The 111,254-nt window shown below is 69.6% G+C and carries 110 protein-coding genes (2 of these 110 running past the window's edge); 52 read left to right on the forward strand and 58 right to left on the reverse strand.

The window, feature by feature from the left end:
- On the forward strand, positions 1-625 hold the 3' portion of the coding sequence (locus ACQPYZ_RS27875; protein ID WP_433161270.1) for a maleylpyruvate isomerase family mycothiol-dependent enzyme. The gene continues 50 nt to the left of window position 1, outside the view; only the last 625 of its 675 coding nucleotides appear in the window; the start codon falls outside the window, past its left edge; the stop codon is at positions 623-625.
- On the opposite strand, the gene ACQPYZ_RS27880 is transcribed toward ACQPYZ_RS27875, so the two are convergent.
- The 4 genes from ACQPYZ_RS27880 to ACQPYZ_RS27895 form a co-directional block, all read right to left on the reverse strand.
- A complete protein-coding gene (locus ACQPYZ_RS27880) occupies positions 622-2,664 on the reverse strand; it encodes a DUF4185 domain-containing protein (RefSeq protein WP_433161272.1) in 2,043 nt (680 codons plus the stop codon). The two genes, ACQPYZ_RS27875 and ACQPYZ_RS27880, sit on opposite strands and share 4 nt — an antisense overlap.
- Positions 2,665-2,674: 10 nt before the next feature.
- Entirely contained in the window at positions 2,675-3,478 is an 804-nt protein-coding gene (locus ACQPYZ_RS27885; protein ID WP_433161274.1) for a carbohydrate ABC transporter permease, read from the reverse strand.
- Entirely contained in the window at positions 3,468-4,355 is an 888-nt protein-coding gene (locus ACQPYZ_RS27890) for a carbohydrate ABC transporter permease (protein WP_433161276.1), read from the reverse strand. Before ACQPYZ_RS27890 ends, ACQPYZ_RS27885 begins: the two co-directional genes overlap by 11 nt.
- A 68-nt stretch (positions 4,356-4,423) precedes the next feature.
- Complete coding sequence (locus tag ACQPYZ_RS27895) at positions 4,424-5,803, reverse strand: ABC transporter substrate-binding protein (RefSeq protein WP_433161277.1); 1,380 nt, start codon at positions 5,801-5,803, stop codon at positions 4,424-4,426.
- A gap of 248 nt (positions 5,804-6,051) precedes the next feature.
- On the opposite strand from ACQPYZ_RS27895, the gene ACQPYZ_RS27900 reads away from it, so the two are divergent.
- The 4 genes from ACQPYZ_RS27900 (at position 6,052) to ACQPYZ_RS27915 (ending at position 9,831) form a co-directional block, all read left to right on the forward strand.
- Positions 6,052-6,690, forward strand: a complete 639-nt coding sequence (locus ACQPYZ_RS27900; protein WP_433161278.1) for a KpsF/GutQ family sugar-phosphate isomerase — start codon at positions 6,052-6,054, stop codon at positions 6,688-6,690.
- Positions 6,687-7,643 (forward strand): ribokinase, encoded by a 957-nt coding sequence (locus ACQPYZ_RS27905; protein ID WP_433161280.1) that lies wholly within the window; start codon positions 6,687-6,689, stop codon positions 7,641-7,643. The genes ACQPYZ_RS27900 and ACQPYZ_RS27905 overlap by 4 nt, the downstream gene beginning before the upstream one ends.
- 69 nt (positions 7,644-7,712) lie before the next feature.
- Complete coding sequence (locus ACQPYZ_RS27910; protein ID WP_433161281.1) at positions 7,713-8,711, forward strand: LacI family DNA-binding transcriptional regulator; 999 nt, start codon at positions 7,713-7,715, stop codon at positions 8,709-8,711.
- A gap of 157 nt (positions 8,712-8,868) precedes the next feature.
- Positions 8,869-9,831 (forward strand): phosphotransferase enzyme family protein, encoded by a 963-nt coding sequence (locus ACQPYZ_RS27915; protein ID WP_433161283.1) that lies wholly within the window; start codon positions 8,869-8,871, stop codon positions 9,829-9,831.
- Between the two features lie 16 nt (positions 9,832-9,847).
- Here ACQPYZ_RS27915 and ACQPYZ_RS27920 read toward each other — a convergent pair whose 3' ends face one another.
- The 3 genes from ACQPYZ_RS27920 to ACQPYZ_RS27930 all read right to left on the reverse strand — a co-directional run bounded on the left by ACQPYZ_RS27920 (position 9,848) and on the right by ACQPYZ_RS27930 (position 15,628).
- Positions 9,848-11,545, reverse strand: a complete 1,698-nt coding sequence (locus ACQPYZ_RS27920) for a DUF222 domain-containing protein (RefSeq protein ID WP_433161285.1) — start codon at positions 11,543-11,545, stop codon at positions 9,848-9,850.
- Positions 11,546-11,657: 112 nt separating this feature from the next.
- Entirely contained in the window at positions 11,658-14,768 is a 3,111-nt protein-coding gene (locus ACQPYZ_RS27925; protein ID WP_433161287.1) for a GH92 family glycosyl hydrolase, read from the reverse strand.
- Complete coding sequence (locus ACQPYZ_RS27930; RefSeq protein ID WP_433161289.1) at positions 14,765-15,628, reverse strand: phosphotransferase; 864 nt, start codon at positions 15,626-15,628, stop codon at positions 14,765-14,767. Before ACQPYZ_RS27930 ends, ACQPYZ_RS27925 begins: the two co-directional genes overlap by 4 nt.
- A 54-nt stretch (positions 15,629-15,682) precedes the next feature.
- Here ACQPYZ_RS27930 and dapD point away from each other — a divergent pair, with 54 nt between their 5' ends.
- Positions 15,683-16,621 carry a 2,3,4,5-tetrahydropyridine-2,6-dicarboxylate N-succinyltransferase gene (gene dapD / locus ACQPYZ_RS27935; protein ID WP_433161291.1) on the forward strand — a complete coding sequence of 313 codons (939 nt, stop codon included), beginning with the start codon at positions 15,683-15,685 and terminating at the stop codon, positions 16,619-16,621.
- Positions 16,622-16,711: 90 nt separating this feature from the next.
- Complete coding sequence (locus ACQPYZ_RS27940; RefSeq protein WP_433161293.1) at positions 16,712-17,689, forward strand: hypothetical protein; 978 nt, start codon at positions 16,712-16,714, stop codon at positions 17,687-17,689.
- Between the two features lie 49 nt (positions 17,690-17,738).
- On the opposite strand, the gene fdxA is transcribed toward ACQPYZ_RS27940, so the two are convergent.
- A complete protein-coding gene (fdxA, locus tag ACQPYZ_RS27945; protein WP_131285641.1) occupies positions 17,739-18,065 on the reverse strand; it encodes a ferredoxin in 327 nt (108 codons plus the stop codon).
- A 115-nt stretch (positions 18,066-18,180) separates the two neighbouring features.
- Between fdxA and ACQPYZ_RS27950 the strand changes: the two genes are divergently transcribed.
- Both ACQPYZ_RS27950 and ACQPYZ_RS27955 read left to right on the forward strand, forming a co-directional pair.
- On the forward strand, positions 18,181-19,107 hold the full coding sequence (locus tag ACQPYZ_RS27950) for a GNAT family N-acetyltransferase (protein ID WP_433161295.1): 927 nt from the start codon (positions 18,181-18,183) through the stop codon (positions 19,105-19,107).
- 11 nt (positions 19,108-19,118) lie between these two features.
- Entirely contained in the window at positions 19,119-19,553 is a 435-nt protein-coding gene (locus ACQPYZ_RS27955; RefSeq protein ID WP_433161297.1) for a type II toxin-antitoxin system PemK/MazF family toxin, read from the forward strand.
- Here ACQPYZ_RS27955 and ACQPYZ_RS27960 read toward each other — a convergent pair.
- The 10 genes from ACQPYZ_RS27960 to ACQPYZ_RS28005 form a co-directional block, all read right to left on the reverse strand.
- Entirely contained in the window at positions 19,550-21,319 is a 1,770-nt protein-coding gene (locus ACQPYZ_RS27960; RefSeq protein ID WP_433161299.1) for a VanW family protein, read from the reverse strand. The two genes, ACQPYZ_RS27955 and ACQPYZ_RS27960, sit on opposite strands and share 4 nt — an antisense overlap.
- A 127-nt stretch (positions 21,320-21,446) precedes the next feature.
- Entirely contained in the window at positions 21,447-21,971 is a 525-nt protein-coding gene (locus tag ACQPYZ_RS27965) for a flavin reductase family protein (protein ID WP_433161301.1), read from the reverse strand.
- A gap of 17 nt (positions 21,972-21,988) precedes the next feature.
- Positions 21,989-22,900, reverse strand: coding sequence for an N-acetyl-1-D-myo-inositol-2-amino-2-deoxy-alpha-D-glucopyranoside deacetylase (gene mshB, locus ACQPYZ_RS27970; protein WP_433161303.1), 912 nt, complete (start codon positions 22,898-22,900; stop codon positions 21,989-21,991).
- Between the two features lie 34 nt (positions 22,901-22,934).
- Positions 22,935-23,213 carry a LuxR C-terminal-related transcriptional regulator gene (locus ACQPYZ_RS27975; RefSeq protein ID WP_433161305.1) on the reverse strand — a complete coding sequence of 93 codons (279 nt, stop codon included), beginning with the start codon at positions 23,211-23,213 and terminating at the stop codon, positions 22,935-22,937.
- A 188-nt stretch (positions 23,214-23,401) separates the two neighbouring features.
- Positions 23,402-25,099 (reverse strand): ABC transporter substrate-binding protein, encoded by a 1,698-nt coding sequence (locus ACQPYZ_RS27980; RefSeq protein ID WP_433161306.1) that lies wholly within the window; start codon positions 25,097-25,099, stop codon positions 23,402-23,404.
- Between the two features lie 187 nt (positions 25,100-25,286).
- The gene (locus ACQPYZ_RS27985; RefSeq protein ID WP_433169775.1) at positions 25,287-26,330 is read right to left on the reverse strand and encodes an ABC transporter ATP-binding protein; all 1,044 of its coding nucleotides are present in this window, start codon (positions 26,328-26,330) and stop codon (positions 25,287-25,289) included.
- A gap of 13 nt (positions 26,331-26,343) precedes the next feature.
- The gene (locus tag ACQPYZ_RS27990) at positions 26,344-27,414 is read right to left on the reverse strand and encodes an ABC transporter ATP-binding protein (protein WP_433161308.1); all 1,071 of its coding nucleotides are present in this window, start codon (positions 27,412-27,414) and stop codon (positions 26,344-26,346) included.
- Positions 27,415-27,431: 17 nt separating this feature from the next.
- Positions 27,432-28,436 (reverse strand): ABC transporter permease, encoded by a 1,005-nt coding sequence (locus tag ACQPYZ_RS27995; RefSeq protein ID WP_433161310.1) that lies wholly within the window; start codon positions 28,434-28,436, stop codon positions 27,432-27,434.
- Positions 28,437-28,439: 3 nt separating this feature from the next.
- Positions 28,440-29,486, reverse strand: coding sequence for an ABC transporter permease (locus tag ACQPYZ_RS28000; protein ID WP_433161312.1), 1,047 nt, complete (start codon positions 29,484-29,486; stop codon positions 28,440-28,442).
- A 122-nt stretch (positions 29,487-29,608) separates the two neighbouring features.
- Entirely contained in the window at positions 29,609-30,004 is a 396-nt protein-coding gene (locus ACQPYZ_RS28005; protein WP_433161314.1) for a (deoxy)nucleoside triphosphate pyrophosphohydrolase, read from the reverse strand.
- Positions 30,005-30,066: 62 nt separating this feature from the next.
- Here ACQPYZ_RS28005 and ACQPYZ_RS28010 point away from each other — a divergent pair, with 62 nt between their 5' ends.
- From ACQPYZ_RS28010 to ACQPYZ_RS28065, 12 genes are all read left to right on the forward strand, one after another.
- Complete coding sequence (locus ACQPYZ_RS28010) at positions 30,067-30,693, forward strand: hypothetical protein (RefSeq protein ID WP_433161315.1); 627 nt, start codon at positions 30,067-30,069, stop codon at positions 30,691-30,693.
- A 107-nt stretch (positions 30,694-30,800) separates the two neighbouring features.
- Complete coding sequence (locus ACQPYZ_RS28015; protein ID WP_433161317.1) at positions 30,801-31,106, forward strand: hypothetical protein; 306 nt, start codon at positions 30,801-30,803, stop codon at positions 31,104-31,106.
- Positions 31,106-31,906: a hypothetical protein gene (locus tag ACQPYZ_RS28020; RefSeq protein WP_433161318.1), complete on the forward strand. Its 801-nt coding sequence runs from the start codon at positions 31,106-31,108 to the stop codon at positions 31,904-31,906. The genes ACQPYZ_RS28015 and ACQPYZ_RS28020 overlap by 1 nt, the downstream gene beginning before the upstream one ends.
- Positions 31,907-31,923: 17 nt before the next feature.
- Positions 31,924-33,798: a fumarate reductase/succinate dehydrogenase flavoprotein subunit gene (locus tag ACQPYZ_RS28025; protein ID WP_433161320.1), complete on the forward strand. Its 1,875-nt coding sequence runs from the start codon at positions 31,924-31,926 to the stop codon at positions 33,796-33,798.
- Positions 33,795-34,547 (forward strand): succinate dehydrogenase/fumarate reductase iron-sulfur subunit, encoded by a 753-nt coding sequence (locus tag ACQPYZ_RS28030; protein ID WP_433161322.1) that lies wholly within the window; start codon positions 33,795-33,797, stop codon positions 34,545-34,547. The genes ACQPYZ_RS28025 and ACQPYZ_RS28030 overlap by 4 nt, the downstream gene beginning before the upstream one ends.
- A gap of 124 nt (positions 34,548-34,671) precedes the next feature.
- The gene (locus ACQPYZ_RS28035; protein ID WP_433161324.1) at positions 34,672-36,648 is read left to right on the forward strand and encodes an ABC1 kinase family protein; all 1,977 of its coding nucleotides are present in this window, start codon (positions 34,672-34,674) and stop codon (positions 36,646-36,648) included.
- Positions 36,649-36,682: 34 nt separating this feature from the next.
- Positions 36,683-38,077 (forward strand): MFS transporter, encoded by a 1,395-nt coding sequence (locus tag ACQPYZ_RS28040; RefSeq protein WP_433161325.1) that lies wholly within the window; start codon positions 36,683-36,685, stop codon positions 38,075-38,077.
- Positions 38,078-38,114: 37 nt separating this feature from the next.
- Positions 38,115-38,693, forward strand: coding sequence for a TetR family transcriptional regulator (locus tag ACQPYZ_RS28045; RefSeq protein ID WP_433161327.1), 579 nt, complete (start codon positions 38,115-38,117; stop codon positions 38,691-38,693).
- A 73-nt stretch (positions 38,694-38,766) separates the two neighbouring features.
- Positions 38,767-40,263 carry a carboxylesterase/lipase family protein gene (locus ACQPYZ_RS28050; RefSeq protein WP_433161328.1) on the forward strand — a complete coding sequence of 499 codons (1,497 nt, stop codon included), beginning with the start codon at positions 38,767-38,769 and terminating at the stop codon, positions 40,261-40,263.
- A gap of 10 nt (positions 40,264-40,273) precedes the next feature.
- Positions 40,274-40,561 carry a 4a-hydroxytetrahydrobiopterin dehydratase gene (locus ACQPYZ_RS28055; protein ID WP_433161330.1) on the forward strand — a complete coding sequence of 96 codons (288 nt, stop codon included), beginning with the start codon at positions 40,274-40,276 and terminating at the stop codon, positions 40,559-40,561.
- 76 nt (positions 40,562-40,637) lie between these two features.
- On the forward strand, positions 40,638-41,714 hold the full coding sequence (locus tag ACQPYZ_RS28060) for a WD40/YVTN/BNR-like repeat-containing protein (RefSeq protein ID WP_433161332.1): 1,077 nt from the start codon (positions 40,638-40,640) through the stop codon (positions 41,712-41,714).
- A 36-nt stretch (positions 41,715-41,750) separates the two neighbouring features.
- Positions 41,751-42,575: an acyltransferase domain-containing protein gene (locus ACQPYZ_RS28065; RefSeq protein ID WP_433161334.1), complete on the forward strand. Its 825-nt coding sequence runs from the start codon at positions 41,751-41,753 to the stop codon at positions 42,573-42,575.
- On the opposite strand, the gene ACQPYZ_RS28070 is transcribed toward ACQPYZ_RS28065, so the two are convergent.
- The 3 genes from ACQPYZ_RS28070 to ACQPYZ_RS28080 all read right to left on the reverse strand — a co-directional run bounded on the left by ACQPYZ_RS28070 (position 42,560) and on the right by ACQPYZ_RS28080 (position 47,255).
- On the reverse strand, positions 42,560-43,537 hold the full coding sequence (locus ACQPYZ_RS28070; RefSeq protein WP_433161336.1) for a hypothetical protein: 978 nt from the start codon (positions 43,535-43,537) through the stop codon (positions 42,560-42,562). The genes ACQPYZ_RS28065 and ACQPYZ_RS28070 overlap by 16 nt on opposite strands.
- 282 nt (positions 43,538-43,819) lie before the next feature.
- On the reverse strand, positions 43,820-44,449 hold the full coding sequence (locus tag ACQPYZ_RS28075; RefSeq protein ID WP_433161338.1) for a DedA family protein: 630 nt from the start codon (positions 44,447-44,449) through the stop codon (positions 43,820-43,822).
- 112 nt (positions 44,450-44,561) lie between these two features.
- Positions 44,562-47,255, reverse strand: coding sequence for a helix-turn-helix transcriptional regulator (locus ACQPYZ_RS28080; RefSeq protein ID WP_433161339.1), 2,694 nt, complete (start codon positions 47,253-47,255; stop codon positions 44,562-44,564).
- Between the two features lie 105 nt (positions 47,256-47,360).
- Here ACQPYZ_RS28080 and ACQPYZ_RS28085 point away from each other — a divergent pair, with 105 nt between their 5' ends.
- From ACQPYZ_RS28085 to ACQPYZ_RS28095, 3 genes are all read left to right on the forward strand, one after another.
- The gene (locus ACQPYZ_RS28085; protein ID WP_433161341.1) at positions 47,361-48,425 is read left to right on the forward strand and encodes a class I SAM-dependent methyltransferase; all 1,065 of its coding nucleotides are present in this window, start codon (positions 47,361-47,363) and stop codon (positions 48,423-48,425) included.
- Between the two features lie 12 nt (positions 48,426-48,437).
- Positions 48,438-50,525 carry an alpha/beta fold hydrolase gene (locus ACQPYZ_RS28090; protein WP_433161343.1) on the forward strand — a complete coding sequence of 696 codons (2,088 nt, stop codon included), beginning with the start codon at positions 48,438-48,440 and terminating at the stop codon, positions 50,523-50,525.
- Positions 50,526-50,613: 88 nt separating this feature from the next.
- Positions 50,614-51,054: an SRPBCC family protein gene (locus ACQPYZ_RS28095; protein WP_433161345.1), complete on the forward strand. Its 441-nt coding sequence runs from the start codon at positions 50,614-50,616 to the stop codon at positions 51,052-51,054.
- Here the strand turns inward: ACQPYZ_RS28095 and ACQPYZ_RS28100 are convergent.
- The 8 genes from ACQPYZ_RS28100 to ACQPYZ_RS28135 form a co-directional block, all read right to left on the reverse strand.
- Positions 51,014-51,811, reverse strand: coding sequence for an ABC transporter permease (locus ACQPYZ_RS28100; RefSeq protein WP_433161346.1), 798 nt, complete (start codon positions 51,809-51,811; stop codon positions 51,014-51,016). The two genes, ACQPYZ_RS28095 and ACQPYZ_RS28100, sit on opposite strands and share 41 nt — an antisense overlap.
- The gene (locus ACQPYZ_RS28105; protein WP_433161348.1) at positions 51,795-52,622 is read right to left on the reverse strand and encodes a 2-aminoethylphosphonate ABC transporter permease subunit; all 828 of its coding nucleotides are present in this window, start codon (positions 52,620-52,622) and stop codon (positions 51,795-51,797) included. Before ACQPYZ_RS28105 ends, ACQPYZ_RS28100 begins: the two co-directional genes overlap by 17 nt.
- Complete coding sequence (locus ACQPYZ_RS28110) at positions 52,622-53,650, reverse strand: ABC transporter ATP-binding protein (protein WP_433161350.1); 1,029 nt, start codon at positions 53,648-53,650, stop codon at positions 52,622-52,624. Before ACQPYZ_RS28110 ends, ACQPYZ_RS28105 begins: the two co-directional genes overlap by 1 nt.
- A complete protein-coding gene (locus tag ACQPYZ_RS28115) occupies positions 53,647-54,666 on the reverse strand; it encodes a 2-aminoethylphosphonate ABC transporter substrate-binding protein (RefSeq protein WP_433161351.1) in 1,020 nt (339 codons plus the stop codon). The genes ACQPYZ_RS28110 and ACQPYZ_RS28115 overlap by 4 nt, the downstream gene beginning before the upstream one ends.
- Positions 54,663-55,343: a phosphonatase-like hydrolase gene (locus ACQPYZ_RS28120; protein ID WP_433161353.1), complete on the reverse strand. Its 681-nt coding sequence runs from the start codon at positions 55,341-55,343 to the stop codon at positions 54,663-54,665. Before ACQPYZ_RS28120 ends, ACQPYZ_RS28115 begins: the two co-directional genes overlap by 4 nt.
- Positions 55,340-56,434, reverse strand: coding sequence for a TIGR03364 family FAD-dependent oxidoreductase (locus tag ACQPYZ_RS28125; protein WP_433161354.1), 1,095 nt, complete (start codon positions 56,432-56,434; stop codon positions 55,340-55,342). The genes ACQPYZ_RS28120 and ACQPYZ_RS28125 overlap by 4 nt, the downstream gene beginning before the upstream one ends.
- A 129-nt stretch (positions 56,435-56,563) precedes the next feature.
- The gene (locus ACQPYZ_RS28130; protein WP_433161356.1) at positions 56,564-57,265 is read right to left on the reverse strand and encodes a GntR family transcriptional regulator; all 702 of its coding nucleotides are present in this window, start codon (positions 57,263-57,265) and stop codon (positions 56,564-56,566) included.
- Between the two features lie 85 nt (positions 57,266-57,350).
- Positions 57,351-57,527: a DUF5302 domain-containing protein gene (locus ACQPYZ_RS28135; RefSeq protein WP_433161357.1), complete on the reverse strand. Its 177-nt coding sequence runs from the start codon at positions 57,525-57,527 to the stop codon at positions 57,351-57,353.
- Positions 57,528-57,692: 165 nt separating this feature from the next.
- On the opposite strand from ACQPYZ_RS28135, the gene ACQPYZ_RS28140 reads away from it, so the two are divergent.
- The gene (locus ACQPYZ_RS28140) at positions 57,693-58,343 is read left to right on the forward strand and encodes a LysE family translocator (RefSeq protein WP_433161358.1); all 651 of its coding nucleotides are present in this window, start codon (positions 57,693-57,695) and stop codon (positions 58,341-58,343) included.
- Positions 58,344-58,354: 11 nt separating this feature from the next.
- Positions 58,355-59,245: an aminoglycoside phosphotransferase family protein gene (locus tag ACQPYZ_RS28145; RefSeq protein WP_433161360.1), complete on the forward strand. Its 891-nt coding sequence runs from the start codon at positions 58,355-58,357 to the stop codon at positions 59,243-59,245.
- Here the strand turns inward: ACQPYZ_RS28145 and ACQPYZ_RS28150 are convergent.
- Entirely contained in the window at positions 59,229-59,954 is a 726-nt protein-coding gene (locus ACQPYZ_RS28150) for a class I SAM-dependent methyltransferase (RefSeq protein WP_433161361.1), read from the reverse strand. The two genes, ACQPYZ_RS28145 and ACQPYZ_RS28150, sit on opposite strands and share 17 nt — an antisense overlap.
- A gap of 42 nt (positions 59,955-59,996) precedes the next feature.
- A complete protein-coding gene (locus tag ACQPYZ_RS28155; RefSeq protein ID WP_433161363.1) occupies positions 59,997-61,163 on the reverse strand; it encodes a hypothetical protein in 1,167 nt (388 codons plus the stop codon).
- 185 nt (positions 61,164-61,348) lie between these two features.
- On the opposite strand from ACQPYZ_RS28155, the gene ACQPYZ_RS28160 reads away from it, so the two are divergent.
- Together ACQPYZ_RS28160 and ACQPYZ_RS28165 are read left to right on the forward strand one after the other, a co-directional pair.
- Positions 61,349-62,023, forward strand: coding sequence for a DNA alkylation repair protein (locus tag ACQPYZ_RS28160; RefSeq protein WP_433161365.1), 675 nt, complete (start codon positions 61,349-61,351; stop codon positions 62,021-62,023).
- A 24-nt stretch (positions 62,024-62,047) separates the two neighbouring features.
- The gene (locus tag ACQPYZ_RS28165; RefSeq protein WP_433161367.1) at positions 62,048-62,806 is read left to right on the forward strand and encodes a VOC family protein; all 759 of its coding nucleotides are present in this window, start codon (positions 62,048-62,050) and stop codon (positions 62,804-62,806) included.
- 46 nt (positions 62,807-62,852) lie between these two features.
- Here the strand turns inward: ACQPYZ_RS28165 and ychF are convergent, their stop codons facing one another.
- On the reverse strand, positions 62,853-63,929 hold the full coding sequence (ychF, locus tag ACQPYZ_RS28170; RefSeq protein ID WP_433161369.1) for a redox-regulated ATPase YchF: 1,077 nt from the start codon (positions 63,927-63,929) through the stop codon (positions 62,853-62,855).
- Positions 63,930-64,030: 101 nt separating this feature from the next.
- A complete protein-coding gene (locus tag ACQPYZ_RS28175) occupies positions 64,031-64,561 on the reverse strand; it encodes a GNAT family N-acetyltransferase (protein WP_433161371.1) in 531 nt (176 codons plus the stop codon).
- A 266-nt stretch (positions 64,562-64,827) separates the two neighbouring features.
- On the opposite strand from ACQPYZ_RS28175, the gene ACQPYZ_RS28180 reads away from it, so the two are divergent.
- The 5 genes from ACQPYZ_RS28180 (at position 64,828) to ACQPYZ_RS28200 (ending at position 69,189) form a co-directional block, all read left to right on the forward strand.
- Positions 64,828-65,595, forward strand: coding sequence for a polysaccharide deacetylase family protein (locus ACQPYZ_RS28180; RefSeq protein ID WP_433161373.1), 768 nt, complete (start codon positions 64,828-64,830; stop codon positions 65,593-65,595).
- Positions 65,596-65,636: 41 nt separating this feature from the next.
- Entirely contained in the window at positions 65,637-66,806 is a 1,170-nt protein-coding gene (locus ACQPYZ_RS28185; RefSeq protein ID WP_433161374.1) for a DNA recombination protein RmuC, read from the forward strand.
- Positions 66,807-67,040: 234 nt separating this feature from the next.
- The gene (locus ACQPYZ_RS28190) at positions 67,041-68,231 is read left to right on the forward strand and encodes a glycoside hydrolase family 64 protein (protein ID WP_433161375.1); all 1,191 of its coding nucleotides are present in this window, start codon (positions 67,041-67,043) and stop codon (positions 68,229-68,231) included.
- Between the two features lie 110 nt (positions 68,232-68,341).
- Positions 68,342-68,743 carry an ArsR/SmtB family transcription factor gene (locus ACQPYZ_RS28195; RefSeq protein WP_433161377.1) on the forward strand — a complete coding sequence of 134 codons (402 nt, stop codon included), beginning with the start codon at positions 68,342-68,344 and terminating at the stop codon, positions 68,741-68,743.
- Positions 68,740-69,189 (forward strand): SRPBCC domain-containing protein, encoded by a 450-nt coding sequence (locus ACQPYZ_RS28200; protein ID WP_433161379.1) that lies wholly within the window; start codon positions 68,740-68,742, stop codon positions 69,187-69,189. The genes ACQPYZ_RS28195 and ACQPYZ_RS28200 overlap by 4 nt, the downstream gene beginning before the upstream one ends.
- 14 nt (positions 69,190-69,203) lie before the next feature.
- Here ACQPYZ_RS28200 and ACQPYZ_RS28205 read toward each other — a convergent pair whose 3' ends face one another.
- Positions 69,204-69,662 carry an NUDIX hydrolase gene (locus ACQPYZ_RS28205; protein ID WP_433161381.1) on the reverse strand — a complete coding sequence of 153 codons (459 nt, stop codon included), beginning with the start codon at positions 69,660-69,662 and terminating at the stop codon, positions 69,204-69,206.
- 61 nt (positions 69,663-69,723) lie between these two features.
- Between ACQPYZ_RS28205 and ACQPYZ_RS28210 the strand changes: the two genes are divergently transcribed.
- The 3 genes from ACQPYZ_RS28210 to ACQPYZ_RS28220 all read left to right on the forward strand — a co-directional run bounded on the left by ACQPYZ_RS28210 (position 69,724) and on the right by ACQPYZ_RS28220 (position 72,190).
- The gene (locus ACQPYZ_RS28210; RefSeq protein WP_433161383.1) at positions 69,724-70,839 is read left to right on the forward strand and encodes an aromatic ring-hydroxylating oxygenase subunit alpha; all 1,116 of its coding nucleotides are present in this window, start codon (positions 69,724-69,726) and stop codon (positions 70,837-70,839) included.
- A 74-nt stretch (positions 70,840-70,913) separates the two neighbouring features.
- Positions 70,914-71,432 carry a SigE family RNA polymerase sigma factor gene (locus tag ACQPYZ_RS28215; RefSeq protein ID WP_433161385.1) on the forward strand — a complete coding sequence of 173 codons (519 nt, stop codon included), beginning with the start codon at positions 70,914-70,916 and terminating at the stop codon, positions 71,430-71,432.
- Between the two features lie 2 nt (positions 71,433-71,434).
- Positions 71,435-72,190 (forward strand): hypothetical protein, encoded by a 756-nt coding sequence (locus ACQPYZ_RS28220; RefSeq protein ID WP_433161387.1) that lies wholly within the window; start codon positions 71,435-71,437, stop codon positions 72,188-72,190.
- Here ACQPYZ_RS28220 and ACQPYZ_RS28225 read toward each other — a convergent pair.
- The 3 genes from ACQPYZ_RS28225 to ACQPYZ_RS28235 all read right to left on the reverse strand — a co-directional run bounded on the left by ACQPYZ_RS28225 (position 72,183) and on the right by ACQPYZ_RS28235 (position 74,471).
- A complete protein-coding gene (locus ACQPYZ_RS28225; RefSeq protein ID WP_433161389.1) occupies positions 72,183-73,223 on the reverse strand; it encodes a 4-hydroxy-3-methylbut-2-enyl diphosphate reductase in 1,041 nt (346 codons plus the stop codon). The genes ACQPYZ_RS28220 and ACQPYZ_RS28225 overlap by 8 nt on opposite strands.
- 157 nt (positions 73,224-73,380) lie before the next feature.
- On the reverse strand, positions 73,381-73,878 hold the full coding sequence (locus ACQPYZ_RS28230) for an HAD domain-containing protein (RefSeq protein WP_433161390.1): 498 nt from the start codon (positions 73,876-73,878) through the stop codon (positions 73,381-73,383).
- The gene (locus tag ACQPYZ_RS28235) at positions 73,878-74,471 is read right to left on the reverse strand and encodes a dihydrofolate reductase family protein (protein ID WP_433161392.1); all 594 of its coding nucleotides are present in this window, start codon (positions 74,469-74,471) and stop codon (positions 73,878-73,880) included. Before ACQPYZ_RS28235 ends, ACQPYZ_RS28230 begins: the two co-directional genes overlap by 1 nt.
- Before the next feature lie 74 nt (positions 74,472-74,545).
- Between ACQPYZ_RS28235 and ACQPYZ_RS28240 the strand changes: the two genes are divergently transcribed.
- The 3 genes from ACQPYZ_RS28240 to ACQPYZ_RS28250 are packed head-to-tail and all read left to right on the forward strand — an operon-like array spanning position 74,546 to position 76,545.
- Positions 74,546-75,103 (forward strand): TetR/AcrR family transcriptional regulator, encoded by a 558-nt coding sequence (locus ACQPYZ_RS28240; protein ID WP_433161394.1) that lies wholly within the window; start codon positions 74,546-74,548, stop codon positions 75,101-75,103.
- A gap of 9 nt (positions 75,104-75,112) precedes the next feature.
- Entirely contained in the window at positions 75,113-76,333 is a 1,221-nt protein-coding gene (xseA, locus tag ACQPYZ_RS28245) for an exodeoxyribonuclease VII large subunit (protein WP_433161396.1), read from the forward strand.
- Positions 76,330-76,545, forward strand: a complete 216-nt coding sequence (locus ACQPYZ_RS28250; protein ID WP_433161398.1) for an exodeoxyribonuclease VII small subunit — start codon at positions 76,330-76,332, stop codon at positions 76,543-76,545. The genes xseA and ACQPYZ_RS28250 overlap by 4 nt, the downstream gene beginning before the upstream one ends.
- Position 76,546: 1 nt before the next feature.
- On the opposite strand, the gene ACQPYZ_RS28255 is transcribed toward ACQPYZ_RS28250, so the two are convergent.
- Positions 76,547-77,173 carry a TetR/AcrR family transcriptional regulator gene (locus tag ACQPYZ_RS28255; RefSeq protein ID WP_433161400.1) on the reverse strand — a complete coding sequence of 209 codons (627 nt, stop codon included), beginning with the start codon at positions 77,171-77,173 and terminating at the stop codon, positions 76,547-76,549.
- 38 nt (positions 77,174-77,211) lie between these two features.
- Between ACQPYZ_RS28255 and ACQPYZ_RS28260 the strand changes: the two genes are divergently transcribed.
- Together ACQPYZ_RS28260 and ACQPYZ_RS28265 are read left to right on the forward strand one after the other, a co-directional pair.
- Entirely contained in the window at positions 77,212-77,811 is a 600-nt protein-coding gene (locus ACQPYZ_RS28260; RefSeq protein WP_433161402.1) for a flavodoxin family protein, read from the forward strand.
- Positions 77,811-78,131, forward strand: a complete 321-nt coding sequence (locus tag ACQPYZ_RS28265) for a DMT family transporter (protein ID WP_433161404.1) — start codon at positions 77,811-77,813, stop codon at positions 78,129-78,131. The genes ACQPYZ_RS28260 and ACQPYZ_RS28265 overlap by 1 nt, the downstream gene beginning before the upstream one ends.
- A gap of 95 nt (positions 78,132-78,226) precedes the next feature.
- Here ACQPYZ_RS28265 and ACQPYZ_RS28270 read toward each other — a convergent pair whose 3' ends face one another.
- Positions 78,227-78,907, reverse strand: coding sequence for a nucleotidyltransferase family protein (locus ACQPYZ_RS28270; protein ID WP_433161406.1), 681 nt, complete (start codon positions 78,905-78,907; stop codon positions 78,227-78,229).
- Positions 78,908-79,009: 102 nt separating this feature from the next.
- A complete protein-coding gene (locus ACQPYZ_RS28275) occupies positions 79,010-79,621 on the reverse strand; it encodes a DUF4245 domain-containing protein (RefSeq protein ID WP_433161408.1) in 612 nt (203 codons plus the stop codon).
- A gap of 60 nt (positions 79,622-79,681) precedes the next feature.
- Between ACQPYZ_RS28275 and glpX the strand changes: the two genes are divergently transcribed.
- The 4 genes from glpX to ACQPYZ_RS28295 are packed head-to-tail and all read left to right on the forward strand — an operon-like array spanning position 79,682 to position 82,678.
- Complete coding sequence (gene glpX / locus ACQPYZ_RS28280) at positions 79,682-80,716, forward strand: class II fructose-bisphosphatase (RefSeq protein ID WP_433161410.1); 1,035 nt, start codon at positions 79,682-79,684, stop codon at positions 80,714-80,716.
- Positions 80,713-81,660, forward strand: a complete 948-nt coding sequence (locus ACQPYZ_RS28285) for a carbohydrate kinase family protein (protein WP_433161411.1) — start codon at positions 80,713-80,715, stop codon at positions 81,658-81,660. The genes glpX and ACQPYZ_RS28285 overlap by 4 nt, the downstream gene beginning before the upstream one ends.
- Positions 81,660-82,130 (forward strand): hypothetical protein, encoded by a 471-nt coding sequence (locus tag ACQPYZ_RS28290; protein WP_433161413.1) that lies wholly within the window; start codon positions 81,660-81,662, stop codon positions 82,128-82,130. The genes ACQPYZ_RS28285 and ACQPYZ_RS28290 overlap by 1 nt, the downstream gene beginning before the upstream one ends.
- A gap of 50 nt (positions 82,131-82,180) precedes the next feature.
- Positions 82,181-82,678 carry a hypothetical protein gene (locus ACQPYZ_RS28295; RefSeq protein WP_433161414.1) on the forward strand — a complete coding sequence of 166 codons (498 nt, stop codon included), beginning with the start codon at positions 82,181-82,183 and terminating at the stop codon, positions 82,676-82,678.
- Here ACQPYZ_RS28295 and ACQPYZ_RS28300 read toward each other — a convergent pair.
- Positions 82,675-83,367, reverse strand: coding sequence for a DUF1707 SHOCT-like domain-containing protein (locus ACQPYZ_RS28300; protein ID WP_433161416.1), 693 nt, complete (start codon positions 83,365-83,367; stop codon positions 82,675-82,677). The two genes, ACQPYZ_RS28295 and ACQPYZ_RS28300, sit on opposite strands and share 4 nt — an antisense overlap.
- Before the next feature lie 99 nt (positions 83,368-83,466).
- On the opposite strand from ACQPYZ_RS28300, the gene ACQPYZ_RS28305 reads away from it, so the two are divergent.
- Both ACQPYZ_RS28305 and ACQPYZ_RS28310 read left to right on the forward strand, forming a co-directional pair.
- Positions 83,467-83,766: a hypothetical protein gene (locus ACQPYZ_RS28305; protein WP_433161418.1), complete on the forward strand. Its 300-nt coding sequence runs from the start codon at positions 83,467-83,469 to the stop codon at positions 83,764-83,766.
- 78 nt (positions 83,767-83,844) lie between these two features.
- Entirely contained in the window at positions 83,845-85,506 is a 1,662-nt protein-coding gene (locus tag ACQPYZ_RS28310; protein WP_433161420.1) for a fumarate hydratase, read from the forward strand.
- A 68-nt stretch (positions 85,507-85,574) separates the two neighbouring features.
- Here ACQPYZ_RS28310 and ACQPYZ_RS28315 read toward each other — a convergent pair whose 3' ends face one another.
- The 7 genes from ACQPYZ_RS28315 to ACQPYZ_RS28345 form a co-directional block, all read right to left on the reverse strand.
- The gene (locus ACQPYZ_RS28315; protein WP_433161422.1) at positions 85,575-85,733 is read right to left on the reverse strand and encodes a hypothetical protein; all 159 of its coding nucleotides are present in this window, start codon (positions 85,731-85,733) and stop codon (positions 85,575-85,577) included.
- Between the two features lie 57 nt (positions 85,734-85,790).
- Positions 85,791-86,324 (reverse strand): hypothetical protein, encoded by a 534-nt coding sequence (locus tag ACQPYZ_RS28320; protein WP_433161423.1) that lies wholly within the window; start codon positions 86,322-86,324, stop codon positions 85,791-85,793.
- Position 86,325: 1 nt separating this feature from the next.
- Positions 86,326-87,015, reverse strand: a complete 690-nt coding sequence (locus tag ACQPYZ_RS28325; protein ID WP_433161425.1) for a DUF402 domain-containing protein — start codon at positions 87,013-87,015, stop codon at positions 86,326-86,328.
- Positions 87,012-88,415 carry a class II fumarate hydratase gene (locus ACQPYZ_RS28330; RefSeq protein WP_433161427.1) on the reverse strand — a complete coding sequence of 468 codons (1,404 nt, stop codon included), beginning with the start codon at positions 88,413-88,415 and terminating at the stop codon, positions 87,012-87,014. Before ACQPYZ_RS28330 ends, ACQPYZ_RS28325 begins: the two co-directional genes overlap by 4 nt.
- Before the next feature lie 18 nt (positions 88,416-88,433).
- Positions 88,434-89,093 (reverse strand): hypothetical protein, encoded by a 660-nt coding sequence (locus ACQPYZ_RS28335; protein ID WP_433161428.1) that lies wholly within the window; start codon positions 89,091-89,093, stop codon positions 88,434-88,436.
- Between the two features lie 21 nt (positions 89,094-89,114).
- The gene (locus ACQPYZ_RS28340) at positions 89,115-89,771 is read right to left on the reverse strand and encodes a hypothetical protein (protein ID WP_433161430.1); all 657 of its coding nucleotides are present in this window, start codon (positions 89,769-89,771) and stop codon (positions 89,115-89,117) included.
- A gap of 238 nt (positions 89,772-90,009) precedes the next feature.
- Positions 90,010-91,344 (reverse strand): PhoH family protein, encoded by a 1,335-nt coding sequence (locus ACQPYZ_RS28345; RefSeq protein ID WP_433161433.1) that lies wholly within the window; start codon positions 91,342-91,344, stop codon positions 90,010-90,012.
- 400 nt (positions 91,345-91,744) lie between these two features.
- Between ACQPYZ_RS28345 and ACQPYZ_RS28350 the strand changes: the two genes are divergently transcribed.
- Positions 91,745-92,842: an NYN domain-containing protein gene (locus ACQPYZ_RS28350; RefSeq protein ID WP_433161434.1), complete on the forward strand. Its 1,098-nt coding sequence runs from the start codon at positions 91,745-91,747 to the stop codon at positions 92,840-92,842.
- On the opposite strand, the gene ACQPYZ_RS28355 is transcribed toward ACQPYZ_RS28350, so the two are convergent.
- Positions 92,775-93,554 (reverse strand): isoprenyl transferase, encoded by a 780-nt coding sequence (locus ACQPYZ_RS28355; RefSeq protein ID WP_433161436.1) that lies wholly within the window; start codon positions 93,552-93,554, stop codon positions 92,775-92,777. The two genes, ACQPYZ_RS28350 and ACQPYZ_RS28355, sit on opposite strands and share 68 nt — an antisense overlap.
- Positions 93,555-93,805: 251 nt before the next feature.
- Between ACQPYZ_RS28355 and trhA the strand changes: the two genes are divergently transcribed.
- The 3 genes from trhA (at position 93,806) to ACQPYZ_RS28370 (ending at position 96,361) form a co-directional block, all read left to right on the forward strand.
- The gene (gene trhA / locus ACQPYZ_RS28360; RefSeq protein WP_433161437.1) at positions 93,806-94,501 is read left to right on the forward strand and encodes a PAQR family membrane homeostasis protein TrhA; all 696 of its coding nucleotides are present in this window, start codon (positions 93,806-93,808) and stop codon (positions 94,499-94,501) included.
- A 91-nt stretch (positions 94,502-94,592) separates the two neighbouring features.
- The gene (locus ACQPYZ_RS28365; RefSeq protein WP_433161438.1) at positions 94,593-95,765 is read left to right on the forward strand and encodes a phosphotransferase; all 1,173 of its coding nucleotides are present in this window, start codon (positions 94,593-94,595) and stop codon (positions 95,763-95,765) included.
- A gap of 62 nt (positions 95,766-95,827) precedes the next feature.
- Positions 95,828-96,361, forward strand: coding sequence for a hypothetical protein (locus ACQPYZ_RS28370; protein WP_433161440.1), 534 nt, complete (start codon positions 95,828-95,830; stop codon positions 96,359-96,361).
- Here the strand turns inward: ACQPYZ_RS28370 and ACQPYZ_RS28375 are convergent.
- The 9 genes from ACQPYZ_RS28375 to mca all read right to left on the reverse strand — a co-directional run bounded on the left by ACQPYZ_RS28375 (position 96,358) and on the right by mca (position 111,085).
- Complete coding sequence (locus ACQPYZ_RS28375) at positions 96,358-98,658, reverse strand: family 43 glycosylhydrolase (protein WP_433161442.1); 2,301 nt, start codon at positions 98,656-98,658, stop codon at positions 96,358-96,360. The two genes, ACQPYZ_RS28370 and ACQPYZ_RS28375, sit on opposite strands and share 4 nt — an antisense overlap.
- Positions 98,659-98,781: 123 nt before the next feature.
- Complete coding sequence (locus tag ACQPYZ_RS28380; protein ID WP_433161444.1) at positions 98,782-100,197, reverse strand: M28 family metallopeptidase; 1,416 nt, start codon at positions 100,195-100,197, stop codon at positions 98,782-98,784.
- 86 nt (positions 100,198-100,283) lie between these two features.
- The gene (locus ACQPYZ_RS28385; RefSeq protein WP_433161446.1) at positions 100,284-102,359 is read right to left on the reverse strand and encodes a M4 family metallopeptidase; all 2,076 of its coding nucleotides are present in this window, start codon (positions 102,357-102,359) and stop codon (positions 100,284-100,286) included.
- 229 nt (positions 102,360-102,588) lie between these two features.
- A complete protein-coding gene (locus tag ACQPYZ_RS28390; protein WP_433161448.1) occupies positions 102,589-104,502 on the reverse strand; it encodes a thioredoxin domain-containing protein in 1,914 nt (637 codons plus the stop codon).
- A 167-nt stretch (positions 104,503-104,669) separates the two neighbouring features.
- The gene (locus ACQPYZ_RS28395; RefSeq protein WP_433161451.1) at positions 104,670-108,182 is read right to left on the reverse strand and encodes a caspase, EACC1-associated type; all 3,513 of its coding nucleotides are present in this window, start codon (positions 108,180-108,182) and stop codon (positions 104,670-104,672) included.
- Positions 108,182-108,559 carry a hypothetical protein gene (locus ACQPYZ_RS28400; protein ID WP_433161453.1) on the reverse strand — a complete coding sequence of 126 codons (378 nt, stop codon included), beginning with the start codon at positions 108,557-108,559 and terminating at the stop codon, positions 108,182-108,184. The genes ACQPYZ_RS28395 and ACQPYZ_RS28400 overlap by 1 nt, the downstream gene beginning before the upstream one ends.
- 90 nt (positions 108,560-108,649) lie before the next feature.
- Complete coding sequence (locus tag ACQPYZ_RS28405; protein ID WP_433169776.1) at positions 108,650-109,672, reverse strand: CopD family protein; 1,023 nt, start codon at positions 109,670-109,672, stop codon at positions 108,650-108,652.
- A gap of 116 nt (positions 109,673-109,788) precedes the next feature.
- Entirely contained in the window at positions 109,789-110,157 is a 369-nt protein-coding gene (locus ACQPYZ_RS28410) for a hypothetical protein (protein WP_433161454.1), read from the reverse strand.
- Positions 110,158-110,221: 64 nt separating this feature from the next.
- Entirely contained in the window at positions 110,222-111,085 is an 864-nt protein-coding gene (gene mca, locus ACQPYZ_RS28415; protein WP_433161455.1) for a mycothiol conjugate amidase Mca, read from the reverse strand.
- Positions 111,086-111,143: 58 nt separating this feature from the next.
- Here mca and ACQPYZ_RS28420 point away from each other — a divergent pair, with 58 nt between their 5' ends.
- Positions 111,144-111,254 carry the 5' portion of a DUF4307 domain-containing protein gene (locus ACQPYZ_RS28420; protein ID WP_433161456.1) on the forward strand. Its footprint extends 363 nt past the window's final position, so the window shows 111 of its 474 coding nt (coding positions 1-111); the start codon lies at positions 111,144-111,146; its stop codon lies off the right edge, out of view.

The following is a 111,254-nucleotide window of genomic DNA, read 5'->3' on the forward strand; positions in this document are numbered from 1 at the left end:
CACGGTCGCGACGGTCGACGACACCGCCGTACGGGCGCCGTCCGCCCTGCCCGGGTGGTCGCGCGGGCACGTCATCACCCACCTCGCGAACTTCTCCGAGGCGATGACGCGGCAGGTCGAGGAGGCGCTCGCCGGCCGCCTGGTCGAGGTGTACGACGGCGGTCGCCCGGCTCGCGACGCCGCCATCGAGGCCGGGGCGGGCCGTCCCGCGCCCGAGCTCGTCAGCCACCTGCGTCAGTCGACCGGCGCGCTGATCGCCGCCTGGGAGAAGGTCGGTGCGGACGACTGGGACCGCCCGATCACGCACCGGGACAGCACTCTTGCCGTCGGCATCTACGCCTGCTGGCGGGAGCTCGCCGTCCACGCCGTCGACCTGGTCCTGGAGCCGACGGCGACGGTCTGGCCCAAGGAGTTCTGCCTCCACCTCCTCGACTTCCTCCGCGACCGCACTCCCGAAGGCATCCACCTGGTCCTCCAGGCCGACGACGGCACCAGCTGGGAGAACGGCACCGGCGAGCGCACCGTCCTGACCGGCACCCTGACCGACCTCACCGCCTGGTACGCCGGCCGACGCGCTCCGGGACCGGTGAACGGACCGGCCCCGGAGCTGCTCCCCTGGCCCTAGCTGACCGTGAAGTCGTCGACCTGGATCCAGGTGTCGACGTTCGGCGCGTTGAAGCCCGCGTAGACCGTCAGCTCGTGCACACCGGCAGGAACGGTGACCGTCACCTCGTGATGGACGTAGCCGTCGGCCGCGCCGAAGGTCTTGGACGCCAGGTCCTTCGTGCCTTGGCGGACCCCGAAGCGACCCTCACCGGCGGGCAGGCCGGCGGACGCGTTCACCCAGGCGCCGAACGTGTACGTCGTTCCCGGGTTGACCGGCACGGTTTGGTAGAGCGCGCTCCAGCCCGTGCAGGTGCAGCGGATCCAGCCGTTGTTCGCACCGGAGTGCGCGAACCCGAGTCCACGGTCCACCCCGTTGGCCGCCGTACCCTCGAAGAGCCAGGCCGGTTTGCCGCCACCCGTGCCTTCGAAGCCGCCGTCGGCGAGCTGGGCGACGTACCGGACTGCCAGCTCGGAGACCGAGGTGTAGCTGCGGGTGCCGCCCGGCAGGCCGATCACCCGGACGCCGTCGGTCTCCTGGACCGGGAACGTGATCGTGTACGTCTTGTTCGCGCCCGCTGACGCGTCACCCGGGTACGCCGGTGAAACCGTCTGCGCCGCGACCTCGACCCACGCCCCGTCGACCCTCACCTGGACCCGCGGCCGGCCGGTGAAGTACCCGCCCTCGGCCGACACCGCCCCGGACGTGAACTCGACCCGGTTGACCTTGTGCTTGCCCGGCCAGGTGTAGCCCCACCACGACGCACCCTTGACCTCGTCGTCGAAGTCGGTTTCGCTGCCCGTCACGGCACCGTCGTTCATCAGCGCGAGGCTGCCCGACTGGGTCGACTTGGAGATCGCCACCGCGCCGGTCGAGGGCGCGGCCAGGTTGGCGTCACCCGGCAGGTTGTCGGCCGCACCCGGGTCGGACGGTGTCAGCACGAGCTTGCGCAGGTTGAAGTTGTAGACCGAGGTACCGATCCCGCCACCACCGCACGGACAGACGTTCGCCTGCAGATACATGGTCTTGCCGTCCGGCTGGACGAACTTGGACGGGATGGTCACGCCGTACCCGCCGTACTTCGAGGTCGTCCACGGATACCCGCCGAAGTCCTTGCTGAGGAAGTGCTTCCACGGACCCCACGGCGTCGGCGACTCGTAGAACTCGAAGGTGTACTCCGTCCAGGACGTGTAGACATATCGCTTCTGCTGCGCCAGGTAGGTGACGCCGCCCTGGCTGATCACGCTCAGGTTCGACGCGTTCGTGCCGTACGTCTGGGCGTACAGCCGCCGCTGGTCGGTCAGCACCGGCTTGCGATCCGCGATCTTCGCCGACCACCCGGACCCGGTGTAGAACTTCCACGCGCCGCGGTCCTGCACCTTCTTCTTCGGCACCCGGGCCAGGAACACGCTCTGCGGATCGGCCACGGTGTCGTCGAACGAGTCCCGCCAGTTCCCGTCCAGCCCGTACGCATACACGTACCCGTCGGGTGCGAGCGCGCCGCCCTTACCGAAGTCGGCGAACCAGATCGTGGTGAACACGTGGTCGGAGAACATCGGCTTGCGCTTGTCCCACGTCCAGGTCCGGCCGTGGTCGGTCGACTTCAGGATCGTCGCCGCCGGTACGTCGTTGAAGTCGAGCGCCAGGTCCTGGACCGCCAGGTACATCGTGTCCCCGACGCACACCATGCCGGTGGGTTTGCGGTTGTACCCACCGCCGCTCCAGATCGACCCGACCTGGTCGCCCTTCGCGATCGTCGACCCGGACAGGTTCCCCGGCGTACCGGTGATCTCGTTCACCGCGATGTCGGCGAACTCCTCGTCCAGGCTGAACCCCTTGCCGTCGCCGTTGGCGGCGTACAGCTTGTCGTTGCCGGCCCAGCACGACGGCCACAGGTCGCCGTCGCTCTGGCTCGGCATGCCCTTGGACTCGACCGCGGCGGTGCCGACGTAGGTGCTGGGCGCAACCGCCGGCGAGACCGCCGGCTGGTCGGAGGTGGTGAGCAGCGCCGCGGATCCGAAGACCAGCGGCAGGACAGCAAGCAACGCCCCACGTTTCATGACTTGTCCCTTACTTGAGACCGGTGGTCTTCATCGCGTCGACGAGCCGGCGCTGGCCGGCGACGAACACCACGACGGTCGGGATGGCCGCGATCACGGCGGCCGCGAGGATGAGGTTCCACGCCGAGGCGTACTGCCCCTGCATGCCGGAGACGCCGAGCTGGATGACGCGCAGGTCCGGGTTGCGGGTGATGGTCAGCGGCCAGAGGAACGCGTTCCAGTTGGCCAGGAAGAACAGCACCGACAGCGAGGCGAGCACCGGCCGGCTGAGCGGCAGGATGACGCTCCAGTACCGGCGCCAGTAGCCGCAGCCGTCCAGATCGGCGGCCTCCTCCAGCTCACGCGGGATGTTCAGGTAGTACTGGCGGAGCAGGAAGACGCCGAACGCGTGGAAGATGCTCGGCACGATCAGGCCGGCGTAGCTGTCCAGCAGGCCGAGTTGCTTGGCGACCAGGAACAACGGCACCAGGATCACCGGCAGTGAGACCAGCAGCGTCGACATGATGCCGGAGAAGATGATCCCGCGGCCCGGGAACCGCAGCCGGGCCAGCGCGTACGCCGCCATCGAGTGGAAGAACAGCGCCACCACGGTGACCACGACCGACACGATCGCGCTGTTCATCAGGAACGTCGGCATCGGGATCTTGAACAGCACGTACTGCAGGTTGTCCAGCGTCCAGCGCGTCGGCCAGCCGAAGTTGAACACGTCCTCGACCGGTTTCAGCGCGCTGATCACGATCCACAGCAGCGGCGCGACCGCGAGGATCGCCAGGACGTGGGCCAGGGCCGGGAGGAAGAACCCTCTAGTCCTCATCGAACCGGCCTCCCTTCGTGAACGCGAACATCAGGCCGGTACAGGCCACCAGGATGGCGACCACCACGGTCGTCAGCGCGGCGGCGTACCCCATGTTGTTGAAGGTGAAGGCCTGTTCGTAGATGTAGAGGACGACGGTGCTGGTCGCGCGGGCCGGACCGCCCTTGGTGAGCACGAAGACCAGGTCGAAGGCCTGCAGGCCGGTGACCGCGCCGATCGTCGAGTTCACCACCACGAAGAAGCTGGTCGGACGCATCAGCGGCCAGATCACGAACCGGAACCGCTGCCAGGTGCTCGCGCCATCGATCTCGGCGGCGTCCTCGAGCTCCTTCGGGACGTCCTTCAGGCCCGCCAGCAGCACCAGCATCTGGTACCCCATCACGAACCAGACGCTGATCACCACATAGGTGCCGAGGGCAAGCGACGGCGTACCGAGGAAGGACACGTCGCTCAGCCCGAACGGCGCCAGCAGCTTGGAGAGCGCGCCGCGCTTGTCGACCAGCAGGAACTGCCAGATCAGGCCGACCACGACCAGGCTGACCACGTGCGGCAGGAAGAACGCCGACCGGACCCAGCCGATCCCGCGGAAGTGGTGGCGGACCAGCATCGCCAGCGCGAAGCTCACCACGAACGCGATCGGCACGAACGTGACGACGTACGTCGCGGTGACCTTGAGCGACGCCCAGAGCTGGTCGTCGCCGGCCATCAGTTTGTAGTTGTCCAGACCGACGTACTGGTAGTTGCCGAAGCCGTCGACCTTGAAGAACGCGACCCCGAAGGCGAGCACCATCGGCAGCGCGACGAAGATCAGCAGACCGATGCTGTCCGGCGCGAGGAAGGCGTACGCCGCCAGGGCCTCGCGCCGTTTCCGGGTCATGCCGGCCTTCGGCCGTCGCGACGAAGCCTTCACCAGGGGCTTGGACGGAGGGGCTGTCGTGGTCACCATCAGCTGATCGGCGCACCCTGGTAGGTCTTCAGGAACGTGTCGATCCGGGCGGCCGCGTCAGCCGCCGCCTTGCCGGGATCGGCCGCGTTCAGCTGGCAGGCCTGGATGGCGTCGGCGATCGGCTGGTACACCTCGGGTGGGAACCGCGGCTCCGGCTTCCCGGTCGGCGCGATCTCGCTGACGAACTGCTTCAGCACACCTTCGCCGAACGCGCCCTTCGCATCCGCGGCCGCCTGCACCGACTTGCGTGGCGGCACGTTGGTCTTCACCACGGTGTTCCACTGCCGCTGGCGTTCGACACCGGCGGCATCGGTCGAGCCGAGCGCCCACGCGATGAACTTCGCCGCGGCCTCGGGGTTCTTGCCCTTGGCGTTGGCGACGAAGGCCCAGCCGCCGAGGTCGGTGGCCGGCTTGCCGCCGTCCGGCGTCGGGTGCGGAATGATGCCGTACTTGAAGTTCTTCTTCTGGGTCCGCATGTCCGCGACCGCCCAGATCCCGCTCTGCTGCATCGCGGTCGCACCGGAGCCGAGGTTGGACGGCACGTCGCCGCCGCCGTCGCCGAGCGCCTTGCGCGGAGCCACCTTGTTCTGGATGGTGTCCTGCCAGAACTTCAGCGCCTGGACGGCGGCCGGCGAGTCGAACGCGACCTTGCCGTCCTTGATCGGCGTACCGTCGCCCTGCCAGAGGAACGGGTACCAGGTGAAGTTCTGGTAGTAGCCGGGCAGCGTCTCGAACATCACGCCGTACCGATCCTTGCCGGTCAGTTTCTCGGCGACCGCGAGGGTCTGGTCCCAGGTCTTGGGCAGGTCGGCCTCGGACAGGCCGGCCTTCTCGAACGCGGCCTCGCTGTAGTACATCGCCAGCGGCTCGATCTCCATCGGCAGGCCGTACACCTTGCCGTCCACGCTGCGCGCCTCGAGCAGGCCGGGCAGGTAGTCCTTCTTGGACTCCTCCGACAGCGCCGGGCCGAGGTCCTGCAGGACGCCGCCGTTGTAGTAGCGGAGGAAGTCACCGGGGCTGATCAGGAAGATGTCCGGGCCCTGCCCCGACTGGAACGCGGTCTGCAGGGTGGTGCCGTTCAGGTAGTCCTTGCCCGGGATGTAGCGCAGCTTGACCTTGACGTCGTTGTTCTTGTTCCACTCGTCGACGAGCGAGATGAACCACTTGCTCTGCGGTCCCTGGTCGTCGGACGGGCCGTAGAAGTTCCAGAACGACATCTCCTTGGCGTTGCCGCCGGACTCGTCACCACCACAGGCGGTCAGCAGCGGACCGCCGACCGCCGAGGCGGCGAGGGCGCCGAGCCCGCCGCGCAGGATCGACCGCCGGCTGACCGGCGTGGCGAGGCTTCGGTGGCTGGGAAGCAGGGGTGTTGCGGCCATCAGGTGCTCCAGGGGGTGTCGAACGGCCGACCGTGTTTGAACCGTTTTCGGGGCAATCGATTTCTCGCAATCTACGAGCGCCGACCTGACCGGTCAAGGGGCGAGCCGGTCTCGATGTGATCAAACCCGGCGGATTCCCTCGCCTAGGCACGGGTTTCGACCTGGGTGCAGACGTTGACACTGTGCGACCCGGCTGCCTAGTCTGCGGAAATCGATTTCTGAGATGAGAGGGCTCTGGGATGCCAGTTGTGCCGAATCGTGGCGGTGTCGAGGCGCCCCGGGAGCTGGTCGCGTTGGGGCTGCAGGCGGCGCGGAACGCGATCGAGACCGAGGCCGCGGCCGTGTCGGCGCTGGCGGACCGGCTGGACGGGGTCTTCCTGGACGTGCTGATCGCGGTCGCCGGCTGCGAGGGTCACCTGGTGGTGACCGGCCTCGGCAAGTCCGGCCTCGTCGGCCGCAAGATCGCCGCCACCCTCGCCAGCACCGGGACGCCGGCCACCTTCATCCATTCCGGCGACGCGCTGCACGGCGACTCCGGCGCGGTAACGTCCCGCGATCTCGTCCTGGCCTTGTCGGCCTCCGGCGAGACGGCCGAGGTGTGCGCGTTCGCGAGGATGTTGCGTGAGCGCGAGATCCCGGTGATCGCGATGACGGGCAACGAGGACTCGACGCTGGCCCGGCTGGCGACGTACACGCTGGACACGATGGTGCTGCGGGAGGCGGATCCGCTGAACCTCGCGCCGACCGCGTCGACCACGGCCTCGCTGGCGATGGGTGACGCGCTCGCCTGCGCCCTCGTCGTACTGCGGGACTTCAGTCATCACGACTTCGCCCGGTTCCACCCGTCCGGTGCCCTCGGCCGGCGGCTGCTGGGGGATGAGGCATGAGCGCGTACGACGTGTGCGTGCTCGGCTCGTTCATGAAGGACCTGGTGGCGACCGCGGAACGGCGGCCGCTGCCGGGTGAGACGTTGCACGGCACCGGGTTCGCGGAGTTCCTCGGCGGCAAGGGCGTCAACCAGGCGATCGCGGCCGCGCGGATGGGTGCGCGGACGGCGATCGTCGGCACGATCGGCGAGGACCGGTATGGCGAGGAGTTCCTCGAGCTCCTGGAGACCGACGGGGTCGACACGTCGTGGGTGGTCCGGCACCCGTCGCTCGGCACCGGCGTCGGGCTGCCCCTCGTGCTCCCGGACGGCGGCAACTCGATCATCATCGTGTCCCGCGCGAACGGGGCGATCACGCCCGCCGACGTCGAGGCCGCGGCCGACGTACTCACGCGCAGCCGGGTGCTCAGCGTGCAACTGGAACTCCCGGTCGAGGCGAGCCGAGCTGCCCTCCAGCTCGCCTCGGCCGCGGGGGTCACCACGATCCTCACACCGGCTCCGGTCGGGCCGGTCGACCCTGCCCTGGCGCGCTTCGTCGACATCCTGGTCCCGAACGAGGTCGAGGCGGCGGCGCTGACCGGCCTGGACTGCGACGACGAGACGCAGGTGCCGGTGATCGCGCGGAAGCTCGCCGACGAGTGGGAGCTGCGCGGGTGCGTGGTGACGCTCGGGTCGCGGGGCGCGTTCGTCGTCGACCGCTCCGGCGCGGAAGTCTGGGTCGAGCCGCATCAAGTGGCGACCGTGGACACAGTGGGTGCCGGTGACGCCTTCTGCGGGTCGCTCGCCGCGTCACTGGCAGCGGGCGCGCCGCTCGTGGACGCCGTCCGCCTGGCCAACGCGGCCGGTGCGTTGTCGACGACGGTGAACGGCGCGGCCGACTCAGCGCCCGACCGGGCCACCGCCCTCGCCCTGCTCGACGGGGCAGTCTCCAGCGTGGGCTCACCGTCGCCGTGAGATCCTTTTCCCCGGATCGGAGTTAGAGTGCGATCCAGACGGACTACTGGACTCCAGCGGGGAGCGGGCATGACGACGATCTACGACGTCGCGCGGAGATCCGGTGTGTCTCCGGCCACCGTCTCGCGAGTGCTCAGCGGCCGGCGGAACGTGGATCCGGAGCTGTCGGAGAAGGTCCGTGCCGCGGTCGCCGAGCTCGGCTACCGGCCGAACGGCGTGGCCAGAAACCTTCGCAAATCCAGCACGAACCTGTGGGCCGTTGTCATCTCCGACATCGAGAACCCGTTCTTCACCTCGCTCGTCCGCGGGCTGGAGGACGTCGCCCAGACCGAGGGCTACCACGTGGTCCTCTGCAACTCCGACGAGGACCCGGCCAAGGAGGCGGCGTACGCGTCCGCCGTACTGACCGAGCAGATGGCCGGCGTGGTCATCTCCCCCACGAGTACGGCGGACGGCGTCCAGCAACTCGCGGACGCGAAGTTGCCGATGGTGCTGATCGACCGGCGCGTCGACGGGGTCGAGGCGGACACCGTGCTGGTCGACAACGAGCACGGGGCACACGAGGGGGTGAAGCACCTGATCGACGGTGGGTATCAGCGGATCGGGTGTATCACCGGGCCCCGGAAGGTCAGCACGGCGATGGATCGGCTGGCGGGTTACCGGTCGGCGCTGCGGGCCGGTGGGATCCGCTACGACAAGGAGCTCGTCCGGCACGCCGACTTCCGCGAAGCCGGCGGGTACGCGGCGATGGAGAGCCTGCTCGAGTTGCCGGAGCCGCCCGAGGCGCTGTTCGTCACCAACAACCTGATGACGGTCGGCGCGCTGGAATGCCTGGCGAAGAAGGGCGTCCGGGCGCCGGCGGACATCGCGGTCGTCGGCTTCGACGACATCCCGTGGGCGGACCTCGTCGTACCCAGCCTGACGACCGTGGCCCAGCCGACGTACGAGCTCGGCCGCACCGCCGGCCTCCTCCTCAAAGACCGCATCGCCTCCCCCGGCCGCCCACCCTCCACCGTCACCCTCCGCACCGAACTCCACATCCGAGCCACCTCAGCCCCTAAACGCTAGACGCGTACACAAGAGGCGCCGGCGCGGCGGCCTACTCGATGGCGCCGACTGCAGTTCGGTCCTCCGCGGCGGCAGGGGCGCGACGCCGACGGCCTGAAACCTGCGTCGTTTCCCGACAGTTGTCCGAGGGCGTTCTTATGGTCGTAGACTCCGCAAGATGTTTCCGTCGGGACTGTCGATGCTGTGGGAACCGACCGAGCCTCAGAGTGCCCTGCGGGGTCGGTTCGGCCTTGACAGCTTCGATGAAGCGGTCACCTGGCTCACCAAGTGTCTAACTCAGGCTTGGGCCGTCGAGGTGGAGGCCTGCGACCGGATCCTCATCAGCAGCGACAACGCCATCGCCTGGGTCCGCACCAGCCGGGGACCCTTGGTGGCGAAGTGGTCTCGATCCCGGGGCCAGTTCCTCAGGCTCGCCGCGATCGCGGACTTGATCCGGGCGCTGCACGAGCACGGGTTGCCGGTGGCGCCGCCCCTGTCGTCGGTCGACAGCCGGTACCGGGTGATTGTTGATTCCGGTTCCTTGCCGCTGTCGATGACGGTGCAGCCGCTGATAGCTGGCGATCTGCTGGACACGACTGATGAGACTGCGGTCCGTCAGGCCGGTGCTTGCCTGGCTTCGTTGCACGGCGTCTTGAGCATGCAAGGAGACAGTCGGCTGATCGAGCCCGAACCCGGCCAGTCCTTGGACTTGCGCCAGCGGATTGAGACGTGGTTGGACCTGAAGGATGTAGGCAGGGCGCCGGCCGCGTCAGCGAGACTGCGCGACCACGTGGGGTCGCTGCCGCCGGTCGACACCGAGCCGCAGCTGATCCACAACGACTACCGCGCCTCCAACATCCTCACGGCCGGGTCGGAGATCCTTGCCGTCATCGACTTCGACGAGGTCGCGTGGGACTACTGCATCAGCGACCTCGCGAACACATTCGTCTTGCTCGGCACACATTTCACTGACTGGCAACCGACACCGGCAAGCGTCCGCGACACCTTTCTCGAGGGATACGAGTCAGTGCGCTCTCTCACCTGCCTCGAGCGCCGATGGCTCCAAGCGCTCGTGCTGTGGCGCGGCATCAGAGTTATCCCAGCCGGTGATGACCCAGCCGGCTGGGCAGACGCCGTGTGAGTTCGCTCCGCTTTCGTCAGCGGCGGTGGGTTCCGGTGGGGTCTATGTGGAAGGTGAAGCCGTGGGGGGTTTGCCATTCCAGGGTGGTGTGGTTGAGGCGGCGTACTTGCCAGTGGCCGTGGGTTTTCAGGCGGTGGGGGAAGCGGCGTAGGGGTGCGAGGTTGGTAGTGCTGGTTTGGTCCGGCGGGCCGAGGGGGTCGTAGGGCTCGATGTGGTCGAGGTCCATGGCTGCATGGGTTTCGCGGGTGCCGTAGGGGAAGAGTTCGACGGGGTGGGTGAGCTTGACGCGTTCGCGGATGCGGTCGGGGATCTCGTAGGCGTCGACGCTGACGGCGTCGTGGAGGTCGATGACGGGCTTCACGGTGTAGGGGGCGTGGCCGACGAGCTCGGTGAGCTGGTTGGCGAGGAGGGGGCCGAGATCCTCGGCGCGGAGGACGCCGGTGCCGGTGGCGAGGGTGTGGTCGGTGAGGTGTACGTAGATTTCGGTCTGCCCAGGGCGCAGAGGGCGGGTGGTGCGAGAGGCAGCGTGCGGGCAGGTGTGCACGCCGTGGTGGGGATCGGTGTGGGCGTCGTGCCGGATCTGGGCGAGGCGGGCGTCCAGGGCGCGGCGTGCGGAGCCTTCCAGGGGTTCGCCGTCGTCGGGCGCGGGTTGCAGGGCAGGGTCGAATGGCTCGGCCGCCTCCGGGGTCGGCGAGTCGAAGGGGTCGCGCCAGTCGGCGTCGCTGGGATGGGGTGGGTCGCGGTCGGCTTCGTCGTACGGGCTTGGTTCTTCCCAGTCACGCAGGAGATGGTCGTCGTCCTGGTAGGCGCCTTGTTCCGCGGGCCGGCGTGTGGCAGCGACGTGTGGCGGACGGGTCGCGCTCGATCGCGGCACGTCTATGTCATCGTGCGTGTTCGCGTCTGCAGCCCGGTCGGCGGGCGGTGGGGTGCTGGTCTGCAACTGGTTGGCTTGGTGGAGGAGTTCCTCGGTGTAGCGGGGGTCGGCGATGATGCCGATGGCGTCTGCTCGTCGGCTCTGCAGGGAGGCGGTGTCGCCGAGGATCTTCAGTGCTTCCGCGATGCTGGTGATCCGGGCGTTGAATCGGATCGCGTGGCCGGACGCCGTACGGATGAAGATCTTCTTGGTGCCGTGTTCGTCGGAGCGGCCGACGTACACACCACGTTCGCGTCGCTTCTCCTCGGCCTTCGCGCGGGCGCCGGCGGGATCGGCGTGCGCCTTGGCGGCTTCCACGATCTTGTCGAGCCGGCCGGGCGTGAGCGAGTCGACCACCTTCGCGACGCGTTGGTCCACGGCCTTGGCGGCGTCCTGCGACAGCTCGAGGCAGGCGGTCGCGATCTTGCGGGCCTTCCACGGCGTGGCTTCGCCGGCCTGGACGCGGGCCCAGGTGAACGGGAGGCGGTGCCGCAGCGCCAGGGCCTGACCGATGTAGTCCGCGGCCGCGCCCGCCGAGATGCCGATCATGACGCCGAACTCGGCCGGCGCGAATTCGGCGATCTCAGGGCAGCCGTCACCGCCGAGTACGACGGCTCGTTCGCGGCCGTCGCCGGACCGACGGCCGGGACGGTTCCGGCAGGCGTCGGGGTGGTAGCGGTCGGCGTAGATCTGGGCGTGTTCGAGGAGCCGGGCCTCGAGGCGGTTGACCTCGGCGCGATGCGCGGCGGCCGACTCCAGGAGGTCGGCCGTCGACAGTGACGCGAGATCGTTCTCGAACATGCATTCGATTCTAGCTGAGACGCAGCCGGTTCACCAAACGCTCAAAATCACGAAATCCCTTGTCCACAAGGGCAAACGTCACACCGATCCACGCCTAGTTTGGGTGTAGGCGTTACCGCAGGAGTTCCACCTGCGTCAGGGTGGGGACGGAGGTGAAGGTCAGGCGGTAGTGCCGGTGTTGGGACGGGGTGGGGATGGTGAAGGGGCGGGTTTGGCGGCGCCAGGGGAAGGTTTCGTTGGTGCGTTCGTCGAGGGTGGTCCAGGTGGTGCCGTCGAGTGAACCTTCCAGGCGCCAAGCGGTGGGGTCGTCGTCCGGCGACGCGCCGTTCGTCAAGGTGTAGATGGTGGCGGTCGCAGGCTCGGGCAGGGACCAGGTGAGGACAGCGTCGTCGAGGCGCGCCTCCGTGCTGGAGTCGTCGTCGAAGAGCGGGTGGTCCTGGCGCGGGATCAGGTCGACCAACGGCGTCGCCACGGCGTCGTCCACAGTCAGCGACGGCGGAGTCTCGAGGGTCGCCCAATCGGACGGCTCCGGCCCGAGGACGAACTCGATGTGCGCGGCCGCGCGTAGCTCGTCGGAGCCGATCGATGCCACCAGCAACTGCTTGCCATCGACCAGAACGTCCTGGACATAAGGGTGCTCAGCATCGGCGGCCGAGATCACCACAGACGAACCGCCCAGCGGAGTCACCACGACTCGGGGGAACAGCGGCGCCCCGAGAGCGTACTCCGGCGCGCCCACCCGGAGCGGGTAGATGCCCAGGGCACTGAACAGGTACCACGCGGACATCTCCCCGTTGTCCTCGTCGCCCGGATACCCCTGCCCGATCTGCTCGCCGACGTACAGCCGCTGCAGGGCCTCGCGGACGATCGCCTGCGTCTTGTACGGCGTTCCGGCGTAGTTGTACATGTACGCGATGTGGTGCGCCGGCTGGTTGCTGAAGCCGAACTGCCCCATCCGGACGGCCTGCGCCTCGAGCATCTCGTGGATGACGATCGAGTAGGTGCCCTTCTTCACCGCGAGCTCCGGCGTCGCGAAGAACTCGTCGAGCTTCGCCTCCAGCCCGCGCGGACCGCCGTACAGGTTGGCCAGCCCGCGGCCGTCGTGGGCGACGTGGAAGGCGAAGTTCCAGCCGCAGGTCTCGGTGAAGTCGCCGCCCCACTCACACGGGTCGAACTCCGCCGGCGTCTTGGCGAACCGTCCGTCCGGGCGACGACCCTGGAAGAAGTTGACGGCCGGGTCGAAGAGGAGCACGTAGTTGAGGCACCTCCGGCGCAGGTACGTCGCTTCCTCGCGCAACCGCGTACGCCGCTCCTCGGCCACGGACGGGTCGTCCGCCAGCCGCTCGGCCATCATCGCGAGACCGAAGTCGTTCAGATACGCCTCGAGCGCCCACGACACGCTCTCCTCGGTGTCCGTGCTGACGTACCCGGTGAAGAACCCGGTCGTCACCCCCTTGCGGCCCACCTCGGTGTTCGCCGGCGCGACAGTCGCGTTCCTCAGGCCGGCGTCGTACGTCGCCAGCGGATCCGGCAGGGGTACGCCGCGAAGGTAGGCGTCGGCGAAGGCGACGTCGGAGCTCGTCCCGGTCATGCAGTCGGCGTACCCAGGCGACGACCACCGGGCGATCCAGCCACCGTCGCGGTACTGCTGGACGAAACCGTCGACCAGCTCGCCGGCCAGCTCCGGATAGAGGAACGCGTATGCCGGCCACGCGGTCCGGTAGGTGTCCCAGAACCCGCTGTTGACGTACATCTTGCCCGCGCGCACGACCGCATTGGTCTCGGAATTGGTTGCCGCACCCGCGACCGGCGTAACCGGGCTCGCGTACCGGTAGTCGGGCCGCTCGTGGCTGCCGGCGTTCTCGAAATGGGAGTTCGGATAGAGGTTGAGGCGGTAGAGGTTGCCGTAGACCGTGCGCAGCTGCGGCTCGGTCGCGCCCTCGGGACGGATCACCTGCAAGCGCTCGTTCCAGGCGGCGTTGGCGGCCTGCCGGATGTCGCCGAAGGACCGGCCGGCGAGCTCGAGGTCGAGGTTGTGCCGGGCCTGGTCGACACCGATGAACGACGTCGCGATCCGCAACGTCACCTCGTCGACCGCCGGAAACGTCGCCGCGCGGGCGTTGTCCCGACCGCCGACCGTCGGGCCGAAACCATCGGGCGCAACGGAGAAGACGCCGTAGCAGTACATCCGGGTCCGGCCGAACTCGGACCCGTTCTCGACCCAGCCGGTCAGCGCGGTCCCGTCGTACGCGAACGCGCCGTGCTCGTCGATGGTGTCGAAGACCAGGTGCCGTCCGGCCGAGTCCGCCGGGAAGGTGAAGCGGAAGATCGCGCCGTGGTCGGTCGGTGCGAGCTCGGCGCGTACGCCGTTCGCCAGGGTGACCGAGTAGACGTCCGGACGCGCGATCTCGTCGTCGTGGCTGAAGGCGGCGGCCCGCGCGTCCGGGTCGCCGAGCGGCTCGGCGGCGATCACCGGCATGATCGACAACTGGTCGCGGTCGCCCATCCACGGGCTCGGCTGGTGCGAGAAGCTCAGGCCCTGGAGCTCCGGGCGGTTGTCGGCGTTGTTGGCCCGGTGGTACTCGTACGGCCAGCGGTGGGTCGACGCGTCCGTCACCGGAGTGAGGAAGTTGAAGCCGTTCGGCCATGCGGTGATCGGCAGCGTGTTGCCGCGGGAGAAGTCGTGGCTGGCGTTCGTGCCGCGCCGGATGTCCACATACGCCGCGAGGTCGGAGCCGTCGGGTCGCGCGGGCGCCGGCCCGATCTCGAGGTCGTCGAGCCAGCCCTGGTACTCTGCTCCGTCGCCGGGCGCGTCCACGACCAGAAGTACCTGCGCGACCGTCCGTCCGGCGGCCGGCGTCAGGTCGACCTGGACGTCGTTCCACTGGTCGGCGTAGAGGATCTTCGCCGTACCCTGCCCGGCGGCGTCGAACGGCATCCCGTACTGGTCCACCACGCCGAGCCCGGACAGCCGGCTGCCGTCGGTGAAGACGAGGTCGACGGCGGCGTACGTCGCCTCGTAGCCGAGCTGCACGTCGAGCTCCGGGTAGATCTTGTACCGCAGCCGGTCGCCCGGGCGGACCAGGAGATCCGGCGTCCGCAACTCGGCCTCCTGGCGTCCGCCGGTCGTGCCGGCGTACCGGGTCGCGTTGACGCTGCTGAAGCCGACGCCGCTCGGGCTCGTCCGCCCACCGGCCGGACCGCCACCTGTCTCGATGATCACGGGCGCAATGCTACGAAACGGTGCCGTCCGAGCTGCTCGACGAGGTCCTCGAGCTCGGACAGCAAGGGGTCGATCCAGTCCTTGGACTCCGGGATGATGCGGAAGCCTTCGGCGATCACGAAGGCGAGGGCCCGCAGGCAGAAGCAGGCGCCGCCGACCAGGAGCTGACGGTCGACGAGGAACGGGTCCGCGGCGGCCACGTCGACGTACCGGGCGACGATCGGGCCGCGATCGTGGCCGAGGGCAACGGCATCGCGGACCAGGGTGTAGAGGTCGGCGAGGTGCGGCGCCAGGTAGGTCAGCGGCCAGTCGACGGCGGTCCAGCGGGTGCCGTCGGTGACGAGGTTCTTCGGGACGAAGTCTCCGTGGACGACGGCGAGCGGGGCGTCCCGGTCGAGCGCCGCCAGCGCCTCGGTCAGCGGGGTCAGGTCGAACGAGATCCGGCCGATCCTGTCCGCGATCTCCTCGACGTGCTCGGGCGGGAATCCGCTCGGTCCGTCGACCCGCCGGCTGCGGATGCCGGCCAGCAGCTCGGCCGCCGCCAGGAACCCCTCCGCGGCCGGCTCCTGCTCCAGCGTCGCCCGCCCGACGTCTTCCAGCACCAGCACCCCGTCGCTGCTGTGGATGAGCTCAGGCGCCGGCAGCCCCAGTGGGATCACGTACTTCTGGTAGCTCTCGGCCTCCCCGGACTGCGAGTCCGTACCGCGCTTGCCGATCACGCTGTTCAGACCGTACGACAGCCGCCAGACCTCCGAGGAGCCCCACCGCCGCAGCAGCTCCCCCTGCAGCGCGTCCACCGATGGTGCCCGCGTCGCCCGCAGCACCGGTTCCGACACCTTCGTGAGCCACGCAGGAAGCATCCAGAAAGTAGACCACGCCGAGCCGCCACCCGCCGCCCGAATTAGGGTGGGGGCATGAGCGAGAACGCGACGCATGCCTGGGGCTTCGGCCTCGCCACCGTGACCACCGACGGGACCATGCTCGACGTCTGGTACCCCGCGCCCGAGCTCGGCACCCAGCCGGCGGACGCGAAGGCGCCGGCCGAGCTGATCGCCGCCGAGGGGAACGACGAGGTGCGGCAGGTACGGCGTGAGGTCGTCGCGGCCGAGATCGCCCTGGACCAGGCCCCGGCGGGCACCGCCGACGCGTACCTCCGGCTCCACCTGCTCTCGCACCGGCTCGTCCGCCCGCACGGCGTGAACCTGGACGGCATCTTCGCCGCCCTGCCGAACAACGCGTGGACGTCGCTCGGCCCGGTCCCGGTCGAGGAGGTCGAGCAGGTCCGGCTGCGGGCGCGGGCCGAAGGCAAGTACCTGACCGTGACGAGCGTCGACAAGTTCCCGCGGATGACGGACTACGTCGTACCGAGCGGCGTCCGGATCGCCGACGCCGACCGGGTCCGGCTCGGTGCGCACCTGGCCGCCGGGACGACGGTGATGCACGAGGGCTTCGTGAACTTCAACGCCGGCACCCTCGGTACGTCGATGGTCGAGGGCCGGATCGTGGCCGGTGTCGTGGTCGACGACGGCAGCGACATCGGCGCCGGCGCGTCGATCATGGGCACGCTGTCCGGCGGCGGCAAGCAGGTCATCTCGATCGGCAAGCGCTGCCTGCTGGGCGCGAACGGCGGCACCGGGATCTCGCTCGGCGACGACTGCGTGGTCGAGGCGGGTCTGTACGTCACCGCCGGCACCAAGGTCACCCTCCCGGACGGCAGCGTGGTCAAGGCGCGCGACCTGTCCGGTCAGCCCGGCCTGCTGTACCTCCGCAACTCGGTCACCGGCGCGGTCGAGGCCCGCCCACGGACGGGCGAGGGCATCGCCCTGAACGAGGCCCTGCACGCGAACGCCTGACGCTGCCAACCAACCGGGGGTTCAGCACGTCTATCGCTTCGTGATCGTAGGCCAGGAACCCCGACCCCGCCCCCGAACGTTGGGAGCGGTATGCCGATAAAGCGAGGCGCCGTCGTCGCCGTGGGTGCGCTGGGTGCGCTCGCGCTCGCCGTGGGTGTGGCGATCTCGTGGGTCGGCGACCAGGACTTCCCGACGATCCTGCCGCCGAAGGAGCAGTGCGAGGCCACGGCCAACGGCGCGACCGTCGTCCTGGACCTGGAGCAGGCCGAGTCGGCCGCGATCATCGCCGGCGTGGCCGTGCGGCGGGGCCTGCCGGCGCGGGCGGCGACGATCGCGCTCGCGACGGCGTACCAGGAGTCCGGCCTGCGGAACCTCGCGCACGGCGACCGGGACTCGCTCGGGCTGTTCCAGCAGCGGCCGTCGATGGGCTGGGGTACGGCGGCGCAGGTGCGCGACCCGCACTACGCGGCCGGGAAGTTCTACGACGCGCTCGTGAAGGTCAGGAACTACCAGAAGCTCGCGGTGACGGTCGCGGCCGACCGGGTCCAGCGCAGCGCGTTCCCGAACGCTTATGCCGATCACGAGGCCGACGCGCGGATCCTGGCGTCCGCGCTGACCGGGCAGTCGAAGGCGGTGTTCAGCTGCACGGTCGACCCGGAGGCGGTGGAGGCGCAGACGATGGGCCGGAACGGGCTGACGCCGCGGGCGGACGCCGTCCGGCGGGATCTGCTGGAGACCTTCGGGAAGCTGTCGACCGGTGGCTACCAGGCGGGCGGGATCCGGTCGGGGCACATGGAGGGCTCGGCGCACTACGAGGGCCGGGCGGTGGACGTGTTCGTCCGGCCGGTCTCGGCCGCCAACACCACCAGGGGCTGGGCGATGGCGCAGTACCTGGTCGCCCGGGCGAAACTGCTGAACATCCGCACGGTGATCTTCAGCGACAAGATCTGGACCGCCGGCCGACGCTCCGACAGCGGCTGGCGCGACTACACCCCGCCCGCCCGCTCCGGCGATCCCACCATCCTCCGCCACCTGGACCACGTCCACGTCGACGTCCAGGAACAGTAGATGGCGCGCCCGACCGCTGCGCGCCATCTGTCAGGGAGTCACCAGACGACTACTCGTCGTGTTCCTGCGGCGGGAGTGCGGCGATGAACGGGTGGTCCTTGTCGATCTTGCCCATCTTCGAGGCGCCGCCGGGCGACCCCAGGTCGTTGAAGAAGTCGACGTTCGCGGTGTAGTAGTCCTTCCACTGCTCCGGCGTGTCGTCCTCGTAGTAGATCGCCTCGACCGGGCACACCGGCTCGCACGCTCCGCAGTCGACGCACTCGTCCGGGTGGATGTACAGCATCCGGTTGCCCTCGTAGATGCAGTCGACGGGGCATTCCTCGACACAGGCGAGGTCCTTCAGGTCAACACACGGCTGCGCGATGACGTAGGTCACTGCTACTCCTCCTATGGCAGGCAAGCGCAGCGCTGGTCTAGGGGTGCTGCGATGCTGTGATGCTGGTATCTAGTATCACGGTAGTACTTCGCCCACTCTGCCAGGAGTCCGCATCGTGTCAGGCCTGAGTGTCCGTGATATCGGCCACCGTGTCGTCGTCCGGCACCGGATACCCGGCGGGCTGACCGACGTCATCGGCGTTCTGCAGTCCTGGAGCCCCGACAGCCTGGTCGTCCGGCACGCGGACAGCGGTCTGCACGAGGTCCGGGCCGGTGACGTGACGGCGGCGAAGACGATCCCGGAGATGCCGCTGCGGCCGGTCGACGTGGAACAGCTGTTCCTCACCACCGCGCTCGGCCGGCCGGCCGTCGAGACGTCGTACGTCGGCCAGTGGTTGCTCCGGGCATCGTCCGGCTGGACCGGCCGCGGGAACTCGCTGCTGCCCGCCGGCGACCCCGGGATGCCGGTGGCCGAGGCGCTGAAGCACGCCGAGGCCTTCTACGACGAACGCGGTCTGCCGCCGCTCGCCCTGGTCCGGCTCGGCAGCCCCGAGGAGGCCGGATTCCGTGCCTGCGGGTGGATCGACGCCCGGCCCGGCCAGTCCGACGTCCTCGTCATGCACACCACGCTCGACCACGTGAACGCTTCCCCGGCGTACGACGTACTGATCGAGGAGCACCCCGGTCCGGACTGGTACGCGGCCGCTTTCGACGGGCCGGTGCCCGAGCCCGCCCCGACCGTGATGGAGGGTGCGCCGAAGGCCGTGTTCGCCTCGATCACGCTGGACGGGCGGGCGGTGGCCGTCGGACGGGGGTCGATGACCGGGCACTGGCTCGGGGCGGACGCGATCCGGGTCGACCCGTCGTACCGTCGCCGCGGGCTCGGGACGGCGCTCCTGCAGGGCCTGGCGCGCTGGGCGGGGCCGCTGGGCGGCCGGCGGACGTATCTCGAGGTCCTGGAGGAGAACACAGCCGCCGTGACCACGTACCGCAACCTGGGCTACCGGTCCGCATACCGGTACCGCTACCTGACCAGGGCCTAAGCTCTGGTTCCATGGCAGACCACGTGGCGGAGCGGCCGGAGTACGCGGGGGACTTCGAGGGGACGGTGCACGTCGAGTACACGCCGCACCCGGACGACGGGGTGGCGGACCCGGGCGAGATCGTCTGGACCTGGGTGCCGTTCGAGGAGGATCACCACCGGGGCAAGGATCGGCCGGTGCTGGTGGTCGGATCGGACGGCCCGTGGCTGCTGGCGCTCATCCTGACCAGCAAGGACCACGACCGCGACGCCGCCGACGAGGCCCGCTGGGGCCGGGTCTGGCTGGACATCGGCAGCGGCGCCTGGGACCGGGGCGGCCGCGCGAGCGAGGTCCGGCTGGACCGGGTGCTCCGGATCGACCCCGGCCAGGTACGGCGGGAGGGCGCGGTGATCGGCGAGGACCTGTTCGACCAGGTCGCCGCCGAGCTGCACAAGCTGAAGGGCTAACCCGGCGGGCGGGTGGTGGTGGACGGCTTGCCCATCCCCGGCGGGGTGTTGGTCACCGGAGGCGGCGTCGTCCCGGGCTTGGGACCGCACCGGATGTCGTCGGCCGCGTTGTACTTGGTGACGAACGACTCGGTCTTCTTCCGGACGCCGTTCTGCGCGAAGTACCGGTAGATGGTGATGTCGAACCCGGCGGTCGGCGCCTGCGGCTGGCAGTTCGGCTCGGTGTTGTAGACCACCTTCGGCGCGCGGCCGTTGGACTTGCCCGACTGCCCGGCGGTGACGTCCCAGACCTTGGTGCCCCAGATCTTCACCGTGATGCTGCCCTGGCTGCCCGGCGTGGACGCCTTGAAGATCGTCTGCACCAGGACGCCCTTGCCGGAGTCGTTCAGGAACTTCAGGTCCACCGACGGCCAGGCCACGGTCGCTTCGCGGCCGATCGGGTACCGCGGGATGTAGACGCTGTGCGCCTTGTGCTCGACGTCCTTCAGCCCGGCGAAGAAGGCGGCGTTGAAGGTCGTGGTCGCCGACTGCGACACCCCTCCGCCGAGGTCCTCCTTGAACTTGCCGCCGCTGATGATCGTGCCCTCGGTGAACCCGTTCTCCTTGGTCCGCTCACCGACGATCTTGTTCAGGCTGAACGTCTCACCCGGCTTCAGCAGCGTGCCGTTGATCTTGCGGGCCGCCGTCCCGATGTTGACGTTGCGGTACGACGCGTGCGGGAACTGGGTGGTGAACTGCCCCATCACTTCCTTGATCCCGAGCGCCTGCACGGCCTCGGTGGTCACCTTCGCCTTGGTGGGCGCCAGACCGACGGCCGCCCGCCGCTCGCCGATCGGCTTCGGCAGCGCGCTCAGGATGGCCGCGCCCACCTTGGTCCGGTCCACCACCAGGCCGTCGACGGCCGGGATCACCTTCGGGCCGGCGCCGACGATCTGCACGGTGGCGTCCTTCGGCAGCGTCTCCAGCGCCTTGAACCGCTCCTGGAACAGCGGCTCGAGCACCTTCGCGCTCAGCGACGGCGTGATCTTGCCGTCCTTGACCGTCACCGCCAGCCCCGGCGACAGCTCCTTGGGCGTGAGCTCGACCGACTTCGACCCCACCGTCAGCCGGATCGGCCCGGACATGGCCGGCTCGGCGAACTCGGTCATCGCCTGCTGGATCGCCTCGGCGTCGGCCTGCGGCTTGGTCACGCTGACCGCGAGCTCGTCCGGCGTCTGGTCGGCCGGGTACGCCGCGAGCAGGATGCTGCTCGCCTTCGCGGTGTCCAGCTCCAGTCCGTCGGCCGCCGCGTGCTTGACCGGCTCGGCGTCCTTGAACGTGATCGTGCCGTCGGTTGCCGGCCGGTTCACCTGCTTCGCCAGCTTGGCGACGGCCGCCTGCAGTTTCGCGTCGTCCTTCGTGATCACGGGCTCGACCGGCTCACCGCCGGTGAGGGCCTGCCAGATCCGGGCCGGGGCCAGGCTGCGGCCCGGGCCGGCGGCGTCGACGGTCGCGTCCACGTCCAGGCTGAGTCCGGCCTCGGCCGGGTCCACGGTGTACGTCGCCTCGCCCGCCTTCAGCGTGATCGGCTGGGCCAGGCGGTCCTTCAGTCCCGTCTGGAGCTTCGCCTTCGCGTCCTCCTCGGACAACCCGCCGACCGGGATCCCGAGCACGGTGGTGTCGCCGGGAATCTTGTCGCCGGCGAACGCGAACGCCGCCCCGTACCCCACCACGAGCACGCCAAGCCCCGCGGCGGCGATGATCCCCGCGAGTTGCTTTCTCCCCACCGGACGAAGTCCTCCTCGAGCCGTGTACACAGGCCGCGCCCGCACCGGGGCACAAGGGCACATACTACGGGACGAGCCGGCCCACTCCGACCGCTGACCCTGCCCCGCGCTGCCCCGCTCCGACCCGTCAGCCGCGGTCGTCCGGTAGCTCTCGGTAACCGCCCAGGTAGTAGATCAGCGCCCCGTGACCGTCCGATTCCGGTACGCCAAGACTCAGCACCTCCCCGACCACGATCGTGTGGTCGCCGCCGTCGTACGTCGCCCAGGTCCGGCACTCCAGCCAGGACAGCGCGCCCTCGACGACCGGGCAGCCCGTCTTCGGCCCGGGCGTCGTACCGACGCCGTCGAACTGGCTGTAGAGGTCCCGCCCGGAGCGGGCGAACCGGTCCGCCAATGGTTGCTGCTCGCCGGCGAGCACCGACACCGCCCAGTACCCGCACTCGAGGACGGCGGCGTGCATCCGGACGCCCTTGTCGACGCAGACGAGCACCAGCGGCGGGTCGAGCGACACCGAGGTGAACGCGTTCGCGGTCATCGCGTGCGCGACGCCGTCCTGGAGCGTGCTCATGATCGTGATCCCGGACGCGAACCGCCCCAGCGCCGCGCGGAACTCCGCGGGCGCGACGCTCCCACTGGGCTCCGAGGACGACACCCCAGCAGCCTATGCCCTCACAGACCGGCGAACAGGTCGTGCTCCAGGCCGTCCGGTCCGGGCGCGGCGGTGCCCTTCACCAGCCGGTAGGCCTCCGAGCCCCAGATCTCGTTGCCGTTGTTGTTCGACAGCGCGAAGAACGGGCCGTCGACGGTGATCTGGGTCGCGTGCGCCTTCATCGCGTTCATCTTGCGGTCGATGAAGCCCTCGGCCTCGATCACGCAGTCGATGAACCGGTCCGGGGTGACGAACGGGCCCAGCGGGCCCTCCGGGTCCATCCCCTCGAACGTCGTCGTGTCACCGGACTCGCGCAGCCTGCGCAGGCTGTCCCGCAGCGAGGACTCGGCCATCGCCATCCAGTAGATCTTCGGGATGTCCCACGCCTCCCCCAGGTCCTCGCGGTACGACGGCGCGGCGGCGAGGGCGGCCGCGTACGTCGCGACCCGGTGCGCCTGGATGTGGTCGGGGTGGCCGTAGTTGCCGTACTGGTCGTAGGTCACCAGGACCTGCGGACGGGTCTCGCGGATCACCGGGACCAGGTCGTTCGCCGCCTCGAGCAGGTCGGCCTGCCAGAAGCTGTCCTTGCGGGTGTCCGGCGGGACGTCGGCGTTGCCCTCGTCGTTGTAGATCATCCCGGTGTCGCGGTACTTCCCCGGGGCGCCGAGGAAGCGGTGGTCGGTGACGCCGAGCTCGGCCATCGCGGCCGCGAGCTCGCCGATGCGGTGCTCGCCGAGCTGGTCGGTCTGGTCGGCGGCCAGGTGGGCGAGCTCGGGCACGAGCACCTCACCCTCCTCGCCGAGCGTGCAGGTGATCAGGGTGACGGCGGCGCCCTCGGACACGTAGCGCGCCATCGTCACGCCGTTGTTGATGGTCTCGTCGTCGGGGTGGGCGTGCACCAGCAGCAGCCGGCGGTCAGGAAGCTCGCTCATGCCGAAAGCCTACGTCGGCCCGGGGACAGTCTCCTCAGCCGAAGCGGCGGACGAGCAGGCAGCCGGCCTGGAACCGGGACTTCGCGCCGAGCCCGGCGATCAGCGCGCTGATCTCGGCCCGGACCGTCCGCAGCGACAGCCCGAGCTCGCGGGCGATCGCGGCGTCCTTGGCCCCGGTGGACATCATCCGCCCGATCGCGACCTGGCGGCTGGTCAGCTCCTTGACCGCGGCCGGCGTCCGCCGGTGCGCGCCCAGCTCGTAGACCTCGCAGACGATCTCCGGATCCGCCTGGACGATGTGCTGGACCGGCATCGGAGGCTCCTCCCCAGTGGCTCGGACCAGGATTCTTTCGTCCGGTCCAGACCACCACCAGGTACAACCCGTACAGATCGCCCATACAAGTCCGTGCCGTCCTTCGGGGGACAGCCGAAGAGGGCGGCCCGTCCAGGCACCGCCCTCTCCGATCAGCTGTCAGTCGTCAGCTGTGCACCGCTCCGGTGTCAGTTCGCCTTCTTCAGCCCGATCTGGGTGAGGTCCGGCAGACCACCGGTGTTCGGGTCGGCCACCGCGTTGTCGATGTTCGAGCCCACGACGTACACGTTGAGGTCCTGGACGGTCGGCACCAGCGGAGCCGTCTTCATCACCTCGACGTACAGGTCGGACAGGCCGGACTCGAGCTTCGTCTTGTCGGTCTCCTTCGCCAGCTCGGCCATCTTGTCCCAGCCGGCCTGGCTGCGCGCGTAGTTGTTCTGCGCGGCCTTGTTCGGCGCGGTCGAGTCCGGACCGAACACCGACGGCACGATCGTCGTCAGGCTGGCCCAGTCGTAGCACCAGCCGGCGGTGATCAGGTCGGCCGCGGCGGAGTCCTGCTGCTGCGTCGAGTAGTAGTTGTCACCCGGGATCTTCTGGATGTCGACGTTGATCCCGACGGCCTTCCAGGACGCCTGCGCGGCCTCGGCGGCCTTCACGGCCAGACCGGAGTCGGCGGTCGCCAGGACGAGCTTCTCGCCCTTGTAGCCGGCCTCGGTCAGCAGCTGCTTGGCCTTGGCGGGGTCACCCTGCTCGGGAGCCTTGAAGTGCTCCTCCGCCTTGTAGCCCTCCATGTCCTGCGGAATGATCGAGTCGACCACCGCGGCGAGCCGCTCGCCACCGCGACCGTCGCGGTAGCTGGTGCGGTCCAGACCGTAGTACAGCGCCTCGCGCATCTTCTGGTTCTTCAGCAGCGGCTTCTGCTGGTTGAACGCGATGTAGCGACGGCAGATGTCGGTGCCCTCGACGATGCGGTCCTTGACGTTCGCCTGGTTGGTCTTGGCGATGTTCTCGGGCTGCAGGCCGGCGAAGCTCACCGAGCTCTGGTCCGCGGTGCCGTTCGCGATCAGCCGCTGGTCGACGGTCGCCTCGGCGTCACCGAACTTGAAGATGAACTTGTCCGGCAGCGCGGTCCGCAGCGGGTCCGTCTTGGCGTCCCAGTGCTCGTTGCGGGTCAGCACCAACTGCTTCTTGCGGGTGTAGCTCTCGATCTTGTACGGACCGCTGGAGACCGGGCGGTTGTCGTACGCCGTCTTGGTGTCCTTCGCCTTCGGGACCGGCGAGAAGACCTTCATGCTGGTGGTGCCGTCGAACGACGAGACCGGACGGTTCAGCTTGAAGACGATCGTCTTCTCGTCCGGCACCTCGATCGCGGTGCAGCCCTTGCCGGCGTTGTTGCCGGCAACGTACGGGCCCTTGTAGCCCGGGCAGTCGAGGTACTCGTGCGCGTACGGCGCACCCTCGGCCATGTCGGCGGAGAACGAGCGCTCCGCGTTGTACTTGATGTCGGCCGCCACGATCGGCGTACCGTCCTCGTACTTCAGCCCGTCCTTCAGCTTGAAGGTCCAGGTCTTGAAGTCCGGCGACGACTCGTAGCTGTCCGCCAGGTCCTTCTCGAGGACGATCTTCTTCGCCTTGGCGTCGTACCGGTAGTCCGTCAGCGTCCGGCCGATGAGCTTGCCGATCATCTGGGAGTCGGTCACGAAGTTCCGTGCCGGGTCGAGGTGCTCCACGTCGTTGACGTGGTAGACGGTGACGGTGCCCCCCTTGGCACCGGCCGTGTCTCCTCCTCCGGAGGGCGTACCTGATTCATCCCCGCCGCAGGCAGCCGCCGTAAGGGTCAGGACGAAACCGAGGGCGATAGCCCCGGTCCGTTTGACGTTGTCCATGGCCAGTTTTTCCTTTCCTGTATGACGTTCGTCGCCGGGTCACGGCGCTCGTGAGAGTCATCTCCCGTCATGTCGCGGACATCAACTCACGTATTCACAAGGCGCGCAATGACGATTCGGCCCGGGTGACCGGATCGTGACCCCTCTCAATGCCGTACCGAAATCTCTCGAATGCACTCGGTAGTGGTCAGATCACATCGCGTTCCTCCGGGAAGTGGCAGGCAGCCTTGTGGCCCGGGGCGCCGATCTGGACCAGCGGCGGCTCCTGCTCGGCGCAGATCTCCTGCGCCTTCCAGCAGCGGGTCCGGAAGCGGCACCCCGAGGGCGGGTTCAGTGGGCTCGGGACGTCACCGGTCAGCCGGATCCGTTCCCGGTGGGCCGCGGCGTCCGGATCGGCTTCCGGGACCGCCGACAGCAGCGCGTGCGTGTACGGGTGCCGCGCGTGGTTGTAGAGCTCGTCGCGGTCGGCGGTCTCGACCACCTTGCCCAGGTACATCACCGCGACCCGGTCGGAGATGTGCCGGATCACCGACAGGTCGTGCGCGATGAACAGGTACGCCAGCCCGAACTCGTCCTGCAGGTCCTCCAGCAGGTTGACGATCTGGGCCTGGATCGACACGTCCAGCGCCGACACCGGCTCGTCGCAGACGATCAGCTTCGGCCGGAGCGCGAGCGCCCGGGCCACGCCGATTCGTTGCCGCTGGCCACCGGAGAACTCGTGCGGGTAGCGGTTGTAGTGCTCCGGGTTCAGCCCGACCCGCTCCATCAGTTCCTGGACCGACCTCTTCGTGCTGGTCTCGGTCTTCACCTTCTGGATGTCGAACGGCGACCCGATGATCGCACCGACCGTCTGCCGCGGGTTCAGCGAGGAGAACGGGTCCTGGAAGATCATCTGGATCTCCCGGCGGTACGGCCGCATCCGGGACCGGCTCAGGTGGGTGATGTCCTTGCCGAGGAACTTGATCGTCCCACCCGTCGGCTCGTCCAGCCGCGTCACCAGCCGGCCGGTCGTCGTCTTCCCGCAGCCCGACTCGCCGACCACGCCGAGGGTCTCACCCGCGTGCACGCTCAGGTCGACGCCGTCGACCGCCTTGACCGCGCCGGTCTGCTTCTGGAAGACGATGCCGCGGGTGACCGGGAAGTACCGCTGCAGGCCGGTGGTCTCCAGCAGCAGCTCGCCCGGCACGGGTTCCTTGGCCGGCGCCTGCTCGGCCGATGTCGTCGTCACGATCGCTCCTCGCCCATCACAACTTCGGCTTGATCTGTTCGGCGAACAACTGCTTGCGCTTGTCCGAGTCGATGTGACAGCGCACCCGGTGCCCGGCGGTGTCGATCTGCAGCAGTTCGGGCAGCTCGTTGACGCACGAGTGGCCCTCGACGTACTGCTGGTAGTCGCAGCGCGCCTGGAACGGGCAGCCCTTGGGCAGGTTGATCAGCGACGGCGGGGTGCCGCGGATCGACTTCAGCCGGCCGTCGCCGCTGCGGTTCACCCGCGGGATCGAGCCGAGCAGGCCCCAGGTGTAGGGCATCTCCGGCCGGTAGAAGATGTCCCGGACGTTGCCGGTCTCGACCACGCGGCCGCCGTACATGACCACGACGTCCTGGGTCATCTGGGCGATCACGCCGAGGTCGTGGGTGATCATGATGATGGCGGAGTTGAACTCCTTCTGCAGGTCCATCATCAGGTCCAGGATCTGCGCCTGCACGGTGACGTCGAGCGCCGTCGTCGGCTCGTCGGCGATCAGCAGCTGCGGGTCGCACATCAGCGCCATCGCGATCATCGCGCGCTGCCGCATGCCGCCGGAGAACTGGTGCGGGTAGTCGTCGAACCGCTTCTGCGGCGACGGGATGCCGACCCGGTCGAGCAGCTCGATCGCGCGCTTCTTCGCCGCCGCCTTCGGGGCGTCGTTGTGCACCAGGTAGGCCTCGGTGAGCTGGTCGCCGACGCGGTAGAACGGGTGCATCGCCGACAGCGGGTCCTGGAAGATCATCGCGACCTGCTGCCCGCGCAGCCGGCGGATCTCCGCGACCGACATCGACACCAGCTCGGAGCCGTCCAGCCAGATCTCGCCGCCGACCTGCGCCCGGCTGCCCTTGTGCAGCCCCATGATGGCCAGGCTGGACACGCTCTTCCCGGACCCGGACTCACCGACGATGCCGAGTGTCTTGCCGCGCTCCAGCGTGAAGCTCAGGCCGTTGACCGCCTTCACCAGACCGTCGTCGGTCGGGAAGTGCACCTGCAGGTCCTTGACCTCCAGGAACGGCTTGCCGGCGCGGGCGTCCGCCGGGGCGGCACTCGTCACGGACTCGGTCACTCTGTCTCCTTGCCGGGTCAGGACAGCCGCACGCGCGGGTCGATGATGGCGTACAGGACGTCGACGACGATGTTCGCCACGACGATGAAGATGGCGGCGAACAGGACGACGCCCATGATCGCGGGCAGGTCGTTGCTCAGCACCGAGTCGATCGCGAACTTCCCGAGACCGGTGATGCTGAAGATCTGCTCGGTGATCACCGCGCCGCCGAGCAGGCCGCCGAGGTCCAGGCCGAAGATCGTCACGATCGGCGTCAGCGCGGACCGCAGGCCGTGCTTGAAGACCACGGTCCGTTCGTCCAGGCCCTTGGCCCGGGCGGTCCGGATGTAGTCCTCGTTCATCGTGTCGATCATGTTGGCGCGGGTGAGCCGGGTGTAGAGGGCGGCGAACACCAGGGCCAGCGTCATCCACGGGAGGATGTAGAACTGCAGCCACGGCACCGGTCCGACGGTGAACAGCGCCGCGTTCGCCGTGTCCGGGAACGGCAGCCACTGCAGCTTGACGATGAACAGGAACAGCAGCAGGTACCCGAAGACCAGCGTCGGGAAGGACACGCCGAACAGGGCGATGCCGACACTCAACTTGTCCACCAGCTTGCCCTTGCGCAGAGCCGCGATCAGGCCGAGCATCACGCCGAAGAACAACCAGAGGACGGCCGCGCCGACCGCCAACCACAGGGTCGCCGGGAACGCGTCCGAGATCGAGTCCCAGACCGGGATGCCGTTCTGGTACGACTCGCCGAAGCACGGCCAGGCGCACTCCCGCTCGCTGCCCTCGGTGCCGATCATGCGGCCGGCCGGGCTGACGAGGCCCTGCATGTAGGTGCCGTACTGGACGATCAGTGGGTCGTCGAACCCGTACGTCGCGTTGACCTGGGCGACCGTCTCGGTGTTGCAGTTCTTGCCGCAGATCAGCAGCGCCGGGTTCGCCGGGGTGGCCCAGAAGAGGAAGAACGTGATGGCACTGATGACCACCAGGATGACGGCTGTCTGCAGCAGCCGGCGGATGACGTAACGGCCCACGGGTCAGCTCCTTCCGGCGCGCGGGTCGAGGGCGTCGCGGACCGAGTCGCCCAGGAGGTTGAACGCCAGCACGGTGACGAACAGCGCCATCCCGGGGAAGAACAGGTAGAGCGGGTTGCTCTCGATCCAGTCGGAGGCGTCGGCGATCATCCGGCCCCACGAGGCGGTCGGCTCCTTGATCCCGACGCCCAGGAACGACAGTGCGGCCTCGGCGGTGATGTAGTTCGGGATCAGCAGCGTCGTGTACACCAGCAGCGTCGGCAGCAGGTTCGGCAGGATCTGCCGGAAGATCACGTACGCCGGGCCCGCGCCGAGCGACCTGGCCGCCTCGACGAACTCCCGTTCGCGCAGCGACAACGTCTGCCCGCGGACTATTCGGGCCAGGTACGCCCAGCCGAAGAACCCGAGGACGAACATCAGCACCCCTAGCCGGAGTTTGTTGTCGTCGGGGATCCCGAACAGGTCCTGGCCGCGGTCGGCGATCACCGGTGTGAGCGCCATGATGAACAGCAGGGTCGGGAAGCTCAGCATGATGTCCATCAGCCGGCTCAGCAGGGTGTCGACCCAGCCGCCGAAGTACCCGGACACCATCCCGATGACAGTGCCGATGATGACCGCGAGGATCGTGCCGCCGAGTGCCACCAGCAGCGACACCCGGGTGCCGTAGACCAGCCGGGAGAACACGTCGCGGCCGTTCTGCGGCTCGACGCCGAGCCAGTGCTCGCTGCTGGTGCCGCTGCCCCACAGCCCGCCGATCGGGATGCCGCCGTCACGGGTGTTCAGCAGCGGGTTGCCGTCCGCGTCGGTCCGGTTGAACTGGTCCGGCGGGAAGCCGTTCAGCTTGACGATCAGCGGCGCGAAGATCGCCACCGCGATGATCAGCAGGATCACGATCGCGCTGATGACGGCGATCTTGTCCTTGCGCAGCCGGGCCCACGCGATCTGGCCGAGTGAACGGCCCTCGATCTGCTTGGCCTCGGAGGTCTCCGCGAGATGATCTGCCGGCAGTTCCCCTTCGGGGGACTGCGACTCGGATACCCCCAGTGTCATTCCCTGTCACCCGTCCTTCACGATGAGTGCTCCCCCCGGCGCGGTCGTCCAGCCGAGTTGCCGGAACCCTACGCATCTCGAAGTGTGGACGCCAGAGAGTCGGGCGCCCGGACACCGAATCGTCACAATTCAGGTGCCACTCCGAGCCGGTCCCGCACGGCCGGCAGGAAGGGCCGGTCGGCCGGCAGCCACTCGAGCCCGTCGAGCTCGTCGAGGCCTACCCAGCGGATCTCCGCGTGCTCGAGCGGCACCGGCTCGCCGGCGCGCACGTCGGCGGCGTACACGCGCAGCGCGTACCGGTCGTCGATCGGTACGTCGGCACCGAGGGCGGCGCCCAGGGTCACCTCGAGGCCGAGCTCCTCCCGCAACTCGCGGGCACCGGCGACGTGATCCGTCTCACACGGCTCGACTTTGCCCCCGGGAAACTCCCAGCCGCCGCCCGGTCCGGCCCGCAACGCCGCCAGCACCTTGCCGTCCCGGAACACCGCGACCCCGATGACGATCTGCCGTTCGTTCACGGACAGGCACTGTGCCAGAGCGGCCGGCCGGACTGTCGGTGGGCTCGGGCAGGATGACCCGCATGCCGTTGCAGAACAGGGTTCTGCCCACCCAGGAGATCGTGGCCGAGCCGGGCCGCGGTCTGTTGATGGGCAACCGCGGCACACTGCACGGGCCGGACCGCCGGCTCGGGACCACGCGCTGGCGCTCCAAGGCGTGGATCTGCTGTGTCCTCGACTGGAAGGGCGTGCGGCGCGATCCGATGCCGCCGGGTCGCTGGACCGCGTTGTTCTTCTTCGACGAGGCGGTCGCGCTCGCGGCCGGTCATCGCCCCTGCCATTACTGCCGCCGCAGGGACTTCCTCCGGTACGCCGGGGCCTGGGCCACCGGCCGCGAACTCGGCGAGCGACCGCGGGCCGCGGCGATGGACGCGCAACTCCACTTCGAACGCGTCGACCCACGCACCCGGCAGCAGCGCACCACCGTCCAGGACCTCGACGCGCTACCCGACGGAGCGATGATCCGGTACGACGGCCGCCCGGCCCTGGTGCTCGGCCGCCACGTGCTGCCCTGGTCCTGGGAGGGGTACGGCGACCCGGTCCGGCCACCCGGGCTGGTCGAGGTCGCCGTACTCACGCCACCGGCGAATCTCGTTGTTCTGAAGGCCGGATTCGCTCCAATACTCCACCCGACGGCCCTCGGCAACTGAGGTAAGCCTTACTAGAAACACGCCGTACCGAGGGGTCTTCCGTTGGGCGCCCGGCGAAGGCAAAGTGTGCCCATACTGACAGCGACAGATCAATCACTGGAGTCGGCATGGGTGCTGAGGTCAACAGTGGGGGCACCGGCGTCGCCGCGGTCGTCCGCGCGCTCGAGAACCTACACGCGGCCGTCGGGAAGCTCAGCCAGGAGTACGGTGACACCCTCGGCATCCGCCGGTTGGTGTCGGACGTGGCCCGGCTGAACGACGACCTGGCCGAGCTCGGCCCGCCCGACCCCCGTCACAGACCCGGACCCGTTCCGGAGGAACTCGAGGAGATTCCCGACGTGGAGTATGACGCGTCCATGTGGACAGACGCGGAGCACGAAGGCTTCGGCGCGCCGGACAGGCACGCTCCCTGATGGCTACTGGTGTGAGCGCACCCGGTCGCGCGCAGATCGGGCTCAAGACTGCAAGGTCCGACCGCTGGTGGCTGGCGCCGCTGCGGATCGGCGTGATCCTGGCCTTCTTCATCGTCTACGCGACGGTCCGGATCTTCATGAACAAGTGGTACTGGGTCGACGACTTCCATTACCTCACGCCGCTGTACTCGCCGTGCATCACCGAGTCCTGCGTCCCGAACTCCAGCCACCTGGGAACCTGGTTCGGCGAGTTCCCCCGGGTGATCCCGTTCAGCATCATCACCTTCGCGGTGCTGGCCGGCTTCCGCGGCACCTGTTACTACTACCGCAAGGCGGGCTACCGGTCGCTCTTCTTCGCGCCGGCCGCCTGCGCGGTCCCGGAGCCGCACAAGAAGTACACCGGTGAGCGCAAGTTCCCGCTGGTCGCGCTGAACCTGCACCGCTACTTCTTCTACGGCGCGCTCGTGTTCGGTGTGCTCAACGTGTACGACGGCGTCCTGGCCTTCCACGGCGAGGACGGCGGCTTCGGCATCGGCCTGGGCACGGTGATCATCTGGGTCAACCTGGTGTTCCTGTGGCTGTACACGCTGTCCTGCCACGCCTGCCGGCACATCGTCGGCGGCCGGCTGAAGAACTTCTCCAAGCACCCGCTGCGCTACCGGTACTGGACCTTCGTGTCCAAGCTGAACCCCAAGCACGGCACGTTCGCGATGACGTCGCTGTTCACCGTGATCCTGACCGACGCCTACATCATGGCGTTGTCGGCCGGCTGGTTCTCCGACCTGCGCATCTTCAACTGATACGGACTTTCTCTGTCATGACTGAGCTCGAACGACACACCTACGACGTCGTCGTGATCGGGGCCGGCGGCGCCGGCCTGCGCGCGGCGATCGAGGCCCGCGAGCAGGGCAAGCGCACCGCGATCGTGTGCAAGTCGCTGTTCGGCAAGGCGCACACCGTGATGGCCGAGGGCGGCTGCGCCGCCGCGATGGGCAACGCGAACTCGAACGACAACTGGCAGGTGCACTTCCGCGACACCATGCGCGGCGGCAAGTTCCTGAACAACTGGCGGATGGCCGAGCTGCACGCCCAGGAGGCGCCGGACCGGGTCTGGGAGCTGGAGACGTACGGCGCCCTGTTCGACCGGACCCCGGACGGCCGGATCAGCCAGCGCAACTTCGGCGGCCACACCTACCCGCGGCTCGCGCACGTCGGCGACCGGACCGGCCTGGAGCTGATCCGCACCCTGCAGCAGAAGATCGTGTCGCTGCAGCAGGAGGACTTCCGCGAGACCGGCGACTACGAGGCCAACCTCAAGGTGTACGCCGAGTGCACCGTCACCGAGCTGCTGAAGGAGGGCGACGCGATCTCCGGCGCCTTCGGGTACTGGCGCGAGTCCGGCCGGTTCATCCTGTTCGACGCGCCGGCCGTGGTGCTGGCGACCGGCGGCGTCGGCAAGTCGTTCAAGGTCACCTCGAACTCGTGGGAGTACACCGGTGACGGGCACGCGCTGGCGATGCGGGCCGGCGCGACGCTGATCAACATGGAGTTCATCCAGTTCCACCCGACCGGCATGGTCTGGCCGCCGTCGGTGAAGGGCATCCTGGTCACCGAGTCGGTCCGCGGCGACGGCGGCGTACTGAAGAACTCCGAGGGCAAGCGGTTCATGTTCGAGTACGTGCCGGACGTGTTCCGGGCGCAGTACGCCGAGACCGAGGACGAGGCCGACCGCTGGTACAAGGACCCGGACAACAACCGGCGCCCGCCGGAGCTGCTGCCGCGCGACGAGGTGGCCCGGGCGATCAACTCCGAGGTCAAGGCCGGCCGCGGGACGCCGCACGGCGGGGTCTTCCTGGACGTGTCGTCCCGGCTGCCGGCCGAGGAGATCACCCGGCGGCTGCCGTCGATGCACCACCAGTTCAAGGAGCTCGCGGACGTCGACATCACCGCCGAGCCGATGGAGGTCGGCCCGACCTGCCACTACGTGATGGGCGGCGTCGAGGTCGACCCGGACACCGCGCAGTCCGTCGTACCGGGCCTGTTCGCTGCCGGTGAGGTCGCGGGCGGCATGCACGGGTCGAACCGGCTGGGCGGCAACTCGTTGTCCGACCTGCTGGTGTTCGGCCGCCGGGCCGGCATGGGCGCGGCGATGTACGTCGACTCGCTGCAGGAGCGGCCGAAAATCGCCGAGGACGACGTCGACGCGGCGGCGGCCGAGGCGCTGGCGCCGTTCGAGCTCGAGGGCGGGGAGAACCCGTACGCGATCCACCAGGAGCTGCAGCAGGCGATGAACGACCTGGTCGGCATCATCCGCAAGGAAGAGGAGATGGAGCAGGCGCTCGGCCGGCTGGCCGAGTTCCGCGGCCGGATCGCGAAGATGACGGTGGAGGGTCACCGGCAGTTCAACCCCGGCTGGCACCTCGCGCTCGACCTGCGGAACATGCTGACGGTGTCGGAGTGCGTGGCGAAGGCCGCGCTGCAGCGGCAGGAGTCCCGCGGCGGCCACACCCGCGACGACTACCCGTCGATGAACGCCGAGTGGCGCCGCAAGCTGCTGGTCTGCGGGCTCGACGCCGACGGCGGGGTGAACGTGTCGGAGAAGGAGCAGCTCCCGATGCGGGACGACCTGCTTGAGCTGTTCGAGCTCGACGAGCTGAAGAAGTACCTGACCGAAGAGGAGCTGCCGGCGTGAGCTACAGAGGCAAATTCCGGGTCTGGCGGGGTGACGCCGAGGGCGGTGAGCTCAAGGACTACGAGGTCGAGGTGAACGAGGGCGAGGTCGTCCTCGACGTCATCCACCGCCTGCAGGCGACCCAGACGCCGGACCTCGCGGTCCGCTGGAACTGCAAGGCCGGCAAGTGCGGGTCCTGCAGCGCCGAGATCAACGGCATGCCGAAGCTGATGTGCATGTGCCGGATGAACACGTTCGCCGAGGACGAGGTCGTCACGGTCACGCCGATGCGCACCTTCCCGGTGATGCGCGACCTGGTCACCGACGTCTCGTACAACTACACCAAGGCCCGGGAGATCCCGGCGTTCACGCCGCCCGCGGACGTGAAGCCGGGCGACTACCGGATGCAGCAGGTGGACGTCGAGCGCTCGCAGGAGTTCCGCAAGTGCATCGAGTGCTTCCTGTGCCAGGACACCTGCCACGTGATCCGTGACCACGAGGAGAACAAGGAGAACTTCTCCGGTCCTCGGTTCCTGATGCGGATCGCCGAGCTGGACATGCACCCGCTGGACGCCGCCGACCGGCAGCACGAGGCGCAGGAGCAGCACGGCCTGGGCTACTGCAACATCACCAAGTGCTGTACCGAGGTGTGCCCGGAGCACATCAAGATCACCGACAACGCGCTGATCCCGATGAAGGAGCGCGTCGCCGACCGCAAGTACGACCCCCTGGTCTGGCTCGGCAACAAGATCCGCCGCCGCCCAGCCTGATCCGGCGTCGAACTGCCGCGCGGGTTTCGGGCCGCAGGCCCGGGACCCGCGCGTGCTTGTTCCAGGGGTGACTCACTCGCGCGGGTGACGCTGCTGAGCCGCCGCACCACCTACTGTTCTGGGCATGGACGTCCTGATCCTCGGCCTGATCAACATCGTCATCTTCATGGTGATCTTCGTGCCGGTGGCCCAGCGACTGCTTGGCGTGCGCTTCGGCCTGGTCCGGCTCGCGCTGGGCGCCGGGCTGACGCTCGCGCTGTTCAACCCGATCTCCCGGGGCCTGGTCGGGCCGCCGCCGTTCGAGGGCTCGACCGGCGCCGCGATGTCGCTGCTCGTGCTCACGACGCTGTGCTCGGTGCTGTCCGGCCTGATCTTCCTGGTGCTGTCCGAGGCCCTGGTCCCGACCGGGTCGTTGCCCCGGGCCCGCGATCTGCGCCGCGACCTGGCCGGCCGGATCGCCCGCACCAGGCGGTACCTGCAGATCCTGAGGATCGCGATCCGGCACGGCCTCGGCCCGTACCTGCGCGGCCGTCGCCGCCCCGGCCGCGAGAACGCCGCCGGTCAGGCCGAGCTCGCCCGTTCACTGCGGCTGGCCCTCGACGAGGCCGGCGTCACGTTCGTCAAGCTCGGCCAGGTGCTGTCCACCCGCAGCGACATCATCCCGGTGTCGGTCGCCGACGAGTTGAGCCGACTGCAGGACCAGGTCTCCCCCGCCCCCTGGCCCGAGGTCGAGGCCGTGCTGACCGAGGAGCTCGGCGCCTCGCCCCACCAGGTGTACGCCGCCTTCGACACCGAGCCGCTCGCGGCCGCCTCGGTCGCCCAGGTCTACACCGCGCGTCTGCCGGAGGGCGCGGACGTCGTGGTGAAGGTGCAACGTCCCGGGATCGCCGCGCTGGTCGAGCGGGATCTCGACATCGTCCGCCGGCTCGCCCGGCTGCTGGAGCGGAACACCGACTGGGGCCGGTCGATGGGGGTCCGGGCGCTGGCCGACGGGTTCGCGGACGCGATGCGCGAGGAGCTCGACTTCACCGTCGAGGCCGGCAACATGACCACGGTCGCGGCCGGCCGATCCGTTGCCTCCAACAACGACCTGGTGGTCCCCGAGCTGTACCCGCGGGCGTCGACCGCCCGGGTGCTGACGATGCAGCGGCTGGACGGCATCGGTCTCGGCAACGCCGCGCAGGCGATCGCCGACCGCGGCCTGGACGCCGCCCGGCTCGGCCGGGTGCTGTTCGACTGCCTGCTCGGACAGGTCGCGATCGACGGCGTCTTCCACGCCGACCCGCATCCCGGCAACTTCCTGCTGCTCACCGACGGCCGGATCGGCATGCTCGACCTGGGCTCGGTCGGCCGGCTCGACCCGGCCACCCGGGAGGCGCTGCAGCGGTTCCTGCTCGCGATCGACCACGGCGACCCGGTCGCCGCGACCGACGCCCTGCTGGAGATCGTCCACCGCCCGGACGTGGTCGACGAGCGCAGTCTCGAGCGGGCCGTCGGCCAGTTCATGACCCGGCACCTCGCGGCCGGCGTGGCCCTGGGGCCGGCGATGTTCAACGACCTGTTCCGGATCATCACCTCGCACGAGCTCGGCGTACCGCCCGAGGTGGCCGCGGTGTTCCGTTCCCTGGCCACCATCGAGGGGACAATCTCGCGCATCTCCCCCGGCTTCGACCTGGTCGCCGCGTCCCGCCAGTTCGCGGCCGCGCACGTCACCGACCGGCTCGCCCCGGACGCCTTGCGCCGTACGGCGACCGAGGAGCTCGCCACATTGTTGCCGATGTTGCGGCGACTGCCCCGGCGGATCGACCGGATCGCCGCGGCGGCCGAGAGCGGGCGGCTCGGCCTGAACGTCCGGCTGCTCGCCGACGACCGCGACCGCCGGCACATCACCACGCTGCTCCACCAGGTGCTGCTCGCCATCCTCGGCGCGACCGCCGGCCTGATGGCGGTACTGCTGCTGGGAACGCCGGGCGGTCCGAAGGTCACCGAGACGATCACCCTGTTCCAGCTGTTCGGCTACAACCTGCTGGTGATCTGCGCCGTCCTGGTGCTCCGCGTCCTCGTGCTGGTCTTCCGCCTGCCGGACGGCAACCGCCCTTGACTTGAAGTGAGCTTGAACTTCGAGGATGTCCACCATGTCCTCGACCAGCGCACCTGCCGCCACGCCGCACCGCCTGTTCAGCGGCCGCCACCTGCCGCTCGTGTTCGGCGTCGTCGGGCTCGTCACCCTCGGCGCGTTCGAGAACCGCGCGGTCGGTACGGCGCTGCCGACGATGGTGCGCGAGTTCGACGCGCTCGGCAGCTTCGGCCTGGCCAACGCCGCCCCGAACGCGAGCTACCTGATCTCGCTCGCGCTCGCCGGCCTGTGGTCCGACCGACGCGGCCCGATCCCCACGCTCCGCGTCGGCGCGATCGCGTTCACGCTCGCCCAGCTCCTGGTGGGTACGGCGGCCGGGATGCCGATGGTGGTCGCCGGACGGCTGCTCAGCGGGTTCGCGGAAGGGTTGCTCGACGTGTCGCTGATGGTGCTGGTCGCCCGCACGCTGCCCGCCGTACTGCGGCCGAAGATGTTCTCGCTGTTCGCGGCCATGTGGATCCTGCCGTCGGTGCTCGGGCCGGTGCTGACCGGTCTGGTGACCGAGGAGTTCGGCTGGCGCTGGGTGTTCCTCGGCGCGATCCTGCTGATCGTGCCGAGCTGGATGCTGCTCGGCCCCGCGATGCGGCAGGCGGCGAACGCGCCGGCGCCTGAGCGCAGCGCGGAGGACGTCGCCGAGCTGGCCGCCTGGCGGGCCGCACTGCCGTGGGCGCTGGCGGCCTCGGTCGCGCTGTTCTCGATGACGCTGGCCGGTGACCACCTCGAGGCGCACCCGGTGCTCGGCGGGTTGGTGATCCCGGTGACGCTGGTGGTGCTCGGGCTGGCCGCCATACGGGTGATGCCGGCCGGGACGTTCGTGGCTCGCCGGGGCTTCCCGGCGGTGGTCGCGGTCCGGGGTCTGGGCGGCGCGGCGTTCGTCGGGACCGGTGCGTACCTGCCGCTGCTGCTGACGCTGCAGCACGACTTCAGTCCGTCGGAGGCCGGGGTGACGCTGTCGATCACCGGCGTGAGCTGGGCGTTCGGGTCGTGGCTCCAGGGCCGGGAACTCGGCATCGACCGGGTCAGCGTGCTCCGCTCGGGCCTCGCACTGATGACCGTCGGTCTGGCGGTCACCTCCCTGCTGGCCTGGACGAACGCGACCGCGTGGTTCGGCCTGATCGGCTGGGGGTTCGCGGGCGTCGGGATGGGTCTCAGTTCGTCGAGTCTGTCGGTGCTCACGCTGGACCTGTCCGACGCGGGCAACTCGGGCCGCAACAGCAGCGCCGGTCAGATGGCGGGCACGATGAGCATCGCCATCGCGCTGGCGGTCAGCGGCACGCTGCTCGCCCTGAACGCCGCCGACCCACAGCCCTGGGTCTTCGGGACGATCCTCACGGCCGGCACCGCGATCGCCCTCCTCGGCCTGCTCGCCGCCGGCCGCGTCCGGCCAACTTAGCAGTTGCGTGTTTGCTCGCGTGAGCTAGAGTTTGCTTGTGCGAGCAAAACGAACGCTTACCGAGCAGGCGCGGCGGAGTCAGATCGTCGCCGCCGCGATCGAGGTGATCGCGGCGCACGGGTCGGCGCAGGCCAGCTTCAAGGCGATCGCCGAGCAGGCCGGGCTGAGCAGCACGGGCCTGATCTCGTACCACTTCGCCAACCGCCAGGAGCTGATCGCGGAGGTCGGCCGGCACATCCTGGAGACCTTCGGCGCCTTCGTCCTCGACCGCACGCAGGGCGTCGAGGAGCCGGTCGCGGTGCTGCAGGCGCTCGCCGAGGCGAACGTCGCCTTCCTCCGGACGCACCGTGCGCACGCGGCCGCCCTGCTCCGGATCAAGCAGGACGCCGCGATCGCCGAGCTCGCCCGCTCCGACCAGGACCGGCTGGCCGACGTCCTGCGGCTCGGCCAGCAGACCGGCGTACTCCGCGAGTTCGACCCGCACCTGGTCGCGGTGTACATCCTCTCGATCCGGGACGGAATCATCCGTCAACTCGACCTCGAACCCGACCTCGACCTGGACGCGGCCGCCCGGGAGTTCGCCACCCTGGTCGACCGCGCCACCCGGAAGGCCTGACATGCGCAGCCTCGCCCTCACCCTGACCCTCGTCGCGACACTAGTTGCCTGCAGCAAGGATGTGAGCCCCGAAGTGACCACTCAAGGCCCCGTCGTGCACACCGACGCCGGAGACGTCCGCGGCACGGTCCACCCGGACCGGCGCGTCTTCCAGGGGATCCCGTACGCCGCCCCGCCGGTCGGCGACCTCCGCTGGGCACCCCCGCGACCCGCGGCGTCCTGGACGGGCGAGCGCGACGCCACCAAACCGGGCAGCCCGTGCCCGCAGCTGAAGAGCGCGATCGCCGATCTGTCCGGGACGAACGAGGACTGCCTGTTCCTCAACGTGACCACCCCGACCAAGCCCGGTGACAAGAAGCCGGTGATGGTGTGGATCCACGGGGACGGCGCGATCGGTTCCGGTGACATCTTCGACCCGGCCCGGCTGGCGGTGGACGGTGACGTCGTCGTGGTCACGTTCAACTTCCGCCTCGGCGTCTTCGGTGCGTTCGGTCATCCCGAGCTGGAGGACTCCGGCACGATCGGCCTGCAGGACCAGCGCGCCGTACTCCAGTGGGTCAAGCGCAACGCGGCCGCGTTCGGCGGCGATCCGGGCAACGTGACGTTGTTCGGCGTCTCGTACGGCGCCACGTCGACGAGTGCGCACCTGCTGTCGAAGGAGTCACACGGGCTGTTCCACAAGGTGATCATGCAGAGCGGGTTCACGCTGATGGACATGCCGGCGGGCGCGGTCTACGAAGGCCTCCCGGCGCTGCCGTGGTACGGCTGGACCACGACGAAGGACGCCCAGGCCCAAGGTCTCGCGGTGGCGAAACAGCTCGGCTGCCAGGACCTGGCCTGCCTGCGGAAGGTTCCGGTCGCCAAGCTGCTGGCGGTGCCGCAGGTGATGAACATCTTCCAGCCGTACGCCCTCGGCAACGACCAGCTGCCGGCCGACCCGGCGAAGGCGCTGACCGACGGTGAGTTCGCGAACGTCCCGGTGCTCTCCGGTACGACGCGCGACGAGCACACCACCTTCGTCGCCTTCTTCCGCGAGCTGGCCGGCGCCCCGGTGACCGCGGCGGAGTACCCCCGGCTGCTCCGCACCGCCTTCGGTGCCGACGCGGCCGCGGTCGAGCGGGAGTACCCGCTGACGTCGTACCCCACGCCGGCGGTGGCCTGGGCCTCCGTGCTCACCGACCGGATGTGGGCGCAGGCCCAGCTCCGGCAGAACCAGTTGCTGGCGGCAAAGAATCCGCTGTGGTTCTACGAGTTCGCGGACCGGAAGGCGCCGCAGGACATCCCGTTCCCGAAGGGTTTCGCGGCGGGTGCGTGGCACGCGGGTGAGGTGCAGTACCTGTTCCGCGACGGCACGTCCGAGCTGACCAAGGACCAGCTCGCCCTGTCCGACGCGATGATCCGCTACTGGACCAACTTCGCGCACCGCAGCGACCCGAACGGCGACGGTCTGCCGGACTGGCCGAAATTCACCACTCCGGACACGGTCCAGTCCCTGGCGCCGAACGCGATCCGCCAGGTCGACTACGCACAGGAGCACCGACTGGCATTCTGGGAGCGGCTTGGGGTCTAGAGTGTGCGGCATGGCTGAGCTGCTGACCGATGACCAGATCGACCAGGCGATCCGCGACCACCTGCCGCAGTGGAAGTTCGCGGACAACGCGCTGGTGCGCAGCATCAAGCGGGAGACGTTCCTGGACGGGATCCGTCTGGTCGCCACCGTCGCCCAGCTGGCCGAGTCGATGAACCACCACCCGGACATCGACATCCGCTACACCACGATCACCTTCAAGGTCAGCAGCCACGACGCCGGCGGCATCACCGACGACGACCTCGTCCTCGCCCGCCACATCGACACCGCCGCCGGCTGACCGCTTCCCGCCATGACGGCTCTCGGCCAGACCGAGCGCTGGCTGACCACCGGGCCGCCCGTCTACACCTGAGGGCATGACCTCACGCCGCCTCGCCTCCGGTCTCACGGCCGCCGCCGTCCTGCTCAGCCTGACGACCCCCGCCCACGCGTTCTCGCCGAACCCCGGCTGGAGCTGGAACCGGCCGCACTGCGACACCGTGTACGGCGACGGGTCGGTGACCATCACCGAGACCGACGGGGCGACGCTGGCCCCGACCACCGGGCAGCTGCGGCCGGTGACGTACGCGAAGGTGGCGGCGCTTCCGGAGCCGAACACGCTGATCACCATCGGCCGTCAGTCGATCCAGCGGTCGAGTGACGCCGGCTGCAGCTGGCAGCTGCTCGACAAGGTGCCGGATGACCTGAGCGCGTACGACGTCCAGCCGGGGCCGGGCGACACGGCGTACATCTATTCCGTGAACGACCAGCCGATCCACCGGGTCAAGGGCAGCGCCGTCAGTACCGTGCAGGGCCCGGTGAACGGCGATGGCCTGGCCGCCCTGGTCTCCGCGCCGGGCCGACTGCGGGTGGTCGCCGGAGACGGTCAGCTCTACGACTCGTACGACGACGGCGTCAGCTGGCAGCGCGTCGGCGTACCGGCGGCGCGCGACCTGTTCGTGTACGACGCGGTCGTCGACCCCCGCGACCACGACCACGTCGTCCTCGGGGTGATGTCGGACGGCGTCTACGTCACCCACGACGGCGGCCGGAGCTGGCGGCGGTCGGAGCCGGTCGGCCGGGTGAACGCGTTCAGCCTGGCGATCTCCCCGGCCGATCCCGCCAAGGTCTGGATGGAGGGCTTCGACCGCGACCGGGGGAGCCGCTTCATCTGGGAGTCGGCGGACGGCGGGCTGAAGTTCGAGCCGGTGCTGGACCAGACCCGGGCGACGTTGATCAACGGCAACCGGATGTGGGCCAGTCCGGTCGACCCGGATCTCCTGTACTTCAGCTTCGGCACGTCGTTCGCGAACTACGGCGCCGACCTGTACAAGTTCCGCCCGTCGACCGGCGAGCTGACCAAGCAGCACAACCGCAACGACGGCATCCCGTCGCTCGCCTTCAACCCGGCCGACCCGGCCGTGCTGTACCTCGGGCTGGCCGAGGAGCGGTAAGTCTCTGCCTGGGTGTGGATCGGATACCGTTGGCGAGTGACGACTGCCGAGGAGTACCGCCTGCTGGGGTTCAGCGACGAGGACCGAGCCGACGCCGAGGCCTTCCAGGTCGACCGGGCGGTCGTGGCCGACCTGGCCGACCAGCTCCGGGCGGCCCTCGGCAAGCTCGGGCAGGAGCCGCAGCTGCGAATGCCGGAGGATCCGCGGAACTCGGTGCAGGCGTTCCTCGACACTTTGCCCGACGTCCGCCGGTTCCACGCCGAGCGCGGCATCCCGGACGACGTCAGCTGGGCGACGCTCGCGGACCTCGGGCAGCAGCTCAGGGTGAACCGCCGGACCCACGGCGAGTACGGGCTGGAGACGCACTGGTGGATGACCGTGCACTGGACCGGCCAGATCTACGCGCTCGGCCGGCTGCAGTACCTGCTCCACCAGGTGCCGGCCGACAAGCCCGTCCCCGGGACCGAGCCGGGTGAGTGGGTGATCGGCGTCCACATCCCGGAGACCGGACCGCTGACGCCGGAGGCGGTCGACGACAGCCTCGAGCAGGCGCGGGAGTTCTTCCCGCGGTACTTCCCGGAGTATCCGGTGAAGACCGCGACGCTGTGGTCGTGGCTGATCGACCCGCACCTGCTCGACAACCTGCCGCCGGAGTCGAACATGGTCCGGTTCGGCCGCCGCTTCACGCCGTACGGCGAACCCAACGACAGCCAGGACAGCGCGATCTTCTTCACCTTCCGGACGCACGGCCTGGACCGGCTGGACGAGCTGCCTCAGGACACCACGCTGCAGCGGCTCGTCGTCGGCCGGATCAAGTCCGGCGGCACCTGGCAGAGCGCCTACGGCTACCTCCGGCTCTGACTCAGCCCGGCCTTCGGAGCGCCGTACTTCGTCAGCCAGCCGACCAGCTCGATGTTGCTCACACACCGGACGTCGGGCTGCCGGCACGTCTCGTGGACGAAGCTCGTCAGGGCGTCGAAGTAGACGCTGTTGTTCCAGCGGTTGAAGTGGTTGCCGAGGAACAGCGGCGGGTTCCCGTTCGCGCGTGAGCGCGCGAGCGCCTGGCGATAGGTCGCGAGCACCTGCGCCTTCAGCACCGGCGCCTGCGCGATCGGTGCGGTCCGCGCACCGGTCTGGGCGAACCACAGGTTGTAGTCCATCGTCAGCGTGTTCTTCCCGGTCCCGGCGAGTTCGATCGACTGCAGCGGGAAGTTCCACAGCCCGCCGGCCTTGGTGGGCCACGCGATCAGCCCGGGTTCGGAGGCGTCGTACAGCATCCCGCGCTGCGCCATCGCCTGCCGGTACGCCGGCCGGTCGCCTTCGAGACACGGTGTCCGCATGCCCTTGACCGTGGCCGGGTCGAACGGAGCCTTGGTCGGCCCGGTCCGCACCATCCGGTCGAACGCGACCAGCTCCGCGGTCCACTGCGCCGCGGTCCACCGGCCGACCCCGGTGGTGCCGCAGAAGTGGCCGTTCGCGTGGGTGCCGATCTCGTGGCCTTCGGCGATCGCCTGCCGCAGGACGGCGGCGCGGGCCTCGATCGCGTCCGGTCCCCCGCCCCAGCCGATGTCGGACGCACCGGCCTTGCGGTACGGCGGTCTGTAGTCGGTGCGGCGCGTGGACGGGTACAGGTACGGGCCGGACAGGAAGAACGTCATCCGGGCGTCCACGTGCCGCGCGATCGCCCGCCATCGAGCCCAGAGCGCGAGGTCGCCGGCACCGTCGAACGAGACGACCAGGAACAAGGGCGGCTTCCCGTTCGCCAGTCGCGCCGGGAAGCTCCGGGTGACCGGCGCCGCGGCGCCGTCCTCTCGCCGCGGCACGCCGGCGCTCGGGCTGCGAGGCGTGCCGGGGCTCTGGCGGGCGCTGGGACTGGCACTGGGAGTGTGGCTGGGGCTGTGAGTGGTCCTCGGCTTCGAGGTCGAGGCGGGCGTAGGGGCGCCTTCCAGGGGGACGTCGGCGCATCCGGCGATCAGCGCCGCTACGACCGCAGCGGCGCCGAGAAGGTTCACGCCGGCGGCCCTCTCCACGCGTCTACTGACGCATGCCGGACCAGCTATTCCCGGGCAGGACACGCCTCCGCGCGGGAAGCCGCGCGGTGACTGTTATCCGGCGGTGATCTTCGCCGCGCGCCGGCGGACCGCGATGCGGCGGGAGGTCTCGATCACCAGGCCGATCAGGAACGCCAGGCTGAGGCTGAACCCGAGCGCCTTCAGCGAGTCGTGCGCGAACGCGTCCCCGCCGAGGTAGCCGAGCAGCGCGACGTACGTGTAGGCGATCGAGACGCCGGCGAAGGTGAACACGAAGAACTTCTTGAACGAGTACCGGGTCGCGCCGGCGGTCAGCGTGGCCACCATCCGCGCGCCGGGGACGTACCGGACCGTCATCAGGATCAGCCCGCCGCGGGAGTGCAAGGCGGCGGACACCTTGTCGTAGATCGCCTGTCTACGCTCCTGCCGCTTCATCCAGCGGTGCAGCATCGGACCGGACCCACGCCCCATGAAGTAGCAGACCGTCTCGCCGATGACCGAGCCGAGCATCGCCAGCACGATCACGAGCAGCAGGTTCTGGTGACCCGCCGCGGCGGCCATCCCGGCGGTGACCACCAGGCCCTCGCTCGGGATCACCGGGAAGACAGCGTCGATCGCGGCTGCCAGGAACAGGACAAGCAGGAGCCAGTGAGAGGCCATCGCCACACTGAGCAGCTGCCGCGCAGCCTCCATCAACTCTGTCATCCGGAACAGGATGCCATCCGCAGCCAAATCCGTTGCAATCCCAGCGGTGTGATTCAGCGGGGTTTCACCGGATGTTCAGGCTTCCACGGCAGCGCGTACCGTGACCGCGACCCTACGTGCTGTTGCTCAGCTCACGGGCCAGCTCGGTCCGCGAGTGGATGCCGAGTTTCGTGTACACCTTCCGCAGGTGGTACTCGACGGTCTTCGGGCTGAGGAACAGCCTGGCCGCCGCCTCGCGGATGCTCTGACCGTCCGCGAGCAGCAGGGCGATCTGCCGCTCCTGCGGGGTCAGCTCGTCCGCCGTACTCGGCACCCGGCGTCGCGCCGTCTCGCCGGTCGCCTTCAGTTCGGTCGCGGCCTGGTCGGCCCAGCCGGCAGCTCCCAGGTGGTCGAACGCCTCCACGGCGAGCCGGAGCTGGGTCCGGGCGTCCACACGCCTTCGGGCCCGCCGCAGCCAGGCGCCGTACGTCAACCGTGTGCGCGCCTGCTCGAAGACGTCCAGCGTCTCCGCGTGACACTCGAGTGCACGCTCGAAGTCGTCCGCGCTCTCCGACACCAGCCCCCGGACGCGCGCCGCCCGCGCCAGCGACCAGGGCTGGCCCTTGGCCTGCGCCCGGACGAGGTACTCCCGCGAGACCGCCTCCGCGTCCGCAGCCCGCCCCAACCGCCGGTACGCCTCCACCATCTCCGGCACCGGGGACAGATCAGGGTCCATCAGCCCGTTGGCCGCGAGTACGGCGAGCAGCCGCTCGTACTGCGATAACGCGGCCGCCGGATCCCCACGGCCCAACTCGAAGTCGCCCAGTCCGAACAAGGACCACACTGCGCCGAGGGAGATGTCGCGGTCGTCGCAGATGCGCAGAGCCTCAGCCGCAAGCGTTTGACAGTGCACTCGACCCTGATGTGCGGCCAGCCAGGCGTGACCGGCCAGGTTCATCGCCAGCTCGGTCGTCTGGCCGATCTCCCGGGCCAGCCGCACTCCCTCGTCGTACGACGCCGCCGCATCCGCCCACCGGTCAGTGGTGGCGTCGTCGCGCGCGAGCACGAACAGCAGGCCGGGCAGTGTGCCCAACGCGACCTGGTCCCGGCGCTCGAGCATCGCCTGCTGCAGGAGGGCGCGACCCGTGCCGCTCTCCCGGAGAAAGAGCGGCGCGATCGCCATCCACACCTGCCGACGGCGGTCGCGGTCCAGCTCGTCCGAGGGCGCCAGGGCGACGGCCTCACGGATCTGGTCGGTCCCGCCCTGGCCGGCGAGGATCTTGGCGACCCCACTGGCCATCATGCCGATGATGCGAGGGCCCGGGCGTTCCACCGACGGCAGCCGCTGGTCGATGCCCTCCGCCGCTCGGAGCGCGGACGCGGTGTCGCAGAGACGGAAGCACGCGTTGACCGCGTCGGCCAGCAGTCCGGTGGCGATGGCGTCGTCCTCGCACTCTGCGGCGGCCGCAAGCAGGATGTCGCGTGCTTGCGCGGGCGACCCACACTTGACGGTGAGTTCGGCCCGGATCTCCTGTGCGCGGATCCTGGTGGCCGCACCCGGCTGTAACGCCAGCGCTTCGTCCAGGAGTGCTTCGGCCCGGTCGGGCAGCCCAGCCGACCACGCCGCCTCACCTGCTGCCACCAGCCTGAGTGCTCGACCCTGTGGTGATTCGGTCAGCCGCGCAGCACGCTGGTACGCCGTCGCTGCGACCGCGTGCGCCCCACGCCCGGCCGCATGCCCTGCGGCGACCTCGAGTCTGCCCGCGACCTCGTCATCGGTCCCGAGGACTGTCTCCGACAGGTGCCACGCACGCCTGTCCTCGTCCTGCGTAGCCCCGGCGACTGCCCGGTGGACAGTACGGCGTTCAGCCGGGTCGGCACTCGTGTAGACCGCCGACCGCACCAGCGGGTGCCGGAACTCGACCCGGCCGTCGTGAATCGCCACCAGCGCGGCCGTCTCGGCCTCAGCCAACGCGGACACCTCGACGCCGAGCTCCTTGCAGGCTCTGGCGACCGCGCCGAGCTCACCGTCGTCGACGGCGGCGACGAGCAGTGTGGTCCGCGCAGCCGGGCTCAGTCGATTTGCCCTGGCGGTAAAGGCTTTCGCGAGCAGGGCGGGGACAGGCATGGGCACACCGGGAGTGAGCCGGTGCAACGCAGCCGGCTCACCGGCCAGCTCCAGCAGAGCCAGCGGATTCCCGGCGACGGTCCGGTGGAGCTGGGCGACGAGGTCGACGGGCAGACCGTGCACCAGTTGCTGCGCCGCGGTGAGTGGCACGCCTTCGAGGACGAGCGACGGGAGGTCCGCGTCTGCGAGCGGATGAGGCTCGTTCTGGCGGGCGCCGATCAACGCGACGATCGGGTCGGCGACGAACCGGCGCGCTGCGAACAGCAGGGCCTCGGCCGACGGCCGGTCGAGCAGGTGCGCGTCGTCGACTATCACGGCGACCGGTGCGTCCTCGGCGTACCGGCAGATCAGGCTGAGGGTCGCGGCGCCGACGGCGAACCGGTCGGCCGGGCTCTCGACCGGGCCGAGGGCGAGCGCGGCCTCGAGGGCTGCCTGCTGGGGACGCGGAATGCGGTCCAGCTCGGCGAGCGCGGGTCGGAGCAGCTGGTGCAGGGCGCCGAACGGAACGTCCTGCTCGGCCTCGGTGCCGCGGGCCCGGAGGAGACGGAGTCCGGTCGTCAGCGTCGCCGCCTCGTCGAGCAGAGCGGTCTTGCCGATGCCGGGCTCGCCGGTCACCAGCAGCACGCCGGCGACCCCCACCCGCGCCCCCGCGACCAGCTGCTCGATCACCCGGCGTTCCGCGTCCCGCCCGATCAGCATGTCTCGCAGTCTGCACCAGGTGGGGCACCTGATGCGACGGGCGAGCCCCCTTGCCTACGTTCGCCGTACATCAAGCGCTGTACCGGAACGAGGGGGACGGACGACATGACTGTTGCGATCGACGGCGACAAGCTGATGGGGCTGGTCTACCAGGCTGTGGGCGAGGCGGGCGCGACCCTGCACGCGGCACTCGTGGTGATGGGCGACCGACTCGGCTACTACCAGGCACTCGCCGACGGCGGGCCCGCGACGCCCGGAGAGCTGGCGGAGCGGACGAGCACCAGTGAGCACTACACCCGCGAATGGCTCAACGCCCAGGCGGCCGGCGGGTACGTCGAGTACGACGCGAGCACCGGCCTGTACACGCTGCCGCCGGAGCAGACCGTGGCGCTGACGGACCCGAACAGTCCGGCGTACCTGCCCGGGCTCTTCCAGACCGCACTGGGCACCGTGCAGCACACCACGCAGACGATCGAGGCCGCGCGCAGCGGCGCGGGCATCGGGTGGCACGAGCACACGTCCGACGTCCATGTCGGGTGCGAGCGGTTCTTCCGGCCGTCGTACAATGCGAACCTGCTGTCCAGCTGGCTGCCCGCGCTCGACGGCGTGGTGGAGAAGCTCGAGCGCGGCGCCAAGGTCGCCGACATCGGCTGCGGGCACGGCTCGTCCACGATCCTGATGGCGGACGCGTTCCCGCGGACCGAGTTCTTCGGCTCGGACTACCACCAGGAGTCGATCGAGACCGCCCGGCTGCGCGCGGCCGAGGCCGGGGTCGGCGAGCGGATCCGCTTCGAGGTCGCGCCGGCCACGGGGTTCAGCGGCTCGGACTACGACCTGGTCACGACCTTCGACGCCCTGCACGACATGGGCGACCCGGTCGGCGCCGCCCGCCGGGTGCGGGAGGCGCTCGCGCCGGACGGCACCTGGATGCTGGTCGAGCCGATGGCCGGCGACCACGTCGAGGACAACCTCAACCCGGTCGGCCGGGTGTACTACGGCTTCTCCACGCTGCTGTGTACGCCGGGGTCGCTGTCGCAACCGGTCGGCCTCGCACTGGGGACCCAGGCCGGCCCGGCCCGGATCCGCGACGTCACCACCGCGGCCGGGTTCTCCAGGTTCCGCACGGTCGCGGAGACGCCGTTCAACCTGGTGTTCGAGGTTCGGCCCTGACACCGTGACCGCATGGGGGACGAGACGATGACCGAGGTACGCGGAACGGTCGAGCGGGACGGGGTGACGGTCGGGTACGCCGTCCACGGCAGTGGCGGGCCGACGGTCCTGCTGTTGCCGACCTGGTCGATCGTGTCGTCCCGCATGTGGAAGGCGCAGGTCCCGTACCTGTCCAGGCACTACCGGGTGATCACCTTCGACGGCCGCGGCTCCGGCCGATCCGACCGACCAGTCGGCGCCGCGGCCTACAGCGACTCCGAGTTCGTCGCGGACGCCCTCGCCGTACTGGACGCGACCGCGACCGAGTCGTGTGTTCTGGTCGGCTTCTCCCGCGGCTGCCCGTGGGCGTTGCAGCTGGCGTTGACGCAGCCGGAGCGGGTTCTGGGGATCGTGTGCATCGGTCCGGCGACCAGACTGGCGCCGAAGCTCGAGGAGCGCACGCAGTGGACGTTCAACGAGCGCCACGAGAGCTCCGAGGGCTGGGCGAAGTACAACCGCCACTACTGGGTGGAGGGCGGGTACGACGACTTCCTCGAGTACTTCTTCGGGAAGCTGTTCAGCGAACCGCACTCCACCAAGCAGATCGAGGACTGCATCGGCTGGGGACACGAGATCGCTCCGGAACGACTCGTGGACACCGAGGTCGCCCGGGAGGACCACCTGCCGCCGGAGCGGCTCACGCAGGTGTCTTGCCCGGTGCTGGTGATTCACGGCGCGCAGGACGGCATCCGGCCGCATCTGGAGGGCGCCCTGCTCGCCGAGGCGACGGGTGGTTCGCTGGTGACCGTGGAGGGTGGTGGACACGCTCCCCACGCGCGCGACCCGGTCATGGTGAACGGCCTGCTGCGTTCCTTCGTCGATCGCGTCGCTCCGCGGCCGGTGCGACGCACGTGGGTTCGAGCGCTCAGCCGGCCACGGCGGGCGTTGTACCTGTCGTCGCCGATCGGCCTCGGCCACGCCCGCCGGGACCTGGCGATCGCTCGCGAACTGCGGGCGCTCCGGCCCGGCCTGGAGATCGACTGGCTCGCGCAGCATCCGGTGACCCGGGTGCTCGAGGACGCCGGCGAACGGGTCCATCCGGCGTCGGCGTACCTGCGGAACGAGTCGGCGCACATCGAGTTCGAGGCGGGTGAGCACGACCTGCACGCGTTCCAGGCGGTCCGGCGGATGGACGAGATCCTGGTCGCGAACTTCCTCACCTTCGCCGACGTGGTGGCCGAGACGCCGTACGACGTGGTGATCGGGGACGAGGCCTGGGAGGTCGACTACTTCCTGCACGAGAACCCGGAGCTCAAGCGGTTCGCGTACGCCTGGATGACGGACTTCGTCGGCTGGCTGCCGATGCCGGACGGCGGGTCGCGTGAGGCCCGGCTGACCGCGGACTACAACGCGGAGATGATCGAGCACCGGGCCCGGTTCGCCCGGCTGCGGGACCGGTCGGTCTTCGTCGGCGACCCGGACGACATCGTCGACGGCTCCTTCGGTCCCGGGCTGCCGGGCATCCGCGAGTGGACCGAGCGCAACTTCGACTTCGCCGGTTACGTCACCGGCTTCGTCCCCGAACGCGTCGACCGGGCCACGCTCAGCTATCCCGCCGACGGTCTGCTGTGCGTGGTGACGGTCGGCGGCTCCGGGGTCGGTACGTCGCTGCTGCACAAGGTCCTGGACGCGGTCCCGATCGCGCGGCGGTTGGTCCCTGGGCTGAACTTCGTGGTCGTCACCGGTCCGCGGATCGATCCCGCGTCGCTGCCGTCCGTGCCGGGTGTGACGCTGCGCGGCTACCTGCCCGAGCTGCATCGCCATCTGGCCGCGGCCGACCTCGCGGTCACCCAAGGCGGACTCACCACCTGCATGGAGCTGACGGCGGCCCGGGTCCCGTTCGTCTACGTGCCGCTGCGGCATCACTTCGAGCAGAACTTCCACGTCGCCGCCCGCCTCGACCACTACCACGCCGGCCACCGCCTCACGTACGACGAAGCCGCCGACCCACTGGTGCTCGCAGAGGCCATGGCCAAGGCGTTGACCACGCCCACCGACTACCGTCCCGTCGCCGACGACGGCGCCGCCCGCGCCGCACAACTACTCGCGGACCTCCTCTGAGCGCTCGACAGACGCTGCACCAGCTGGTGAAGTGTCGGTGTGCTCGTCGACGACGGCCTGGTGAAAGAGTTGCTGCGAGGAGGCGGGGATGGGACCTGACATCCGGATCGAAAGGGTGCTTCCGGCAACTGTCGGCGCGGTGTACGACGCATGGACCCAGGTCGGCCTGCTGACCCGGTGGTACTGCCCGAACCCGGACCTGGAGCTGAAGGTCCAGGCCGACGTCCGGGTCGGCGGCGAGTACGTCGTCGAGATGGGTCCGCACGTCGTCCGCGGCACCTACCTCGAGGTCGAGCCGCCGCACCGGCTCGCCTTCAGCTGGCACTGGGACGGCACCGACGACGAGCCCACCCGGGTGCAGGTCGAGCTGACCGAGGTGCCGGAAGGCACCCGGATGCTGCTCGTTCACAGCGGCTTCGCGACCGACGAGGACTCGGCCAACCACCGCCTCGGCTGGGAGCCCGAGCTGACCCGCCTGGCCGACCTGCTCAGCGCTCGGCAGCCCGACCCCGCAGCCGGTCGAGGCTGACGACGAGGACGACGGTCGTCGCCAGCAGGACCACGGCCTCGGCCGCCGCGACGAACGCCTGACCGCGATCGGTGAGCGCGAAGATGCTGACCGGAAGCGTTCGCCAGGACGCCGGGTACACCATGATCGTCGCGCCGACCTCACCCATCGACAGCGCGACCGACAGCCCGGCCGCCGAGGCGATCGCCGGCAGCAGCATCGGCAGCCGGATCCGCCACAGCACCCGGGCCGGCGACGCCCCGAGCGAGGCGGCGACGTCGGCGTACGACGGGTCGGTGCGTTGCAACGCGGCCGCGACGGTCCCGTAGCTGAAGGCGACCATCAGCACGAGGTGGGCGACCACCACGATCCACTTGGTGCCGTTGAGTAGCACCGGCTGCCGGGAGAACGCGACCAGCAGGCTCAGCCCGACGACGACCGACGGTACGGCGATCGGCAGATGATGGAGTGCGTCGGCCAGCCGCTTCGCCGCCCGCGGCCCGGACTCCGCCGCCAGCGCACCCCAGGTGCCGAAACCTACTGCGAGTAAGCCGCCGAAGAATGCCGTCTGCAGACTCACCGACAACGACGCGAGCTCATCCCCCGACAGTGCCTTCTGGAGCTGCCGGGTGGTCGGATCGGACGGGAGTACGCCGTTCCAGCTGCCCGCGAAGGCCGCCGCGATCACCACCACGAACGGCGCTACCACGAGCACCCCGAACACCAGCGCGAACGCGATCCAGGTGACCGCCTTCCCGGGCTTAGTCCACACCAGCACGACGACCTCCGAGTGCCATTCGCAGTACGGCGTACAGGCCGAGGGACAGCGCGATCTGTACGACGGCGATCACGCAGGCGGCCGGGTAGTCGAACATCACGATGCCCTTCGTGTGCACGAGCAGCGGCAACGTGGTCGTGTCCCGGGCGCCGAGGAACAACACGATGCCGAACTCGTTCAGGGTCAGCAGCAGCGTCAGGCTGCCCCCGGCCACCAGCGCGGGCCGGACCTCCGGCAGCACCACCTGCCGCAGCACCCGGGCCGGCGACGCACCGAGTGAGGCGGCGACGTCCAACTGGGCCCTGGGCAACTGACTCGTTGCCGCCAGCACCGGACGCATCACGAACGGCGTGTAGAACGTGATCTCGGCCAGGATCACCGCCCACGGCGTGGTGAGGAACCCGCCGGCCCGCAGGATCCCGGCGGACCCGTAGATGAAAGTGAACGACAACGCGACCAGGAACGACGGCAGCGCCAGCATGGTGTCGACCAGGCCGGCGACCGCGCGCGCACCGGGGAACGGCACGAAACTGATCACGACCGCCAGGAACGTGCCGACGACCAGGCAGCCGGCCGTGGAGCCGACCGCGATCTGGACCGTCCGGAGCAGCGCGTCGCGGAACTCCGCGGACCCGATCACCGCACGCCAAGTCGTCAGGCCACCGCTGAAGGATTCCGTTGCCACCAGCACCAACGGGTAGACCACGAGCGCCAGGATCAACGCCAGCGGCGGCAGCAACCACAGCCCTCGGCTGCGGCTCCGACGCCGGTTGCCGAGGACAACCGGCGTACTCAGGACCTCGGCAGCCATCAGCGCTCCGCGACCAGACTGCACGCCTCGGCCGGCAGCAGCATCGACACCTGTGCGCCGACGTCGGGGACGCGGCCGTCGGCCGGTACATCGACGTGCACCCGAGTGTCCGGCAGTCCGTCGATCGTGCAGGTCAGGCGGTTCGACGCGCCACGCCACTGGGCCGCGACCAGCCGCGCCGGCAGACCGCCCGCACCGAATTTCACCGCGTGCGGGCGGATGCAGAGCAGTTGCTTGCCGGCGACCGGGCGTACGCCGGGGAGCTCGTGACCGGCGAGCCGGACGCGGTCACCGGTGTGCTCCACCGGCAGCAGGTTGGCACCACCGAGGAAGGAGGCGGTGAAGGCCGACGGCGGAGCGGCGTACAACTCCGTCGCCGGAGCGATGTCGACCAGTCGGGCGTCCCGCATCACCGCGATCCGGTCCGCGAGCGCGAGCGCCTCGGCCTGGTCGTGGGTGACGTAGACGATCGCCACGTCGGGGACCTCGCGCCGGAGCTTCTGCAGCTCACCGAGCATGTCGGCGCGCAGTTGGGCATCGAGCGCCGCCAGCGGCTCGTCGAGGAGCAGCACCGGCGGCCGGATCGCGAGCGCCCGGGCGATGGCGACCCGCTGCTGCTGTCCACCGGACAGCTCCCGCGGATACCGCCCGGCGTACGGCGTCATGCCGACCATCTCGAGCATCTCGGCGACCCGCCGGCTCACCTCACCCTTCGGCTTGCGGGCCGCCCGCAGCCCGAAGGCGACGTTGTCGGCCACGCGGAGGTGTGGGAACAGGGCGTACTGCTGCACGACCACCCCGATCCCTCGCTTCGCCGGCGGCAGGTCGGTGACGTCCCGACCGGCCAGCCGGATGCGTCCGCGGGTCGGCCGGACGAATCCGGCCACCGCCTTCAGCGCCGTCGACTTCCCCGAACCGGACGGTCCCAGCAGCGCGACCGTCTCACCGGCCTGGACGGTCAGGTCCAGGCCCTCCAGCGCACACGTCCGGCCGAAGTGGACCGTCACGTCGTCGAGCTGGACAGTCATCCCTGCACGGCCTTCGTGTAGCCGGCGACGTCCGCGTCCAGCTCGGCGAGGACCTTCGCCCAGTCCGGCTGCCAGACCTCGACCCCGGCAGTCGCCTGCTGCACCGCCTGGAAGTTGGCGTCGGCCGGCTTCACGTCGGCGCGCGCCGGGATGCCGTACGCGTCACTCGAGACGGTCTGCTGCGCCTCGGTGGACAGCAGGTACTCCATCAACTGCTTGCCGCCGTCGGTGTTGGGCGCGCCGGCCCCAAGGCCCATCACGTAGGGCAGCGCGAGCGTCGTCCGCTTGCCGTCCGGCCCGGCCGGGAAGAACAGGCTGAAGGCAGACTTGTCCACCGCGATCGACGCGAGGTTCATCTGAACATCGCCGTTCGCCACCAGGAGCTCGCCCTTGCTGACCTTCGGCTGCAGCTTGCCGGTCGAGGCCGACGGGCCGACGTTGTTCGCCTCGAGCTTCTTCAGGTAGTCCAGTGCCCCCTGCTTGCCCAGCAGGTGCTGCAGCAGGAGCAGTACGGCGGTACCGTCGCCGGCCTGCCCCGGAGTCGAGTACTGCAGCTTGCCCTTGAACCGCGGATCGAGCAGTTCGTCGAACGACTTCGGCGACCCCGCCTTCTGGTTCGCGATGAAGCACAGGTAGTTGTCCACGACCGCGACGTAGTCGTCACCCTTCACGCCCTGCACGTGCTCGCTGCCGGGTACGTCGTACCCCTGCAGGAGACCGTCCTTGGACGCCTTCTGGATGAACGGCGGCAGCGTGATCACGACGTCGGCCTGCGGATTCGACTTCTCCTTCTGCAGTCGCGACACCACCTCGCCGGAGCCGGCCTCGACCAACTGCACCTCGATGCCGGTCTTCTGGGTGAAGGCGTCGAACCGGGTCTTGTACCAGTCGGCCAGCCCGTCCGCGCTGTAGACGGTGACGGTCTTGGCGCCGTCGGTGGACGCGGCACCTGTTCCGCCACAGGCGGCCACGGTGGTCAGCAGAACGGCGGCGAGCAGGAACTTGAGTGTCTTCACTTCTCCAGCCTTCGATCGAGGAGCAGGCCGGGCAGGTCCCGGACCGACTCCAGTACGTGCGTGGCTCCCGCGGCTTCGAGCTGTTGCCTGCCGTGGGCACCGGTGAGGACGCCGGCCACGATCCCGGCTCCGGCCCGGATCCCGGTCGTCATGTCGTAGGCGGTGTCGCCGACCACGGCCACGGCGGCCACGGCGTCGGCTTCCAGCCGGAGTACGGCCGTGAGGACCATGTCCGGGTACGGTCTGCCGCGGCCCGCCTGGGCCGGGCAGAGAGTGAGGTCGGCCAGGCCATCCCAGCCGAGGGCGACCAGGATGCGCTGCTGGGTGGTCTCGGAGAAGCCTGTGGTCAGGCAGACCTTGACGCCCTGGTCCCGCAGATGGCGGATCGCGTCCTCCGCTCCGTCGACCGGCTTCAGGCCGTCGTCGATCAGGGTGCCGTAGGCGGTCTCGAACGCCTGGTTCGCCGCCTGCGCGGCCTGCTCGCTGTCCAGCAGGTGCCGGAACACGGTGATCTTCGACTCGCCCATCGTCGCCCGGACGTGCGCGATCATCGCGTCGCAGCGGTCGCTCCCGGGTTCGATGCCCTGGGCACCGATCGCCGCGGTGAACGCCCGCTCGACCAGTCCGTCGTCGGCGACCGTCGTACCGGCCATGTCGAGCACTGCGAGCTGGATCATGCGGTCACCGCCTCGAAGCTCGCCTCGGCGATCGCGGGCGCCATCGTCATCCCCCGGCCGCCCGGTCCGGTCACCAGGTGGACGCCGGCCGCGACCTCCCGGCGTACGACGACCTCGCCGCCGGTCGCCTGCGAGTAGACACCGGCCCAGCGCCTGGTGATCCGCGGCAACCTCCGGCCGAGGATCCGTTCGACGGTCTGCTCGAGGTAGTCGTACGGATCGGTCTGTACGTCGAAACCGAACGGCTCGGCGTACTCGTGGGTGTCGCCGATGGTCAGGCCACCATGGGTGCGCTGGACCATCAGGAGCTGCATGGCGTTGGTCTCGGCCACCGGCGCCTGCGGCGGGAGGTCCTGGAGGGCCGGGCCGGCGTAGGCCGGGTAGTAGCGGAAGCTGTCGCCGTCGGCCACCGCCGTCGTGAGCCGGTCGTCCAGCGGCGCTGTCTGCATCATCTGCAGCCGCACCCGGCGGACCGGCAGCTCACTGGTCAGCTCGCGGACCAGACCGCTGTGCCAGGCGCCGGTGCACAGGTAGATCAAGTCACCGTGGTGCGTCTCGCCGTGGTCGTCCGTGATGCTTCCTGCGGCCACTGACCGGACCTCGCGACCCGGCTGGAAGCGGTAGCGCCCCGACTCGAGCAGCTCGGCCCGCAGCGCCGGCAGGACCTCACGCGGCTCGACGATCGCGTCGCGCGTGCACCAGAGCGCACCGCGGAGGTCTCCCTTCAGCGCCGGGTTGTGCTCGCGTGCCTGCTCGGCGTCGAGCACCTGGAATCCGCGGGCCGCGGCGTCGGGCCGGCTGGCCGCCTCCTTGGCGACCGCGAGCTCCTCCTCGGTCCGGCAGACCGTGAGCGATCCCGCGGGCCGGAAACTGATGCCGGGCACCTGCTCCCAGAGGTCCCGGGCCCGCTGCGCGGTCTCGGCCTCGGGGCCGTCGGCCCGGCCGCTGACCCAGACCAGGCCGAAGTTCCGGACGCTGGCTCCGCGCGGCTCGAGCTCGCGCTCGACCTGCAGCACCTCGTGCCCGCGCCGTACCGCTTCCCAGGCGTGGAAGGTCCCGAGGACCCCACCGCCGACCACAACCACCCGCACTGACCTTCTCCCTCGCTCGACTCGTTCCGAGATTGGTCCGGACCAATGACGGGCACGTGCGAGGCGAGCGACGAGGCGATGAACCCCGGGGAAACAGTTCGGTCGGAGAGGCTGAGTTACAGCGCGCGGTCAGGGGCGCAGGGTGGCGCGGAAGCCGACGCGGTCGCCGCGGTAGAGCGACCGCACCGACTCGATCGGCCGGCTCTCGGTGTCGCGGCTCGTGCGGTTCAGCAGCAACATGGGCAGCGACTGGGTGGCCTTGAGCAGCTCGGCCTCGCGCGGCGTGGCGATCACCGTCTCGACCAGCTCCTCGCCCTCGCCGAACCGGACCCCGAGCTCGTCGGTCAGGCAGCGGTAGAGCGAGCCCGTCGGCCGCAGCGTCGTACGCAGGGTCGGAAAGCGGGCCACGGACAGGTACGTCGTCTCCAGGCCGATCGGCTGCCCGTCCGCGAACAGCACCCGCTCCAGGCGGTGCACCGGCTCCTCCTCGTCGATCCCGAGCTGCTCGGCCAGGACGACGTCCGCGGGGATCTCGTCGAAGGTCACGACCTCACGGCTGGGCGTGTGCCCCTGGGCCCGCAGCGCCTCGGTGTAGCTGACCAGCGCCAGCGGCTGCACGAGCTTCGGCCGCGCGACGAACGTGCCCTGCCCCTGCCGGGCGCGCAGCCGGCCGTCGGCGACCAGCTCGCGGATCGCCTGCCGCATGGTCCAGCGGGAGACCCCGAAATCCTTGGCGAGCACCCGCTCCGGCGGCAACGCCGCCCCCTCCCCCAGCCGCTCCAGCATGTCGACCAACCGGGTCTTGACCACGAAATGCAACGGCTCGCCCACGCCCCCGACAATAGACGAGCCCGGAACGGGTCGAGCCCCGGGCGGCAACCCGGGGCTCAGGCGGATGGATGGACAGTTGGCGTGATCAGCTGCCGGACTTGCGCCGGAACTGGCGCCTCTGCTTGTCGTTGTGCGCCTCGCCGACGCCCTCACGACGCGTCCCGGACCCCGGGTGCGCGTGGTGGTTGGCGTTCTTCTTCTCGAGCGCTTCCCGGAACTTCTTCTGCAGATCGTCCGCCGGCTCGCTGGACTTGTCGCTCATACCGTCTCCTTCAAACCGTCAGGCGTACACCCCCACGCTAACCAACAGTCACCCCGGACCGCGACCCGATTACCCCCGGAGTCCCCGTCTCAGCCTGGGGAAACCCCCGGCGGGCGGACGACGTGCCCTGTTAGGTTCGTCGAGATCCGAGGAAAGGGGACGCGGGTGCTGGTCAGTGGTGAGGCAATGCTGGGGATCGCTCTCGTCGAGCTCGGCCTGGTCGTCACTCCGGGGCCGAACATGATCTACCTGGTGTCCCGGTCGGTCGCGCAGGGCCGGCGGGCGGGCCTGATCTCGCTGGCCGGCGTCGGTCTCGGCTTCGGGGTGTACTTGCTCGCGGCAAGCGCCGGTCTGGCCACGCTGTTCGCGCTCGTGCCGGAGATCTACACCACGCTGAAGTTCGCGGGCGCGGCGTACCTGCTCTGGCTCGCCTGGAACGCCTTCCGCCCCGGCGGCAGCTCGGTCTTCGCGACCCAGGAGCTCGAGGCGGACCGGCCGCGGAAGCTGTTCGGGATGGGGCTGCTGACCTGCCTGCTGAACCCGAAGATCGCGATCCTGTACATCTCGCTGCTGCCGCAGTTCCTCGACCCGGCGCGCGGCCACCTCGGCGCGCAGAGCCTGATCCTCGGCCTGGTCCAGCTCGCCGTCGGCGTCGCGGTGAACGCGGTCTTCGTGGTCACCGCGGGTTCGGTCGCCGTCTTCCTCTCCCGCCGCCCGACCTGGATGCGGATCCACCGCTATCTCACCGGCACCGCGCTGGCCGTGTTCGCGGTCCGCCTGGCCACCGACCGCGCGAAGCCGCTGGCCGTGCAGTGAGCGGCCGGTCGATGCATCCCGGGCAGCTCGACGTGACGACCGACCTGGTGACCCGGCTCGTCCGGTCGCAGTTCCCCCGGTGGAGTGGCCTGAGCGTCCGGCCCGTGCCATCGCACGGCACGGTCAACGCGCTGTTCCGGATCGGAGACGACCTGGTCGCCCGGTTGCCGATCCAGCCGGCCGACCCGGCCGAGACCCGCAAAGAGCTCGAGGACGAGGCCGACGCCGCCCGCCGGCTGCACCGCATCTCGCCGTACCCGACTCCGGAGCCGGTCGAGCTCGGCGAACCAGGTGAGGGCTATCCGTTGCCCTGGGCGGTGTACAGCTGGCTCCCGGGGACGATCGCGTACGACGCCGATGTCGCGGGCTCGACCGGGTTCGCCGAGGATCTGGCGACGTTCGTCCGTGCGCTGCGGGCGGTGCCCACGGAGGGCCGCGTGTTCACCGGCTCCTGGCGGGGCGGCGTACTGGCGTCGCAGGACTCCTCGGTCGCCGACGGGCTGGAGCGCTCGCGCGGCATGATCGACGTCGACGCGCTCGCCCGGTTGTGGGCGGACCTGCGGACGACGCCGCGGACCGAGCCGGACGTCTGGGCACATCGCGACCTGATGCCCGGCAACCTGCTCGCCACCGACGGCCGGCTGGTCGGGGTCATCGACGTCGGCACGTTCACCGTCGCGGACCCGGCGATCGATCTCGCCCCGGCGTGGAACCTCCTCGACGCCGACGCCCGGGCCGCCTTCCGCGCCGCCCTCGGCAGCGACGACGACGAGTGGCGCCGCGGCATGGGCTGGTCGTTCGCCCAGGCGATCGGCTGCCTCTGGTACTACGTCGAGACCAACCCGGTCATGTCCCGCACCGCGCACCACACGCTGACCGCCCTGCTCACCGCTTCGAGCTGACGAACACGAACTCCAGCCCCGGCCGGTCCGGCGCCTCCCGGACCTCGTCCACCGCGAAACCGGCAGCTCGCAGCGACTCCTCCAGCTCCTCGCGTTCCCGGAAACGCAGCGTCGAGTCCGACGTCAGTACGGCGCCGTCCGACGAGAACACGAACGTGCCGCGGAACGACACGAACGGCGGCTCGACGCGGGTCAGCTCGGTCCAGCTCTCCACCGACTCGCCGCCCCCGACGTCCGTCACCGCGTGCGTCCGGTCCCGCGTCCACACCTCCCACCCGCGCCGCGCCGGGTCCCGCGTCTCGAACACGAACCGCCCGCCGGGCTTCAGCGCCCGGTGTACGCCGGTCAGCGTCGCGGACCACTCCTCGTCGGTCAGGAACACCTGGGCCACGTTGCCCGTCATCACGGCCAGGTCGGCCTCGAGCGGCGGCAGCGTGGTCGCGTCACCGTGGATCCAGCGCACGCGGTCGGCGTACTCCTTGCTCTTGGCAACCTCCAGGGACGCCCCGGCCGGATCCACGCCGACCACGTCGATGCCGATCCGGGCCAGTCTGCAGGCGAGCTCACCGGTGCCGCAGCCGACGTCCAGCACCTGCTGCGCGCCGAACTCCTCGACCATCGCGACGTAGTGCCGCAGGTCGCCGCGACCCGCGTCCAGTGCGTCGTAGACGCCGGCCAACCGGGGCTCCGCGAAAATGGCATCGACCATGCAGTCGACCCTAGGGCGCCCCGGTGCCGGGCGGCCACGGAATTACCGGGCGTTGGCGGCGGTGAGCAGTCGCTGCAGGGACTCGCGGGTCATCGGGTGGTTGAGGAGGTCGGTGGACTCGTGCTCGGCGAAGTTCGCCTGGTCGGGGTCCGAGGGGTCGATCGCCTCACAGATGGTGTTGTGGGTCCAGTTGAGCCAGGCGGTCACGGCGGTGCCGAACGACGACAGCATCAACTCCGGCCAGTCGCCGGCAGCGTCGACGTACCCGTCGCGGAAGGCCGCGATCGCCTTGTGGTTGATGGCCGGGCGCATCGCCCAGTGGGTGAGCGCGGAGGCGAGCTCGAGCTCCGGGGTGAGCGATCCGGTGAAGTCCCACTCGGTGAGGACGAGTCCGTCGTTGTGGCTCTGGCGGACGTTCTCGGGGATGACCACCTGGTTGCACAGGACGAACTCGGCGCCGTCGAGGTCGGCGTTGATCGCCTGCAACTCGAACACGACCGGCAGGGTCCCGGCGAGTTGCTCGGCCCACGGCTTGCCGGCGGCGCGGGCGCGCTTCAGCAGGTCCTGCCACTCGGACTCCGGCCTTCGCATGGTGACGTACGGGTTGATCGGTGTCTCGCTCGGGATGGCCTGCGCGTGCAGCGTCCCGAGGATCTCGCCCACGCGGCGGGCGACACCTGTCGGAGTCGGTGCCACCGGGGAGGGGCCGACCTCGATCCACTCGTGCACCCGCCAGCTCTGATCCTGCACGGTCTCGATCAAGCGGCCCTCGGTACTGCGAACGGGCGTCGGCGCGCTAACTCCGGCGGCAACCGCCGTGTCCCGGAGCCGGGCACCGAGCTCGGCCTGGTCCGCGGTGATCCACGGGTAGACGGTGACCGCCAGCCAGCGGCCCCGCTCGGTGACGATCGACCAACACCGGCCCATCGGCGTGAACGAGACCGCCGCCGGAGGTTCGGTCACGCGTCCCAGCCCGAACGCCTCGACCAGCTCCTCCGCGAGGCCGTCGGGAGCGACGGGCTGGTCGGCGACCCGGCGTTCCACCTCGGCCTTCAACGCGGCCCAGTCACGCAGCCCGTACTCGACCGCGAGCGTGCGCTGCGCCTCCGCCAGCGATGCGTCCGGCTTCGACTCACGCAGCGCGGCCAGCAGGTCCTTGGCCTCTTGCCGCAGGAACCCCAGACTCGGGTGATCAGGCAGATGTCTCACGACGTGTCCTCTCGGGCCCGGACTCGCACAGGCCACAAGGGAACGCCGAACCTGAGGGTGGCTTCCAGCCTTCCGGCGAGTCTCGACGCAGCCCCAACCACGCCCGCATGACGCTACCCGACGGCTGCACTCCCGGCAACGGTGCCTCGTAGGCTAGGACTCGACCACGGACGGGAGGGCTCAGGGTGACCGAGGTGACGGTGACCGCGGTGATGGCCGAGCTGGCGGGGCTCGAGGACGCCGCGATGCGCGCGGTGAACGAGAAGCACGGCGACGACCACGGCGTGAACCTCGGCAAGCTGCGCGCGGTCGCGAAGCGGTTGAAGACGGACCACGAGCTCGCGCGTCAGCTCTGGCAGACCGACGACACCGCGGCGAGGTTGCTGAGCCTGCTGATCTGCCGCCCGAAGGCGTTCGGCCGCGACGAGCTGGACACGATGTTGCGCGAGGCGCGTGCGGCCAAGGTGCACGACTGGCTGGTCAACTACGTCGTGAAGAAGAGCCCGTACGCCGAGGAGCTGCGGGTGGCGTGGTTCGCCGATCCGGATCCGGTGGTCGCGAGCGCCGGGTGGGCGCTGACCATCGACCGCGTCACCAAGAAGCCCGAGGGTCTCGACCTCGCCGGACTGCTCGACGTCATCGAGGCGGAGATGAAGGACGCGCCGGACCGCCTGCAGTGGGCGATGAACCACTGCCTGGCCCAGATCGGTATCGACCACCCCGGGCTGCGCGGCCGGGCGCTCGACATCGGCGAGCGCCTGGGCGTGCTCAAGGACTACCCGACCTCCCCCGGCTGCACGTCGCCGTACGCACCAACCTGGATCACCGAGATGGTCCGCCGCCAGACCACCCCGGCCTGACCTTGCTCGGAATCCAGCGGCGCAGTGGCGACCTTCGCCGCGCCGTTGTCTCCCGGGTGCCGAACCGGTAGCGTGAACCCCAGCGCGACCGAGGCGCACCTGGAGAGTCCGGAAAGGGCCATGCCCACTCGTTCATCGATCATGGATGAACTCGAGAACCTCAGGAAACGCGCGAAACATCTCGTCCGGCAGCACCGTGCCGGTGTGTATCCGGTGGCCGCACGCCTGCGTGTCGCGCTGCCCCGGTTTGCCGGCCTGACCGACCGGGAAGTGCTCGCTGCAAGGTTCGCCCTGCACGAGGCACAGGAGGTCGTCGCGTCCGAGCTCGGGTTCACGTCCTGGTCCGACCTGAAGGAGAACCCACCGATGCCTGTCACCGATACGTCAGCGCTCCAGCTTCACCGAGCGAGCGCCCAGGTGTTCGTCACCGACTTCGCCCGAGCACTGACCTTCTACCGCACCCTTCTCGGGTTCGACATCGTCTTCACGTACGGCGAGCCGCCCTTCTACGGCGAGGTCCGCCGCGGCGATGCGTCCTTCAACCTGCGCCACGTCGACGAGTCACCGTTCGTGGGAGACGTTCGGGAGCGGGAGCAGCTCCTGTCGGCCGGCATCGCGACCACCAACGCCAAGGCCCTCTTCCTCGAGTTCCAAGCGGCAGGCGTCGAGTTTCAGGAGCCGCTGCAGTTGAAGCCGTGGGGAGCCAACGAGTTCGTCGTCCGCGACCCGGACGGCAATCTCATCCTCTTCGGGACGCCGCCAGCCCAGCCGCCCCAAGGCTGATCGACCACGCCGCCGTCCACGCCGCCCAACCTCTTCTCTTTCCCTTTCAGACGTTGAAGCGGAACTCGACGACGTCGCCGTCCTGCATCGTGTAGTCCTTGCCTTCCATGCGGACCTTGCCGGCGGCGCGGGCGGCGTTCATCGAGCCGGCCCCGATCAGGTCGTCGTACGAGACGATCTCGGCCTTGATGAAACCCCGCTGGAAGTCGGTGTGGATGACGCCGGCCGCCTCGGGCGCGGTGGCGCCGCGCTTGATCGTCCAGGCGCGCGACTCCTTCGGCCCGGCCGTCAGGTAGGTCTGCAGCCCTAGCGTGTCGAAGCCGACCCGGGCGAGGACGTCCAGGCCGGGCTCCTCGATGCCCATCTCCGCGAGCATCTCCCGCGCCTCGTCCTCGTCGCCGAGCTCGACCAGCTCCGCCTCGAACTTCGCGTCCAGGAAGATCGCCTCGGCCGGCGCCACCAGGTCCCGCATCTGCTGCTTCAGCGCCTCGTCGGCGAGCTCGTCGGCGTCGCAGTTGAAGACGTACAGGTACGGCTTGGCCGTCATCAGCATCAGCTCGCGGATCGCGTCCCGGTCCACGTCGGTGGCGATGATCGGCGTACCGGCCTCGAGGTGCTTCTGCGCGGCCCGGACCGCCTCGAGCGTGACCGCGCTCTCCTTCTTCAGCCGGGCTTCCTTCTCCAGCCGCGGGATCGCCTTCTCGACGGTCTGCAGGTCGGCCAGGATCAGCTCAGTCTGGATGGTGGAGATGTCGTCGGCCGGCGAGACCTTGCCGTCGACGTGGGTGACGTCGTCGTCGCGGAACACCCGGGTGACCTGGCAGATCGCGTCGGACTCACGGATGTGGCTGAGGAACTTGTTCCCCAGCCCCTCGCCCTCCGACGCGCCGCGGACGATCCCGGCGATGTCGACGAACTGGACCGTGGCGGGGATCACCTTGGCGGAGCCGAACAGCTCGGCCAGCTTGCCCAGCCGTGCGTCCGGTACGCCGACCACGCCCACGTTCGGCTCGATCGTCGCGAACGGGTAGTTCGCCGCGAGCACGTTGTTCTTGGTCAGCGCGTTGAAGAGCGTGGACTTGCCCGCGTTCGGGAGCCCGACGATTCCGATGGTGAGTGCCACGGGCGTCAAGGGTACGCGGCCACCCCCGCCGCACCCCAATCCGCGGTACGCCGGGCATCCCGCCGTACGACGTGGAGCGGCGTACCCGCGGCCGGTCCGGATCAGATCAGGAACGCCTCGAGCTCCGCGCCGTACCAGCGGCTCGTCCGTCCGAGCGGGCGCATCCCGAGCCGCCGGCAGACCGCCAGGGACGCGGAGTTGTCCGGGCGGACCACCGCGTAAATCTCGTCCAGCCCGCCCGCGAACCCGTGCCTGATCGCCCCGCCCGCGGCCTCGGTCGCGAGGCCGCGACCCCACGCGTCGGGGTGGAAGTGCCAGCCCACCTCGACCTCGCCCCTGCTCTCGGTCCCGTCGGACGGGTCGGGCAACGGCACGAGCAGCACGGTGCCCGCCACGACGGCCGTCGACCGCTCCTCCACCGCCCAGACGCCGTACAGCGGATCGCGGTTGCGCTCGTTCCAGCGCGCGATCGTCCGGGCCGCGGCGTCCCGGGCCGCCATCACCCGCGGCTCGGCGCCGAGCCAGCGCGACACCTCCCACCGCCGGTAGATGTCGAACACGCGGTCCTCGTCGGTGTCCACCCAGTCGCGCACCACGAGCCGTTCCGTCTCGTAGACCACCCTCGGATCCATCCCGGCACCTCCCCGTCCCTTCCCGTTGATGTATCCGCCCGACCCACCCGAGAGCAAGCAACGTCTCCACTCTGTGACCACCTGGAGAGCACACCCCACTCCTCGGACACGCTCCGTGACCCCGCGGGACACCGAAGTCCGCGACGCAGCTGAGATGCCACCGCAACACCAGAACGCCAACCAGCACAGGTGAGCCCGCGTCTCCAAGACTGTGAGGCTCCTGAGGGGGAGCGACGGAGACAACCGCTGATCTGTGAGGGAGCGTCATGTCCCGAAGGTTCGCCACGTACGTCGCCACCGGGATGGCGCTGGCCGTCCTCGTCGTCGGCTCGTTGATCGCCGTCGCCCTGTCGAAGTCGCGGCCACCCAAGCCCGCCGTCGCTTCGACAGCCACGTCGGCAACGCCCCCGGCGACACCGACGCGGACGCCGAACGTCCATGCGCCGGCCTCACCGCAGCGTCCGGCCCCGAACCCGACCGCAGCGTTTGCTCATGGCAACAAGAAGGCGCTGTTCCTCAGCTTCGACGACGGTCCGGACCCGGTCTGGACCCCGAAGATTCTTCAGGTGCTCGCCAAACACGGAGCGCACGCGACCTTCTTCGAGCTCGGCAGCATGCAGGCCGCCCACCCCGGTCTCCGTGACCAAGTGCTTGCCGCTGGCAACACCATCGGCAGTCACTCCGTGACCCACGCGCAACTGACCGCGCTGTCCGCCGCCAAGCGGCACCACGAGATCGCCGACGGACCCCGGTCGACCTGCTTCCGGCCGCCGTACGGCGCCTCGAACGCGAGGGTCCGCGCCGAGATCAAGGCGGCCGGCATGGTGGAGGTCCTCTGGGACGTCGATCCGCGCGACTGGGCCCGGCCCGGAACGCAGGCGATCGTGCACCGGATCCTGGCGAACGCTCACCGGAACGACATCATCCTGCTGCACGACGGTGGTGGAGACCGCTCGCAGACCGTGGCCGCTCTGGACAAGGTGCTTCCCCTTCTGAAGGCGCAGGGCTACTCGTTCCTCGCGATGAACTGCTGACCTCCCGGAAATTGTCGGCGGCCTTCGGCACTATCTGTCACATGACCGGTACGACGGTGTTGTTGCTGCTGCTGTTCCTCGTGGTGGGGTTGCTCCTCGGGGCTGTCTTCGGCGTGCTCTGGGTGCGCGGGCGCGACGGCGCCGAGCTCGCGCGGGTGACCGCCGAGCGCGACGCGGCCGAGGATCGCGTGGTCGAGCTGACCCGGGAGCGGACGGCCGTCGGTCAGCAGATGTCCGGGCAGGCAGTCGTGAAGGAAGCGCTGGATCGCCTGCACGCCCAGCTGAACCAACTCGAGCAGGGGCGAGCCGCCTGGCAGAGCCAGCTTCATCAACAGGTCAACGAGGTGCGGATGAGCGGCGAGGCGCTCCGCCGGGAGACGGCCTCGCTCTCGACCGCGTTGCGGAAGCCGCAGGTCCGCGGCCGCTGGGGAGAGCTGCATCTACGCCGGACCGTCGAGCTGGCCGGGATGGTCGCGCACTGCGACTTCACCGAGCAGACGACGACCGTGAGCGAGGACGGGCTGCTCCGGCCGGACCTGGTGGTGAGACTTGCCGAGGGCAAGAATCTGGTCGTCGACTCGAAGGTCCCGCTGGCCGCGTTCCTGGAGGCGGCCGAGACCGACGACGCCGTCTTCCGGGAGGATCGGCTCCGTGCCCACGCCCGGCATCTGCGCACGCACGTCGACCAGCTGGCCTCGAAGGCGTATTGGACGCGCCTGTCGCCGTCGCCCGAGTTCGTCATCCTCTTCGTTCCCGGTGAATCGTTCCTGTCCGCGGCGCTCGACGTCGAGCCGTCGCTCCTCGAGTACGCCGCCGAGCGACGGGTGATCCTGGCGACGCCGACGACGCTGATCGCGACCCTCCGCGCAGCGGCGTACGCGTGGAACCAGTCGGCCCTGACGGAGTCGGCGCAGCAGGTGTTCGAGCTGGGGCGGGAGCTCTACGAACGTCTGAGCACCATGGGCGAGCACCTGGGGCGCGTCGGCCGCTCGCTGACCTCGGCGGTCGAGGCGTACAACGGCACGGTGGGATCGTTCGAGCGCCGGGTGTTCATCACCGCCCGCAAGCTGCGGGACCTGCACGTCACCGAGGCGGAGCTGACCGCCATGGAGTCGATCGAGGCCTCCGTCCGTCCGCTCACCGCGCCGGAGTTCCTGGCCCTGGAGGATCCGGACCCGACGCGCAGGTGGCCGCCGTCCCAGGCCGGCTGAGGTCTCGGCGCTAAACGTTCCTGAGGTGTCGGACAGCCGACAGGGATGGGGTGTTGACAGGCCAGATCGGGTCTCGAAGGATGAGAGCGCTCTCACCTGGTCGTTCGGCGATCCAACCGTCCCTCGCCGTCCGGACCTGGGCGCCGGTTCGCGGGGCTGGTGTGCCCTGGTAACACAGCGGCTCGGCCGTGCCGGCGCCTCGCCTTCTCGTACGGGACAACCTGAGGAGGAACGTTGCGCATCAAACATCACCTGATGGCGATCGCCGTGGCCGCGGCGAGTGTCGCCGGCGTGCTGACCGCGATCACCGATCGCCCGGCGGCCGCCGTGCCCGCCACCATTCCGCTGCAGATCACCAACAACTCGGGCCGCGGGGACCCGCTGTACATCTACAACCTCGGCACCAACCTGGCCACCGGCCAGCAGGGCTGGGCCGATGCCGCGGGCACCTTCCACGCCTGGCCCGCGGGCGGCAACCCACCGACTCCCGCGCCGGACGCGTCGATCGCCGGCCCGGCCAACGGGCAGTCGCTGACCATCCGGATGCCGAAGTTCTCCGGCCGGGTGTACTTCTCCTACGGTCAGAAGCTCGTCTTCAAACTGACCACCGGCGGTCTGGTGCAACCCGCCGTACAGAACCCGAGCGATCCGAACCGCAACATCCTGTTCAACTGGTCGGAGTACACGCTGAACGACTCGGGGCTGTGGATCAACAGCACCCAGGTCGACATGTTCTCGGCGCCGTACGCCGTCGGAGTCCGGCTCGCCGACGGCTCGACCAAGACCACCGGCCACCTCAAGCCAGGCGGCTACAACGGCTTCTACAACGCGCTCCGCGGACAACCCGGCGGCTGGGCGAACCTGATCCAGACAGCGCCGGACGGCTCGGTGCTGCGGGCGCTCTCACCCCTGTACGGCGTCGAGACCGGCGCGCTGCCCGGGAACGCGATGGACGACTACGTGAACCGGGTCTGGGCGAAGTACAGCTCGGAGACGCTCACCGTGACGCCGTTCGGCGACCAGCCGAACGTGAAGTACTTCGGCCGGGTCTCCGGCAACGTCATGAACTTCACCAACAGCTCGGGCGCGGTCGTCACGTCGTTCCAGAAGCCTGACTCGGCCAGCATCTTCGGCTGCTTCAAGTTGCTCGACGCACCGAACGACCAGGTCCGCGGCCCGATCTCGCGCACCCTGTGCGCGGGCTACAACCGCTCCACGCTGCTGACCAACCCGAACCAGCCCGACCCGAACTCGGCCGGCTTCTACCTCGACACCGTGACCAACCACTACGCGCGGGCCGTCCACGCCCAGATGGCCGACGGCAAGGCCTACGCGTTCGCCTTCGACGATGTCGGCAACCACGAGTCGCTCGTGCACGACGGCAACCCGCAGCAGGCGTACCTGACCCTCGACCCCTTCAACTGACCGATCCCGCCCCGGTCCACCGCACCCGCAGCCCTTCGCGGCGACGGGTGCGGTGGACTGTCGTGCTTCAGGGCTTGACGCGCGGATCGGTTAGTGGCAGCTTACCGTTCGTGGGGACTTACGGATTGCTCGACAATGCCGGCCCGGTGCTGGACGCTCTGGGAGACCCGACGCGACGGGCGATCCTGGAGACGTTGCGCCGGGGTGGACCGAGTTCGGTCGGCGGGCTCGCCGAGCGGATCCCGGTCAGCCGGCCGGCGATCTCGCAACACCTGAAGGTGCTCGGGACGGTGGGTCTGGTGGATCACGAGTCGCGCGGCACGCGGAACATCTATCGCGTCGACCGCACCGGCCTCGACGACCTGCGCGCCTGGCTGGACCGGTTCTGGGACGACGCCCTCGAGGCGTACGCCGACCACGTCCGGCGGACCGAGGCGGCCAGGGCCCACGCGGGCGAGGGTGACGCGGCCGAGGCCGGCGCGCCCGACGAGGAAGTGGAGGAACGGGGATGAGCGTGGATCAGGAACTGGCGCCGTTGGTGAAGACGGTCGTGGTGCCGGTCGGGCCCGAGCGGGCGTTCGAGGTGTTCACGGCCGAGATGTCGGCGTGGTGGCCGCTCGCGACGCACTCGGTCATGGAGGAGAAGGCCCGGAACGTGCGCCTCGAGGGCGCTGTGGGCGGCCGGATCGTCGAGTACGACGACGCCGGCGAGGTCGGGTCGTGGGGGACGGTCTCGGAGTGGGATCCGCCCAGGTCCGTCAGCTTCAGCTGGCATCCGGGCACCGATCCCCAGCAGGCGGGACAGGTGACGGTCACGTTCACCGCCGTTGCCGGAGGCACCGAGGTCCAACTGGTGCACACCGGCTGGGAACGCCGCCCCGACGGCGCCCGCGCACGCACCGGCTACAACGCCGGCTGGGACTACGTCCTCGCCCAGTACGTGACCGGAGCTCAGTAGAGGCAGGCACCCGGTCAGTGCTGGATCAGGCCGCCGACCGGGACGGGTGGCACGTGGCCGGTCGGCGGGAGGATTCGGGCCAGGGTGAGGCCGACGTCGACCAGGGAGGAACGGCGGAAGGTGGGGACCTCGGTGATCGGGGTCCAGGCGGAGCGAGCGATCTCGCCGTTGGCTTCGGGGCGAAGGTCCCCGGCGGTGATGCGGACCTGGTAGTAGATCCCGATGTTCTGGTGCTCGACACCGGCGCGGGACTCGGCGGCCGGGATCACCCGGGAGTCCACGCCCAGCAGGCGCTCGACGAGCGCGTCGCAGCCGGTCTCCTCGGCGACCTCCCGGACCACCGCGTCGAACGGGTCCTCCGCATGCTCGACCCGGCCGCCCGGGAGGGTCCAGTTGTCGGAGGGCGCATGATGGGCGAGCAGCACGCGCCCGTCCTGGATGCACACGGCGTACGCGGCCAGCCGGAAACTCATCCGGCCATCCTGGCCCATCCACCGGTCGACGTGGCACCGGTTTTCCGTCGATAGTGGGCGGATGGTCATTGCTCCGGTGGATGCACGCGGGTTGGAAGCGTCACTGCGGCCGCACGGCGAGTCGGTGATGCTCCCGCGGGAGGCGTACGTCGATCCGGCCGTGCTCGCGTGGGAACAACGGCGCTTCTTCGCCGGAAGCTGGAGCTGTCTGGGCCGAGTGGACGAGCTGTCCGCGGGGACGACGCACCGCGCGCTGACCGTGGGCGACATCGGGATCGTGTTGACGTTCGGCGACCGGCCGCGGGCGTTCGCGAACACCTGCCGACATCGGGGACATGAGTTGCTCCCGTGCGACGCGTCGAGCGATCGGCGGTCGGTGGTGTGCCCGTACCACGGGTGGTCGTACGAGCTCGACGGCTCGGTGAAGGCCGCGCCGCGAATGGGTGACGCCTTCGACCCCACGCCGTACAAGCTGGTCGAGCTTCCGGCCGAGGTATGGCACGGGTGGTTGTTCGTGAACGCGACCGGTACGGCGCCGTCGTTCGACGAGCACCTGGGCGGGCTGACCGATCTGGTCGCGCCGTACCGGCCGGAGACGCTGGTGCTGAAGGCGCGGCACGAGTACGACGTCGCGTCGAACTGGAAGACGATCGTCGAGAACTACCACGAGTGCTACCACTGCCCGCTGATCCACCCCGAGCTGTGCAAGGTGTCGCCGCCGACCTCGGGTGACAACTGGAACCTGCCGGGCGCCTGGGTCGGCGGGCTGATGGACCTGCGACCGGATGCCGAGACGATGTCGCTCGACGGGCGGTCGCAGGGTGTGCCGTTGCCCGGCGTGGACCCGCGGCGGGTGAACTACCTCGGACTGTTCCCGAACCTGCTGATCTCGCTGCACCCCGACTACGTGATGACTCACCGCCTCGCGCCGCGTGCCCCGGGCGTGACCGCGATCGAGTGCTCCTGGTACTTCCCGGCCGAGGTGCGCGACCCGTCGTACGCCGTCGAGTTCTGGGACGTCACGAATCGCGAGGACTGGGCAGCCTGCGAGTCGGTCCAGCGCGGCGCCAAGTCCCCCCACTTCCGCCCCGGCCCCCTCGCCCCCGCCGAAGACGCCGTCTACCAGTGGGTCACCATGATCGCCCGCGCCTACCTCGGCAAACCACTCAGCACCTGAAGGATCGCGCTCAACCTTTTGCGGTCGTCCGGTCATCACATGTTTGACCGGTACGGACGAGTTGGGGGTTGGGAATGGATCCAGGACGCGACCGCGAGTTCGCGGACTTCGTGGACGGGCGTTTCACCGCACTGCAGCGGTTCGGCTATCTGCTGACCGGCGAATGGCACCTGGCCGAGGACCTGGTGCAGACCTCGCTGACGAAGGTGTGGTTCCGGCGCAACTCACTGCGCAGCGCCAACGCGCTGGAGAGTTACACGCGGACGGTGATGGTGAACACGAGCACTCAGTGGTGGCGGCGGAAATGGCGTGCTGAGACGCCGACTCAAGAACTGCCTGAGCCGCAGGCCCGGGAGCAGTACGGCGCGATCGACGACCGCGACCTGTTGCTCCGGGCGCTGGCCACGCTCCCCCGCCGTACGCGCGCGACCCTGGTCCTGCGCTACTTCGAAGACCTTCCGGAGGCCGAGATCGCCCAGATCATGGGCTGCTCGGTCGGCACCGTGAAATCGAACGTCTCCCGCGGACTCGCCAGGCTCCGCAACCACGACCTGATCACAGTCGTTCCCGCCAGGGTCCAGAAGGAGGGCTGACCATGACCGACGATCTCAAGCACAAGTTCGAGCAGCTCGTCGCCGATCCGCCGGCGCCGAGCGGGGTGCCGAGCGAGAAGGTGGCCGCCCAGGTCCGTGCGGTACGACGTCGTCGTACCGCCGGCGCGGTCACCCTGGCCGCGGCCGCCGTGGCAGCGGTCGCCGTTGCCGCCGGCAACCTCACCGACCTCGACAGCAGCCCCCCGGTCACCACCACCCCCAGCACCTCACCTACCGCCGTCACCACGCCGACGATCGTCAACACCCCCAAGCCTTACCTACCAATGACGTCGGAGGGCTCGAAGACCCCGAAACCTGGAACGGTGCCGACGACCGGAGCTGGTGCAACCAGCCCGACGATCAAGCACACCCCTCCGCCCGCCCAACCTCCGATCGACGTGGACGTCGTGCTGAAGCCCACCGTGGAGGGGCGGACCGTCACCATGCGCATCACGGTGTCGGGGACCGTGGTGAGGCCGACGACCGTCGAGGGACGGGCCCTCCCGGCCGACACGTCGTTCGTCAACCTGTCCGGCGGCACGGACTACACGTGGGGCGACCAGGAGACGGGCGGGTCGGACGCCGGTGCGGTGACGTGCGAGTTCTCCAAGAAGCGGTCGACCGGCCGGGAGACGTACTCGATCCCGTCGCACACCTACACGAAGCCGGGCACGTACACGTTCCGCTACACGGTGCGGTACTGCGGCGCCGACGGAACGTTCGAGACCAGTGAGACCGCCGAGGTGGTGGTCAGATAGTCCAGGCGTGGTCGGAGGTGCCGGTGGTGGGGAGGCCGGCGGCCTTGAGGTCGGTGCGGAGCTCGCGGGGCAGGGCGAAGGTCAGGCTCTCCTCGGCCGTGGTGACCTCCTGGACGTCGGCGTACCCGCGCTCGGCCAGCCAGCGCAGGACGTCGCGGACCAGCACCTCGGGCACGCTCGCGCCGCTGCTGACACCGACCGAGTCGACGCCCTCGAGCCAGGCCTCGTCGATCTCGGCGGCGTAGTCGACCAGGTAACCCGCCTTCGCACCGTGCTCGACGGCGACCTCGACCAGGCGCACCGAGTTCGACGAGTTGCGGGAGCCGACCACGATCATCAGGTCGGCCTCGGGGGCGAGTTTCTTGACCGCGGCCTGACGGTTCTGGGTCGCGTAGCAGATGTCGTCGCTCGGCGGGTCCTGCAGTTTCGGGAACCGCTCGCGCAACCGGCGTACGGTCTCCATCGTCTCGTCGACCGACAGCGTGGTCTGCGACAGCCAGACCACCTTCTCCGGGTCACGGACCGTCACGTTCGGTACGTCGTCCGGACCGTCGACGAGGTGGACGTGGTCGGGCGCCTCGCCGCTGGTCCCGATGACCTCCTCGTGACCCTCGTGGCCGATCAGCAGGATGTCGTAGTCGGTGGCCGCGAACCGCTTCGCCTCGTGGTGCACCTTGGTCACCAGCGGGCAGGTCGCGTCGATCGTCTTCAACTGCCGCGCGGCCGCCTCCTGGTGCACCACCGGGGCGACCCCGTGGGCGGAGAAGATCACCGTCTGCCCCTCCGGCACCTCGTCGGTCTCGTCGACGAAGATCGCGCCGCGTGACTGGAGGGTCTGCACGACGTGCTTGTTGTGCACGATCTCCTTGCGCACGTAGACCGGCGGCCCGTACAGGTCGAGCGCCTTCTCGACCGCCACCACCGCCCGGTCGACGCCGGCGCAGTACCCGCGTGGCGCCGCGAGCAGCACCCGCTTGGTCTTCACCGCGGTCGTTGTCGACGTGTTCTCAGGCTGGGCAGTCACGTCCCCCATGGTACGGGCCGGATCGCACATCCCCCGAGTCGCCCGGTTTTGTGACCAGCATCACCGGGCGGCCCGCCGTGAGCGTGAGTTGCCGACGGCAAGCTGTCGTACGTCGAGGAGCCGTCCGCCCTGTCCGGACGGCTCCCCCGGGAGGTGTTCCAGTGCTTCAATGATGCGGCCGGAACTCCTTGCCGGCAAAGGAATTTCCGTACTCCCGGATCGCCGCGAAGTCGGCCGCGGTGAGCCCGACCTCCGCGTCCACGGTGTGCACCACCTGCCGCCGTCCGAGATACGCCTGATCCTGCGGCCCGACCTCGTCGTCCACCCACACGAACGGGCGCTCCCCCGCCCACTCGGCGACGTACGCCGTCTTCCACGACCCCCGCTCAGCTCGCCGGCGCGAGGGCCAGACGATCACCTCGAGCGCGGGCAGCCCGAGGCGAGGGCCGAGGAGGCGGTTGGCGCCGTGTTCCCACGAGGTCGCCCAGACCAGGTCGAACACATCGGCGAGCGCGTTGAGTTCCACGCCGTGCCAGGGATTGAGCAGCACGACCCACGACTTGTCCCCCTCGACGATCTCGTGCCGCTCGTAGCCCGGCGGGATTCCCTGCGCGCGATGGGGATTCAGCGGGCCGTCGAAGTCCAGGAGGAGGAGTGGGCGCATCAGGCCTTCTGGTACGTGAGTACGGCGACGCCGGAGTTGTAGACCTGGTGGTCGACCAGGGTGAGGCGGCGTACGGCGAAGTCGGCGCCGTCGACGAGCTTGACGCCGGCACCGATCACGACCGGGTTGACCTTCACGACCAGGCGATCGATCTCCGGCCAGAGGGCTCCGGCCAGGCCGCCGCCACCGCACAGCCAGATGCCGAGACCGTCCTCCTGCTTGAGCTCCCGGACCTTCGCGACCGGGTCGGTGGCCACGAAGGAGACCGTCGGATCGGGACTCTCGGTCAGCGTGCGGGAGAAGACGTAGTTGCGCAGGTGCGGGTAGCTGTTGGTATTGCCGAGCGCCTTGCCCAGCTCCCACGTCTTGCGGCCCATCAGGACAGTGTCGAAGACCTTGTTGGGTACGTCGAGCCCGAGCAGCTCGCGGACGGCGCCCGGCAGCGTCTCGGGGTACGCCGTGAGCAACGGCTCGGAGTGGTCACCCTGCGACAGGAAGAACCCGCCGGGACTGACGTCGGTCGGATCACCACCGCCCGGATCGGCGACGTAGCCGTCGAGCGTGGACGCGATGAAGTAGGTCAGTTCTCGCATGGTCGTGCCTCCTCGTGCTGAACCACTCCGAGCATAGTACTCTGACCGTAGTGGTTTTGATGCAAGGAGGACTGATGCGAACCAACCCGGCTCGACGGAGTGCGCTGGTGGACGCGGCGATCGAGGTCCTGGCTGCCGACGGCGCGCGCGGGCTGACGTTCCGCTCGGTCGACGTCGCGGCCGGCGTACCGCACGGGACGACGTCCAACTACTTCTCCAGCCGCGACGACCTCCTGCTCCAGGCCGGACTGCGGATCCACGACCGGCTCGGCGCCGATCCGGCGCATCTGGACCAGCCGCCGTCCGCCGACTTCCTCACCTCGTTGCTCCGGCTGCTGCAGGACCGGCTCACCAAGGACCGCGCCGGCTACCTCGCGCTCCTGGAGCTTCGGCTGGAGGCAACTCGCCGGCCCGCCCTGCAGGAGGCGCTCGCCCAGCGGGTGAAGGCGAACCTCGAGGAGAACATCCGCCTCCACCGCGAGCACGGACTTCCCGGCGACCCGCTGCTGCTCTACCTGACGGTCGGCGGCTACATGCTCGAGCAGTTGACGCTGCCCGGCGTACTCCCGGACGGGCTGCTGGAGAAGGTCGTCGAGCATGGCGTCCGAGGGTTTGTCGGCGGCGGGTCGTAGGGTCTGGGCGTGGCTTTGGAGACCTCGCCGGATGCGCCTGCCGCCGTTCGCACGATCGCGAACGGCATTGCCGGCTGGATCAACCAGCTCGGCGCGGTCTGGGTGGAGGGCCAGCTGACCGACGTGTCGATCGGGCGCGGGACGACGACCGTGTTCGGCACCCTGCGGGACACCGACGCGGACATCTCGCTGCGGTTCACCTGCAACCGGCGGGTGTTCGAGGCGGTCGACCCGCCGGTCACCGACGGGTCCCGGGTGGTGGTGAACGCGAAGCCGAACTTCTTCGCCCGCCGCGGCACGCTCGCGCTCGCCGTCACCGAGATCCGGCACGTCGGCATCGGTGAGCTGCTGGCGCGGATCGAGCGGTTGAAGCAACTGCTGTCGGCGGAGGGCCTGTTCGCGTCGTACCGGAAGAAGGCGTTGCCGTTCCTGCCGCACACGATCGGGCTGATCTGCGGGCGCGACTCGGCGGCCGAGCGCGACGTACTGGAGAACGCGAAGCGGCGGTGGCCGGCAGTGTCCTTCCGGGTCGAGTACGCGTCGGTCCAGGGTCCCGCGGCGGCCGGTGAGGTGATGACCGCCCTGCGGAAGCTGGATGCGGACGAGTCGGTCGAGGTGATCGTGATCGCGCGCGGCGGCGGATCGCTGGAGGATCTGCTGCCGTTCTCCGACGAGGGCTTGATCCGGGCGGTGTCCCAGGCGCGTACGCCGGTCGTGAGCGCGATCGGCCACGAGCCGGACTCACCGCTGCTCGACCTGGTCGCGGACCTACGGGCGTCGACGCCGACGGATGCGGCCAAGCGAATCGTCCCCGACGTACGGGAAGAGCTGGACGGCGTCCGGCTGCTGCGGGAGCGCGGGCAGCGCGCGATCACCAGCTGGCTGGAGCGGGAGACGCACGCCCTGGCGGCGATTCGCAGCCGGCCGTCGCTCGCGGCGCCGGTGACGGATCTGCAGCGGCGGTCCGACGAGGTCGCGGCGCTCGTGGAGCGAAGCCGGCGGACGCTCACGCACCGGCTCGACCGGGCCAGTGACGACATCAGTCACCGGCTGGCGAGCGTACGGGCGTTGTCCCCGAAGGCGACCCTGGAGCGCGGGTACTCGGTGCTCCAGCTCGCCGACGGGACCGCCGTACGGGAAGTGGCGCAGGTCGCGGCCGGTGACCTGCTGCAGGCGCGCGTCAGCGACGGCCGATTCGCAGTCGAAGTCAAGTCCGAGGAGAACACGTGAGCGGCGACCGTCCGGAGATTTCCTACGAGCAGGCTCGCGAGGAGCTGGTCGAGGTGGTCCGCAAACTCGAGGCCGGCGGCACCAGCCTCGAGGAGTCCCTCGCCCTCTGGGAACGCGGCGAGGAGCTCGCCGCCACCTGCCAGCGCTGGCTCGACGGCGCCCGCGAACGCCTCGCCAAAGCCCAAGCCGCGCACGACCAGAAGCCGAGCTGACTCAGGCCTTCAGCGCAGCCTCCGCCAGCCTGCGCAGGCCGGATTTCAGGCGGTTGAGGTCGTAGCCGGTTTCGCGGAGGGAGTGGTGGAGGTCGGCGGCCAGGGGGGCGAGGAGGGCGTGGGCGGTGTAGTCGGCGTCCAGGTCGGGGCGGGCCTCCTCGATCAGGAGTGTCAGGTGGCGGTGCCACAGGTGGTACGAGCCGATGCGGTAGCGCGCGCCTTCGGAGGCGTTCTCACTGTCGACGAAGAGCTCGACGTGCCGGTCGAGCAGGTCCAGGTAGGCGTCCAGGAACGCCGTCGCCCGCTCGGCCGCGGGAACGCCGGGCCCTAGCGGCGGCGGGCCGGTGAGGATCTTCGCCTGGAGCTCCTGCTCACGTTCGTCGAGCAACGCGACCGCCAGCCCGGCCCGGTCGCCGAAGCGGCGGAACACCGTCCCCTTGCCGACGCCGGCCTCCGCGGCGATCGCGTCCAGCGAGACGTTCTTCACGCCGTGCTCGGCGAACAGCCGCTCGGCCGCCTCGAGCACCCTCAGCCGGTTCCGCCGAGCGTCCGCCCGCTCGGGACGGCCCTGCCCGACGATCGGAAGATCCCGTTGTGAAGCGGACTGCGGTCCGGTACGGTCGTTCATAAGACGGACTGTAGTCCGCTAACGACCTTGGAGGAAGCATGAGCAACACCCCCGCCCGGATCGCGATCGCGTTCCACTCCGGGTTCGGCCACACCGGCAAGCAGGCCGAGGCGGTGGCCGCCGGCGCGGCGTCGGTCCCGGGCGCCGTCGCCGAGTTGGTCCCGCTGGACGAGTTGACCGAGGACGTCTGGGAGCGGCTCGCCGCCGCGGACGCGATCGTGTTCGGCGCGCCGACGTACATGGGAAGCCCGAGCTCGGTGTTCAAGCGGTTCGCCGAGGAGAGTGTGCGGGCCTGGGTCGACAACCTCGCCTGGCGGGACAAGATCGCGGCCGGGTTCACCAACTCGAAGGCGATGTCCGGCGACAAGTTGAACAGCCTGGTCGACCTGGCCGTGTTCGCCGCCCAGCACGGGATGATCTGGGTCGGCCTCGACATCTACCCCGGCTGGGCCGAGAGCACCGCGAGCATCGAGGACCTCAACCGCCTCGGCAGCTGGCTCGGCGCGATGGCGCAGTCCGACGCCGACCTTTCGGCCGAGAAGGCCCCGCCGGCGACGGATCTGCGGACCGCGCACGCGCTCGGCGTACGCGTCGCGACCGTCACGCAGCGGCACCTGAGGGGAGCTCTGGCTGCCTGATGGCGTGGCTGGTTCTGCTCGCGGCGGCGGCGTTCGAGATCGCGTTCGCGCTCAGCCTCAAGCCGAGTGAGGGGTTCAGCCGGCTCTGGCCGACCGTCGGCGTGCTGGTGTTCGGCGTGATCTCGGTCGTCCTGCTGGCGAAGACGCTGGATCGCCTCCCGGTCGGTACGGCGTACGCGGTCTGGACCGGCCTGGGGTCGATCGGCGTCGTCACCCTGGGCATCGTGCTGTTCGGCGAGCCGATCACCCCGGCCCGCCTGGCCTGCATCGCCCTGATCGTCACCGGCGTCGTCGGCCTCCGCCTGGCCGGAGCCGACTGACGGACCGCCAGCCCATCACAATGTCGCTCGCGAGCTGCGGCCCCGGGCGTGACGGCAGGATCCACGGACGTTGTGATGGGCTGGCGGTGCAGCACTTACGGCGTGGCGCGGTGGCGGCGGTGGGGGCCTCGGGTCGGCAGCGGCGTGGGATGGGTGTCGTCGAAGGCGCCCGGCGTGAACGCCCGCAGCGCCGGGTTGTAGCCGGCCACGAGTCGCCGGTAGTCGTCCCACGTCTCCACCCGGAGCGGGACGTTGCCAATGGCATCGACCTGGGTGACCGGGTGGCTGCCGAGCTCGACCAGCTCCCACAGCTCGGCATCGTTCTGCAGCCGCCGCAGCTCGCCGAACAGCTCCCGGCCGAACCAGACCGGGTGCCCGCGGCCGTTGTCGTACCGGCTGACTCCCACTGGTGTGGCCGGTCCGGCGACCTCCGCAACCAACGACCACACCGTGGCCGACGTCACACCCGGCTGGTCGCCGAGCAGCACCACGATCCCGTCCGTCCGGCGGTCGACCGCGTCCAGCGCGGGCACGATCGACGAACGGCCCGTGTCCGCGTGCGGCGACTCGACCACCCGCACGCCGTCGAGATCGATCCGGTCGCGGATCTGCTCCGACGCCGCCCCCAGCGTCACGATCAACTGGTCGAATCCGCACTCCCGGGCGGTGTCCAGCGCCGCACCGAGCACGGTGTCGCCGTGGTAGGCCAGCAGTTGCCGCGGTACGCCGAGGTGCGGAGAGCCCTCGGCCGCGAGCAGCAGCCCCGTGACGAACATGCCCGCCTCAATTCCTGGATTCCCCGAGCGAACCGAAGAATCGATGGAACCGCGCCGCCTCCGGACGTGTCAACGAGCGTCCGGAACGTGGTCAGGAATTGATCAGCGCAGCACCGAAGCAAACGCTTCAAGGGCCGGGTAGCCGGCATTTCCGACCACGATGGTGGTGACGCCGGAATCCACCAGCACCAAGGCGTTCTCGTCCTTGCGGTCCTGCAGCACCTTCCGCTGCCAGGTGACGCCTTCGACGGTCGACGTACCGTCGTCGGTGGTGCGGCCGAGCTCGTCGGACTGGTATTTCCCGCCGGTCACGTTGGACTGTTCCAGGCCGACGTATTTCTTCTCGTTCGTGACAATGCCCAGGTGCCAGGTGATCGGGCTCTGTTCCGGCGTCCGGAATTCCACGCTGGTGGCCGTCCAGCCGGACGGCATCGGCTCCGGTCCGCGGACCCAGGGGGCCACCTTGCGGGCGTCCGTGAGCTGCGCGGTGTACTCGACCGCGCGGATCTTCTCCTCCTTCGGCCGCCAGGTGACGACCATCAGGAACGCGACCACGACGAAACACGCGAGCAGCGCCCAGACCATGTTGGTCAGCGTCCGGGCCTTGGCCCGGTCCTTCCGGTTCTGTTCCCGGTAGGCGATCGCCTCGGCGCGCGCCCGCGCCTTCTCCCGTGCCTCCGCGTCGCTGGACGCACCCTGGCCTGTCGAACTCATGCACCGAGTGTCGCATCTCGCCGCAACGCGTCCGCAGGCCGTTGGCTACGATCCGGTGGCATGAGCGACCCGACCACGCCACCTGCCCATCTCGAGGTCGAGGCCGACGCGCCCGACCGCAACCTCGCCCTGGAGCTGGTCCGGGTCACCGAGGCCGCGGCGATGGCGGCGGGCCGCTGGGTCGGCCGCGGCGACAAGAACGGCGCCGACGGCGCGGCGGTGAACGCGATGCGCACCCTGATCGGCACGGTCGGGATGAACGGCACGGTGGTGATCGGCGAGGGCGAGAAGGACAACGCCCCGATGCTCTACAACGGCGAGCAGGTCGGCTCCGGCGACGGCCCGGAGTGCGACGTCGCGGTCGACCCGGTCGACGGTACGACGCTGGTCGCGAAGGGCATGAACAACGGCATCGCGGTGATGGCGGTGTCCGCGCGGAACTCGATGTACGACCCGTCCGCGGTCTTCTACATGGAGAAGCTGGTCGTCGGCCCGGAGGCGGCCGACGTGGTCGACATCCGGCTCCCGGTCGCGGAGAACATCCGCCGGGTGGCGAAGGCGAAGGGCTCCACGGTCGACGACGTCACCGTCGTACTGCTGGACCGGCCGCGGCACGAGGACCTGGCCACCCAGATCCGGGCCACCGGTGCGCGGATCAAGTTCATCAGCGACGGTGACGTGGCCGGCGCGGTCGAGGCGGCCCGGCCGGACACCGGCCTGGACATGCTGCTCGGCATCGGCGGGACGCCGGAGGGCATCATCGCGGCCTGTGCGATGAAGTGCGTCGGCGGCCTGATCCAGGGCCGGCTGTGGCCCAAGGACGACGAGGAGCGGCAGAAGGCGATCGACGCCGGCCACGCCCTCGACCGGGTGCTCAGCACCGACGACCTGGTCTCCGGCGAGGACTGCTTCTTCGTCGCCACCGGGATCACCGACGGCGAGCTGCTGCGCGGCGTCCGGTACGGCCGGTCCACCGCGCGCACCCACTCGCTGGTGATGCGCTCGCGCAGCGGCACGATCCGCAGTATCGAGAGCGTCCACCAGCTCGAGAAGCTGCGCGCGTACTCCGCGATCGACTTCGAGCACGCCCGATGAGCGCACCCGTCCTGGTGGTCGGCGAGGCTCTCGTGGACATCGTCGGGAGCGCGGCCCGGCCCACGCGGAACGGGAACGGCAAGCCCAAGGCGACCCCCGGCGGATCGCCCGCGAACGTGGCGGTCGGGCTCGCGCGGCTCGGCGTACCGACCGAGCTGGTGACCCGGTTCGGGACGGACGCGTACGGCGACCAGCTGGGCGCGCACCTGTTCGGCAACGGGGTGCAGCTCGCGCCGGGGTCGGTGGATCCCGGGTTCCGGACCAGTACGGCGACCGCGACGCTCGACCCGGCCGGGGTCGCGTCGTACCAGTTCGACATCACCTGGGAGCCGCCGGCGCTGTCGCTGCGGCGGGGGTGCCCGGCGATCCACACCGGGTCGATCGCGACCGTGCTGGAGCCGGGCGCGAAGGCGATCCACGGGTTCCTGAAGTCGATGGTGGACCAGCCGGTGACGGTGACGCTGGATCCGAACGCGCGGCCGACGATCACCCCGGATCCGGTGTCGACGTGGTCCGCCGTACGCGAGCTGGCCGCGCTGTCGGACCTGGTGAAGCTGAGCGACGAGGACTGCGAGTTCCTGCGGCCGGGTCTGTCGGTGGACGAGATCGCCGCGGAGTTGCTCGGCGTGGAGCGGACGCGGTGCGTGGTGATCACGCGTGGTGGGAACGGCGCGGCCGGGATCAGCCGGGACGCGCGCGTCGAGGTGACCGCGCCGGCGATCGAGGTGGTCGACACCGTGGGCGCGGGTGATTCGTTCATGGCTGCGTTGGTGGCCGGGCTGCACAGCCGCGGCCTGCTGGGCGCGACTCGGTTGACGGGACTGACCGCGGCCGACCTGCGTGAGGTCGTCGACTATGCGGTGAAGGCGGCCGCGATCACGTGCACCCGGCACGGCGCCGATCCGCCGACGGCGGCCGACCACGTCGCGCGGTGGGGGGCCTGATGTCGGCCGACACGTGGTCCGCGGAGCTCGAGAGCAAGGGCAGCGTGGTCTTCCCGCCGCGGCGCGGGCGGCTGATGCTCCGGCTGATCGGATTCGGGCTGCTGATGGTCATGTCGGCCTGGACCAACTGGGATCACCTGCGCAACGACGACATCTCCGGAACGCTCGGCGTACTGCGGCTGACCGCGCTGGCCGCCTTCGTCTACGGCACCGGTCTGACGGTGTGGCAACTGGTCACCAACCGCCCGGTCGTCCGGGTCGACGCCGACGGCATCTCCCGCGGCCGCAGCCTGCGCTGGTCGGGCATCGGCAGCATCGAGGACCCGGCCGGCCTCCCCGGCGCCCGCACCGTCCAGATCCTCCCCGCCGACCGCCGTACCCGCCCCCTCCGCATCCCCCAGGACAACGTAGAAAACCTCGACGCCCTAACCCCCTGGCTCCGCTCCCTCCACAACCAACACCGCACCTAGTTCCACTAAGGTGAGCATGCTCCGGGGGGAGTCAGGATCTGGGAGTTCAGATGACCGTCATGGGCGAGGCATCACCTGAGGTGTGGACGGCGGAGTGGCAGCGCTCCGGTCGAGTGGTGTTTCCGGTCCGCCGACGGCCTCTGCTGATCCGGTTCGGCGCACTCGTGCTGTTGCTCGCCCCGAACATGATCATGTCGATCGACTCGCTGAGCGAGGGCGGGACCGACCGCGTCTTCTGGTTCATCGGTCTGGCGGGTGTCGCCTGCCTCTTCGTCCTGATCGGCTGGCAGGTCGCGACGCAGCGCCCGGCTCTGACCATCGACCGCGAAGGCATCCGTATGGGCCGCAGGCGCTTCATGCCCTGGACCGACGTCGGCTCGATCGGCATCCCGCACAGGCCGGGATTCGCCGGGAGTCTGCCGATCATCCCGGCCGACGTCTGGGCCAAGGACCTGATCCTCAGGCAGGACACCGTCCGGGACCTCTCAGCCCTGGCCGCCTGGCTCGAGGTTCTGCTCGCCGAGCACCGGACGACCGGCGTGAGTTAGGCGAGGCCGAGGCGTTTGGTGAGGCGGGGGCCTCGTTTGACTTTGATCTCGCTGAGGATCGCGGTGCCGCGGATGTGGAAGGTGGGCGGGGTGCCGGTGCTCGGGGTGGGGTCGGCGGGGCCGGACTGTTGTTCGGAGACGTTGCCGAGGATGGGGTTGCTGTCGAGGTGGACGATCGCGTTCTGCGGGACGCGGATCTTCACGTCGGCCAGGATCGCCTTCACCTCGACGTACACGACATCGGACGGGAGCTGGGCCTCGGTGTAGTCCAGGGTGACGTCGCCGAGGACGGCGTTGACCTCCTGGCGCTGCGGGACCAGCCAGGCGCCGGTGCGCTTGGTCTCCGACATGAACGCGTTGATGGTCGGGCCGTTCTCGACCATGGCGCCCGAGTACTGCGGGTTGACGGCCGGGACTCCGGGTGCGCGCGGACCGTTCGGCAGGTCGGCGGTGAGCTCGACCAGCTCGCCGTACGTCTTCGAGGCGTACAGGGTCTCCAGCCGGTCCTCGAGCTCGCCGTACGACAACCGCCCTTCGGCCGCGGCCTCGCGCAGTACGTCGCCGACCTCCTCGCGCTCCAGATCCGACACTCTCCGCCGCATCGCCAACTCGTCACCGGTCGGCGGTGCCGGGCGGGCGGGCACCGAGTCCTGCGGGCGGTCGTCCTGGGGAACCTCATCCTGAGCCACACCAAAACCTTAAGCGCGCCCCACCCCGTCCGCAGCCAGGTTTCCACCCCCAATCAACCCTGACTCCACCCCTGACGCGCGGGCCGCATACTGATCCGCATGGATTGGACTGGACGGCGCACGTACGCCGGCGCCTACCTCGCCCTGCTGGTTGCGAACTGGGCCGGCGTCGTGCTGGTCCTGATCGGCCAGGTGACCGGCGCTCCGGCGACGGCGATCGCCGGGATAGTGCTCTTCGCCATCGGGCAGGCCGGGATCAACGGGCTCGCGTTCGCGCTGCGCCGGGCGCCGGTGCCGGCTGTCAGGTTCGACCCCAAGGCCAGCAACTTCAGCCGGGCTTGGCACCGGCTAACGCTCGGGCTCGAGGTGCCTGGTGCCCTGCGAGCATTGACCGACTGAGTGGTGCCTAACCTCGGCGGGTTGGTGGGGGCGATCTAGGCTGGGGGCGCTCAGACCACTTGTGATGGAGGTACGCCGGTGTCCGCCGACTTCAGTTACTCCGACTTGTTGCCGCTCGGTGCCGACGAGACGGAGTACCGACTGCTGACGACCGAAGGCGTGAGCACGTTCACCGCCGGCGACCGGACCTTTCTGCAGGTGCAGCCGGAGGTGCTGCAAGCGCTGACCGCGGAGGCGATGCACGACATCTCGCACTACCTGCGGACCGCGCACCTGGCCCAGCTGCGCCGGATCATCGACGACCCGGCGGCGTCCGGGAACGACCGGTTCGTCGCCCTCGACCTGCTGAAGAACGCGAACATCTCCGCCGGCGGCGTCCTGCCGATGTGCCAGGACACCGGCACCGCGATCGTGATGGGCAAGAAGTCCGAGGGCGTGCTCACCGGCGTGATCGACGAGGAGTGGATCAGCCGCGGCGTGTACGACGCCTACACCAAGCTGAACCTGCGCTACTCGCAACTGGCCCCGCTGACCATGTGGGACGAGAAGAACACCGGCTCGAACCTGCCGGCCCAGATCGAGCTCTACTCCACCCCGGCGACCACGGACCCGGCGTACAAGTTCCTGTTCATGGCCAAGGGTGGCGGCTCGGCGAACAAGTCGTTCCTGTTCCAGGAGACCAAGGCGGTGCTGAACCCGTCGCGGATGATGGAGTTCCTGGACGAGAAGATCCGGTCCCTGGGTACGGCGGCCTGCCCGCCGTACCACCTGGCCGTCGTCGTCGGCGGGACGTCGGCGGAGTACGCGCTGAAGACCGCGAAGTACGCGTCCGCGCACTACCTCGACACGCTGCCGACGGCGGGATCGCCGCTCGCGCACGGGTTCCGGGACCTGGAGCTGGAGGAGAAGGTCTTCGAGCTGACCCAGGACTTCGGCATCGGCGCGCAGTTCGGCGGCAAGTACTTCTGCCACGACGTCCGGGTGATCCGGCTGCCGCGGCACGGCGCGTCCTGCCCGGTCGCGATCGCGGTGTCCTGCTCGGCCGACCGGCAGGCGCTGGCGAAGATCACCCCCGACGGCGTGTTCCTGGAGCAGCTCGAGCGCGACCCGGCGCGGTTCCTGCCGGACACCACCGACGAGCACCTGGACGACTCCGACGTCGTCCGGGTCGACCTCAACCGGCCGATGAGCGAGATCCGGGCCGAGCTGTCGAAGCTGCCGGTGAAGACGCGGCTGTCGCTGAGCGGGCCGCTCGTGGTGGCGCGCGACATCGCGCACGCGAAGATCAAGGAGCGGCTGGACGCCGGCGAGCCGATGCCGCAGTACCTGCGCGACCACGCGGTCTACTACGCCGGCCCGGCGAAGACGCCCGAGGGGTACGCGTCCGGCTCCTTCGGGCCGACGACGGCGGGGCGGATGGACGCGTACGTCGACCAGTTCCAGGCGGCCGGTGGATCGTTCGTGATGCTTGCCAAGGGCAACCGATCGGCGAAGGTGACGCAGGCGTGCAAGCAGCACGGCGGGTTCTACCTCGGCTCGATCGGCGGGCCGGCGGCGCGGCTGGCGCAGGACTGCATCAAGTCGGTCGACGTGATCGAGTACGCCGAGCTGGGCATGGAGGCGGTGTGGAGGATCGAGGTCGAGGACTTCCCGGCCTTCGTGGTCGTGGATGACAAAGGCAACGACTTCTTCACCGACACCAAGAAGCCGGTCCCACTGACAGTCCGCCCGAGAAGCTGAGGTTGGGGAGACGCACGAAGCGGCCCGGCTCCGGCAGCCAGCCGGGCCGGGACTGACCGGCGGAGCAGCTAGCCGGCCTTGGCCTCCACTGGCTCGGGGAGCTTCAGGAGGAGGGTCTTCGCGGCCTGGACGACATCGGCCTCGTTGTGCCCGAACGCCTGGAGGTACGACCCGAGCGCGGATCGCAGTAGTCGCAGCTCCTCAGGTTGCAGCTCGATCGTGTACATGTTTCCACGGTAAGACCGAACCCGGCACTGACAACCCCTCGTAACCCACCCGTTGTCTCACCGGACCCATCCGGCGGCGGCGACCACCTCGGCGGCGACCTCCGCGGGCGCCCGGTCGTTCGCCAGTGTGAAGTCCTGAATCGGCTGATGAGTCGCCGCCTGGGCCAGCGCAGCCTCCAGATCCCACTCAGGCCCGCGGGTGGTCCGGGTCCGCTCGGCGATCAGCTCCACCGGCGTGTCCAGGCGCACCAGCTGTACGTCGCAGTCGTGCAGCACCGAGGCGTACGCCGCTCGGAGCTCGGGCGTCTCCACATGACCGCTGACGACCATGAACCGGGCTCCGGCATCGCGGTAGGTGGTCCAGACCGCGGCGAGGTTGTGGACCCGCAGCTGGTCGTGGAACCGGAGCCCGGGGAGAGGGCGGCGGGCCAGGGCCGGCACCGGCAGCCCGGCCGGGCCGAACTGGGCGACGGCGTCCAGGTCGAGCACCGCGGTGCGGTCCCGACGCGCGGTGAGGAGAGCGCCGATCGACTGGGCGATGGTGGTCTTGCCGACGCCACCGCCGCCGGTCAGCAGGAGGGCTCGCGGCATGTCAGCTGTGCAGCTCCTCGGCGATCAGCGTCGGCTGGTGATCGGTCGGGGCTGTCGGCAGCCGCCAGTTTGCGGGCGGCGCCCAGGACTGCCAGCCATCAGAGAACGGCGGTCTCCAGGCCTCGATCTCGCGTACGGCGGCCTCGGCGTCGGCGGTGATGGCGGCGGCTTCGGTGGGGGTGAAGCGGGCGGCGGTGACGGCGCCCTCGAGTTCGTCCTCGTCTTTCCACTCGATCGTGCGGTCGGGGTGGATCCACAGGTCGAGGACGTGGTCCACCGTGCTGGTCCGGCGGGCCGCCAGGTCGCGGACGTGGGGTGCCTCGAGGTTCACGTACCAGCCGCGGAACGTGCCGTCCTCGGCCCAGAAGTGCCAGACCGACCACGGCTTCCCCGGCGGCAGCACCTTGAGGATCCCGGTGCCGCGCCAGACGTCGAGCTTCAGCACTCGCTCCTCGGTGAACATCGCGACCGGACCGGCGTACCGGGTCTCGCGGCCGTCGGTGAGCACCGGTTTGATCAGCGGCGTCCCCGGCGCGAGCCAGGCGACCAGCCCGTCCTCGTCGTCGCGCACCACCGTCATCGGCCGGACGTTCGGCTTGTCCTCGTGCCGTCCGGTCCCCTGGTACACCCACTCGATAACCGTGCCCGGCTCCCAGAAGCGCCCCGGCTCGGACGCCGCCGCGGCACTCACGACTGGGCCGGCCGAGTCATCGAGAGTACGTCGAGCGCGGCGTCCAACTGCTCCTCGGTCAGGTCGCCGTCGCGCACGTGACCGTTCTCGAGCACGACCTCGCGGATCGTCTTGCCGTCGCGGAGTGCCTTCTTGGCAACCGCGGCGGCGTTCTCGTACCCGATGTAGCGGTTCAGCGGGGTGACGATCGACGGCGAGGACTCGGCCAGCGCGCGGGCGTGCTCGACGTTCGCGGTGATGCCGTCGACGCAGCGGTCGGCCAGCAGGCGGGAGGAGTTCGCCAGCAGGGTGATCGACTCGAGCAGGTTGCGGGCGATCACCGGGAGCATCACGTTCAGCTCGAAGTTGCCGCCGGCACCGGCCACGGAGATCGTGGTGTCGTTGCCCATCACCTGGGCGGCGACCATCAGCGTCGCCTCGCAGATCACCGGGTTCACCTTGCCCGGCATGATGCTCGACCCCGGTTGCAGGTCGGGCAGCTGGATCTCGCCCAGCCCGGCCCGCGGCCCGGATCCCATCCAGCGCAGGTCGTTGCAGATCTTGGTCAGGCTGACCGCGATCGTCTTGAGCTGGCCCGACAGCTCCACCAGCCCGTCACGCGCCCCCTGGGCCTCGAAGTGGTCCTCGGCCTCCCGGAGCTCCAGCCCGGTCCGCCGGTTGAGCTCGTCGATCACCTTCGCGGCGAACCCCGGCGGCGTGTTGATCCCGGTGCCGACCGCCGTCCCGCCGAGCGGCAGCTCGGCCACCCGCGGCAGCGTGGCCCGGACGCGGTCCGCACCGCGGCGGATCTGCTGCGCGTACCCGTTGAACTCCTGCCCGAGCGTCACCGGCGTCGCGTCCATCAGGTGGGTCCGGCCCGACTTCACCACCTCGGCGAACTCGGATCCCTTGCGCGACAGGGAATCCGCCAGGTGCTCGAGCGCCGGCAGCAGGTCCTGGACGACGCCCGCGGTGGCGGCGACGTGGATCGCCGACGGGAACGTGTCGTTGCTCGACTGGGACGCGTTGACGTGGTCGTTCGGGTGCACCTCGGTGCCGAGCTCGCGGGAGGCCAGCGTGGCGAGCACCTCGTTGGTGTTCATGTTCGTCGACGTCCCCGAGCCAGTCTGGAACACGTCGATCGGGAACTCGGCGTCGTACTCCCCCGCGGCGACCTTGTCCGCGGCCGCGACGATCGCGTCGGCCTGCGCTCGATCGACGACGCCGAGCTCGGCGTTCACCACCGCGGCCGAGGCCTTGATCTGGGCGAGAGCGTGTACGAGCGCCGGCTCCAGCGGCCGGCCGGAGATCGGGAAGTTCTCCACCGCACGCTGGGTCTGCGCCCGCCACAACGCGTCCCGAGGCACCTTGACCTCGCCCATGGTGTCGTGCTCGATCCTGAATTCCACGTTGTCACCCATACCTGCAGAGTACGTCGCTCAGCGCTGCCGGCCGCTCGTGCCCTGGTAGACGTAGTACTCCTCCGCCCGGCCCTGCAGCCGCACCGGGACGGGCCTGACCGCACACGTCCCGAAGACGGACGCGACCGCGTCCTCCAGGTCCACGGAGACCGACGAGGACCAGACGGTCAGTACGCCGCCGGTCCGCAACCTGGACGCGCACTCCGCCAGGAACGCCGGCGCGTAGATCGCCGAGTTCTCGTTGTAGACCAGGAAGTCCGGACCGTTGTCCACGTCCAGCAGGACCGCGTCCAGCGAGGCGTCGTCCTGGGCGAGGACCACATCGCGGACATCGCCGACGACCACGGACACCCGCGGATCGTCCAGCACCGACGGCACCAGACCGGTACGCATCCACGCCACCAACTCGGGCTCGATCTCCGCGACCACGATCGCGCCGACCCGCGGATCGGCCAGTAGCGCGCGGACGGTGTAGCCGAGGCCCAGACCGCCCACGAGCACCCGCTCAGGACGTCGTACCGAGGCCAGCGCGGCCGACGCGAGCAGCTCCTCGCTGGAGGTCTCCACGTCGTCCATCACGAAGACGCCGTTCACCCGCAGCTCCAGCGCGTCGTCGTCCGTACGCCGCCGCAGCACGAGCTCCCCGCGCTCACTGACCGCCCGCGCCACCTCGCTCACGGGCACCACAGTAGGAGATGGTCAGTACCAGCCCTTGGCCTGGGAGTGGGACCAGGCTGAGCAGGGCGAACCGTAGCGGTCCTCGATGTAGTCCAGGCCCCACTTGATCTGGGTGACCGGGTTGGTGCGCCAGTCGGAGCCGTACGCGGCCATCCGGTTGCCGGGGAGCGCCTGTGGGATGCCGTACGCCGACGAGGTCGGGTTGTCGGCGTCGACGCGCCAGCGGGACTCCTTGTTCCACAGCTTCTCCAGGCAGCTGAACTGCCCATCACCCCAGCCGTGGTCGGGCAGCAGGTTGCGCGCGACCTCCTTGGGGGTGCCCTCGAGTTTCTTGCGCTCGGCGTCGCGGCTGGCGCGCTCCTCGTCGGAGTTCTGGTTGGTCTTCCGCAGCGCCTCGTACCGCCGCAGGGCGGCGTTCTTGGCCGCCCGCTTCACCTCGGCCTGGTCCTGCGCCGCCGTCCTGGCCTCGACCTGGCTGCGCAGGGCGGCGACCTCCTTGGCCTGCTGCTCCGCACTGAGCGTCGGCGTAGCCGGCGGCGTCTTGGCGACCCGGGCCTTCTGACTGTTCAGCACGGCCATCTCGGCCCGGCCGGACACCTGCTCGGAGGCGTGGCTGCTGCCGGGAGAGCTGAAGAGGTCGATACCGGCGACAACGGAGACGACGGCGATCCCAGTCACTGAGAGAGCCGCGACGGAGCGCTTCGCTTTCATCTGTCCTTCCGAGAGAACCCGACCCCCGTCGGCTGCAACAGGAACATACTCTGGCCTAAACGGTCCGTGATCACAAGCAGGTCACAAGGACGGTGCGGCCGCCGACGTGGCGACCGCACCGAGTTCTTACTTGTGCTTTACAGACTCTGATTACCCAAGAGTAGAAACGCTCCTTACCGCTACCTTCCCCACCCCACCGCCCCGGTCACAGCTGCAGATCGTCGAGCATCTCGGTGACCAGCGCGGCGATCGGCGAACGCTCCGAGCGGGTCAGGGTCACGTGCGCGAACAGCGGGTGCCCCTTGAGCTGCTCGACCACCGCGACCACGCCGTCGTGCCGGCCGACGCGGAGGTTGTCCCGCTGGGCGACGTCGTGGGTGAGCACGACCCGCGAGTTCGCGCCGACCCGCGACAGCACGGTGAGCAGCACGTTGCGCTCCAGCGACTGGGCCTCGTCCACGATCACGAACGCGTCGTGCAGCGACCGGCCGCGGATGTGGGTCAGCGGCAGCACCTCGAGCATGCCGCGGTCCATCACCTCGTCGATCACGTCGGCGCTGGTGAGCGCGCCGAGGGTGTCGTAGACGGCCTGCGCCCAGGGCTGCATCTTCTCCGACTCCGAGCCGGGCAGGTATCCGAGCTCCTGGCCGCCGACCGCGAACAGCGGCCGGAACACCACCACCTTCTTGTGCTGCCGGCGTTCCATCACCGCCTCGAGACCGGCGCAGAGCGCGAGCGCCGACTTGCCGGTGCCGGCCCGGCCGCCGAGCGAGATGATCCCGACGTCGGGGTCCAGCAGCAGGTCGAGCGCGACCCGCTGCTCGGCCGACCGGCCGCGGATCCCGAACGCCTCCCGGTCCCCGCGGACCAGCCGGATCCGCTTGTCCGGCATCACCCGGCCGAGCGCGCTGCCCCGCTCGGACAGCAGCACCAGCCCGGTGTGGGTCGGGAACTCACCGGCTTGCGGCAGCTCGAGGACGCCGTTCTCGTAGAGGTCGTCCACGTCGGCGGTCTCGACCTCGAGCTCGCTCATCCCGGTCCAGCCGGACTCCAGCGTCAGCTCGGCGCGGTACTCCTCGGCCATCAGCCCGCAGGCCGACGCCTTCACCCGCATCGGCAGGTCCTTCGAGACCAGCGTGACGTCGCGGCCCTCGGCCTTGAAGTTGCAGGCGACCGCGAGGATGCGGCTGTCGTTGTCGCCGAGCCGGAAACCGGCCGGCAGGCTCTCCGGGTCCGTGTGGTTCAGTTCGACCCGGAGGGTTCCACCCTTCTCCCCCACTGGCAGGGGCGCGTCCAGACGTCCGTGCAGGATCCGGAGCTCGTCGAGCAGGCGCAGCGCGGTGCGCGCGAAGTAGCCGAGTTCCGGGTGATGCCGTTTGCCCTCCAATTCGGTGACGACGACCACCGGGACGACCACCTCGTGCTCGTCGAACCGCATCATCGCGTGCGGGTCCGACAGCAGCACCGAGGTGTCCAGCACGAAAGTGCGCTGGGCCGGTGTGGATGAGGTACTTGACGCCTTGGCGTGGGTGGCAGCCATGTCGCACGTCCTCTCGGGCCGCGACGTGCACCACGCCCGGCCCACCAGTGGTTAAGTGATGGACCGGGAGCTGGCCCGGGGATCTGGTGCAGATCCCCTCCGCTGCGCCGCACGAGCGACAACGGGAACCAGTGAGATCGAGACGGTACGTCTCGGGCACTCCGTTCTGCCCCTCATGGGGCAACCGGCTGGCGAACGATTCTCAAGCTGATCGGGCCTCCCGGACAGCCGGCTTCCCCTCCGACCGTCACTTAGGAGGGTAGGTCCGCTGCCCAAACCGCGCAGCCCGACACGCCCGTCCTCGGGGTTAACGGCTTGTTACACCTTGTCCACCACACGGGGGAGCCCGCTCACTCTCCGGAGTGATCCGGTACGCCGCCGCGCGCGGAACGCTGACTGCATGCGAAAACACTGGCCCGAACTGACCGGTTACGCGACCGCGCTCTGGTCGCTGGTGTACGGCGTACTGGGCCTGTACTGGTCCTTCGGCGGCGCCCACTACCCGTTCGCGAAGGTGCCCGACGACCGGGCCACCGCGTCGATCCTCGAAGGTACGCCGGCCGAGGTCGTAGCACCGGTGATGGCCGCGATCGGACTCGGCGGCGCCGTCCTCGCGCTCGTGATGACCAGGCGGCGCGCCCGCGGCAGCGTGCTGCAGGCGATCGCCGGCGTACTCGCCGTCGGCCTGGCCCTCGTCATCCCCGACTACACGCTGGTGGCGCTGCTCGCGCTGTCACCGGCCATCCTGCTGTTCGCGTTCACCGGCGTCCCGGGCGAGCAGGAGGGCGTCGGCGACATCCTCTACTGGCACCGGGTGAACCTGGTCGTCCTCTTCGTCGGCGGCCTGCTCTGGGCCGCGACCGCGATCGCGTACCACCGCCGCAGCCGGAAGGCCTGCGTCTCCTGCGGCCGCGGCGACGGGCCGGCGAAGACCTGGACGACGCCGGAGTCGGCGCTGCGCTGGGGACGCTGGGCGGTCGCCGTCTCGGTGGTGGCGAACCTTCCCTACGAGTTCACCCGGCTGGCCTGGTACTTCGGCTGGCCGCTGGGGATCACCGACGAGTTCCACCAGATGATGGCCGACACCCCCGGCATGCTGGAGATGGGCCTCGGGCTGGCCCTGATGGGCATCATCGGCAGCATCCTCACCCACGGCCTGGTCCGGCGCTGGGGCGAGGTCTACCCGCGGTGGATCTGGTTCAAGGCGGGCAAGCGAGTGCCACCGCTGCTGGCGATCATCCCCGCGTCGGCGGTGGCCGTCGTACTCATCCCCGCTGGGCTGATGAACGCCCAGCTGCCGACGTACGCGAACAACTGGGCGCTGAACCTTCCGGGCGTCCTGTGGACGCTCTGGGGAGCGGGCCTCGGCGTGGCGACCTACGCCTACTACCTGCGCCGGCGGACGGCGTGCCGCCGGTGTGGACGCGGGGTCACGTCCCGAACCGACGCTCCCGCTGTGCGTAGCTCCGGATCGCCCGCAGGAAGTCCACGTGCCTGAAGTCCGGCCAGAGCGCCTCGCAGAAGTAGAACTCGCTCAACGCGCTCTGCCACAGCAGGAAGCCGCCCAGTCGCTGCTCCCCCGACGTCCGGATCACCAGGTCGGGGTCGGGCTGGCCCTTGGTGTACAGGTGCCGGGCGATGTGCTCGACGTCGACGCGCTCGGCCAGCTCCTCGATCGAGATGCCCTTCGCGGCCTCCTCGAGCAGCAGTGACCGGACCGCGTCGGCCAGCTCGCGGCGGCCGCCGTACCCGACCGCGACGTTGACGAGCATGCCCTCGACGCCGTGGGTGGCCGTCTCGGCCGCCTTCAGCGTCTCCGCGGTCGCGCCCGGCAGGAGGTCGAGGGCGCCGACCGGATGGATCCGCCAGCGGCCGATCGCGGTGAGCTCCTCGACCGTCTGCTCGATGATCCGCAGCAGCGGCTCCAGCTCGTCGGCCGGGCGGCTGAGGTTGTCGGTGGACAGCATCCAGACGGTGACCACCTTGACGCCGACGTCGTCACACCAGTCGAGGAACTCGGAGATCTTGTTCGCCCCGGCCTCGTGGCCGTGGGACACCGGGTTGCCGGCCGACCGGGCCCAGCGCCGGTTGCCGTCGATGATGACGCCGATGTGCCGCGGGATCCGGTCCGGCGACAGGGACCGGCGGACGCGGCGCTCGTACAGCGTGTACAAGGCGTCGCGCAGCTTCTGCTTGCCTGGTGTCCGCATGGGCAGGGTGCTCTCCTCGAAGACTCTCGGCACCCAACGCTAGCCCAGAATCGCCCCCGGTGAGAGGGCCGCAGCGAGGTCTGTGGACGATCGAACTTTCGCCGGTGTTCGCGCGTCGGACACGCGAGGTGAGGTGTGCGTAGTGGTGATCTCGCCTACATTTCAGGCTTACCGCAGTGGTACCTACGGTTGCGTAGGTTACGGTTGCGTAGGGAACAGCACCGCCCGGCGAGCACCTCGGAAGGACGGCGATGACCACGACCAGCACCCAGCCCAACGAACTCGGTCATCGGCTGTCCGGCAGGCTCGGACCGCTCAAACCCAAGCTCCGCGGCTGGCTGCACGCCGGCACCTTCCCGCTCGCGACCGCCGCCGGCATCGTGCTGATCTGCCTGGCCCCGGGCGCGAGCGCCCGCTGGGCGGCGGCGGTCTACACGCTGGGCTCGATGCTGCTGTTCGGCATCTCCGCGCTCTACCACCGGTTCTACTGGGGCCCGACCGGCGAGGCGATCCTGCGCCGGCTCGACCACAGCAACATCTTCCTGCTGATCGCCGGCACCTACACCCCGCTGGGGATGGTGCTGCTGCACGGCAAGGACCGGATCCTGCTGCTCAGCATGGTCTGGGGTGGTGCGCTGCTGGGCATCCTGTTCCGGATCTTCTGGGTGGGCGCGCCGCGCTGGCTCTACACCCCGATCTACCTCGCGCTCGGCTGGGTGGCGATCTTCTGGATGGGCGACTTCTACCAGTACGGCGGCGCCGCGGTGGTCACCCTGATCGCGGTCGGTGGCGGGCTGTACTCGATCGGCGCGGTCGTCTACGGCACCAAGCGGCCGAACCCGTCACCCCAGTGGTTCGGTTTCCACGAGATCTTCCACGCGTTCACCGTGGCGGCGTTCATCTGCCACTACATCGCGGTCAGCATCGCGACGTACCAGGCGGGCTGATCCGCCGGGCACATCTCCGTGCCACCCCTGAAGACTGGCTGAAGGTCGTCCCGCACGATAGGCAGTAGCCATCGTTTGGGGGGACACAGCTATGACCACCGCACTGGAACCGCTGGGCCGGGACGCGCTGACCGGGGACGACCTGACCGCTCTCGTCCGCGCCGTCACCGGGCAGCCTGAGGCCGAGCCGGGCGACGTCCGGGTCGAGGTCGTCGACTATCCGATCGGTACGCCGAGCACGGCAGCGCTGCTGCGGGTCGTCGGCACGGCGACCCTGCCGACCGGGGACACCGTCAGCTGGTCCGCCTTCGTCAAGAAACTGCAGTCGGTCAGGCACTGGCCGTTCCTCGGGATGGTGCCCGAGCCGTTCCGGGAGAAGTTCATCCGGGACCTGCCCTGGCAACTGGAGATCGTCGTCCACCGCAGTGGCCTCGGCGACCTGCTCCCCGACGGCATGCGGCTGCCGACGGCGTACCGGATCGACCTGTACGACGACGATCGCGGCACCATCTGGATGGAGAACGTGATCCAGGAGCCCGGGCCGTGGCCGATCGAGCGGTTCGAGCGTGCGGCGTACCTGCTGGGTCGGTTGTCGGCCCGCCGGCAGCCGCACCTGGTCGAGCCGCTGCTCCCCCGCGGTGAGTGCAACCAGCCCGGTTACGCGCTGCGCAACTACACGAACGGCCGGGTGACGATGAACGCGCTGCCGGCACTCGCGGATCCGGAGACCTGGCGGCACCCGATGCTCGCGGCGGCCGTGTGCCACCTGGGCGACCACCGGCTCCGGGACGACCTGCTCGCGCTGGCCGAGCGGCTTCCCGCCGTACTGGACGGCTTGGACGCGCTGCCGCAGTGCTACCAGCACGGGGACGCGAGCCCGCAGAACCTCCTGGTCCCGCGGGACACACCGGACGAGTTCGTGGTGATCGACTGGGGATTCGACTGTCCACAGGCCGTCGGCTTCGACCTCGGGCAACTGCTGGTGGGGCTCGCGCACGCGGGCGAGTTGTCACCCGAGGCACTGCCGGTCGTCCACAAGACGATCGTCAAGGGGTTCCTGAGCGGGCTGGCCGAGGACGGGATGGCGGCGACCAAGGAGCAGGTCCTGTACGGCTACCTCGGCTCGCTGCTGGCGAGGGCGACCTTCACCGCGCTGCCACTGGAGCAGCTCACCCAGCCCGGTGGCGAGGCCGGCCAGGCGCTGTTCGAGGAACGCGTCCTGCTCACCCGGGCGCTGGTGAACCTGGTCTCGACGGTGGTGTGACAACCGGGTCTCAGTCGTGTCACGGCTGCAACGAACGCCGCCACTGCGGGTATCCATGGTGCGTGAGGAACCTGAGCAGATACGCAGTGGTGGCCATGGTCGCGGGACTCGTCCTGACCGGCTGCGGCAACGAGTCCGACGGCGCGGGCGGCACCCCGTCCACGCCGTCCACGTCGACCGGCCCGGGTGGCACGCCTCCGCCGACGCTGCCGACCGCGAGCCAGTCGACTCCGGCCGGTAGCGCCCTTCCGCTGATCGTCACCCGGACCGGCGGTTTCGCCGGCTTCGACGACAAGGTGGTGATCGACACCGAGGGGGTCGCCACGGTGACCTCGCGCGGAAAGAAGCCGGTCCGTTGCAAGCTGGACCAGTCCGTGCTGGCGACCGTCACCGCGGCCGCGCAGCAGGTCGACTGGGCGGCCCTCCCGATCGTGAAACCGACGGTCCGGCACCCCGACGACATGATCGTCGCGGTCACCGCGAAGGGAAGGACCGCCCGGCTCGAGGAACCCAAGCTGCAGCCGATGTCGGCGTCGGTGAGCCAGTTGCTCACCGTCGCCGCCAACCCCACGGGCAAACTCTGCAAGCCGGTCTAGCGCCAGATCCGGAAATAGTCGAACGTCGCCGCCAGACCGTTCGTCTGCCCGGTCGGGTCATCGTCACGGTCCATGGCCACCAGGCCGATCGCGGGCTGCGGTCCGACCCGGAGGGTGCGAGCGCCGTACCACGTCCATCGGGTGCCGTTCACGCTGATCGCCGCCTGGTACTCGTGCTCGCCGTTCACGGGATCGACCTGGTGCCGCAGTCGCAGCCACAGCGTGTCCGCCACCGGCCCGATCGCCGCGTAGCCGTAGGAAACGGCTCCGTCGAACAATTGCTCGGTCCCGAAGCTCGCATAGCGCGGGTCGACCCTGGTCGCGGATCCGAGCACGACCCACTGATCGTCGTCGGCGTACGCGATCAAGCCGGCCATCGGCCAGCCGTACGGGAGGCTGCCGCCGAAGGGCACGGTCACCTTCGCCTCGGCGGTCCACGTCCCCGGCGGAGGGTCGCGGAGCAGCACCGACGCGTCGTCGTCGCTCTTGGGCCGGGCGTCGACCAGCGTCCGGGTCTGCACCGGGAACGTCAGCCGTCCACCGCCGACCGTCGCCGCCGGCGGCCGGACCCACCGCCATTCCGGGCCGAGTGGCCGGGCGAATTCGTCGCTGTACGCCGGGTCGACGGCGCCGGCCACCGGATCCGGCTCGCGCACCGTGACCGGCTGGAACAGCGGTGCCGCGGTCACGTCGTCGAAGTCGGCACGGACCGTTTCATTGCCCTCAGCAACCAGGGCGAGCGGACCGGATTCGAGGCCGCCGGGAACGACGAGGCTCGCCTGTGCCACCGGGTCGTACAGGCCGGCATTGCTCACCTCGGCGTGCACCCTGTTCCCTCGCCGCTCGACCGTGAGCTCGTGCCAGTCGTGGTACCAGAACCCCTTCGGCAGCGACGCCTCGCTCCGCACCACACCTGAGCCGGACCGAGCCTCGATCCTCAGCACTCGACGATCGGCGTCGATGAGCACGCGGAGGCCACGTCCCAGGTCATCCGAGGCGAGCACCAGACCGGCACGGCCGGCCGAGTTCAGCCGGACCGAGGCGCGCGCCCTGACGTCCCCGTCGATGGGCACGACGGACGTCAGCATGCCTGGCGAGTCGGTGCGGAGGTAGCCACCGGCGGGCTCGGTGCCGACCGACCAGCCTGCCGCCGGCTGCCAGACGTCGCTCGGCTGCGGTCCCGTGACGGCATCTGCGACGAGCGTGTCGGTCGCGGGTCCCGGCGTGGGGCCGGCCTCCAAACCCCTTCCGGCGTTGGCGATCGGCCAACCGTCGATCCAGTCCAGGCGGCTGATCACGAGACCGCGCGCGTTCTCGGGTCCGGCGTACGGCGCCCCCTTGTCGATGCCGTGGGTGACCAGCCAGTCCTGCCCGGACAGATCGGTGGCGACGGCGTTGTGGCCGGGGCTGACCCATTGGTTGCCATTCGGCACCTGGACCGGTGTCCCGCCGCCGTACCGGCCGGCGATCGGGTGACCGTTGCGGTCGACGAACGGTCCGAGCGGATTCCGCGACCGTGCGACCACCACCGGATAGGCCGACGCGGGTCCGGCGCAGCAGCCGCCGATCACCGAGAGGAACTGGTAGTACCACCCGCCACGATGGACGATGTACGCCGCCTCGTAGCGGTTCTCCGCGGTGATCTGGACGCGGGTCCCGATCGTCCGCAGTCCGTCACCGGACAACTGAACCGCCTGGACCCCGCCGTTCACCGAGCCGTAGTACAGGTAGCGCCGGCCGTCGGGAGCGGTGAAGACGTCCGGGTCGATCACGTTGCGCCATCCGGTGACGCCCGGACGCGGCTCCCAGGTCTCGGGACCGGTGACATAGCGTCCCGAATCGGTCCACGGGCCGGCCGGATGGCTGGCGGTGGCGACCCCGATGGCACGCCACGACCTGTCGTCGCCGTTGTTGATGACGTAGGAGTAGTAGAGCAGGTAGCGGCCGGCGAAGTACTCGATGCTCGGCGCCCAGAACTGCCGGACGACGTCGGCCGGACGACCGTCGTACGTCGGCGCCGTCTCCGGGGTGAACACGTCGCCGACGTACTCCCAGTTCACCAGGTCGGTCGATCGGGCGATCATCATCAGGTGCCGCTCGTCGCCCGGGGCGCGGGTGCCGTTGGTCGCATAGCCGTACCAGTAGCCGTCCCGCCCGCGGATCACCGACGGGTCGGCGAACTGGTGACTGACGCCCGCGGTCACCGGATTGGTGTAGGTGGGAGGCGTGGCTCCGATGGCGGTGATCGGGGTCAGCAGTGCCCCCAGGGCGAGTACGGCGGCGACAAGCTTGCGCATGGAAGCTCCTCGGTGGGCGGAGCTCCCGATCCTACGCAGCGTTTACAGCGCTGTACAGATACCTTCGACCACCGTGGAAATCACGCGGGGCGCGCGCCCGTGAGCGCGCGCCCCGCGTGATGATCAGCTCGCGATCACTGCGGTGTCGTCGATGACGAAGCTCGTCTGCAGCGAGGAGTCCTCCTGGCCGACGAACCTCACCGTGACGGTCTTCCCCTTGTACTGCGTCAGGTCCAGCGTCTTCTGGACGTAGGACGTGCTCCTGTTCAGGTTCGAGTACGTCGCCAGCGTGGTGGTCGTGGATCCGTCGACGACCTGCACCCGGACCGTGTCGTACACCGTCGAGTTGGTGGTCTCGGCGGTGTCGATCCGGATCCACAACGACAGGGTCGCCGCGGTCGCCGACGACGGGATCGTCACCGACTGGCCGATGTTCTCGGTCGTGGTCCGGCCGTTGCCCTGCAGCCAGGCCTTCCAGGTGCCGGTCCGGGCCGGACGCCCGCTGTTGTTGGTGATCGGGCCCGACGTGCCGGTCCAGTTCACCGCGCCGGACTCGAAGCCCGGGTTGAGCAGGAGGTTGTCACCGGTCGGCGGTGGGCCGTCGCCGTAGTCCTTCTGCGCGTAGTTCCAGACCATGTGGCCGATGGCATCGATCTGCCGGTCCAGCGAGGTCAGGTCGATGTTGCTGATGGTGTCGCACGAGCGGTGGTAACAACGGTCGAACGCCTGCCCCGCCGTACCACCCCACTTGGCCGCCTGTGCGGACGACTTCGTCCCCTCGGCGCCGGAGAACGTGCCGGCGGTCGGGATCCCGAGCGACCGGAAGGCGGCGTGGTCGGACCGGCCCTGGACGTCGACGAACTCGGTCTGCACGCCCTTGCCGGTGAAGTAGGTGACCAGGTCGTCCCGGGCGCCGTTGCCCGCGGGGTTGTCGTCGTACACGAAGTAGCCCGGGTTCGGCGACGCGATCATGTCGAAGTTCAGGTACAGCTCGATCTTCGCGCGTTCGGCCGCGAGCAGGTTGTTGACGTAGTACCTCGAGCCGACCAGCCCGAGCTCCTCGGCACCCCAGAAGCCGAACCTCAACCGGTTCCTGGGGGTCTGGCCACTGGCAGCGTAGGCGAGGGCGGTTTCGAGTACGCCGGCGCTGCCTGAGCCGTTGTCGTTGATCCCGGGACCCGAACTGACCGAGTCCAGGTGGGCTCCGGCCATCACGACGTGGTTCGCGTCGCCGTGCGGCCACTCGGCGATCACGTTGTACGACGTACCCGCCGAGGTGGAGAAGGACTGCAGGGTGGTGGCGTAGCCGGCCGCGTCGAGCTTGGCCTTCACCCAGTCGGCGGAGGCCTTGTAACCGGGGCGGCCGGTGTAGCGGTTGCCGCCGTTGGCGGTGGCGATCGACTGGAACTGGTCGAGGTGCGCCTTGGCGTTGGTGACCGAGATGTCCGGGGACTCGACCGCGCCGGCGACGTTGCCCGGGACGAGCAACGCGCCGGCCACGAGGACGACGCCGAGACCGGAGTACAGCGGTGTGCGCATGGGTCTCTCCTTTGGCCTCAAACAAAGAAGAATCCGGGGCGCGGGCCCGGGCGGGAGCCGCGCGCCCCGGACGCAGTGGAGCCGGCTCAGCCCGCGACGAGCGAGGTGTCGTCGATCACGAAGCTCGTCTGCAGCGACGAGTCCTCCTGGCCGAGGAACCGGACCGAGACCGTCTTGCCCTTGTAGGCGGTGACGTCCAGGGTCTTCTGCGTGTAGGTGGTGTTCTTGTTCAGGTTCGAGTACGTCGCCAGCGTGGTGGTGGTCGAACCGTCGACGATCTGCACCCTGGCGGTGTCGTACACGGTCCGGGTGGTCGTCTCCGCGGTGTCGATCCGGATCCAGAACGACAGGGTCGCGGTGGTCGCCGACGCCGGGATGGCGACGGACTGGCTGATGTTCTCGGTGGTGGACCGGCCGTTGCCCTGCAGCCACAGCTTCCAGGTGCCCGTCCGGGCCGGCCGCCCGCTGTTGTTGGTGATCGGGCCGGACGTGCCGGTCCAGTTCACCGCGCCGGACTCGAAGCCCGGGTTCAGCAGCAGGTTGTCACCGGTCGGCGGCTCCGGGTCGGTGCCACCGTCGCACTTGGCCGCACCGGCCGGGACGGAGATGCCGTTGAACGCGGCCTCGATCCCCTTGCACTGGGCCGAGTCGGCGCCGTACAGCTCCTTGGCCGAGGTGATCGCGCCTTCGCGGGCGTCCTTGTAGGTGCTGCCCGAGTTCAGCTTGGTGCTCAGCGTGCGGTACCAGACCTTGGCGGCGACGTCGCGGCCGACCGCGGTGATGGTGGCGCCGTTGCAGGCGGTGCTGCTGTGCGTCACTCCCCCGATCACCTTGCTGCCGGTGCCTTCGGAGGCCAGGTAGAACCAGTGGTTCAGCGGACCGGACGAGTAGTGCGGGTCCATGCCGCCGGTGCTGGTCGACCAGCAGTCCACGCTCCGCCCGTCCTTCGACGGCTTGTCCATGTAGCGCAGCGGGGTGCCGTTGCCGTTGATGTTGATCTTCTCGCCGATCAGGTAGTCACCCGGGTCGGCGGAGTTGTTCGCGGAGAACTCGGTCGCGGTGCCGAAGATGTCCGAGGTGGACTCGTTCAGGCCGCCCGCGTCGCCGAAGTAGTTCAGGTTCGCGGTCGCCTCGGTGACACCGTGGCTCATCTCGTGGCCGGCCACGTCGATGCTGGTCAGCGGACGGGCGTTGCCGGCGCCGTCGCCGTACGTCATCTGGGTGCCGTCCCAGAACGCGTTCACGTACGCGTTGCCGTAGTGCACCCGCGACCGCGAGCCCTGGCCGTTGTTCCAGATGCCGTTGCGGCCGTGGACGTTCTTGTAGTAGTCCCAGGTCAGCTGGGCGCCGTAGTGCGCGTCCACCCCGGCGGTCTGGCGGTTCGAGGTGGCACCGTTGCCCCAGGTGTCGTCGGGGTCGGTGAACGTCGTACCGGAGCCGGACGTCCCGCCGTTGAGGTCGGTGGTGTGGTTGCCGCCGCGACTCGGGTCGCTCATGGTGTAGCTGCCCGAGGTGCCGATGCCGACGGTGCCGGAGTACATCGAGTTGCCGGTGCCGGTCTTGATCTCGTCGCTCTGGGCCAGCACGGCGCCGGACTTGGCGTCGATGTAGGAGTGCAGGACGGACGGGGTCTGGTCCGCCTTCACCCCGGTGGTGACGACGTCGTAGGCGAGGACGGGCTTCGTCTCGGTGACGAACACGACCAGCGAGCCCCTGTTGCCGGTGGGCTTGAACTCGGCGTACTTGGCGGCGGTGGCGAGCGCGGCCGACTGGGACAGGGTCGGCTTGGTCGCGACTCCGACGGACTTCGCGCCGCGGTTGTAGGTCACCTGACCGACGGTCGCGCCCTTGCGCTTGACGATCAGGTCGCCGCCGACGACCGGCAGGCCATTGTACGTGCGGTCGTAGCGAACGTACTCGGTGCCGTCCGGGTCCTTCACGACGTCGCGGACCTTGAGCACCTCGCCACTGGCGAGTCCGAGAGCTGCGGCCGTCTGCGCGGTCAGCGCCTGTTCGGCCTGGACTGCGGCCGGCTGGTCGAAGCCGGACGCCGGGAGCGGAGCCGCGCGATCAGCGGCTCCCGCGGGCGGGCCGGTGATCGCGGCGGCGAGTCCTGCTGCCGCGGCGATGGCCACCGCCCCTGCTGATGTCAGTCGTTTCAAGACAACATCTCCTCACGGTGCGGTCGCTGTTTGGGCGCAGCGACCATTCAATTTGGGGACGCCGGATGCAGTTGGTTGGCCCAGCAGTGCCACTGCCTCTGGTGTGACACTGTGTGTCAGGACATGCGAGTTCTGTTACATCCGACTGAGGGAGGACTCTCGTCCCCGGCAGGCCCGGAGTCAAGGGAATGTCGCGAAACGGCAGGGAAAACCCGCACCGCCGACGTTGTCAGCGGGCCGGCGTCAACTCCCGGCGAAGGTCTTCCGGCAACACGACCGGCAGCCGGCAGGTGAACTTCTGACACACGTACGCCGCCGGCCGTCCGTCGACCAGGTCGCGACCCTCCATCAGCGGTACGGCGAGACCGGGCGGGCCGTGGACGATCGCCGTACCCCACGGCGCCGTGCGGAGCGCGGTCCTGAGCAACTCCGGGGACGCGCCCGCGATCGCGACCTCGAGCGGGCCGGAGGCAACGGTTTCCGCGACCGCGAGCGCCCGCCCGGCGAACCTGGGCGCCCGGTCGGCGATCGTGGCCGAGGCCGCGAGCGCCTGCTCCGCGGCCGTTTCGTAGCGGACCGATCCGGTCAGGGCGGCCATCGTCGTGAAGGCTTCGGCCGCCAGGCTCACGCCGGACGGGCTGGCGTTGTCGGTCGGGTCCTGCGGACGCCAGACCAGTTCCTCCGCGTCGGCCGCCGTGTCGAAGTAGGAGCCATCGGCAACGAACTGCTCGAGCGTCCGGTCGAGCAGGCGTCGAGCGGTCTCGAACCACTCGACGTTGCCGGTGACACCCAACAGCGTCAGACAGGCCTGGGCGTACGCCACGTAGTCCTCGAGCACACCGTGAGCGGTGCCGGCCACGCCGTCCCGGGACGTGCGGTGCAGTCGGCCGGCGTCGTCGAGGTGGACGTCCCGGATCAATCTGGCCGCCGCTTCGGCCGCTTCGACGTACTCGGGGCGGTCGAGGATCACGCCGGCCCGGGCGAGCGCGGTGATGGCGAGACCGTTCCAGGCGGCCACGACCTTGTCGTCCCGGCCGGGATACGTGCGACGGCTCCGGGTGTCCAGGAGCTTCGCGCGGAGGCGTTGCCACCGCTCGGGGTCGTCGGGGTCCCGGCGGAGCTGGAGGACCGAGGAGCCGTGCTCGAAGGTGCCGGTGACGTCACACAGGTCGACGACCCAGGCGGCGTCGTCCTCGTCCAGCGCCTCGCGGAGCTGGTCCGGCGTCCAGACGTAGTACTTGCCCTCCTCACCTTCCGTGTCCGCGTCGAGCGCCGAGGCGAAACCGCCCTCGGCGGTGCGGAGCTCGGCGAGCAGGAAGCCGGCGGTCTCCTCGGCGATCCGCCGGGCCAGCGGGTCCTCGCCGACCGTCCACCAGTGCGTGTAAACGTCCAGCAGCAGGGCGTTGTCGTACAGCATCTTCTCGAAGTGCGGCACGATCCACTGCCCGTCGACCGAGTAGCGCGCGAAGCCGCCGGCCAACTGGTCGTACATGCCGCCGCGGGCCATCCGGTCGCACGTGGCCGCCACCATCGCCAGCGCGTCCTCGGAGCCGGTCCGCCGGTGGTGGCGCAGCAGGAAGTCGAGCACCATCGACGGCGGGAACTTCGGCGCCGCGCCGAAGCCGGCGTCCACCGGGTCGAAGTCGAGCTTCAGCAGCGCGGCCGCCCGGTCGAGGTCGACCTGACCGCCCGGGCCCGGCTGCTGCTGGGCGCCGAGCTGCTCGACCACCCGTCGGCCGATGCCGTCGATCTGGTCGCGTTTGGTCCGCCAGGCGTCCACCAGCGACTCGAGCACCTGCCGGAACGACGCCATCCCGCCGCGCGGCTCGGCCGGGAAGTACGTGCCGCAGAAGAACGGCTCGGCCTCCGGCGTCAGGAACACCGACATCGGCCAGCCGCCGTGCCCGGTCATCGCCACCGTCGCCGACATGTAGATCGCGTCCACGTCCGGACGCTCCTCGCGATCCACCTTCACGCTGACGAAGTGCTCGTTCAGGTACGCCGCCGTCGCCTCGTCCTCGAACGACTCGTGCGCCATCACGTGACACCAGTGACAGGCGGAGTACCCCACCGACAGGAACACCGGCACGTCCCGCTCCCGCGCCTCCCGAAACGCCTCCGCCGACCACTCCCGCCAAGCCACCGGATTCCCCGCATGCTGCCGCAGGTAAGGACTCGTACTCCGGCCTAGCTCGTTACCAAACCTGCTCGGATCGGCGCCCATACGTCTACCGTCGCACACCGCGGACCGCACAACTCACCGAGGACCCGACTGTGGCGTTCAGGAGCCCTGCGCAGTCGCCCGAGATGTCAGTCAAGGAGCTCGGCGACCACACTGTCGGGCTCGTGGTAGCAGCGCCAGACTGGCACTCTTCGGATCGGCAGGCCGGTCGAGCCGATGTCCAGCCAGGCAAGCAGCTTCCGCAGTTCACGACCATCGGCATCTCCAACCGGATCGTCGACCTGCAGGATGACAGCATCGTCCACCACCAAGTCGTAGCGATGACCCCCGGCACGGACGTCCCGCGCCACCGTACGCCCAGCCCGGCGTACGGCGGCTTGCAGATTGTCGATGGCTTTGACCGGTCGGTCCGTCGACGCACTCTCGGTGTCCTCATGCAGAAGCGTCTGCAAGAGGCCGCGCTGCGCCGACCACCAGTCCCGATCTCCGACGACGATCAGCTGGGAACGCGCACGGGTGATCGCCACGTTCCAGAGGTTGGTCTGACCGACCAGCCAGTTCTGAGTCCGGCGCTGGATTCCTTCGGCCCCGACGGGAGACACCACCATGATGTCGCGCTCCCCGCCCTGGAACCGATGGATCGTTCCTCTCACCACCTCCCGCTCATCGATTCCCACACCGGTCAGGGCTCGATCGATCGCTCTCGCCTGCGCTGCAAGGGGCGTCACCACCCCGATCGATGCGCCGGGGTACTGCGCGCGAAGTTCGGACACCTCATTAACCACAGCGTCGATCTCGGGACGGCTCATCCCCGATCCTGATCGGCCGTGGCTGAAGGCACCACTGACGTGTTTCCAGGCCACGGCTTCGTCCCTCGGCGCGCGCAGCCCTGCCCGGTCGGTCAGCACCGTGAGCCGGTTCTGGTACACCCACCGGTTCGGTCGAGCGACGATCTGCGGGTGGCAGCGATAGTGCTCATCCAGCAAATGAGTCTGCTTGGCCACGGCCGCGAAAGCGTCGTACGCAGAGTGCCGAGTGAACTCCAGGCGCCTCTGCTCCAGCCAGCTTTCGCTGAGGCCTGCTCTCTTCTGCAGTTTCTCGTCCTCCGAGTCGGGGAGAACGATCACCGGACTGAGCTGACGGGGATCACCGATGATGAGAACTCTCTTGGCGCGGAACAGCATGGGCAGTACGGCGGGAATGGTGCACTGCGCGGCTTCGTCGATGATCACCAGGTCGAACAGTCCGGGATCACCTTTCAGCGATCGCACAGACATCGTCGTGGTCGCCCACGCCGGCAACACGTTGAGGAGCTCCGCGAATCGCGTCCACGTCCGTTGCGGTGTCCTGGACATGATCTCGATCCGCGCCTCCAATCGGTCGCGACCTGCGCCGACGCGGTTCGCAATCTGAGCCTCGAGGAGCTGTCTGCTGGCATTCGGACGTTCATCGGTCACCAACGTGCTCAAGCGTGACCAGATCTCGGACGGCGCCGTCATACCGGCCAGTTGCTTTCGCGCAGCTCGCCAGCGCAGCTCAACGGTCATTCGGAGTCCGAAGTCAACGATCGCTGCGCGGCCGACAACTTCCATCGCTCGAAGGCGCCGGCGCCACCACCATCCGAGGAGACCGCGCCGGACGGCACGGTCGGACCAGCCCACCAGCTTGACGAGCTCATCGTCCGGGAGTTCGATCGGCTCGTAACCGGCGCGCTCCTCGGCGAGCTCTGCGAGGTCCCGCTCACACCTGCGCCGTTCGTCGAGCTCCGCTCTGAGATTGCCGATCTCGGCTTCAGCGATGCGCAGATCCGCGGCAGGCGTCTGGACGTCGGCCGGTGGCTTCCCGGCGTACCGGCTGAGCAGATCGACCAGCTGTGCTGGTTCCCGAGCCGTGTGCTCGCGGTTGCCTGTCCTGATCAGCAGCCCGGGTCCGACCGCAGACGCGATGCGGGAGCAAACTTCATCGACGGCTCGATTGTTCGTCGAGCCCACCAGAACGCGTTGGCCGGCGGCAGTCGCCGTCGCCACGAGCGCGGTCACCAGCTGACTCTTGCCTGTGCCAGGTGGACCTTGGGCTACGGTCAGTGCCTCGGACATCGCCGACCGGACAATCGCTTCCTGTGCCTCGTTGAGCCGTACCGGGCTGACGATGGGCACCTGCTCGACGGCGGTCAGCGTGACAGCGCTGTCGCTCAGCACCCCAAGCGCCGTTTGGGCGAATCTCCCGCATTCGGCTTTCCGCAGCTCCTCGAGCAGTTGGCGCTGTGCCCCGGCACTCGGGTCGACAGTATGAAGGACGGCGACGTTGTGGACCCTGTTCGCCGGTCCGTTCGGGAGGACGCCCAGGAGGCTCGACGCCTGCAGCTCGCCGGCGGCGTGCAAACCCAGGATGTCCAGAAGCCGGCGGACCGCTCGATCCAGTGAGCCCGGGTCGCCACCGGCGAACGTCTCCTCGAACTGTTGACAGAGGTCGTCGACCTCCACCTCCGAGAGCCCCAATTCAGCCGTCACTGCTCGATTCACGACCGGAGGCGTCGCAAAGAGTCGATCGTCCGCCGACGTAGCGATGTCGGACACCAGCAACGGAGCAAACCGCAGGTCCGACCGCTTCGGCTGCCCCGGCAGAACCAGAAGCGGATAGCCGTATCGCATCGCTGCCCCGTTGGCAGCGCATCGCTTCGCGAACTGAGTGAACGACGGCTGCTCGGGCCGCGACTCGGGAGCCGCAGAGAACACAGATTCTGGACCTGCCGCACCAACGACATAACTGTCGCGGTTGGAGATCGGTACGAACGAGCCGAGGACGGCACCACGTTCCAGGCAGGTCACGTAGTAGTCGAGCAATCGACGCCATTGATCCGTGTCGAGCTCTGCGTCGTCGGCGATGTGGCGAGACGTCCGCGGCTGATCGGTCGTCGGCTCCCGCACCTCTGCCAGGACGAGCTGAATCGGTTCGGTCACGCCTTCGCTGGACTCGACCGGGCGTCCCAGCGTCGAGGCGCGGTGAACGTGCAACGCAAGATCGTTGGTGGTGATCCAGCCGTCCCGGTCCGACTTGGCCTCGCCCCGGAGACCGTCGAGAACAATCGAGGTGAACACCGACGGACGGTCCGGCCCTTGGCTTTTCGCAGCTTTCACATGAGTACTCGCCGTGAGGACGAACGTCCCGTTCTGACGGATGCCTCGGCGGGGCTCCTGCCGAACGCCACCACGAAATCTGTTGCGTAGTTCGAAAGCCCCCGAGAAGCAACAGTCCAGCAGAACGACTTTCTGGTTCGCCTTCGTCGAGTTCAGGCAGTGCCGGAGGACGCCGTCAGCATCGATCGCACCGGCGTGCAACGCTCCGTCGCGACTCGAGTCGACGGCGGCGAGGAACAGTGACTCGTTATCGTCGGCCAGCATTCCGTGCCCGGAGTAGTAGAGGAGCGCCAGGTCGCCGTACCTGCGCATGCCGTAGAACTCCTCGATGGCTGCGGCCAATCGATCACGCGACGGATCAAGAACTGGTTCGACGCTGTCGAACTGGCCACACTGATCCAGAACGGCTTTCAGTTGATCGATGTCGTGACGCACACCCGGCAGATTCTCCAGCGCGGGATCTGCGAACGTACTGGCGCCGACGAGCAGGGCATGCCGCCCCATCACTCGGTGCGATCGGCGTCGGACGACACGAACCACTCGACGATCGAGTCGACCTGCGCATCTGTCGGCCGATCTATGCTGAGCTCTCTGTCACCGACGCGCACGTGTACACGGCGACCGGCGTTGCGGCGAGTGAAGCTACCGAGAATCCTGATCATCGCTTCGATCTGTGCCGGATCGACACCCGTCAGGACGTTGAGAGTCGCAACCATCAGCTCTCCCGCCCCTTTGTCACCAGGCGCTACCGGAGCTGCGGCGTACGAAACCTCGCCGACGTCGCGCAACCTGACAGCGAGTTCCTTGGACAACCGATCGAGAACCAGATCGTCGTCGGTCTCGAACGCGTCGAAGCTGATCCGGCTTCGTATCTCGGTCAAAGTGCCCCACTCTCCGATCGATCCGTGACCAGAACACTACGACACCTTGATCACGTGCAGTGACGTCGAGCGTGTCCCTGTGGACAACGACTAGGCGGTCTGGGAAAGGGCGACCGAGAGGCCCAGGGTGAGGGCCATGACGAAGAGCTCGAAGCCGACGATCTTCCAGAAGCCGCGGCCGCTCTCGAGCAGGTTGTCGACGGCCTTGCGGCGGCGCAGCGCGGCGGCGACGATCAGGACGACGAACACGGCGATCTTGGCCACCAGGAGCGGACCGTACGAGTCCGCGGTGACGGCGTCCAGCGCGCCGTCCCAGCCGCCGCCCTTCGCCGCGAGCCGGCCGGCGGCGCTGATCAGGCCGCTCAGCAGGACGGTGACCGACGAGATCAGCGCGACCTGGTTGAACCGCTCGAGCACGATCCTCAGGCCCGTGCGACTGGCCCGGCCGTACCGCACCAGCCCCGCGAGTCCGCCGATCCAGGTGGTCGCCGCGATGACGTGGAACACCAGGGCCGCACCTGCCAGGACGACGTACGACTCGTTGCGCGGGTACGCCGTGACCGCGGTCGGGATCAGCGCGGTGATCGCGACGACCACGCCCAGCCCGGCCGCCGACGACGTCTGGACCCGGCGGATGCCGATGGCCAGCGCGACCACGAGGATGCCGGTGATCAGCAGCGCCTTGACCTCCGGTACGCCGAGCGCGTCGTCCAGCCGGAGCCGGAGCAGGTCGACCGGGGTGTCGAGCAGGATCGCCGCGGTGACGACCGCGCCGGCGAACGCGCAGACCGCCCAGATGATCGCCGAGTTGCTCGCGTCCCGCACCGCCCGCCGGCCCTGGACCCCGAGCGACCCGCCCTCGATCCGGAGCAGTACGACGGCGGCCAGCAGAGCACCCGCACAGCCGACGGTCGCCAGCGTCGCGACCAGCCGGAGGAGCGGCAGCAGCCAGCCCACGAACAGGCTCGGGCCGCCGATCCCACCGATGTCACGCGGCTCGCTGTCCGCCGCGAACAACGCGATCACCAGCGCCACCGAGGCGATCAGGACCGCGCTCGCGCCACCCGCGAGCAGGCGTCCGGGCATGCGGTGCCGGGCAGCGCGGGTCGCCATCACGGGGCGATTCTGCCGGGAGGAAGCAGCACGCGAGTCACTATAGGGTCAGCCGGAGGTGGGCCACCCGGCCCGACACCATCTCGTGATGAGGGGTGCCGGGCAACGATCAGGCGTCAGTGCTGCGAGGAGTGCTTCGGCTCACTGTCCGTCGGCGTACCGGCGCCGTCCTGCGCCGTCGCGGCGTCATCCTGCACGGGCGCGGCATCAGCCTTCGTCGGGCCGCCCGTCGCCTTCGGACCGGCCGTCGCCTTCGGACCGGCATCGCCAGCCGGGTCCGGTGAGCTGTCCGCGCTCGCTGGGCCGTCGGACGGTGCTCGGTCGCGCGCAGCATCGGGGTCGTCGAAGTCGATCTTCTTCAACTGCTTGCCCATGTTGCGCATCAGCAGCGCCATGGCGGCACCGAGCGCGAGCACGATCAGCAGCGCGACCCAGCCGGGGCGCACCGAGTTCGGGTCGATCTCGGTCGTCACAAGGGTGGTCATCGCTGTCACGCCACCAGTCTCTCACTGTCCGGACTTCCTTCCCCACCCGACCTGATGGCGCGCGTCAGCGCAGCCCCGCGAACAGGTCGTTCTCGGGCAGGCCGGACTCGACCAGGCTCCGGGCCAGCTCGTAGTCCTCGGTCGGCCAGGCCTCCTGGTGGACCTCCAGCGGAACGGCGAACCAGGCGCCGTCCGGATCGATCTGGGTCGCGTGCGCCAGCAGGGCCTTGTCCCGGGTGGCGAAGTACTCCGCGCACTCGACCCGGGTGGTGATCCGGCGCTCGTTCTCCGGGTCCGGCTTCCAGTCCTGCAGGCGCTCGGCGTACGGCGACTCCAGGCCGCGGGCGATCATCGCGTCGTGCAGCGCCTTCATCCGCTCCCGGTGGAAGGTGTGGTGGTAGTACAGCTTCAGCGGCTGAAACGGCTCGCCGAGCTCCGGGTACGCGTCCTTGTCGCCGGCCGCCTCGAACGCGGCCACGGTGATCTGGTGGCACATCACGTGGTCCGGGTGCGGGTAGCCGCCGTTCTCGTCGTACGTCGTCACGACCTGCGGACGGAACTCGCGGATCAGCTTCACCAGCGGGGCGGCCGCGTCCTCCACCTTCTGCGCGGCGAAGCAGCCCTCCGGCAGCGGTGGCAGCGGGTCGCCCTCCGGGAAGCCCGAGTCGACCCAGCCCAGCCACTCCTGCCGGATGCCGAGGATCTCCCGGGCCGCGTCCATCTCCTTGCGGCGGATCTCGGTGATGTTCTCGAGCACGTCGGGCCGGTCCATCTTCGGATTCAGGATGGATCCGCGTTCCCCGCCGGTACACGTCGCGACCAGGACTTCGACCCCTTCGGCGACGTACCGGGCGGTCGACGCGGCGCCTTTGCTCGACTCGTCATCTGGGTGGGCATGTACATGCAGCAACCGAAGATCTCCACTCACAAGACACAATGGTCCTCCAAGCCCGGCCCATCCCCACGACCGACCCCCTGGACCCTGCGTGAGCGACTCGACCGACCCCACCCCTTCAGCCTCTCCACCGGCCACCGGTAGCCGTCCTTCGGAGCCCGCCGGCGCCGACCTCGACGCTCGCTACGGACGGTCCGGTACG

Origin of the sequence: Kribbella sp. CA-247076, assembly GCF_050942445.1 — a bacterium.
Taxonomy (GTDB): domain Bacteria; phylum Actinomycetota; class Actinomycetes; order Propionibacteriales; family Kribbellaceae; genus Kribbella.

What these genes read in the sequence shown, in the direction of transcription:
- ACQPYZ_RS27920 (WP_433161285.1), bottom strand. Translation starts at nt 11,545, where the DNA reads ATGTTCGAGAACGATCTCGCGTCACTGTCGACGGCCGACCTCCTGGAG.
- ACQPYZ_RS27910 (WP_433161281.1), top strand. Translation starts at nt 7,713, where the DNA reads ATGACGACGATCTACGACGTCGCGCGGAGATCCGGTGTGTCTCCGGCC.
- ACQPYZ_RS28380 (WP_433161444.1), bottom strand. Translation starts at nt 100,197, where the DNA reads ATGCGCACACCGCTGTACTCCGGTCTCGGCGTCGTCCTCGTGGCCGGC.
- ACQPYZ_RS28320 (WP_433161423.1), bottom strand. Translation starts at nt 86,324, where the DNA reads ATGCCGCGAGCCCTCCTGCTGACCGGCGGCGGTGGCGTCGGCAAGACC.
- ACQPYZ_RS28260 (WP_433161402.1), top strand. Translation starts at nt 77,212, where the DNA reads ATGAGCAACACCCCCGCCCGGATCGCGATCGCGTTCCACTCCGGGTTC.
- ACQPYZ_RS28020 (WP_433161318.1), top strand. Translation starts at nt 31,106, where the DNA reads ATGGCTACTGGTGTGAGCGCACCCGGTCGCGCGCAGATCGGGCTCAAG.
- ACQPYZ_RS27930 (WP_433161289.1), bottom strand. Translation starts at nt 15,628, where the DNA reads ATGCTTCCTGCGTGGCTCACGAAGGTGTCGGAACCGGTGCTGCGGGCG.
- glpX (WP_433161410.1), top strand. Translation starts at nt 79,682, where the DNA reads ATGAGCGACCCGACCACGCCACCTGCCCATCTCGAGGTCGAGGCCGAC.
- ACQPYZ_RS28235 (WP_433161392.1), bottom strand. Translation starts at nt 74,471, where the DNA reads ATGCGAGAACTGACCTACTTCATCGCGTCCACGCTCGACGGCTACGTC.
- trhA (WP_433161437.1), top strand. Translation starts at nt 93,806, where the DNA reads ATGACCACGACCAGCACCCAGCCCAACGAACTCGGTCATCGGCTGTCC.
- ACQPYZ_RS28350 (WP_433161434.1), top strand. Translation starts at nt 91,745, where the DNA reads ATGCGAAAACACTGGCCCGAACTGACCGGTTACGCGACCGCGCTCTGG.
- ACQPYZ_RS28090 (WP_433161343.1), top strand. Translation starts at nt 48,438, where the DNA reads ATGGGGGACGAGACGATGACCGAGGTACGCGGAACGGTCGAGCGGGAC.
- ACQPYZ_RS27885 (WP_433161274.1), bottom strand. Translation starts at nt 3,478, where the DNA reads ATGAGGACTAGAGGGTTCTTCCTCCCGGCCCTGGCCCACGTCCTGGCG.
- ACQPYZ_RS28345 (WP_433161433.1), bottom strand. Translation starts at nt 91,344, where the DNA reads ATGGCTGCCACCCACGCCAAGGCGTCAAGTACCTCATCCACACCGGCC.
- ACQPYZ_RS28270 (WP_433161406.1), bottom strand. Translation starts at nt 78,907, where the DNA reads ATGTTCGTCACGGGGCTGCTGCTCGCGGCCGAGGGCTCTCCGCACCTC.
- dapD (WP_433161291.1), top strand. Translation starts at nt 15,683, where the DNA reads ATGAGCGAGAACGCGACGCATGCCTGGGGCTTCGGCCTCGCCACCGTG.
- ACQPYZ_RS28290 (WP_433161413.1), top strand. Translation starts at nt 81,660, where the DNA reads ATGTCGGCCGACACGTGGTCCGCGGAGCTCGAGAGCAAGGGCAGCGTG.
- ACQPYZ_RS28225 (WP_433161389.1), bottom strand. Translation starts at nt 73,223, where the DNA reads ATGGGGGACGTGACTGCCCAGCCTGAGAACACGTCGACAACGACCGCG.
- ACQPYZ_RS28025 (WP_433161320.1), top strand. Translation starts at nt 31,924, where the DNA reads ATGACTGAGCTCGAACGACACACCTACGACGTCGTCGTGATCGGGGCC.
- ACQPYZ_RS28365 (WP_433161438.1), top strand. Translation starts at nt 94,593, where the DNA reads ATGACCACCGCACTGGAACCGCTGGGCCGGGACGCGCTGACCGGGGAC.
- ACQPYZ_RS28055 (WP_433161330.1), top strand. Translation starts at nt 40,274, where the DNA reads ATGGCTGAGCTGCTGACCGATGACCAGATCGACCAGGCGATCCGCGAC.
- ACQPYZ_RS28220 (WP_433161387.1), top strand. Translation starts at nt 71,435, where the DNA reads ATGACCGACGATCTCAAGCACAAGTTCGAGCAGCTCGTCGCCGATCCG.
- ACQPYZ_RS27955 (WP_433161297.1), top strand. Translation starts at nt 19,119, where the DNA reads ATGGCAGACCACGTGGCGGAGCGGCCGGAGTACGCGGGGGACTTCGAG.
- ACQPYZ_RS28255 (WP_433161400.1), bottom strand. Translation starts at nt 77,173, where the DNA reads ATGAACGACCGTACCGGACCGCAGTCCGCTTCACAACGGGATCTTCCG.
- ACQPYZ_RS28135 (WP_433161357.1), bottom strand. Translation starts at nt 57,527, where the DNA reads ATGAGCGACAAGTCCAGCGAGCCGGCGGACGATCTGCAGAAGAAGTTC.
- ACQPYZ_RS28185 (WP_433161374.1), top strand. Translation starts at nt 65,637, where the DNA reads ATGACCGGTACGACGGTGTTGTTGCTGCTGCTGTTCCTCGTGGTGGGG.
- ACQPYZ_RS28145 (WP_433161360.1), top strand. Translation starts at nt 58,355, where the DNA reads ATGCATCCCGGGCAGCTCGACGTGACGACCGACCTGGTGACCCGGCTC.
- ACQPYZ_RS28395 (WP_433161451.1), bottom strand. Translation starts at nt 108,182, where the DNA reads ATGGGGCGGCATGCCCTGCTCGTCGGCGCCAGTACGTTCGCAGATCCC.
- ACQPYZ_RS27880 (WP_433161272.1), bottom strand. Translation starts at nt 2,664, where the DNA reads ATGAAACGTGGGGCGTTGCTTGCTGTCCTGCCGCTGGTCTTCGGATCC.
- ACQPYZ_RS28085 (WP_433161341.1), top strand. Translation starts at nt 47,361, where the DNA reads ATGACTGTTGCGATCGACGGCGACAAGCTGATGGGGCTGGTCTACCAG.
- ACQPYZ_RS28105 (WP_433161348.1), bottom strand. Translation starts at nt 52,622, where the DNA reads ATGGCTGCCGAGGTCCTGAGTACGCCGGTTGTCCTCGGCAACCGGCGT.
- ACQPYZ_RS28205 (WP_433161381.1), bottom strand. Translation starts at nt 69,662, where the DNA reads ATGAGTTTCCGGCTGGCCGCGTACGCCGTGTGCATCCAGGACGGGCGC.
- ACQPYZ_RS28305 (WP_433161418.1), top strand. Translation starts at nt 83,467, where the DNA reads ATGGATTGGACTGGACGGCGCACGTACGCCGGCGCCTACCTCGCCCTG.
- ACQPYZ_RS27980 (WP_433161306.1), bottom strand. Translation starts at nt 25,099, where the DNA reads ATGGACAACGTCAAACGGACCGGGGCTATCGCCCTCGGTTTCGTCCTG.
- ACQPYZ_RS28095 (WP_433161345.1), top strand. Translation starts at nt 50,614, where the DNA reads ATGGGACCTGACATCCGGATCGAAAGGGTGCTTCCGGCAACTGTCGGC.
- ACQPYZ_RS28175 (WP_433161371.1), bottom strand. Translation starts at nt 64,561, where the DNA reads ATGGATCCGAGGGTGGTCTACGAGACGGAACGGCTCGTGGTGCGCGAC.
- ACQPYZ_RS28040 (WP_433161325.1), top strand. Translation starts at nt 36,683, where the DNA reads ATGTCCTCGACCAGCGCACCTGCCGCCACGCCGCACCGCCTGTTCAGC.
- ACQPYZ_RS28410 (WP_433161454.1), bottom strand. Translation starts at nt 110,157, where the DNA reads ATGACCACCCTTGTGACGACCGAGATCGACCCGAACTCGGTGCGCCCC.
- ACQPYZ_RS28275 (WP_433161408.1), bottom strand. Translation starts at nt 79,621, where the DNA reads ATGAGTTCGACAGGCCAGGGTGCGTCCAGCGACGCGGAGGCACGGGAG.
- ACQPYZ_RS28180 (WP_433161373.1), top strand. Translation starts at nt 64,828, where the DNA reads ATGTCCCGAAGGTTCGCCACGTACGTCGCCACCGGGATGGCGCTGGCC.
- ACQPYZ_RS27915 (WP_433161283.1), top strand. Translation starts at nt 8,869, where the DNA reads ATGTTTCCGTCGGGACTGTCGATGCTGTGGGAACCGACCGAGCCTCAG.
- ACQPYZ_RS28000 (WP_433161312.1), bottom strand. Translation starts at nt 29,486, where the DNA reads ATGACACTGGGGGTATCCGAGTCGCAGTCCCCCGAAGGGGAACTGCCG.
- ACQPYZ_RS28405 (WP_433169776.1), bottom strand. Translation starts at nt 109,672, where the DNA reads ATGGCGACCCGCGCTGCCCGGCACCGCATGCCCGGACGCCTGCTCGCG.
- ACQPYZ_RS27940 (WP_433161293.1), top strand. Translation starts at nt 16,712, where the DNA reads ATGCCGATAAAGCGAGGCGCCGTCGTCGCCGTGGGTGCGCTGGGTGCG.
- ACQPYZ_RS28035 (WP_433161324.1), top strand. Translation starts at nt 34,672, where the DNA reads ATGGACGTCCTGATCCTCGGCCTGATCAACATCGTCATCTTCATGGTG.
- ACQPYZ_RS28240 (WP_433161394.1), top strand. Translation starts at nt 74,546, where the DNA reads ATGCGAACCAACCCGGCTCGACGGAGTGCGCTGGTGGACGCGGCGATC.
- ACQPYZ_RS28330 (WP_433161427.1), bottom strand. Translation starts at nt 88,415, where the DNA reads ATGGGTGACAACGTGGAATTCAGGATCGAGCACGACACCATGGGCGAG.
- ACQPYZ_RS28010 (WP_433161315.1), top strand. Translation starts at nt 30,067, where the DNA reads ATGCCGTTGCAGAACAGGGTTCTGCCCACCCAGGAGATCGTGGCCGAG.
- ACQPYZ_RS28120 (WP_433161353.1), bottom strand. Translation starts at nt 55,343, where the DNA reads ATGATCCAGCTCGCAGTGCTCGACATGGCCGGTACGACGGTCGCCGAC.
- ACQPYZ_RS27895 (WP_433161277.1), bottom strand. Translation starts at nt 5,803, where the DNA reads ATGGCCGCAACACCCCTGCTTCCCAGCCACCGAAGCCTCGCCACGCCG.
- ACQPYZ_RS27905 (WP_433161280.1), top strand. Translation starts at nt 6,687, where the DNA reads ATGAGCGCGTACGACGTGTGCGTGCTCGGCTCGTTCATGAAGGACCTG.
- ACQPYZ_RS28210 (WP_433161383.1), top strand. Translation starts at nt 69,724, where the DNA reads ATGGTCATTGCTCCGGTGGATGCACGCGGGTTGGAAGCGTCACTGCGG.
- ACQPYZ_RS28265 (WP_433161404.1), top strand. Translation starts at nt 77,811, where the DNA reads ATGGCGTGGCTGGTTCTGCTCGCGGCGGCGGCGTTCGAGATCGCGTTC.
- mshB (WP_433161303.1), bottom strand. Translation starts at nt 22,900, where the DNA reads ATGAGCGAGCTTCCTGACCGCCGGCTGCTGCTGGTGCACGCCCACCCC.
- ACQPYZ_RS28375 (WP_433161442.1), bottom strand. Translation starts at nt 98,658, where the DNA reads ATGCGCAAGCTTGTCGCCGCCGTACTCGCCCTGGGGGCACTGCTGACC.
- ACQPYZ_RS28285 (WP_433161411.1), top strand. Translation starts at nt 80,713, where the DNA reads ATGAGCGCACCCGTCCTGGTGGTCGGCGAGGCTCTCGTGGACATCGTC.
- ACQPYZ_RS28075 (WP_433161338.1), bottom strand. Translation starts at nt 44,449, where the DNA reads ATGACAGAGTTGATGGAGGCTGCGCGGCAGCTGCTCAGTGTGGCGATG.
- ACQPYZ_RS28015 (WP_433161317.1), top strand. Translation starts at nt 30,801, where the DNA reads ATGGGTGCTGAGGTCAACAGTGGGGGCACCGGCGTCGCCGCGGTCGTC.
- ACQPYZ_RS28060 (WP_433161332.1), top strand. Translation starts at nt 40,638, where the DNA reads ATGACCTCACGCCGCCTCGCCTCCGGTCTCACGGCCGCCGCCGTCCTG.
- ACQPYZ_RS28150 (WP_433161361.1), bottom strand. Translation starts at nt 59,954, where the DNA reads ATGGTCGATGCCATTTTCGCGGAGCCCCGGTTGGCCGGCGTCTACGAC.
- ACQPYZ_RS28215 (WP_433161385.1), top strand. Translation starts at nt 70,914, where the DNA reads ATGGATCCAGGACGCGACCGCGAGTTCGCGGACTTCGTGGACGGGCGT.
- ACQPYZ_RS28200 (WP_433161379.1), top strand. Translation starts at nt 68,740, where the DNA reads ATGAGCGTGGATCAGGAACTGGCGCCGTTGGTGAAGACGGTCGTGGTG.
- ACQPYZ_RS28230 (WP_433161390.1), bottom strand. Translation starts at nt 73,878, where the DNA reads ATGCGCCCACTCCTCCTCCTGGACTTCGACGGCCCGCTGAATCCCCAT.
- ACQPYZ_RS27975 (WP_433161305.1), bottom strand. Translation starts at nt 23,213, where the DNA reads ATGCCGGTCCAGCACATCGTCCAGGCGGATCCGGAGATCGTCTGCGAG.
- ACQPYZ_RS27890 (WP_433161276.1), bottom strand. Translation starts at nt 4,355, where the DNA reads ATGACCCGGAAACGGCGCGAGGCCCTGGCGGCGTACGCCTTCCTCGCG.
- ACQPYZ_RS28315 (WP_433161422.1), bottom strand. Translation starts at nt 85,733, where the DNA reads ATGTACACGATCGAGCTGCAACCTGAGGAGCTGCGACTACTGCGATCC.
- ACQPYZ_RS28355 (WP_433161436.1), bottom strand. Translation starts at nt 93,554, where the DNA reads ATGCGGACACCAGGCAAGCAGAAGCTGCGCGACGCCTTGTACACGCTG.
- ACQPYZ_RS28295 (WP_433161414.1), top strand. Translation starts at nt 82,181, where the DNA reads ATGACCGTCATGGGCGAGGCATCACCTGAGGTGTGGACGGCGGAGTGG.
- ACQPYZ_RS28110 (WP_433161350.1), bottom strand. Translation starts at nt 53,650, where the DNA reads ATGACTGTCCAGCTCGACGACGTGACGGTCCACTTCGGCCGGACGTGT.
- ACQPYZ_RS28080 (WP_433161339.1), bottom strand. Translation starts at nt 47,255, where the DNA reads ATGCTGATCGGGCGGGACGCGGAACGCCGGGTGATCGAGCAGCTGGTC.